93 protein-coding genes and 4 pseudogenes (2 of these 97 only partly in view) are annotated in these 115,343 nt (G+C 72.6%); 44 read left to right on the top strand and 53 right to left on the bottom strand.

Features of this window, described 5'->3' with window-relative positions:
* A protein-coding gene (locus tag IE294_RS01635) for a ketopantoate reductase family protein (protein WP_189881471.1) crosses the window boundary here: on the bottom strand, positions 1 to 253 show its start. It extends 758 nt beyond the left edge of the window; the window shows 253 of its 1,011 coding nt (coding positions 1-253); it begins with the start codon at positions 251 to 253; its stop codon lies beyond the left edge, outside the window.
* 425 nt (positions 254 to 678) lie between these two features.
* Here IE294_RS01635 and IE294_RS01630 point away from each other — a divergent pair, with 425 nt between their 5' ends.
* Entirely contained in the window at positions 679 to 2,922 is a 2,244-nt protein-coding gene (locus tag IE294_RS01630; protein WP_189881470.1) for an MMPL family transporter, read from the top strand.
* Between the two features lie 105 nt (positions 2,923 to 3,027).
* Positions 3,028 to 3,987, top strand: a complete 960-nt coding sequence (locus tag IE294_RS01625; protein WP_189881469.1) for a hypothetical protein — start codon at positions 3,028 to 3,030, stop codon at positions 3,985 to 3,987.
* Positions 3,988 to 3,994: 7 nt separating this feature from the next.
* Here IE294_RS01625 and mgt read toward each other — a convergent pair.
* The 4 genes and pseudogenes from mgt to IE294_RS01605 form a co-directional block, all read right to left on the bottom strand.
* Positions 3,995 to 5,243: pseudogene (mgt, locus tag IE294_RS01620) on the bottom strand (macrolide-inactivating glycosyltransferase).
* 59 nt (positions 5,244 to 5,302) lie between these two features.
* The gene (locus tag IE294_RS01615) at positions 5,303 to 6,583 is read right to left on the bottom strand and encodes an ABC transporter substrate-binding protein (protein ID WP_229916978.1); all 1,281 of its coding nucleotides are present in this window, start codon (positions 6,581 to 6,583) and stop codon (positions 5,303 to 5,305) included.
* A 17-nt stretch (positions 6,584 to 6,600) separates the two neighbouring features.
* The gene (locus tag IE294_RS01610) at positions 6,601 to 7,434 is read right to left on the bottom strand and encodes a carbohydrate ABC transporter permease (RefSeq protein WP_189881461.1); all 834 of its coding nucleotides are present in this window, start codon (positions 7,432 to 7,434) and stop codon (positions 6,601 to 6,603) included.
* Positions 7,431 to 8,363, bottom strand: a complete 933-nt coding sequence (locus IE294_RS01605; RefSeq protein WP_373315771.1) for a carbohydrate ABC transporter permease — start codon at positions 8,361 to 8,363, stop codon at positions 7,431 to 7,433. Before IE294_RS01605 ends, IE294_RS01610 begins: the two co-directional genes overlap by 4 nt.
* Positions 8,364 to 8,539: 176 nt before the next feature.
* Between IE294_RS01605 and IE294_RS01600 the strand changes: the two genes are divergently transcribed.
* Positions 8,540 to 9,403, top strand: a complete 864-nt coding sequence (locus tag IE294_RS01600; RefSeq protein ID WP_189881459.1) for a phosphotransferase enzyme family protein — start codon at positions 8,540 to 8,542, stop codon at positions 9,401 to 9,403.
* Between the two features lie 77 nt (positions 9,404 to 9,480).
* Here the strand turns inward: IE294_RS01600 and IE294_RS01595 are convergent, their stop codons facing one another.
* The 4 genes from IE294_RS01595 to IE294_RS01580 form a co-directional block, all read right to left on the bottom strand.
* Complete coding sequence (locus tag IE294_RS01595) at positions 9,481 to 10,206, bottom strand: 3'-5' exonuclease (protein ID WP_189881457.1); 726 nt, start codon at positions 10,204 to 10,206, stop codon at positions 9,481 to 9,483.
* A gap of 136 nt (positions 10,207 to 10,342) precedes the next feature.
* The gene (locus IE294_RS01590; RefSeq protein WP_189881455.1) at positions 10,343 to 11,581 is read right to left on the bottom strand and encodes a DUF5919 domain-containing protein; all 1,239 of its coding nucleotides are present in this window, start codon (positions 11,579 to 11,581) and stop codon (positions 10,343 to 10,345) included.
* A 116-nt stretch (positions 11,582 to 11,697) separates the two neighbouring features.
* Positions 11,698 to 13,044 carry a copper amine oxidase gene (locus tag IE294_RS01585; RefSeq protein WP_189881454.1) on the bottom strand — a complete coding sequence of 449 codons (1,347 nt, stop codon included), beginning with the start codon at positions 13,042 to 13,044 and terminating at the stop codon, positions 11,698 to 11,700.
* Between the two features lie 54 nt (positions 13,045 to 13,098).
* Entirely contained in the window at positions 13,099 to 13,911 is an 813-nt protein-coding gene (locus IE294_RS01580; protein WP_189881452.1) for a Tat pathway signal sequence domain protein, read from the bottom strand.
* 207 nt (positions 13,912 to 14,118) lie between these two features.
* On the opposite strand from IE294_RS01580, the gene glgX reads away from it, so the two are divergent.
* Together glgX and treY are read left to right on the top strand one after the other, a co-directional pair.
* Positions 14,119 to 16,230, top strand: a complete 2,112-nt coding sequence (gene glgX, locus IE294_RS01575; RefSeq protein WP_189881450.1) for a glycogen debranching protein GlgX — start codon at positions 14,119 to 14,121, stop codon at positions 16,228 to 16,230.
* Between the two features lie 617 nt (positions 16,231 to 16,847).
* Entirely contained in the window at positions 16,848 to 19,217 is a 2,370-nt protein-coding gene (gene treY, locus IE294_RS01570; RefSeq protein ID WP_189881448.1) for a malto-oligosyltrehalose synthase, read from the top strand.
* 380 nt (positions 19,218 to 19,597) lie between these two features.
* On the opposite strand, the gene IE294_RS01565 is transcribed toward treY, so the two are convergent.
* A complete protein-coding gene (locus tag IE294_RS01565; protein ID WP_189881446.1) occupies positions 19,598 to 20,524 on the bottom strand; it encodes a LysR family transcriptional regulator in 927 nt (308 codons plus the stop codon).
* 100 nt (positions 20,525 to 20,624) lie between these two features.
* On the opposite strand from IE294_RS01565, the gene lpdA reads away from it, so the two are divergent.
* Positions 20,625 to 22,070 carry a dihydrolipoyl dehydrogenase gene (gene lpdA, locus IE294_RS01560; protein WP_189881444.1) on the top strand — a complete coding sequence of 482 codons (1,446 nt, stop codon included), beginning with the start codon at positions 20,625 to 20,627 and terminating at the stop codon, positions 22,068 to 22,070.
* Between the two features lie 138 nt (positions 22,071 to 22,208).
* Positions 22,209 to 23,459: a M14 family zinc carboxypeptidase gene (locus tag IE294_RS01555; protein ID WP_189881442.1), complete on the top strand. Its 1,251-nt coding sequence runs from the start codon at positions 22,209 to 22,211 to the stop codon at positions 23,457 to 23,459.
* A gap of 161 nt (positions 23,460 to 23,620) precedes the next feature.
* Here the strand turns inward: IE294_RS01555 and IE294_RS01550 are convergent, their stop codons facing one another.
* Both IE294_RS01550 and IE294_RS01545 read right to left on the bottom strand, forming a co-directional pair.
* On the bottom strand, positions 23,621 to 24,034 hold the full coding sequence (locus IE294_RS01550) for an SSI family serine proteinase inhibitor (RefSeq protein WP_189881440.1): 414 nt from the start codon (positions 24,032 to 24,034) through the stop codon (positions 23,621 to 23,623).
* A gap of 115 nt (positions 24,035 to 24,149) precedes the next feature.
* Positions 24,150 to 24,701 carry an FHA domain-containing protein gene (locus tag IE294_RS01545; RefSeq protein WP_189881438.1) on the bottom strand — a complete coding sequence of 184 codons (552 nt, stop codon included), beginning with the start codon at positions 24,699 to 24,701 and terminating at the stop codon, positions 24,150 to 24,152.
* Between the two features lie 177 nt (positions 24,702 to 24,878).
* Between IE294_RS01545 and treZ the strand changes: the two genes are divergently transcribed.
* Entirely contained in the window at positions 24,879 to 26,624 is a 1,746-nt protein-coding gene (gene treZ, locus IE294_RS01540) for a malto-oligosyltrehalose trehalohydrolase (RefSeq protein ID WP_189881436.1), read from the top strand.
* A 42-nt stretch (positions 26,625 to 26,666) separates the two neighbouring features.
* On the opposite strand, the gene IE294_RS01535 is transcribed toward treZ, so the two are convergent.
* The 5 genes from IE294_RS01535 to cyc2 all read right to left on the bottom strand — a co-directional run bounded on the left by IE294_RS01535 (position 26,667) and on the right by cyc2 (position 33,861).
* Complete coding sequence (locus IE294_RS01535; protein ID WP_189881433.1) at positions 26,667 to 27,602, bottom strand: phosphotransferase; 936 nt, start codon at positions 27,600 to 27,602, stop codon at positions 26,667 to 26,669.
* 53 nt (positions 27,603 to 27,655) lie between these two features.
* Positions 27,656 to 28,783, bottom strand: a complete 1,128-nt coding sequence (locus tag IE294_RS01530) for an aminopeptidase P family protein (protein WP_189881431.1) — start codon at positions 28,781 to 28,783, stop codon at positions 27,656 to 27,658.
* Positions 28,784 to 29,003: 220 nt separating this feature from the next.
* Complete coding sequence (locus tag IE294_RS01525) at positions 29,004 to 29,576, bottom strand: PDZ domain-containing protein (RefSeq protein WP_189881429.1); 573 nt, start codon at positions 29,574 to 29,576, stop codon at positions 29,004 to 29,006.
* Between the two features lie 142 nt (positions 29,577 to 29,718).
* A complete protein-coding gene (gene phsA, locus IE294_RS01520; protein WP_189881427.1) occupies positions 29,719 to 31,593 on the bottom strand; it encodes an O-aminophenol oxidase PhsA in 1,875 nt (624 codons plus the stop codon).
* 114 nt (positions 31,594 to 31,707) lie between these two features.
* Positions 31,708 to 33,861, bottom strand: coding sequence for a germacradienol/geosmin synthase Cyc2 (gene cyc2 / locus IE294_RS01515; protein WP_189881419.1), 2,154 nt, complete (start codon positions 33,859 to 33,861; stop codon positions 31,708 to 31,710).
* A gap of 152 nt (positions 33,862 to 34,013) precedes the next feature.
* On the opposite strand from cyc2, the gene IE294_RS01510 reads away from it, so the two are divergent.
* Complete coding sequence (locus tag IE294_RS01510) at positions 34,014 to 34,814, top strand: alpha/beta fold hydrolase (protein WP_189881417.1); 801 nt, start codon at positions 34,014 to 34,016, stop codon at positions 34,812 to 34,814.
* Positions 34,811 to 36,076, top strand: coding sequence for a cytochrome P450 (locus tag IE294_RS01505; RefSeq protein WP_189881415.1), 1,266 nt, complete (start codon positions 34,811 to 34,813; stop codon positions 36,074 to 36,076). The genes IE294_RS01510 and IE294_RS01505 overlap by 4 nt, the downstream gene beginning before the upstream one ends.
* Here the strand turns inward: IE294_RS01505 and IE294_RS01500 are convergent.
* On the bottom strand, positions 36,053 to 37,264 hold the full coding sequence (locus IE294_RS01500; RefSeq protein ID WP_189881413.1) for a damage-control phosphatase ARMT1 family protein: 1,212 nt from the start codon (positions 37,262 to 37,264) through the stop codon (positions 36,053 to 36,055). The genes IE294_RS01505 and IE294_RS01500 overlap by 24 nt on opposite strands.
* Before the next feature lie 22 nt (positions 37,265 to 37,286).
* Positions 37,287 to 37,934, bottom strand: coding sequence for a ScbR family autoregulator-binding transcription factor (locus IE294_RS01495; RefSeq protein ID WP_189881411.1), 648 nt, complete (start codon positions 37,932 to 37,934; stop codon positions 37,287 to 37,289).
* Between the two features lie 432 nt (positions 37,935 to 38,366).
* Here IE294_RS01495 and IE294_RS01490 point away from each other — a divergent pair, with 432 nt between their 5' ends.
* Positions 38,367 to 39,344: a lytic polysaccharide monooxygenase auxiliary activity family 9 protein gene (locus tag IE294_RS01490; RefSeq protein ID WP_189881409.1), complete on the top strand. Its 978-nt coding sequence runs from the start codon at positions 38,367 to 38,369 to the stop codon at positions 39,342 to 39,344.
* Between the two features lie 18 nt (positions 39,345 to 39,362).
* Here IE294_RS01490 and IE294_RS01485 read toward each other — a convergent pair whose 3' ends face one another.
* Positions 39,363 to 40,013, bottom strand: coding sequence for a Tat pathway signal sequence domain protein (locus tag IE294_RS01485; protein WP_189881407.1), 651 nt, complete (start codon positions 40,011 to 40,013; stop codon positions 39,363 to 39,365).
* A gap of 665 nt (positions 40,014 to 40,678) precedes the next feature.
* Here IE294_RS01485 and IE294_RS01480 point away from each other — a divergent pair.
* The 3 genes from IE294_RS01480 (at position 40,679) to IE294_RS01470 (ending at position 43,513) form a co-directional block, all read left to right on the top strand.
* Positions 40,679 to 41,389 (top strand): DUF6230 family protein, encoded by a 711-nt coding sequence (locus IE294_RS01480; RefSeq protein WP_189881405.1) that lies wholly within the window; start codon positions 40,679 to 40,681, stop codon positions 41,387 to 41,389.
* 5 nt (positions 41,390 to 41,394) lie between these two features.
* Complete coding sequence (locus IE294_RS01475) at positions 41,395 to 41,844, top strand: DUF6114 domain-containing protein (RefSeq protein ID WP_229916977.1); 450 nt, start codon at positions 41,395 to 41,397, stop codon at positions 41,842 to 41,844.
* A gap of 676 nt (positions 41,845 to 42,520) precedes the next feature.
* A complete protein-coding gene (locus IE294_RS01470; protein WP_189881401.1) occupies positions 42,521 to 43,513 on the top strand; it encodes a sporulation protein in 993 nt (330 codons plus the stop codon).
* 35 nt (positions 43,514 to 43,548) lie between these two features.
* Here IE294_RS01470 and tatA read toward each other — a convergent pair.
* Together tatA and IE294_RS01460 are read right to left on the bottom strand one after the other, a co-directional pair.
* Positions 43,549 to 43,719, bottom strand: a pseudogene (gene tatA / locus IE294_RS01465) (Sec-independent protein translocase subunit TatA); the annotation flags it as partial.
* Between the two features lie 1,005 nt (positions 43,720 to 44,724).
* The gene (locus IE294_RS01460) at positions 44,725 to 45,093 is read right to left on the bottom strand and encodes an ArsR/SmtB family transcription factor (RefSeq protein WP_189881399.1); all 369 of its coding nucleotides are present in this window, start codon (positions 45,091 to 45,093) and stop codon (positions 44,725 to 44,727) included.
* Positions 45,094 to 45,284: 191 nt separating this feature from the next.
* Here IE294_RS01460 and IE294_RS01455 point away from each other — a divergent pair, with 191 nt between their 5' ends.
* Positions 45,285 to 45,740: a tellurite resistance TerB family protein gene (locus IE294_RS01455; protein WP_014675687.1), complete on the top strand. Its 456-nt coding sequence runs from the start codon at positions 45,285 to 45,287 to the stop codon at positions 45,738 to 45,740.
* 138 nt (positions 45,741 to 45,878) lie between these two features.
* On the opposite strand, the gene IE294_RS01450 is transcribed toward IE294_RS01455, so the two are convergent.
* Both IE294_RS01450 and IE294_RS01445 read right to left on the bottom strand, forming a co-directional pair.
* A complete protein-coding gene (locus IE294_RS01450) occupies positions 45,879 to 47,726 on the bottom strand; it encodes an aromatic amino acid ammonia-lyase (RefSeq protein ID WP_189881397.1) in 1,848 nt (615 codons plus the stop codon).
* A gap of 249 nt (positions 47,727 to 47,975) precedes the next feature.
* Positions 47,976 to 48,938 (bottom strand): ABC transporter substrate-binding protein, encoded by a 963-nt coding sequence (locus tag IE294_RS01445; RefSeq protein WP_189881395.1) that lies wholly within the window; start codon positions 48,936 to 48,938, stop codon positions 47,976 to 47,978.
* A 289-nt stretch (positions 48,939 to 49,227) separates the two neighbouring features.
* Between IE294_RS01445 and IE294_RS01440 the strand changes: the two genes are divergently transcribed.
* The 4 genes from IE294_RS01440 to IE294_RS01425 are packed head-to-tail and all read left to right on the top strand — an operon-like array spanning position 49,228 to position 53,467.
* Complete coding sequence (locus IE294_RS01440) at positions 49,228 to 51,960, top strand: sensor histidine kinase (RefSeq protein WP_189881393.1); 2,733 nt, start codon at positions 49,228 to 49,230, stop codon at positions 51,958 to 51,960.
* On the top strand, positions 51,957 to 52,433 hold the full coding sequence (locus IE294_RS01435) for a roadblock/LC7 domain-containing protein (RefSeq protein WP_189881391.1): 477 nt from the start codon (positions 51,957 to 51,959) through the stop codon (positions 52,431 to 52,433). Before IE294_RS01440 ends, IE294_RS01435 begins: the two co-directional genes overlap by 4 nt.
* A gap of 28 nt (positions 52,434 to 52,461) precedes the next feature.
* Positions 52,462 to 52,878 (top strand): DUF742 domain-containing protein, encoded by a 417-nt coding sequence (locus tag IE294_RS01430; RefSeq protein WP_189814178.1) that lies wholly within the window; start codon positions 52,462 to 52,464, stop codon positions 52,876 to 52,878.
* The gene (locus IE294_RS01425; protein ID WP_189881389.1) at positions 52,865 to 53,467 is read left to right on the top strand and encodes a GTP-binding protein; all 603 of its coding nucleotides are present in this window, start codon (positions 52,865 to 52,867) and stop codon (positions 53,465 to 53,467) included. Before IE294_RS01430 ends, IE294_RS01425 begins: the two co-directional genes overlap by 14 nt.
* A gap of 3 nt (positions 53,468 to 53,470) precedes the next feature.
* On the opposite strand, the gene IE294_RS01420 is transcribed toward IE294_RS01425, so the two are convergent.
* The 8 genes from IE294_RS01420 to IE294_RS01385 all read right to left on the bottom strand — a co-directional run bounded on the left by IE294_RS01420 (position 53,471) and on the right by IE294_RS01385 (position 60,937).
* Positions 53,471 to 54,139 (bottom strand): ABC transporter permease, encoded by a 669-nt coding sequence (locus IE294_RS01420; protein WP_189881387.1) that lies wholly within the window; start codon positions 54,137 to 54,139, stop codon positions 53,471 to 53,473.
* Positions 54,136 to 54,789, bottom strand: a complete 654-nt coding sequence (locus IE294_RS01415; protein WP_189813920.1) for an ABC transporter permease — start codon at positions 54,787 to 54,789, stop codon at positions 54,136 to 54,138. The genes IE294_RS01420 and IE294_RS01415 overlap by 4 nt, the downstream gene beginning before the upstream one ends.
* Positions 54,786 to 55,919 carry an ABC transporter ATP-binding protein gene (locus tag IE294_RS01410; protein ID WP_189881385.1) on the bottom strand — a complete coding sequence of 378 codons (1,134 nt, stop codon included), beginning with the start codon at positions 55,917 to 55,919 and terminating at the stop codon, positions 54,786 to 54,788. Before IE294_RS01410 ends, IE294_RS01415 begins: the two co-directional genes overlap by 4 nt.
* Before the next feature lie 180 nt (positions 55,920 to 56,099).
* Entirely contained in the window at positions 56,100 to 57,401 is a 1,302-nt protein-coding gene (locus tag IE294_RS01405) for a PP2C family protein-serine/threonine phosphatase (RefSeq protein WP_189881383.1), read from the bottom strand.
* A 71-nt stretch (positions 57,402 to 57,472) separates the two neighbouring features.
* Positions 57,473 to 57,880, bottom strand: coding sequence for a peptide-methionine (R)-S-oxide reductase MsrB (msrB, locus tag IE294_RS01400; RefSeq protein ID WP_189813923.1), 408 nt, complete (start codon positions 57,878 to 57,880; stop codon positions 57,473 to 57,475).
* 15 nt (positions 57,881 to 57,895) lie between these two features.
* On the bottom strand, positions 57,896 to 59,287 hold the full coding sequence (murC, locus tag IE294_RS01395; protein WP_189881381.1) for a UDP-N-acetylmuramate--L-alanine ligase: 1,392 nt from the start codon (positions 59,285 to 59,287) through the stop codon (positions 57,896 to 57,898).
* Between the two features lie 136 nt (positions 59,288 to 59,423).
* Complete coding sequence (locus IE294_RS01390; protein WP_189813925.1) at positions 59,424 to 59,897, bottom strand: indole-3-glycerol phosphate synthase; 474 nt, start codon at positions 59,895 to 59,897, stop codon at positions 59,424 to 59,426.
* Between the two features lie 164 nt (positions 59,898 to 60,061).
* On the bottom strand, positions 60,062 to 60,937 hold the full coding sequence (locus IE294_RS01385; RefSeq protein WP_373315770.1) for a pyrimidine reductase family protein: 876 nt from the start codon (positions 60,935 to 60,937) through the stop codon (positions 60,062 to 60,064).
* Between the two features lie 37 nt (positions 60,938 to 60,974).
* Here IE294_RS01385 and zapE point away from each other — a divergent pair, with 37 nt between their 5' ends.
* The 9 genes from zapE to IE294_RS01340 all read left to right on the top strand — a co-directional run bounded on the left by zapE (position 60,975) and on the right by IE294_RS01340 (position 69,691).
* A complete protein-coding gene (zapE, locus tag IE294_RS01380) occupies positions 60,975 to 62,078 on the top strand; it encodes a cell division protein ZapE (protein WP_189881376.1) in 1,104 nt (367 codons plus the stop codon).
* A 209-nt stretch (positions 62,079 to 62,287) separates the two neighbouring features.
* The gene (locus tag IE294_RS01375; RefSeq protein ID WP_189881374.1) at positions 62,288 to 62,686 is read left to right on the top strand and encodes a hypothetical protein; all 399 of its coding nucleotides are present in this window, start codon (positions 62,288 to 62,290) and stop codon (positions 62,684 to 62,686) included.
* Between the two features lie 80 nt (positions 62,687 to 62,766).
* The gene (locus tag IE294_RS01370; protein WP_014675669.1) at positions 62,767 to 63,345 is read left to right on the top strand and encodes a carbonic anhydrase; all 579 of its coding nucleotides are present in this window, start codon (positions 62,767 to 62,769) and stop codon (positions 63,343 to 63,345) included.
* Between the two features lie 8 nt (positions 63,346 to 63,353).
* On the top strand, positions 63,354 to 64,832 hold the full coding sequence (locus IE294_RS01365; protein WP_189881372.1) for a SulP family inorganic anion transporter: 1,479 nt from the start codon (positions 63,354 to 63,356) through the stop codon (positions 64,830 to 64,832).
* 105 nt (positions 64,833 to 64,937) lie between these two features.
* Positions 64,938 to 65,819, top strand: a complete 882-nt coding sequence (locus IE294_RS01360; protein ID WP_189881370.1) for a slipin family protein — start codon at positions 64,938 to 64,940, stop codon at positions 65,817 to 65,819.
* 41 nt (positions 65,820 to 65,860) lie between these two features.
* Positions 65,861 to 66,718: a PPK2 family polyphosphate kinase gene (locus IE294_RS01355; protein WP_189881368.1), complete on the top strand. Its 858-nt coding sequence runs from the start codon at positions 65,861 to 65,863 to the stop codon at positions 66,716 to 66,718.
* A 295-nt stretch (positions 66,719 to 67,013) separates the two neighbouring features.
* A complete protein-coding gene (locus IE294_RS01350; RefSeq protein ID WP_189881366.1) occupies positions 67,014 to 68,582 on the top strand; it encodes an FAD-dependent oxidoreductase in 1,569 nt (522 codons plus the stop codon).
* A 63-nt stretch (positions 68,583 to 68,645) separates the two neighbouring features.
* Entirely contained in the window at positions 68,646 to 69,491 is an 846-nt protein-coding gene (locus tag IE294_RS01345; RefSeq protein ID WP_189881364.1) for a polysaccharide deacetylase family protein, read from the top strand.
* A 17-nt stretch (positions 69,492 to 69,508) separates the two neighbouring features.
* Positions 69,509 to 69,691: a hypothetical protein gene (locus IE294_RS01340; protein WP_189881362.1), complete on the top strand. Its 183-nt coding sequence runs from the start codon at positions 69,509 to 69,511 to the stop codon at positions 69,689 to 69,691.
* Here IE294_RS01340 and IE294_RS01335 read toward each other — a convergent pair.
* The 3 genes from IE294_RS01335 to IE294_RS01325 all read right to left on the bottom strand — a co-directional run bounded on the left by IE294_RS01335 (position 69,683) and on the right by IE294_RS01325 (position 71,742).
* A complete protein-coding gene (locus tag IE294_RS01335; RefSeq protein WP_189881360.1) occupies positions 69,683 to 70,354 on the bottom strand; it encodes an ABC transporter in 672 nt (223 codons plus the stop codon). The two genes, IE294_RS01340 and IE294_RS01335, sit on opposite strands and share 9 nt — an antisense overlap.
* Positions 70,351 to 71,232, bottom strand: coding sequence for an ABC transporter ATP-binding protein (locus tag IE294_RS01330; RefSeq protein WP_189881358.1), 882 nt, complete (start codon positions 71,230 to 71,232; stop codon positions 70,351 to 70,353). Before IE294_RS01330 ends, IE294_RS01335 begins: the two co-directional genes overlap by 4 nt.
* A gap of 69 nt (positions 71,233 to 71,301) precedes the next feature.
* Positions 71,302 to 71,742: a DUF6086 family protein gene (locus tag IE294_RS01325; RefSeq protein WP_189881356.1), complete on the bottom strand. Its 441-nt coding sequence runs from the start codon at positions 71,740 to 71,742 to the stop codon at positions 71,302 to 71,304.
* Between the two features lie 193 nt (positions 71,743 to 71,935).
* Here IE294_RS01325 and IE294_RS01320 point away from each other — a divergent pair, with 193 nt between their 5' ends.
* The 5 genes from IE294_RS01320 (at position 71,936) to IE294_RS01300 (ending at position 77,867) form a co-directional block, all read left to right on the top strand.
* On the top strand, positions 71,936 to 72,664 hold the full coding sequence (locus IE294_RS01320) for a peptidyl-tRNA hydrolase (RefSeq protein WP_189881354.1): 729 nt from the start codon (positions 71,936 to 71,938) through the stop codon (positions 72,662 to 72,664).
* A gap of 145 nt (positions 72,665 to 72,809) precedes the next feature.
* Complete coding sequence (locus IE294_RS01315; protein ID WP_189881352.1) at positions 72,810 to 74,141, top strand: MbnB/TglH/ChrH family RiPP precursor modification enzyme; 1,332 nt, start codon at positions 72,810 to 72,812, stop codon at positions 74,139 to 74,141.
* 182 nt (positions 74,142 to 74,323) lie between these two features.
* Positions 74,324 to 75,100 (top strand): DUF4142 domain-containing protein, encoded by a 777-nt coding sequence (locus IE294_RS01310; RefSeq protein WP_189881349.1) that lies wholly within the window; start codon positions 74,324 to 74,326, stop codon positions 75,098 to 75,100.
* 98 nt (positions 75,101 to 75,198) lie between these two features.
* Positions 75,199 to 75,978, top strand: a complete 780-nt coding sequence (locus tag IE294_RS01305) for a TIGR04222 domain-containing membrane protein (protein ID WP_189881347.1) — start codon at positions 75,199 to 75,201, stop codon at positions 75,976 to 75,978.
* Between the two features lie 230 nt (positions 75,979 to 76,208).
* Entirely contained in the window at positions 76,209 to 77,867 is a 1,659-nt protein-coding gene (locus IE294_RS01300) for an alpha/beta hydrolase (RefSeq protein WP_189881345.1), read from the top strand.
* 117 nt (positions 77,868 to 77,984) lie between these two features.
* On the opposite strand, the gene hemQ is transcribed toward IE294_RS01300, so the two are convergent.
* Complete coding sequence (hemQ, locus tag IE294_RS01295) at positions 77,985 to 78,716, bottom strand: hydrogen peroxide-dependent heme synthase (RefSeq protein WP_189881343.1); 732 nt, start codon at positions 78,714 to 78,716, stop codon at positions 77,985 to 77,987.
* Between the two features lie 5 nt (positions 78,717 to 78,721).
* Complete coding sequence (hemG, locus tag IE294_RS01290) at positions 78,722 to 80,191, bottom strand: protoporphyrinogen oxidase (protein WP_189881341.1); 1,470 nt, start codon at positions 80,189 to 80,191, stop codon at positions 78,722 to 78,724.
* Here hemG and IE294_RS49555 point away from each other — a divergent pair.
* A pseudogene (locus tag IE294_RS49555) lies at positions 80,124 to 81,126 on the top strand (DUF4349 domain-containing protein). The gene hemG and the pseudogene IE294_RS49555 sit on opposite strands and share 68 nt — an antisense overlap.
* Entirely contained in the window at positions 81,123 to 82,523 is a 1,401-nt protein-coding gene (locus IE294_RS01275) for an FAD-dependent oxidoreductase (RefSeq protein ID WP_189881336.1), read from the top strand. The pseudogene IE294_RS49555 and the gene IE294_RS01275 overlap by 4 nt, the downstream one beginning before the upstream one ends.
* 60 nt (positions 82,524 to 82,583) lie before the next feature.
* On the opposite strand, the gene IE294_RS01270 is transcribed toward IE294_RS01275, so the two are convergent.
* Positions 82,584 to 82,826, bottom strand: a complete 243-nt coding sequence (locus IE294_RS01270; RefSeq protein ID WP_189814179.1) for a hypothetical protein — start codon at positions 82,824 to 82,826, stop codon at positions 82,584 to 82,586.
* 119 nt (positions 82,827 to 82,945) lie between these two features.
* On the opposite strand from IE294_RS01270, the gene IE294_RS01265 reads away from it, so the two are divergent.
* Positions 82,946 to 83,770, top strand: coding sequence for a rhomboid family intramembrane serine protease (locus tag IE294_RS01265; protein ID WP_189881335.1), 825 nt, complete (start codon positions 82,946 to 82,948; stop codon positions 83,768 to 83,770).
* Between the two features lie 30 nt (positions 83,771 to 83,800).
* Here IE294_RS01265 and hemE read toward each other — a convergent pair whose 3' ends face one another.
* Positions 83,801 to 84,859 (bottom strand): uroporphyrinogen decarboxylase, encoded by a 1,059-nt coding sequence (gene hemE, locus IE294_RS01260; protein ID WP_189881334.1) that lies wholly within the window; start codon positions 84,857 to 84,859, stop codon positions 83,801 to 83,803.
* Between the two features lie 126 nt (positions 84,860 to 84,985).
* On the opposite strand from hemE, the gene IE294_RS01255 reads away from it, so the two are divergent.
* The 3 genes from IE294_RS01255 to IE294_RS01245 all read left to right on the top strand — a co-directional run bounded on the left by IE294_RS01255 (position 84,986) and on the right by IE294_RS01245 (position 88,018).
* Positions 84,986 to 85,663 carry a DUF3000 domain-containing protein gene (locus IE294_RS01255; protein WP_078611836.1) on the top strand — a complete coding sequence of 226 codons (678 nt, stop codon included), beginning with the start codon at positions 84,986 to 84,988 and terminating at the stop codon, positions 85,661 to 85,663.
* A gap of 260 nt (positions 85,664 to 85,923) precedes the next feature.
* The gene (locus IE294_RS01250; RefSeq protein WP_014675646.1) at positions 85,924 to 86,583 is read left to right on the top strand and encodes a response regulator transcription factor; all 660 of its coding nucleotides are present in this window, start codon (positions 85,924 to 85,926) and stop codon (positions 86,581 to 86,583) included.
* A gap of 148 nt (positions 86,584 to 86,731) precedes the next feature.
* Positions 86,732 to 88,018, top strand: coding sequence for a ribonuclease D (locus IE294_RS01245; protein ID WP_189881333.1), 1,287 nt, complete (start codon positions 86,732 to 86,734; stop codon positions 88,016 to 88,018).
* A gap of 7 nt (positions 88,019 to 88,025) precedes the next feature.
* Here IE294_RS01245 and IE294_RS01240 read toward each other — a convergent pair.
* A pseudogene (locus IE294_RS01240) lies at positions 88,026 to 88,273 on the bottom strand (carbohydrate ABC transporter permease); the annotation flags it as partial.
* A gap of 213 nt (positions 88,274 to 88,486) precedes the next feature.
* On the opposite strand from IE294_RS01240, the gene IE294_RS01235 reads away from it, so the two are divergent.
* Positions 88,487 to 89,704 carry a thiolase family protein gene (locus tag IE294_RS01235; protein WP_189881332.1) on the top strand — a complete coding sequence of 406 codons (1,218 nt, stop codon included), beginning with the start codon at positions 88,487 to 88,489 and terminating at the stop codon, positions 89,702 to 89,704.
* Entirely contained in the window at positions 89,701 to 91,830 is a 2,130-nt protein-coding gene (locus IE294_RS01230; RefSeq protein ID WP_189881331.1) for a 3-hydroxyacyl-CoA dehydrogenase NAD-binding domain-containing protein, read from the top strand. Before IE294_RS01235 ends, IE294_RS01230 begins: the two co-directional genes overlap by 4 nt.
* Positions 91,831 to 91,908: 78 nt before the next feature.
* On the opposite strand, the gene IE294_RS01225 is transcribed toward IE294_RS01230, so the two are convergent.
* Both IE294_RS01225 and IE294_RS01220 read right to left on the bottom strand, forming a co-directional pair.
* The gene (locus IE294_RS01225; protein ID WP_189881330.1) at positions 91,909 to 92,298 is read right to left on the bottom strand and encodes a hypothetical protein; all 390 of its coding nucleotides are present in this window, start codon (positions 92,296 to 92,298) and stop codon (positions 91,909 to 91,911) included.
* A 15-nt stretch (positions 92,299 to 92,313) separates the two neighbouring features.
* On the bottom strand, positions 92,314 to 93,330 hold the full coding sequence (locus IE294_RS01220) for a PLL family lectin (RefSeq protein ID WP_189881329.1): 1,017 nt from the start codon (positions 93,328 to 93,330) through the stop codon (positions 92,314 to 92,316).
* Positions 93,331 to 93,403: 73 nt separating this feature from the next.
* Here IE294_RS01220 and IE294_RS01215 point away from each other — a divergent pair, with 73 nt between their 5' ends.
* Positions 93,404 to 93,799, top strand: a complete 396-nt coding sequence (locus tag IE294_RS01215; protein ID WP_189881328.1) for a PIN domain-containing protein — start codon at positions 93,404 to 93,406, stop codon at positions 93,797 to 93,799.
* Positions 93,800 to 93,898: 99 nt separating this feature from the next.
* On the opposite strand, the gene IE294_RS01210 is transcribed toward IE294_RS01215, so the two are convergent.
* The 10 genes from IE294_RS01210 to ngcE all read right to left on the bottom strand — a co-directional run bounded on the left by IE294_RS01210 (position 93,899) and on the right by ngcE (position 107,456).
* Positions 93,899 to 95,353 (bottom strand): ArnT family glycosyltransferase, encoded by a 1,455-nt coding sequence (locus tag IE294_RS01210; protein WP_189881327.1) that lies wholly within the window; start codon positions 95,351 to 95,353, stop codon positions 93,899 to 93,901.
* A 72-nt stretch (positions 95,354 to 95,425) separates the two neighbouring features.
* Complete coding sequence (locus IE294_RS01205) at positions 95,426 to 96,946, bottom strand: amino acid permease (protein WP_189881326.1); 1,521 nt, start codon at positions 96,944 to 96,946, stop codon at positions 95,426 to 95,428.
* Between the two features lie 149 nt (positions 96,947 to 97,095).
* Positions 97,096 to 99,024, bottom strand: coding sequence for a 1-deoxy-D-xylulose-5-phosphate synthase (gene dxs / locus IE294_RS01200; RefSeq protein ID WP_189881795.1), 1,929 nt, complete (start codon positions 99,022 to 99,024; stop codon positions 97,096 to 97,098).
* A 192-nt stretch (positions 99,025 to 99,216) separates the two neighbouring features.
* Positions 99,217 to 100,497, bottom strand: coding sequence for a sugar ABC transporter permease (locus IE294_RS01195; RefSeq protein ID WP_189881325.1), 1,281 nt, complete (start codon positions 100,495 to 100,497; stop codon positions 99,217 to 99,219).
* Entirely contained in the window at positions 100,494 to 101,285 is a 792-nt protein-coding gene (locus tag IE294_RS01190; protein WP_189813958.1) for an ATP-binding cassette domain-containing protein, read from the bottom strand. Before IE294_RS01190 ends, IE294_RS01195 begins: the two co-directional genes overlap by 4 nt.
* A gap of 197 nt (positions 101,286 to 101,482) precedes the next feature.
* Positions 101,483 to 102,553 carry a sugar ABC transporter substrate-binding protein gene (locus tag IE294_RS01185; RefSeq protein ID WP_229916975.1) on the bottom strand — a complete coding sequence of 357 codons (1,071 nt, stop codon included), beginning with the start codon at positions 102,551 to 102,553 and terminating at the stop codon, positions 101,483 to 101,485.
* 170 nt (positions 102,554 to 102,723) lie between these two features.
* On the bottom strand, positions 102,724 to 103,923 hold the full coding sequence (locus IE294_RS01180) for an ROK family transcriptional regulator (protein WP_189881323.1): 1,200 nt from the start codon (positions 103,921 to 103,923) through the stop codon (positions 102,724 to 102,726).
* A 203-nt stretch (positions 103,924 to 104,126) separates the two neighbouring features.
* The gene (locus IE294_RS01175; protein WP_189881322.1) at positions 104,127 to 105,050 is read right to left on the bottom strand and encodes a carbohydrate ABC transporter permease; all 924 of its coding nucleotides are present in this window, start codon (positions 105,048 to 105,050) and stop codon (positions 104,127 to 104,129) included.
* Between the two features lie 4 nt (positions 105,051 to 105,054).
* Positions 105,055 to 105,981: a carbohydrate ABC transporter permease gene (locus IE294_RS01170; protein WP_189881321.1), complete on the bottom strand. Its 927-nt coding sequence runs from the start codon at positions 105,979 to 105,981 to the stop codon at positions 105,055 to 105,057.
* A 29-nt stretch (positions 105,982 to 106,010) separates the two neighbouring features.
* Positions 106,011 to 107,456 (bottom strand): N-acetylglucosamine/diacetylchitobiose ABC transporter substrate-binding protein, encoded by a 1,446-nt coding sequence (gene ngcE, locus IE294_RS01165; protein ID WP_189881320.1) that lies wholly within the window; start codon positions 107,454 to 107,456, stop codon positions 106,011 to 106,013.
* A gap of 343 nt (positions 107,457 to 107,799) precedes the next feature.
* On the opposite strand from ngcE, the gene IE294_RS01160 reads away from it, so the two are divergent.
* Together IE294_RS01160 and IE294_RS01155 are read left to right on the top strand one after the other, a co-directional pair.
* Positions 107,800 to 111,603, top strand: a complete 3,804-nt coding sequence (locus tag IE294_RS01160) for a GH92 family glycosyl hydrolase (protein WP_229916974.1) — start codon at positions 107,800 to 107,802, stop codon at positions 111,601 to 111,603.
* A 216-nt stretch (positions 111,604 to 111,819) separates the two neighbouring features.
* Positions 111,820 to 115,047: a tetratricopeptide repeat protein gene (locus IE294_RS01155; RefSeq protein ID WP_189881319.1), complete on the top strand. Its 3,228-nt coding sequence runs from the start codon at positions 111,820 to 111,822 to the stop codon at positions 115,045 to 115,047.
* Positions 115,048 to 115,135: 88 nt separating this feature from the next.
* On the opposite strand, the gene IE294_RS01150 is transcribed toward IE294_RS01155, so the two are convergent.
* Positions 115,136 to 115,343: the 3' portion of a GH92 family glycosyl hydrolase gene (locus IE294_RS01150; protein WP_189881318.1), read on the bottom strand. Its footprint extends 3,062 nt past the window's final position; 208 of the gene's 3,270 nt are visible here — the last part of the coding sequence; its start codon lies off the right edge, out of view; its stop codon occupies positions 115,136 to 115,138.

Below are 115,343 nucleotides of genomic sequence, written 5' to 3'. Positions count from 1 at the left end.
CCACGGTGTCCTGGGTCTTCACGGCCAGGACGAGGACGTCGTCGGCGCGCAGTTCGCCGAGCGGTTCCGGCCCGTCGACGGCGGGCAGCCGGTACGTCGACTCGCCCTGCGGAACCCGCAGTCGCAGTCCGTGCTCGCGGAGGGCGGCCAGGTGCGGGCCCCGGGCGACGAGGACGACCTCCCGGCCGGCCTGGGCCAGCCGCCCGCCGACGGTACCGCCGACCGCGCCGGCCCCGATGATGATGTAGCGCATGGGCAGAGCCTCGCACACACGTCCGGACCGGCGGCGCTGGTGCGGTGCGGCCGTCGTGCCCCGTGGGGGCGGGCACGACGGCCGCGCTCGGCGCACGCCGGGTCCGGCGTCGGCCGGCTTGGCCAAACTCTGGCCGATCGGCGGGGCCGGGTTCAACTCCCGCGCACAGCTGTGACTTGTTCAACAAGCTTTCGTCATGACAAAGGGGGCCCTGGCGGCGGATCGGACACCGCGCCCCTGAGAGCGGCCCCCGAGAACCGGCGATAGATGTAAGGGCCCACCGTCCTCCCCAGCGGTGATCCGTACCCCGCGCGGTTCACCGGGCAGTACGACGAGATGGCTTTATCCCGCCCCTACCGTCGAACAGGAGCAAGCAGAAGGTGGCGGCAGGGGGCCGTCACCGCACACGAGGGGGCGGACCCGTCATGGGGAACACAGAGGTGCGGGTGCGGGGGCTGGCCGCCCGCGCCGGCGGCTGGAGCGCCCGGCACCGCTGGGCGGCCGTCGGCATATGGGTGGTGTTCGTCGTCCTGGCGATGGGCCTCGGCTCGGCGGCGGGCCGGGCCGACGTGAGCGAGAGCGATCAGCTCAAGGGCGAGACGCACACCGCCGCGACGATCATCGATGACGCCGGGATCAAGGAGCCGGCCGGGGAGACGGTCCTCATCCAGTCGGAGGACGGCGCCGTCAAGGCCACCAGCCCGCAGTTCCGCGCGGCCGTCGCCGACGTGGTCGAGGCCGTCGAGGACACCGGCAAGGTGACGGGCGTGACCTCCCCGTACGACACGCACACCGTCTCCCGGGACGGCCGCAGCGCGCTGGTGCAGTTCGACGTGCGCGGTGACGCGGAGACGGCCGCCGACCGGATCGAGCCGGTGCTCAAGGCCGTCGCCGGGGTGCAGAAGGACCACGACGCGCTGCGGATCGAGGAGATCGGCGGCGCCAGCATGCAGAAGCAGTACAAGGACGCCTTCGGTGACGACTTCCAGCAGGCCGAGTACTCGGCGGTGCCGGTGGCCCTCGGCATCCTGCTGATCGCGTTCGGCGCCCTGGTGGCCGCGCTGCTGCCGGTGGCCCTCGCGATCACCGCGATCATGGCGACGATGGGTCTGATGGGCCTGGTCAGCCACCTCCAGCCGATGAGCGACACCGCCAACTCCGTGATGCTGCTGGTCGGTATGGCCGTCGGTGTCGACTACTGCCTGTTCTACCTGCGCCGGGAGAGCGAGGAGCGGGTGGCCGGCCGGGACGCCGGCACCGCCCTGCGGATCGCCGCCGCGACCAGCGGCCGGGCGATCATCGTCTCCGGTGTCACGGTGTGCGTGGCGATGGCGGGCATGCTGTTCACCGGGCTGGCCGAGTTCGAGGCGATGGGCCTGGCCTCGCTGATGGTCGTGGCGGTCGCCATGGTCGGCTCGGTGACCGTGCTGCCCGCGCTGCTGTCGCTGCTCGGCGAGCGGGTCGAGAAGGGGCGGCTCCCGTTCCTGGGCCGCCGCAGGCGCACGGGGAACGGGGACAGCCGGTTCTGGACGGCCGTGCTGCGGGGCGTGCTGGCCAAGCCGCTGGTCTCGGTCGTCGTCGCGGCCGGCGCGCTGCTGGCGGTCGCCGCGCCCGCGCTCGGCATGAAGACCCAGCAGCTCACCCTGGACCAGGAGTTCGGCGACTCGCTGCCGATCGTGCAGACGTACAACCGCATCAACGACGCCTTCCCCGGCGGCAGCGAACCGGCCGAGGTCGTCGTCGAGGCCAAGGACGTCAACGCTCCCGAAGTCCGGCGGGCACTGGCCGACTTCAAACGGCAGGCGGTCACCTCGGGCGCCTCGCGCGGCCCGGTCGACGTCAAGCTGTACGACGACGGGAACGTGGCCCTGGTGTCCGTGCCGCTGGTCGGCGGCTCCGACATGGACCGGGCGACACGGAGCCTGGAGAAGCTGCGCGACGAGGTCCGGCCCGCCACGTTCGGCAAGGTCGACGGCGTGCGGGCACCGGTGACCGGACAGGTCGCGGGCAACAAGGACTTCAACGACCAGCTGATGGGCTCCGTCGTCCCGGTCTTCGTGTTCGTGGTCGTCTTCGCCTTCCTGCTGATGCTGCTGTCGTTCCGGTCGCTGACCGTCGCGGTCACGTCGATCGTGCTCAACCTGCTGTCGGTGGCCGCCGCCTACGGCATCCTCGTCGCCGTCTTCCAGCACGGCTGGGGCGCCTCGCTGGTGGGCGCGGAGGGCGTCGGCGCGATCGTCACCTGGCTGCCGCTGTTCCTCTTCGTGATCCTGTTCGGGCTGTCGATGGACTACCACGTGTTCGTGGTCTCCCGGATCCGCGAGGCCCGGATGCGCGGCCGTACGACGAAGGACGCGATCCGGCACGGCGTGGTCACCACGGCCGGGGTCGTCACCAGCGCCGCGGTCATCATGGTCGCCGTGTTCGCGATCTTCGGCACGCTCTCCATGCAGTCCATGAAGCAGATGGGCGTGGGCCTGGCCGCGGCGGTCCTGATCGACGCCACGGTCATCCGCGGGGTGCTGCTTCCGGCGGTGATGGCGCTGCTCGGCGAGCGCAACTGGTACCTGCCGAAGTGGCTGCACCGCCTGCCGGACCTCACCCACGACGAGACCCCGGAGCCAGTGGCGACGCCGGTGCCCGAGCGGGGCGAGCGGCTGACTGTCTGATTCCGCCCGTTGCCCCAGGGCCCGTCGGTTCCCGCCGGGAACCGACGGGCCCTGTCCGTGCTCTCGTTGTCCGGACCGGTACGCCGCATCACGGGGAGGCACCACATGGACAGGCGGATTCTGCTCAGGGGCGCGCTGGCCGTGCCCGCGGCCGGGCTGCTGACCGCGGCACCCGCACGCGCGGCGGGCGCGGTGGCACCGCCGGCGTTCGACGTGCTCATCGGGGACGTGAACTCCGGGAGGATCCTCCTCTTCGACCGCAACAAGCCGTTCACCGACGCGCACATCAAGTGGCAGCTGGACCCGGCGGGTTCAGGCCATCCCATGGAGCATCGCTTCCGCGACACGAGCGGTGACGGCCAGGTCCTGCTCGCCGTGACCGGCACCCCGGACAGCGGGACGGCGAGCATCTACCGGCGCCGGGACAAGAAGCTGCTGTGGTCCGCGAACGTCCCCAACTACCCCCACGCCATCGAGCGGGCCCCCGGCACCGGCGTGGTGGTGGTCGCCGGCCGCAGCAAGGGTCGGGGCGGCGGCGACGCCAAGGGCGGCAGTCTGCACGTTTTCCGGCCCACCGGAAGCCACAGCGGCTCGCTGGTCCGCGCGGGTGCGCCGATCCCCTTCCACCAGGCGCACGGCCTGCTGTGGGACCCGCGACTGGAGCGGATGTGGGCGGCGGGCGGCTCCGGCTTGAGGGCGTACCGGATCGTGACGACGGCGAGTTCGGCGCGGCTGGTGGAGGACGCCGCCCGCCGGCTCACCGGCTTCCACCACCCGCACGACCTCCAGCCGGACCACCAGCACCCCGGCCGGCTCCTGGTCACCGACACAGGCGGCGTCTACGCGGTCGACACCTCGACGATGCGGCGGACGACCCTGCACACACGCAGGCTGGTGAAGTCGTACGTGCGCCACGCCTCCGGCGAGCAGATGTGGACGGGCGCGGTGGCGGGCGGCAACGCCTTCGGCACGAAGTACGTCCACTTCAACGTGAGCGGGGTCGACCGGGCCCGGCCGGGAGCGATCATCTACAAGGCCCGGCTCGACACCACGGCGTACCTCTGACGGCCGCCTACCTCCGGCGGCGGCCCGGCAGTTCGGCCTCGATGAGGTCGGCCGCCTGCCGGGTGCCGCCCTCCTGGGCCATCTCCGCCTGCACCTCCTTGAGCCGGCGCGCGACCTCCGGGTCGTCCACCAGGGCGAGCGCGGCCTCGCGGAGGCGGTCGGCGGTGGCCTCCTCGGCGGGCAGGTGCCGGGCGACCCCGAGCGCCTGGAGCATGTCGGCGTTGCCGAACTGGTCGACGGCCTGCGGTACGGCGATCATCGGCGTCCCGGTCGCCAGCCCCTCCTGGCTGCCTCCGGCGCCCGCGTGCGTGACGAACAGGTCGGCCTGCCGCAGGATCGCCAACTGCGGCACCCAGTCGCGCACCTCGACCCCGGCCGGTACCTCGCCCAGCTCGGCGCGGGTCACATGCCGGCCGACCTGGAGGACGACATGCCATCCGGGCAGGTCGCCGAAGGCGCGCACGCACTCCCGGTAGAAGGCGGGCTGCTTGGTGAAGGCCGAGCCGAGCGACACCAGGACGACCTTCTCCGCACCGGCGGGCCGCTGCCAGTCGCCCTGGTCGGCACGGTCGCCCTGGCAGGCGCCGACGAAGGTGTAGACGCGCTCGTCCACCCGGTCGGCGTGCGGCTGGAGCGCCTTCGGGATGAGCACGAGGGAGCGCGCGGGGTGGCCGGCGAAGGAGTCCGGGTCCTGGCCGATCCCGTTCTCGGCCAGCCATGCCGCGAACCGGGCGTAGTACGCCCGCCCGCGCTCGGTCTTCCTCGGCTCGGCCCACATCGGCTCGGCGACCTCCTCCTCGTAGCCCTCCCAGGCGACGAGGTTCGGGGAGAGCGAGACCGCCGGAACGCCCCAGCGGTGGGCGAGGACACGGGCCGGGTAGGAGGTGATGTCGTACAGGACGAGGTCGGGGGTGTCGTCGGCGTAGGCCTCGATGAGCTGCGGGAGCGCCTGGATCGCGTCGTCCAGGAACGGTTCCACGTTGTCCAGCAGGGTGGTCCCCCAGGCTTCCGGGTCGGCGTCCGGGCCCGGCAGGGTGGAGGTGTACGGCACGGGCCGGGCCCCGGTGGCGGCCACCTTCTCGGCGAAGGCCGGCGGGATGGCGTAGGTGACCCGGTGCCCCCGGGCGACGAGTTCACGGATCACCTCCAGGCTGGGGTTCACATGGCCGTGGGCGGCGATGGAGAACATGGCGATGTGGGCGGGTGCGGTCATGGCCGGAAGGTTAGGCGAGACGAGACGTCTCGTTCAATCGCATTTCCTGCCCGGCGCGACGGCATGTGCCGGGCCGAGCCTCGTGCAGGCCGGCGGCCACAGTCAGCGCTGGTAGCGGGCCAGCACCGGATTGCCGTCTCTCTCCAGGCGGCGGCGCAGTTCGGCGAGGCCGATGGCGCCGCTGTAGTACTCCTGGTAGGCCGGGGTCGCCACCTTGTCCTTCCACTCCGGATAGCCCCGCACGGACTGGGCGGGCGCCGGGCGCAGCCGGGCCGCGAGGGCGGTGCCGGTGGCCCAGCCGTTCTCGGCGGTGTGCAGCGCCGGGTCCTTCAGTGCCTCGGTGCCGGTGGGCAGCATCCAGTCGCCGAGGGCGAGGCGGACCATGTTCTCCGGCCGCAGCAGGAAGTCGATGAACGCGACCGCCTCCTTCTTGTGCGGGCAGTCGGCGGAGACGGACAGCGTCTGCGGGCTGACGCCCTGGGTGAGCCCGTCGGCGCCCGCCGGCGCGGGCAGCACCTCCCAGCGGAAGCCCTCGGGAGCCTGCTGCGCGATCTGCTGGCGGTAGGAGAAGCCCAGCGGGACCATCGCGTACCGGCCGCCGAAGAAGCCCGGCAGGGTGTCCGAGCCGCCGCTGCCCAGCGTGGAGGCGGGCGCGCTGTGGTCGACGGCGACCTGGTCGTGCACGGTGCGCGGTACGACCTCGTCCCCGGCCGTGAACCGTACGGTGACCTTCCCGTCCGCGCCCCGGTGGAACAGCCGCCCGCCCGCCGACAGGGACAGGTTGAGCGTGGCGGAGACGGGCTCCTTCAGCGGCCAGGCCACGCCGTACCGCCCGGGCCCGCTGAGCCGCTTGGCCGCCTGCCGGAACTCCGCCCAGCTCCACGGGTGTTCCGGTGTCGGTACGCGCACCTCGGCCGCGCGCAGCCGGTCCGCGTTCGCGATCAGGACACGGGGTTCCTGGAGGAACGGCACGCCGTAGACGCCGTCGCCGAAGGCAGTCGTCTCCCAGCTGCTCTCCGGGATGTCGGACTTGAGCCGGGCGGGCAGCAGGCGGGTCAGGTCGGCGAGGTAGCCGCCGTAGGCGAAGTCGGCGAGGTCGTCGGAGGCGTCGTGGACGATGTCGGGGGCCTCACCGCCCTCGAAGGAGGTGAGCAGCTGGTCGTGCACGCTGTCCCAACTGCCCTGGACGTACTCGACCTTGATGTCCGGGTGGGACGCGTTCCACTCCTTCACCAGCTCCTTGTTGGCGGTGACGGACTCCTGCTGCCAGGCCAGGGACTGGAAGCGCAGGGTGATCGGGCCGCCGTCCGTGCGACCGCCCGAGGAGCAGCCCGCGAGGAGCAGCAGGAGCACGACGAGCACCGTGGCGCTTCTGGTCCGCATCAGCTCTTCACCGCCCATCAGCTCTTCACCGCCCCGGCGAGCAGGCCGCCCGTGATCCGCCGCTGGACGAGCGCGAAGACGGCCACGGAGGGAAGGGTGGCGAGGAACGCGGCGGCGGCCAGGGGGCCGAGGTCGGCCACGCCCTCCGCGCCGATGAAGTGGGTGAGGATCACCGGCAGGGTCTGCCTCTGCGGGCTCTTGAGCAGCACCAGCGCGAAGAAGAACTCGTTCCACGCGGTGACGAACGCGAACAGGGCCGTCGCCGCGATACCGGGTGCGAGCAGCGGCGCCGTCACCGACACGAGCGTTCTCAGCCGCCCGGCGCCGTCCACGGCCGCCGCCTCCTCCAGTTCGGCGGGCACCGCCCGGACGTGCCCGGTGAGCATCCACAGCGCGAACGGCAGCGCCCACACCACGTACACCAGCACCAGCCCGGTCAGGGAGTCGATCAGCCGCAGGTTCTTCAGCACCAGGAACAGCGGGATGATCACCAGCACGAAGGGGAACGCCTGACCGACCACCACCCACGCCGTGGCGGCCCGGGTCAGCCGGGAGCGGTGCCGGGCCATGACGTAGGCCATCGGGGTCGCGATCAGCACCGCGACGACGGCCGTGCAGAGCGCCACCACCAGGGAGTTCAGCGCGGCGTGCGCCAGCGGCTGCTCCGCGAACGCCTGCCGGACATTGGCCAGGGTGGGGTGGCGCGGGATCCAGGTGGGGTGCAGGCTGCCCAGCTCACGGGGGGACTTGAGCGCGGTGGACAGCAGCCACAGCAAGGGGAAGGCCAGGAAGAGCAGGTAGCCGAGGAGGGCGGCGTACTGTCCGGCGCGGGCCGCGCGGCGGGTCCTCATGCCTCCTCACCGCCCCGCAGCCGGCCGGCCAGGAACACCGCGAGCAGGACCGCGACCACTGCGACGAGCACGCACCCCATCGCCGCCGCGTAGCCGAACTGGCCGTAACGGAACGCCTCTTCGTAGGCGAAGAGCATCGGCAGCCGGGTCTTTCCGCCGGGTCCGCCGCTCGTGAGCACGTAGACCAGCGCGAAGGCGTTGAGGTTCCAGATGAGGTTGAGCGCGGTGATGGCGAGTGCCACCGGTCTGAGCGCGGGCCAGGTGACGGTGCGGAAGCGGCGCCAGGCGCCCGCGCCGTCGACCGCCGCGGCCTCGTGGAGTTCGCGCGGGACGTTCTGGAGTCCGGCGAGCAGGGCGACCGTGGTCTGCGGCAGGCCCGCCCAGACGCCGACGACGATGACCGCGGGCAGCGCGGTGGCCAGGCCGCTCAGCCAGGCCCGGCCGGTGCCGAGGCCGAGGTCGCGCAGGGTTTCGTTGAGGACGCCGGCGTCCGGGTTGTAGACGAGGCGCCACATGATGCCGACGACGACCTCGGGCATCGCCCAGGGCACGATCGCGAGGGCGCGGGCCAGGCCGCGCAGGCGTAGGTCCTGGTTCAGGAGCAGGGCCAGGCCGAGCGCCAGCAGGAACTGCGGCACGGTCACGCCGGCCGCCCAGACCAGCCCGATCCGGAACGACTCCCAGAAGAGGGTGTCGTGCAGCAGGTCGCGGAAGTTGAGGGCGCCGATCCACCGGGTGGCGGCCGTCCGGCCGGACTGCGCGTCGGTGAAGGCCAGCAGGATGCCGTAGAGCAGCGGGCCGACGCTGAGCAGGAGGATCGGGATGAGGACGGGCAGGACCAGGAACCAGGCGCCGTGATCGGCGGGGCGGCGACCGGCCGGCCGCCGTGCTTCGGCCGGTGGTGTCCGCACTTCGGCCACTGATGTCACGGAATCAGCCCCTTTGCCTGGCCCGGTTGGCGTGTTCATGTTCGTGAAGGCCCGGTACCCCGTCAAGGGACCGCGCACGGCGGCCGGGGCCGTGCCCGGTGGCCGACCTGGGCGAATGCGAGACTGGCCGAGGACCGGACAGACACGGCACGGGAAGACGGCACGGAGGCAGGACGATGGACGAGGCACGCGCGCGGGACGTACTGGCCGCGGCGGGAGTGCTGCCGGACCCGGTCCGGGACGCACGGCTCCTGGCCCTCGGTGAGAACGCGGTGTTCGCGGCCGGCGACCTGGTGGTGAAGGTGGGCCGGGACGCGGAGCTGCTGGGGCGGGCCGAGCGCGAGCTGGCCGTCGCCGGCTGGCTGGCCGCGGCGCACGTGCCGGCGGTTCGGGCGGCCGAGCCGAAGCCGCTGCTGGTGGACGGCCATCCGGTGACCGTGTGGCACCGGCTGCCGGATCCCGTACGGCCGGCCGAGCCGCGGGATCTGGCCGTCCTGCTGCGCGGGGTGCACGCACTGCCCTCTCCTCCCTTCGGATTGCCGCCCCGCGATCTGCTGGGCGGTGTGGAACGCTGGCTGCGGCTCGCGGGCGACGCGATCGACCCTGAGGACGCGGCATTTCTCCGTGCGCGCCGCGACGGCTTCGCCGCGGAGGCGGCGGCGCTGACGCCGCGTCTGACGCCGGGGCCGATCCATGGGGACGCGCTGCCCCGCAATGTGCACGTCGGACCGGACGGGCCGGTCCTGGTCGACCTGGAGACCTTCTCCGCCGATCTGCGCGAGCACGACCTGGTCGTCATGGCCCTCTCCCGCGACCGGTACGGGCTGCCGGCGGAGGCGTACGACTCCTTCACCGAGGCGTACGGGTGGGATGTGCGGGAGTGGGAGGGCTGCGCGGTCCTGCGGGGCGCCCGGGAGACGGCGAGCTGCGCGTGGGTGGCCCAGCACGCGCCGTCCAACCCGAAGGCGCTGGCCGAGTTCCGGCGCCGGGTGGCGTCGCTGCGGGACGGGGACGCGACGGTCCGGTGGTATCCCTTCTGAGGATGCCCGTAGGACGCGGCCGGGCGAGACGGCTGACCGCGCGCCACCCGCCACGACGCGCCCGCGGGCCGGAACGGCTAGGCGGGCTGGCCCTCGGTCAGCTCCCGCAGCGGCCATGCGCCGTCGACCACCGCGTCCGCCTCCCCCTTGCGCCGCAGGAACGCCTGGAAGTCCGCCGCCCACTGCGCGTACCACTCGATCTGGCGGCGGTGCAGTTCCGCCGGGCCCAGCGACGCTATCTTCGGGTGGCGGTCGGCTATCGCGGACGCGAGCCGCGCCGCGGCGAGGGCGTCGGCGGTGGCGTTGTGGGCCGCGTCGAGGACTACGCCGTACTCGGCGCAGACCGCCTCCAGGTTCCGTTTGCCGCGGCGGTAGCGGTCGACCCAGCGGTCGATGGTGTACGGGTCGACGACCGGGGCGGGGTGGGTGCCGCCCAGCCGGTCGGTCAGGGACGGCAGATCGTACCGCCGCAGTTCCGCCGAGAGCAGCGTGAGGTCGAACGCCGCGTTGTAGGCGACGACCGGAACGCCCGTCTTCCAGTACGACACGAGGACGTCGGCGATGGCGTCGGCCACCTGGTCGGCCGGGCGGCCCTCGGCCGTCGCGCGTTCGTTGCTGATGCCGTGCACGGCGACCGCGTCGGCCGGGATCTCCACGCCCGGATCGGCCAGCCATTCCCGGCGCCCCACGGGCTCACCGGCCCTGACCTCGATCACGGCGCCCGTGACGATGCGCGCCTCGCGCGGATCGGTCCCGGTCGTCTCCAGGTCGAAGCCGATCAGCAGCTCCCGGTGCCAGCCCATGGGCGGCCCCCCTTCTTGGTGGTGCTTTCCCCCAGTGGCCTCCACCATCGCACGCGGCACTGACAATCAGACGACAGCGTTCCGCTTCCCGGCCCCAAACCGGCCCGCGACCGCCCCCGCACCCGGCCCCGACCGTTCAGGACACCGGGCGCGAATCCGCCCAAGCCAGCTCGAATTCCTCGCGATAGGTCGGGAAGAGTCCGACTTCGCCCACGTCGTCCGACTTGACCAGCCGGCTGCCGTTGCGCAGCACCAGCACCGGCGACTCCATCCCCCGCGCCCCGCGCAGATAGGACTGCACCACGGCGATGCCGTCGACGCCGTCGCCGTCCACCAGGTAGGCGGTGAAGCGGGGCGTCTCGTCGTACACCTGGATCTCGAACGCGCCCGGGTCGCGCAGCCGGGACCGCACCCGGCGCATGTGCAGGATGTTCATCTCGACCGAGCGGCTCAGTTCGCCCCGTTTCATCCCGAGTTCGCGTTCGCGGCGCTTGACCGAGCTGGAGGCCGGGTTGAGGAAGAGCAGCCGTACCCGGCAGCCGCTCTCGGCGAGCCGGACCAGGCGCCGCCCGGAGAAGTTCTGCACCAGCAGGTTGAGGCCGATGCCGATGGCGTCGAGCCGGCGGGCGCCGCCGAAGATGTCCTCGGCCGGGAACTGGCGCAGCAGCCGCACCCGGTCGGCGTGGACGGCGACGACGTCGGCGTACCGGTCGCCGACCAGGTCCTCGACCGCGTCGACGGGCAGCCGGCGCGCCGAGGGGACGTCACCGCCGGCGCCGAGCATCTCCAGCAGCCGGGCGGAGGCCCGCTCGGCCTGGCTGAGGACCGCCTCGGACAGGGCCCGGTTGCGGGAGACGACGTTGCGGGTGACCTCCAGCTCGTCCAGGGCGAGTTCGAGGTCCCGGCGCTCGTCGAAGTACGGCTCGAAGCACGGCCAGTGCTGCACCACCAGCTCGCGCAGCTGGGGCAGGGTGAGGAAACTGAGCACGTTGTCGTCGGCCGGGTCGAGCAGGTAGCCCTTGCGACGGCTGACTTCGCGGACGGCGACCGCGCGCTGCACCCACTCCTGCCCGGCCGGGCCGGCCGCCGCCACCACCCACTCGTCGCCGTGGACGGGTTCGTAGATGGGCCGCAGCACGGCCGCCACGACCGCGCGCAGCCGCTGTTCGACGAGGTTCAGCCAGATGTAGGCCCGGCCGGCCCGCTGGGCGCGGGTGCGCACCTCGCGCCAGGCGTCGGCGTCCCAGTCCAGCTCCGGACCGATGGAACCCGCGTCCATCGGCCGGGCCAGGGACACCGCGCCGGGCGGGACGTCTGTGGAGTTCCCCTCGTGACCCTCGTCACCAGGAGGCAGCTCCAGCCCTCCCGAGCCCACCCGTGCACCGCCTTCCGCTCCCCCGGGCCTTTCCCGTCTCAACGATCAAGGAAGGGTACTCCGCGAGCGGTCGGCGGTGCAGCCGGATGAGCAGGTCGGTTTCCCGACCGCCGTGCTCAACTACGCCATTCCCAGTGTCCGTTCTGCCATGCCAGCTCCTTGGGCGTGAGCGGATTCATAGCCGTGACGTCCCGCGGGGCGATGGAGAAGCCCTGCCAGTGCACCGGCATGGGCTGCTGGTCCTCGTCCCGGGCGATGTGGTGGAAACCGACGTTCACCCAGACCACGGGGTGTGTGAGGGTCTGGCCGCCCACCCACTTGTCGACGGACTTCGGGTGGCCGCTCGCGCACGTCGGGTTGTTGCTGGCGAACAGCTCGCACTTGTCGTACTCGGTGACGTACATGTCGTGCCTGGTGAAGCTGCGGCCCGGGTACTTGGTGGTCGGCCCGGGGACCAGCTCGTACGAACGCGCGTGGCCGTCCTTGTTCTTGCCGGTGGCGCTGACCACCCGCCACCAGCGGTAGGTCCGGTAGTCGCCGGCGAGTTCCTTGCCGACCTTGGTGCGGGTGGTCCTGGCGGTCGGGCCCTCCCGCCCGGCGGGGGCGCTGACGGTGGAGTCGTACTGCTCGACCTTCGTCTTCGACGAGCCGTCGAGGCCGAAGTCGAGCCGCCAGAAGACGTTGTGGCTGTGGCTGGTGGAGTAGTCCCGGGCGCCCTTGCCGATGGGCCAGCCGCGTCCGTCCTGGGCGTTGTAGTCGTCGAAGGAGAGGCTGCCGGTCGCACCGACGTTCATGTTGATCGTGCCGTCATCCTGGAAGCGCCACTCGGTGATGTACTCGTACCAGCCGACCTGGTTGACCGTGTAGACCAGCAGGTCCTTGCCCTGCTGCTGGTAGGTCTTGCCCGACTGGAAGAGGTCGTGCATCCGGTAGGCGTGGCCGCGCGAACGGGTGGTCGTGCACAGGCCCTTGACGTTCGGGTGGCCCGGGTCGCCGTCCGGGACCTTGACGGTCTTGATGGTGCCGCCGGGGCACTCGCCGGGCGACAGCTCCATCAGCTCCTGGGCGAAGTCCTGGCCCGTCAGGTCGTAGTACTCGTGCTTCCCGTCGTCGTACGGGACGTGGATCTGGCCGAGTCGGGCGCTGTTGAGGACCTTGATCGGCTTGGCCTCGCCCTTGGGCTGGTAGGAGATGTTCTCCAGGACGAGGCCGGCCTTGCTGTCGTAGCGCCAGCACATCCGCCAGGTCGTGCCGGTGGTGAGCTTCTGTTCGATCGTGTAGGCGGTACTGCATCCGGGGGCCGCCGCGGCGGGCGCGGTCTGCGGCCGGGCCGCGGCCGGACCGGCGAGCGTCGTCGCGCCGGCGGCCAGCGCGGCCAGGGACACTCCGACGGCCGCGGCCTTGCGGGCGGCGCGGCCTCGGCCTCGCGGCCGGACCACACCGGACAGGTGCTTCTCGGGCATGAAGAGGTGACTCCCTTACCGGAGGTACGGGTGTGAAGGTCGGGCGGCGGCCGGTCAGCCGCGGTCGAGGGCGGCGGCCTTGCGGGCGCTCAGGTCGATCACGAGGTCCCTGGTGTCGATCCACGGTCCGTTGCGGACCTTGGAGAACAGCCGCACGCACCGGTGGACGCCGCACTTGTCGAGCACCGCGGGCTGGGCGCCCGGCGAGGCCTCGTAGATCCCGCCGCTCAGCTCCAGTTGGTCCGGCGAGGTGAGTCCCTTGCCGGTGGCGTCCTTGTAGTCCGCCTTGAGGCCCGCGCCCAGCGGGTCGGCGATCAGGATCCGGGCCGCCTCGGCGTTCTCGGCGCGGCTCGGCGGCGGCTGGACGCCGCGCTGGGTGCCGGTCTGCTCGACCTTCCCGGTCTTCAGGTTGACGGTCCTGGTGACGAGTGTGTCGTTCGCGTAGTCGTAGAAGGTCACGTCGGCGCGCCGTGGCGCGTCCGGGTCGTCCGCCTCGGCGGCCTCCGGCTCGGCGAGGTCGACGCTCAGCCGCTGCGGTCCGCGGTCGCCGTCGACGTCCCGGGCCGTGGCCGAAAGCCGTCCCGCGGCGGCGATCTTCTCGACCCGCCCCAGTTCGTCGTCGGTGAGCGGGTCACGGCCCGTGCCCTGCTTCCCCTCGGCCGGTGCCCGCTCCACGACACCGGGCGGTGCGGCGTCCGGGTCCTGTCCGGCCTGCCGCGCGGCCCGTGTGCCGCCGACGGCCCCTCCGGAGTCGTCCGCTCCCGCCGTGCCCGGCAAGGTGACCGCGACCATCGCGGCGGTCCCCGCCGCCGCGAGGGCCGCACCGGTCAGTACTTTGCCCAGATGGCGGTGGACTGTCTCACGCACATTCTCCCCCTACTCCCCCTACTCCCCCTGGTCCCCGGGAGTACGTATCTGCCCCGCTGGTTCGGCGCACGGCGGGTACCAGAACCGCCGTGCGCACTGGTCACTGGATAAGAGGGCGGACGGGCCACGGGAGGTTGCCTCACTTTCGGACGATACTCGGGGCCAAGGCGGCCCCCGGCGGACGGCACACCTGGGAGAGTCGTATCCATGCAGGTCTGGCCTGGAGAGGCGTATCCGCTCGGCGCCACCTATGACGGCGCCGGAACCAACTTCGCGGTCTTCACGGAGGCCGCGGACCGAGTAGAGCTGTGTCTGCTACACGACGACGGCTCGGAGACGGCGGTGGAACTGCGCGAGAGCGACGCGTTCGTGCGGCACGCGTACGTGCCGGGCGTGATGCCGGGACAGCGGTACGGGTTCCGGGTGCACGGCCCGTACGACCCCGGACGCGGGCTGCGCTGCAACTCCGCGAAACTGCTGCTCGACCCGTACGCGAAGGCGGTCAGCGGGTCGGTCCGGTGGGGCGAGGAGGTGTACGGCTACCACTTCGGCGCGCCCGAGAGGCGCAACGACCTGGACTCGGCGCCGCACACCATGACCTCGGTGGTGATCAACCCCTACTTCGACTGGGGTGACGACCGCCCGCCGCGCACCGAGTACCACCACACGGTGATCTACGAGGCCCACGTCAAGGGCCTGACCATGCGTCACGCCGGGCTGCCGGAGGAGCTGCGCGGCACCTACGCGGCCCTCGCCCACCCGGCGATCATCGAACACCTGACCAAGCTGGGGGTGACCGCGCTCGAACTGATGCCCGTGCACCAGTTCGTGAACGACCACCGGCTGGTCGACATGGGCTTGAACAACTACTGGGGCTACAACACCATCGGCTTCTTCGCCCCGCACAACGCGTACGCCTCCTGGGGCGACCGCGGCCAGCAGGTGCTGGAGTTCAAGTCGGCGGTCCGGGCGCTGCACGAGGCCGGGATCGAGGTCATCCTGGACGTGGTCTACAACCACACCGCCGAGGGCAACCACCTGGGTCCGACGCTGTCCTTCAAGGGCATCGACAACCCGTCGTACTACCGGCTGGCGGAGGACCCGCGCTACTACACGGACACCACGGGCACCGGGAACTCGCTGCTCATGCGGTCCCCGCACGTGCTTCAGCTGATCATGGACTCGCTGCGGTACTGGGTCACCGACATGCACGTCGACGGCTTCCGCTTCGACCTCGCGGCGACCCTCGCCCGGCAGTTCCACGAGGTGGACCGGCTGTCGTCGTTCTTCGATCTGGTGCAGCAGGACCCGGTGGTCTCCCAGGTGAAGCTGATCGCCGAGCCGTGGGACGTGGGCGAGGGCGGCTACCAGGTGGGCAACTTCCCGCCGCTGTGGACCGAGTGGAACGGCAAGTACCGGGACACGGTCCGGGACCTGTGGCGGGGCGAGCCGCGCACGCTCGCCGAGTTCGCCTCCCGGCTGACCGGCTCCTCCGACCTCTACCAGGACGACGGCCGCCGCCCGCTGGCCTCCATCAACTTCGTCACCTGCCACGACGGTTTCACGCTGCACGACCTCGTCTCGTACAACGAGAAGCACAACACCGCCAACGGGGAGGAGAACCGCGACGGCGAGGGCCACAACCGGTCGTGGAACTGCGGCGCGGAGGGCGAGACCGACGACCCGGAGGTGCTGCGGCTGCGCGCGCGGCAGATGCGGAACTTCATCGCCACGCTCATGCTGTCCCAGGGCGTGCCGATGATCAGCCACGGTGACGAGTTCGCGCGCACCCAGGGCGGCAACAACAACGCCTACTGCCAGGACAACGAGCTGTCCTGGGTGGACTGGCCGGAGTCCCTGGAGAGCGACCTGCTGGAGTTCACGCGCGCGATGGTGTGGCTGCGCCGCGACCATCCCGTCCTGCGCCGGCGCCGCTTCTTCCACGGCCGTCCGGTGGAGGGCACCCACGACGAGCTGTCCGACATCGCCTGGTTCACCCCCGAGGGCGGCGAGATGACGCAACGGGACTGGAACTCGGCGCAGGCGTCCGCGCTGACCGTGTTCCTGAACGGCAACGCCATCTCCGAGCCCGGCCCACGCGGCGAGCGCATCACCGACGACTCCTTCCTGCTGATGTTCAACGCCTCCCCCGAGCCGCTGGACTTCCTGGTGCCGGCCGACCACGGCCGCCAGTGGCAGGTGGTCGTCGACACGGCCCGCCCGGAAGGGGTTCCGCCGGGAGCGGGCGGGAAGGTGGCGGCGGGCGACCGCATCACCTTGCCGGACCGCAGCCTGACGGTGCTGCAACGGCCGACGTAGGGAGCCGGGCCGTACGGTTCGCGCGCGTGCGGGAGTCGTTTCCGCAGGCGCGCGGGGCGTCTCGTACGCGCGCGTGGGGGAGGTCTCGTTACTCGCGCACGCGCGCGTGGAGGCTGTCACGTACGCGCGCGCGTGTTGACGTACCCGCGCGAGCGAGGGCCGTCTCGTACGCGCGCGTGTCGGGTGCGTGGGACGCACGCGCGCGTGGACGGGCGCGAGGGGTGTTTCGCGTGGGCGGCCGGTGACGGCGCCCGGGTGAGGACCTGTCCCCCGGCCGTGGCGGCCCCAGGTGGGCCGGACGGGTGCCGGCAGCCCCGTGGGCGCGTCGCGGGGAGCGCGGCCCCCTGGCCGACTGCGAGCGCGCCACCGGTCGGCAATCGTGCGGGCGACGAGCGGCGACTCCGGCGAAGCGGACGGTCGCCGTCGGCAGCCCGGCCCAGGTGGGGCGCGCACGGCGGCGGCAGCGGTCCCGTCGGACCGGCCATCCGGCGGTGGGCGTCCCACGGCCGCGCCACCCCCGCTTCGCGTCGCCCCCAGCGCCCGGAACCGGACACGCGCGCGTGATCCGGGCAGAGGTCGATGACACGAAAGACGGCGAGCGGGGTACGTAGCTTCCCATGACTTCTGCGCGACCCGGACCGGGGGTGCCCACGGCCACCTACCGGATGCAGCTCCAGCCCGCGTTCCCGTTCGCCGCCGCCGAAGCGGCCGTACCGTACCTGGCGTCGCTCGGCGTCTCGCACCTGCACCTGTCCCCCGTCCTGGAGGCCGTCCCGGGCTCCGCGCACGGGTACGACGTCGTGGACCACACGCGTGTGCGCGCGGAGCTGGGTGGCGAGGAGGGGTTGCGCGCGCTGGCGCGCACGGCGCACGAGCACGGTCTCGGCCTGGTGGTGGACATCGTGCCGAACCACATGGCGCTGGCCCCCCGGCACAACCCCGCCCTGTGGGAGGTGCTGCGCGAGGGACCCGACTCGCCCTACGCGCGCTGGTTCGACATCGACTGGGAGGCGCAGGGCGGCCGGGTGCTGCTGCCGGTGCTCGGCGGCCCGGTCGGCTCCGAGTCGGCGCACCTCGTGGTCGACGGTGATGTGCTGCGCTACCACAATCACGCCTTCCCGCTCCGCCCCGGCACCGAGCACCTGCCGCTGCCCCGGCTGCTGGACGCCCAGTGGTACCGCCCGGTGTGGTGGCGGCTGGCCCGCACGGAGCTGAACTACCGGCGGTTCTTCAGCATCTCGGAGCTGATCGGGGTGCGGGTGGAGGACCCGGAGGTCTTCGACGCCACCCACGGCACGATCCTGCGGCTGCTGGCGGAGGGCGTGTTCGACGGGCTGCGGATCGACCATCCCGACGGGCTCGCCGACCCCGACGGCTACCTCGCGCGGCTGCACGAGGCGACCGGCGGGCGCTGGACGGTCGTGGAGAAGATCCTGGCCGACGGCGAGCACCTGCCGGCCTCCTGGCCCGTCGCGGGCACCACGGGCTACGACGCCCTGCGGCACGTCGACGGCCTGTTCACGGACCGCACCGGGGCGTACGAACTGCTGGGCCGCTACCGGGCCTTCGCGGCCCCGCAGACGGACCGCGGCGGCAACTGGGAGGCCACGGTCCGGCGGGCCGCGTACAAGGTGCTCACGCACGAGCTGGCCACCGAGACGGACCGGCTCACCCGGGTGGCGGCCCGGCTGTGCGCCGCCTCGCCCGACCTCTCGCTGCGCGACCGCGCGCCCTGGGCCCTGCGGACGGCCGTGGAGGAGCTGCTGGTCCGGATGCGGGTCTACCGGCCGTACGCCTCCGGTGACGCGTCCGCCGTGATCACCGAGGGGGCCGCCGAGGAGGCCCGGCTGGCCTTCGTGGTGCCCGAGGAGGCCGAGGCCGTCGGCGTCGTGCGCCGGCTGCTGGTCGAGCCGCCCGGTGACCCGTCGGCGCCGGACCACGCCGACCGGGTGGAGTTCCGCACCCGGTTCGCGCAGACCGCCTCGGCACTGCGCGCCAAGTCGGTGGAGGACACGGCGTTCTACCGCTATGTGCCGCTGCTGTCGGCGACCGAGGTGGGCGGCGACCCGGGCAGCCCGGGGGTGTCGCCGGAGGAGTTCCACGCGTACTGCGCGCGCGTGCAGCGCGATTGGCCGCTCACCGGCACGGCCGTCTCCACGCACGACACCAAGCGCAGCGCTGACGTGCGCGCCGCGCTGGCCGTGCTCACGGAGTGCCCGGACCGCTGGGCGGAACTGCTCGCCGAGGTGACCCTGCCTGAGGAGGGCGTGCCGGACGGACAGCTGGCCTGGGCGGCCTGGCAGACGGTGTTCGGGCTGGGGCCGGCCGAGGAGGAGCGGGTCCAGCAGGCGCTGCTGAAGCATGTGCGCGAGGCGGGCATGTACACCAGCTGGACGGAACAGGAACCGCCGTACGAGGAGGCGGTGGCGTCCTTCGTCGCCGCCGGGCCGTGCGGGCCGCCCGGCGAGCGCGTGGCGGCGTTCCGGAAGGTGGTGGAGCCGCACGTGCGGGCGAATGTCCTCGGCACCGCGCTGGTCCATCTGACGATGCCGGGGGTACCGGACGTGTACCAGGGCACGGAGGGCGAGTACCGGGCGCTGGTGGACCCGGACAACCGGCGGCCGGTGGCGTTCCCGCCGGAGGCGCCCGGCGAGAAGGAGGCGCTGACGGCGGCGGCACTGCGGCTGCGCGCCCGGCGCCCGGAGGCCTTCGGCGCGGACGCGTCGTACGAGCCGCTGACGGCCGAGGGCCCGGTGGCCGACCACTGCCTGGCGTTCGCCCGCTCCGGATCGGTGGTCACGGTGGTGACCCGGCTGTCCCTGCGGCTCGGGGAGGCGGGCGGCTGGCAGGACACCCGTCTCCCGCTCCCGCCGGGCCGCTGGGCGGACGTCCTCGCTCCGGGCCGGGAGTTCACCGGCCAGGCACCCGTGGCGGAGCTCCTGGACCGACTGCCGGTGGCACTGCTGGAACGGGTGGCGGAGGACTGAGGGCACCGGGGCCGGGGCCAACGGGGTCGAGGGGGCGTACGGCCGCTCGGCGGCCGTTGGCCCCCCGGATGGCCCCGCGGCAGGCGGTTGCTCCCCGGATGGCCGCGCGGCAGGCGGTCGCACGACACGCGGCTGCCCGGCCGGCGGACGCGCGGCACCCGGGCCACAGCCACAGGCCCAACGGTGCCGCCCCGCTGGCGAGCGCACGACACGCCGTTGCCGAGCCATCGGCCACGCCGTACACGGACCACAGCCCCGGGCCCACCGTGCCGCGCGGCAGGCGGTCGCACGACACGCGGCTGCCCGGCCGGCGGACGCGCGGCACCCGGGCCGCGGTCGCCCGGTACACCGCTGTCCGCTGGGCGGCTTCCCGCACGCCGTCACGCCGCGGGCGGCGCACAGTCCTCGTGCGGGCCGTGGGGGCCCGGGGACGGCCAGGCCGCGCGCAGGAGGTCCACGAAGGCCGCGGCGGCGCCCGTGGGCGGCACGCGCGCGTAGACGGTCAGGGAACGCTTCCAGGGCGGGTCGGGGGTGAGGACCACGCAGTCCTCGCCGACGGCACCCCGCACGATGTGGGCGGGCGCGGCGCACACCCCGACGCCGGCGGCGGCCATGCGGACGGCCGTCGAGGTGTGCTCGGTCCACACGGCGGTCCGGGGCCGGAACCCGGCGCTCGCGCAGGCCCGGTCGAGGAAGCGTTCGCCGTGCACGACGGGTTCCATGGCGCAGCGGATCCAGGCGTGGTCGGCGAGTTCCGGGAGCGTGACCGTCGTACGCCCCGCGAGCCGGTCGTCGAAGGGCACGACGAGGACGACCTCCTCCTCGCCGACGGGCACGACGGTGCCGGGCCGCCCGGACGGCTCGGGACCGACGGCGAGGTCGGCGGTGCCCCGCTGCACCGCCTCCTCCAGGGCGTCGGCGGTGGCGTACTCGTGCAGGCGCAGCAGGACCCGGGGGTGAGCCGCGCGCCAGCGGGCGAAGACGTCGGGCAGGGTGCCGACCGCGATGGAGTGCAGGGCCGCGACATGCAGTTCGCCGCCCTCGGCGCCGACGGTGGCGCGGGCCGCGCGGCGGGCCTGGGCCGCGCTGCGGACGGCGAGTTCGGCGTGCGGCAGGAAGGCACGGCCCATCGGGGTGAGGCGCACGCCCCGGGGCAGGCGCTCCAGCAGGGCGCCGCCGACCGACTTCTCCAGTGCCTTGATCTGGTGCGAGAGCGCGGGCTGGGTGACGTGCAGGGTGTCCGCCGCGCGCGTGAACGACGCCTCCTGGACGACCGTCACGAAGTACTCCATCTGGCGCAGGCTCACGTCCCCGGACCCCTCCCCGTCCTCCCATGAAGATCGTGCATGGAGTCCACAAGAACATTGCCTTGGACTCATGACAAGGGAGGGACGGAGGGTGAATGCCATGACCATCGACACAGGCATCAATACATCCGACGTGATCGTCATCGGCGGCGGCACCGGTGGCTACAGCACCGCCCTGCGCGCGGCCGGCCTGGGACTGGACGTCACCCTCGTCGAACGCGACAAGGTCGGCGGAACGTGCCTGCACCGGGGTTGCATCCCCAGCAAGGCGATGCTGCACGCCGCCGAACTGGTCGACGGGATCGCCGAGGCCCGCGAGCGCTGGGGCGTGAAGGCGACCGTGGACTCCGTCGACTGGGGTGCGCTGGTGGCCACGCGCGACGACATCGTGGCGCGCAACCACAAGGGGGTCGAGGCGCATCTCGCGCACGCGGGCGTGCGGGTGGTGCGGGGCAGCGCACGGTTGACCGGGGCACGCACGGTACGGGTGGAGAGCGCGGGTACCGAGAGTGCGCCGGGCGTGCAGGACCTCACCGCGCGCCGTGCGCTGGTCCTCGCGACCGGCTCCCGGCCGCGCACGCTCCCGGGGCTCGATCCGGACGGACTGCGCGTGGTGACGAGCGACGACGCCCTGTTCGCGCCGGGGCTCCCCGCGTCGGTCCTGGTGCTGGGCGGGGGCGCGATCGGGGCGGAGTACGCCTCCTTCCACCGGTCCATGGGCGCCGAGGTCACCTTGGTGGAGGCCGCCGACCGGATCGTGCCGCTGGAGGACGCCGACGTCAGCCGGCATCTGACGCGCGGCCTGAAGAAGCGCGGGATCGATGTGCAGGCGGGCGCGCGGCTGCTGGACGCGGAGCTGCTGGAGAACGGCGTACGCGCGCGCGTGCGCACCGCGCGGGGAGAGACCCGGACGGTGACGGCGGCGCGGCTGCTGGTGGCCGTCGGCCGGGCTCCGGTCACCGAGGGCCTGGGCCTGGACGCGGCCGGGCTGACGACGGACGAGCGGGGGTTCGTCGTACCGGAGGACTGGGGCCGGCTGGAGACGGCCGTGCCGGGCGTCCACGTCGTCGGCGACCTGCTGCCGCCGCCCTCGCTCGGCCTCGCCCACGCCTCGTTCGCGGAAGGCCTGCTGGTGGCCGAGACCGTGGCCGGGCTGGAGTCGCCGCCGGTCGACTACGCGGCCGTGCCCCGGGTGACGTACTCCTCGCCGCAGACCGCCTCGGTGGGGCTGAGCGAGGCCGAGGCACGCGCGCGTGGGCAGGAGGTCGACGTCGACACGATGCCGCTGACCGCCGTCGCCAAGGGGATGGTGCACGGCCAGGGCGGCATGGTGAAGGTCGTGGCGGAGGCCGGCGGCGGGCAGGTGCTCGGCGTCCACCTCGTCGGCCCGAACGTGTCGGAGATGATCGCCGAGAGCCAGCTGATCGTGGGCTGGGACGCCGAACCCTCGGACGTGGCCCGGCATGTGCACGCGCACCCCACCCTGTCGGAGGCGGTGGGCGAGGTGTTCCTGACGCTCGCGGGACGCGGCCTGCACCAGCAGTGAGCCCACGGCACGCGTGGGCCCGGACGGGGGCGGGCCCCCGCGTCCGGGCGCCCCCGGGAGCCTCCCCCGCCGGATGCTTGACAGTTCACCCTTCGCGTGGGGGACTGGGAGGTGCGAAGCCGGGCGGACAAGTCGGGGGTGAGTCCTCTGCCGGAGCTGCGCTATCCCAGCGTTCCCGAACTGGTCGCCGCCGCTCAGGCGCTGGCGGCTCGGGAACCCGGGCTGTGCGCGCTGCGTGAGGTGGGCGTCTCGCGCGCGGGAAGACCCCTGCACCTGCTGTCGGTGGGACACGCCCGCCGTGCGGTGCTCGTGGTGGCGGGCGCGCACGCCAACGAGCCGACGGGCGGCTCCACCCTGCGGGTGCTCGCCGAAAGGGTGCTGGCGGAACGCGAGTTGCGGGCGGACACCTCCTGGCACTTCCTGCTGTGCGCGGACCCCGACGGCGCGAGTCTGCACGTCACCCCGGCGCCGCGCAGCCTGCTCGACTACCACCTCGGCTTCTACCGGCCGACGGGCGCGGAGCAGCCGGAGTGGTCGCCGTCGGTGCTGCCGCCGGACCGGCTGCCGCCCGAGACACGGACGCTGACCGGGGTCATAGACGAACTGCGCCCGTACCTCCAGGTGACCTTGCACGGCACCGATCTGGGCGGCAGCTGGGTGCAGTTGACCAAGGACGTGCCGGGCCTCGCCGAGCCGTTCGCCAAGTCCGCGGCGGAACTGAACATCCCGGTGGAGACGGGGGCCTCGGACGCGGCGGGCTGGCCCGCCTCCGGTCCCGGTGTGCATGTGATGCCCGGCCCGGAGACGGGCGTGGCCTACCCGAGCCTGCCGGACGACGCCCGGCACAGCACCTGGTACCACGCGCACCGGTACGGCGGTCTGACGGCCGTGGTGGAGGTGCCGATGTGGGCGAGCGACCTGGTGGACGACCCGGCGCCGCACCCGGCACCGGCGGCGGCCATGCGGCGCCTGGCCACGCGGCTGCTGCGGGACTCCCGGGAGGTCGAGCGGATCCTCGCCGAGGCACTGCCCCGGCTGGAGGGCGTGGACGGGCCGCTGCTGCGGGCCGCGCAGTGGGCCCTGGAGCTGATCCCGGGCCTCGCTCAGGACTGGACCCACACGTCTCCGGCGGGCACGACGATGGCGTACGTCGGCAGTGTCGACGCGTTCGGACGGCGGCTGCCGCTGCGGGCCGCGGCGATGCTGCTGCGGGTGCTGCGGGAGGCGGACGACCGGGCGGCGCCGCGTCTGGAACAGCTAGTCGCCACCTGGTGCGACGCCTTCGCGGAACGGTTCCGGGCCCGCTGGGTGCCGTTGGAGCACCAGGTGGAGCACCAGTCCCGGACGGTCCTGGTGGCGGCACAGCAGGCCCGCGACCAGGCGGCGTGAGCAGGCGCGCGGAGCAGGCGCGCGAAACCCGGCGCACTGATCGGAGGGGCGTGAGCCGGGTGCCGCCCACGCCACCCCAAGCGCCGTCTCACGCCACCCCAGGCGCCGTCTCACGCCACCCCGGCGCGTCGGCCCGCCCCACCCGCTCATCGCCCCGCCCGTCAGCCGTCCAGGGCGAACACGGACCCCGTCCGCGCCCGCATCACACAGGCGCTGGTGTACGTCTCCTGGAAGTCGACCGACCGCCCGTCCCACCGCCCGCGCGCGTGGACCGTCACCGGGGCGAAGATCATCGGACAGAAGACCTGCTTGGCCGGGATGCGGTCGATGGCACCGCCGGCGGCGGTCAGTTCCGCGCAGGCCTCGGACGCGCGCGCGTGTCCCTGGGGCGGCTCGCACAGCAGCAGCGTGCCGCGGGTGTCGCTGGACCGGGCGTCGCCCTTGGTGACCGTGAGGTAGAGCCAGTTGCCCGAAAACCCGTCACGGGAGGCCGCCTGGGCCGGACCCGCGGTGAGGAGGCCGGCCGCGGTCAGCAGGGCGCCGGCCGCCGCTGCCGCTCTGGTGATGTACGTCATGCCCCGTTGCATCGGCACGGCGGCCCGTCTTCCGCAGTGCGGCTCACCCGATCGGTACCGCACGCGCGCGTGGCTGCGCGCCCGTTCGAACAGGACCGGCCGGGAAGGGCTCGGCTCAGCTCGCCGCGAGCCGGAACGCCATCCTGCCGAAGGCGACCTGGTCGCCCTCGCGGACGACGACCGCCGCGATCACCCGGCGGCCGTTGACGGTGGTGCCGTTGGTCGAGCCCAGGTCCCTCAGGACCCACAGGCCGCCCTGGTGGCGGAGTTCGGCGTGCACGCGCGAGACGGTCTCGTGGTTCAGCCGCAGCCCGTTCGCGGGATCGCGGCCGATGCGCAGCGGATGGGTGTGCGCCGGGTGCGGCAGCTGAAGCTTGGGCAGGCGCTCGGCCTGCCAGGCCCGCCGCAGTCGTACCGTGAACCCGGAGACGGCCTCCACAGTGCCGAGGACCGCGCGGGAGAAGCGGTTCTCCCTGGGCAGGTCGGCGACGAGGGCGGCGAGTTCGTCGGAGCGGCGCGCGACGAGCGCCAGTTCCATCCGGCGCACGAACGTGTCGTGCGAGAGCCGGCCCATGGCGACGCCGTCGCGCAGCACCCGCAGCGCCTGGTCGCGCTCCGCGTCGGACAGGCGCGCGGGATAGGTGGAGAACTCGAAGGACGACGTCACGCTGGTGATTGTCGGGCAGTGAACCCCGGGTGTCCAGGAATCAGGGAATCGGTGCCGATCCATGGGTACTTCCGCGACACCTCCCGGCAAAGGGCCGATTCGAGAGCGGATTGATCGTCCGGGGCGGCACGATGGAGACGCGGGACATCACGGTGAGCAGACGAAGGGGAACCGTCCGTGCAGTTCGAGGTGTGGGCACCGCAGGCAGACCGAGTGACGCTCCATTGCGAGGGCGGCACGCGCGCGTTGGCGCGCGATCCCGCGCGCGGGGGGTGGTGGACGGGCGAGGCGGAGGCCGGGGACGGCGCCCGGTACGGGTTCGCGCTGGACGACGGACCCGTGCTGCCCGACCCGCGCTCGCGCCGCCAGCCGGACGGCCCGGACGGGTTGAGCGCGGTCGTGGACCACGAGCGGTACGCGTGGCGGGCGTCGTGGGCGGGGCGCGGGCTGCCGGGCGCGGTGCTGTACGAGCTGCACGTGGGCACGTACACCCGGGAGGGCACCCTGGACGCCGCCGCCGCACGCCTGGACCACCTGGTGGAACTGGGCGTCACCCACGTGGAGTTGATGCCGCTGTGTCCTTTCCCGGGGCGGCACGGCTGGGGCTACGAGGGCGTGTCGCTGTGGGCGGTGCACGAGCCGTACGGCGGTCCCGAGGCACTGAAGCGCTTCGTGGACCGGGCGCACGAACTCGGTCTGGGCGTCGTCCTGGACGTCGTGCACAACCACTTGGGGCCCACCGGGAACCATCTGCCGCGGTTCGGGCCGTACTTCACGGACACGCACACCACGCCGTGGGGTTCGGCGGTGAACCTGGACGCGCCCGGCTCGGACGAGGTACGCGCCTTCCTCGTGGGCAGCGCGCTGGCGTGGCTGCGGGACTACCGGATCGACGGCCTGCGGCTGGACGCGGTGCACACGCTGTACGACACGCGCGCGTACCACTTCCTGGAGGAGCTGTCGGCGGCGGTCGACGGCCTCGCCGAGGAGGTGGGCAGACCACTGTTCCTGATCGCCGAGTCGGACATGAACAACCCGCGCTTCATCACCCCGCGCGCAGAGAACGGCCTCGGACTGCACGCGCAGTGGAACGACGACTTCCACCACGCCCTGCACACCACGCTGACCGGTGAGTCCCAGGGCTACTACGCCGACTTCGCGCGTGATCCCTTCGCCGCGCTCGCCAAGACGCTCACCGGCGGCTGGTTCCACGACGGCACGTACTCCAGTTTCCGGGGCCGATGTCACGGCCGGCCGCTGGACCGCGCGCGCGTGGCCGGGCACCGGCTGCTCGGCTACAGCCAGACCCACGACCAGGTCGGCAACCGCGCCCAGGGCGACCGGCTCTCCGCGCACCTCTCCCCCGGTCTGCTGGCCTGTGCGGCCGCGCTGACCCTGACCGCCCCGTTCACGCCGATGCTGTTCATGGGCGAGGAGTGGGCGGCGGGCACGCCCTGGCAGTTCTTCACCGACCACACCGACCCCGAGCTGGCCGAGGCGGTACGGCAGGGCAGGCGCCGGGAGTTCGCCGCGCACGGGTGGGCCGAGGAGGACGTGCCCGACCCGCAGGACCCGGCGACCCGCGAGCGGTCCTGCCTGGACTGGTCGGAGCCGGAACGCGAGCCCCACGCGCGCGTGCTGGCCTGGTACCGGCAGCTGATCGCGCTGCGCCACGCCCAGCCCGACCTCACCGACCCGGACCTCGCCGACACGAAGGTCGCGTACGACGAGGGCGCCCGCTGGCTGGCCTTCCGGCGCGGTGACGTACGGGTGGCGGTGAACCTGGGCAAGGAGCCGGCGGCGATCCCGCTGGGCACCGGCCGGGTGGAGGTCCTCGCGGCCTGGGACCCGGTGGGGACGCCGGGCTCGGACGGGCTGCTCCAGGTACCCGGCGAGTCGTGCGTGGTGCTGACACAGCCCTGAGCAGGGGCGCCGGCACAGCCCTGAGGGGCCCTGGCGGTCCCGTCAGGGCTCCGGCTCGTCCTCCTGGAGGTCGGTCACCCGCTCCAGCAGGATCGGCTCCCAGGCGCGCCGCAGCTGGGTCCGCAGCAGGGGCAGGGAACCGGTCGTACGGCCTTCCAGGCGGTCGGTGAGGCGGATGACGGTGTCGCAGCGGGCCAGCCACAGGCCGCGCAGACAGGGGCGGGCGCCGTAGCCGGCGAGGGTGGCGGCGCGCACGGCCGGCGGGGAGCCGACGGCGACGGCGAGCCCGGCGATGTCCTCGGCGGGGTCACCGACGGACGCCGCGGTCCAGTCCAGGATGCCGCGCACCCGTCCGTCGGCGCTGACCAGCACGTGCGCGCCGGTCAGCCCGTGGTGGGTGAGGACGGCGGAACCGGGCTGCGCGGCGAGCTGGGCCGCGCCGGGCGGGGTCAGCTGGTGCAGCCGTGCCGCGTCGAACTCGTCGGCGGCGGCGAGCCGTTCGGCCGCGTGCACGGCCATCCGGCGCAGCGCCTCCAGCGAGCGCGGGGCGGTGCGCGGCACGCCGAGCGCCTCGGCCTGCCGGGCCGGCACCGTGCGCAGCCCGCTGAGCAGCCCGGCGAGGTCGGCCTCGCCGACGGCGGAGACGTCGTGCTCGTCGGCCGTGCCGCCGGGCACCCGGGTGTCCAGGGTGTAGGCGAGGCCGGGCGCCCAGTCGCCGTGCGCGACGCTGGTCGGGACGGCGACGGGCACCTGCGGGCGGACCAGCTCGCGCAGGCGCAGTTCACGGCGGCGGCGGACGGAGGCCTCGCGGTCGGGCGCGAGGCGCAGCACATGGCGGCTGCCGACCCACCAGGTGTGCTCGCGGTCCTCCGTCACGGGCCGCACATCGGGTCCCCCCGTGCCGTCGCCGCCCTCCTTGAGCAGCGAGCGGACCAGTCTGCGGACGGTGTCCGCGGTGGGTGTCGGTGCCTGGGTCATGGGTCGCGCGTCGCCGTTCCGGGTGTCGTCGGGAGTGGGTCTCCTCGGGTCTCTCACTCCACTATGACCATCTCACGGGTGGTGTCGTTGAGGCGTCGGCCGCCGTCACCGGTGACCGTGACGATGTCCTCGATGCGCACCCCGAAGCGGCCGGGCAGGTAGATGCCGGGCTCCACGGAGAAGCACATGCCGGGCACGAGCGGCTGTTCCTCGCCCTCGATCATGTACGGCGGCTCGTGCGTGGTGACGCCGATGCCGTGGCCGGTGCGGTGGATGAAGTACTCGCCGTACCCGGCGTCCGTGATCACCGCGCGGGCGGCGCGGTCGACCTCCTGGCAGGCCACTCCCGGGCGTACGGCCTGGAAACCGGCCTCCTGGGCGGCGCGCACCACGTCGTGGACCCAGCGCTCCTCCTCGGTCGGCTCGCCGACGTGGACCGTGCGGGTGGTGTCGGAGCCGTAGCCGTCCTTCAGGCCGCCGAAGTCGAGGACGACCATGTCGCCGGACCGGATGACGCGGTCACCGACCTCGTGGTGGGGGTTGGCGCCGTTCGGTCCGGAGCCGACGATCGTGAAGTCGACCTGGGAGTGGCCGAAGCGGCGCAGCAGGCCGGCGAGGTCCTGGCCGACGTCGCACTCGCGGCGGCCGGCGAAGGGGACCTTCCGGATCTCCTCGAACGCCAGGTCGGCAGCCGCGCCCGCGGCTGCCAGGAGTTCCAGTTCGGCCGCGTCCTTCACCGCGCGCAGCATGGGCAGGGCGTCGGTGAGGGCGGCGTAGGAGGTGCCGGGCAGGGCCCGCTGGAGGCCCAGCAGGTGCATCGCCCAGGTGTTGTCGCTGATGCCGAACCGGCCGCGGTCGTCGAGGAGGCCGGCGGTGACCGCGTAGGGGTCCTTGCCGTCGGTCCAGTCGCGCAGCGTCAGCGCGGCGGCGCCGGCCGCCTGCTCGGCGTCCGGGGCCTCCAGGGTGGGCACGACGAGCACGGGGTCCCGGCCGGGCGCGAGGACCAGCAGGGTCAGCCGCTCCGTGACCGCTGTGGGCGTGTAGCCGGTGAGCCACACCATGTCCGGTCCCGGCGCCACGAGCAGCCCCGCGAGGCCGGCGTCGGCGGCGGAGCGCACGGCACGCTCCATGCGGGCCCTGTAGTCGGCGGCGGTGAAGGGCGCGGGCGTACTACCGGTCATCCGGGCCTCCGGGGCGGGTGGGGAAACGGGGGGGATGGCGTCTCGGGCAGCATCCTGCCCGCCCGCACGGACCCACGCGAGCCGGTCCCGCGGACCGACGTCCCGCGGTCCGTCCAGGGGGCACTCGGCATGGGTCCATGATGACGTGCGGGACGGACGGTGACCAAGGGGTTTCCTGGCGTGACCGCCGGGGCGGCGGCGGTGGCGGGCCCGGACCGGGTCAGATCACCACTGCGGGCGTCACCGACAACTGCTGGTAGCCGCCGTTCGTGTGGCGCACGGTGAGGAGCACCGCCGTGCCGGGGCGGGCCCGTCCGACGGCTCGGGCGAGGTCGGCGGCGGTGTCCACTCGGATCCCGCCCCACTGGAGGACGACGTCCCCGCGGACCAGGCCCGCCGCGTAGCCGGGGCCGGGCACGCGCACGCCCACCACGAGGGCGCCCGCCTTCTCCGCGTCGGCGGCCTCCACGCCCAGGACCGGGCCGGGCGGGGCGGGGACGGGCGCCGGCGGGGGCGTGGCCCTGGCCGAGGACGCCGGCGCGGGCGGCGGGGCCTGGCGTCGCGGCTCGGCGAGTCTGCTCATGCCGATCACCGTGGCGCCGACCGTGCCGATGCCGACGCCGGAGAGCACCAGCGCGGTGCCGGCGCACAGGCCGCACAGCAGGGTCCGCAGCCGCCGTCCGCGCCGGGGCACGGCGTGCGGGCGGTGGGCGGTGTCGGGGGTGTCGGGGGTGTCGTCCTGCCGCCGGTCCTGACCGGGCATCGGCTTGGGACGCAACGCAGTCTGTTCCATGGTTCGCTCGCCTCCGGGTGGTGCTCTACCCGGGGCGGTGGACCGCGACGAGACACGAAAGGGTGAGAATGCCCGGAGGGTGACGGAGGGTAGTCATAGCCGTCACGCCGTCGCGTTCAGCGCACCCTTCCGGCCCGCCCTCTCAGCCCGTGTGGCCCTCGCCGTGGCCGCCGTGCGCCCCGCCGTGGTCGAACTTCAGGGCCTCGGGCGGCATGACGACGAAGGGCCGCATCATGCCCATGTCCTCGTGCTCCAGCAGATGGCAGTGGTACATGAACCGGCCGTACGCGCCGTCGAAGCGGCCCATGACTCGCAGCATCTGGTCGCCCGGCACCCGGAAGACGTCCTTGTGGCCCCGCTCGTTGGGCGCGAGCGGTATCTCCCGGCCGGCGTCGTACCGGATCGGGGTGCGGGTGCCGCCCACCGCCGGGTCGAAGCCGGAGACGTCGTACGCGTCCCGGCCGAGCAGCTGGAAGTCGGCCAGGTGGATGTGCATGGGGTGCACGATGGGCGCGAGGTTGAGGAAGCTCCACTGCTCGTGACTGCCCTCGCCGATCGTGAAGCCGAGCCCGTCGTTGAACGTCCGCGCGGTGCGCCGGTACGTCTTCGTGGTGCCGTCGGGTCCGGTGACCTGGACGATGCCCTCGGCCGGGAACGTCAGGCCGCTCGGGTCCTCGACCTCGGTCATCTCCCAGATCTCCGGGTGGCCGCCGGCCCCCTTGGTGGCGGGCGGGGTGAGCAGGACGAGCCGGTGGCCGTGCGGGGTGTCGTGGGTGAGTCGGCGGAAGGAGCCGGAGAGCACCTCGGGCAGTTCGAAGGTGTCCTCCGCGCAGCCCTCCCGGACCCGGAACTCCAGCACGGCCGGACAGGGCACGTCTCCGGCCGGGTCGGGCACGCCCGCCGGCCGGCCGGGGCCCTTGTTCACCAGTCGCAGGGTCCGGCCCGCGAGTCCGCGGAAGTCCACCAGCAGGTCGAACCGCTCGGCGGGCGCGGCGGTCAGGGTCGGCAGCTCCGCGTCGAAGTCGACCGGCACCGGGCACGGCAGCAGTCCGCCGTCGCTGCCGATCTGGTGGACGATCCCCGCCACCGGCTGGTCGTCCTCGTCGATGAGGACGAGTTCGAAGATGCGCGCGTTGGAGGCGTTGACCAGCCGGAACCGGTGCCACGCCGGGTCCACGTCGGCGTACGGCCAGATGCGGCCGTTGACCGTGGTGTACGGGCCGGTGAAGGGTATGGAGACCGGCTTGCCCGTCTCCGGGTTGCGCTGCTGGACGATCACCGTCTTGTGCAGCAGCCGGCCGTTGAGGCGGCCGTCCTCGTCGGTGTCGAGGTTGCGGTCGGCGACGATGAGCGGGATCTCCCGCTCGCCGGACGGCAGGTGGAGGGCGTCCTCCTCGTCGTCCCGGACGAGGTAGGTGCCGTACAGGCCCGCCATCACGTTCCACCGGGTGATGCTCATGGCGTGGTCGTGGTACCACCACTGCACCGCCTGGTGGTCGTTCGGGTACTCCGACATCTGGGCGTCGCCGTGGCCGACGGCGTTGTCCGCCCAGCCGTCGTTGCCGCCGCCGGTCTGTGCGCCGTGCAGATGGGTCACCGACCAGGCGGGCAGGGCGGCGACGTCCTTGTTCGGCTCGACGCCCTCGCGGCCGGGCTCGGTGGTGGCCTGCGGGCGGCCGTCCGTGCGCAGCGGCACCTCCACCGAGGTGACCGGGTACTCGCTGTCCTTGGGGATGCGGTTGGTCCAGGCGATGCGGACGCGCTGTCCCCGGCGCACCTCGATGGTCGGGCCCGGCACGTGTCCGTCGTAGCCCCACATCAGGGTCGGCGGCAGTTGCGGGTGCAGGCGCACCCAGGTCGGGCGCAGGGCGATCTCGGTCTCGCGCAGGACGTCGTCCGCGGCGGGCCGCAGGACCGGCGGGACGGTCAACGGCGCCACGTACGGCGTCAGTTCGCGGGCCGCCGGTGCCTGCTCGCCCGTGGTCCGTCCGGTGAGCCTCTCGATGGTCTCGGTCAAGGTAGAACACCCCCGTGTGTTCTGGCTCTGTTGTTCCCCTTACTCCACAAGACTCCCGAGGACTCACCGAAGTTCCCTGAATGCCCGATTCCGTACGCGGAGATTCGGCGACCGTCAGCCGAGCGACAGGGCGGGCGCGCGGTCGGGCAGGAAGCCGTGGGCACGGCGGCCGAGCCATGCGGCCTTGTACCGGTCGACCTCCCGGTGCCAGTTGAGGATGCCGGCCAGCCAGTTCCGCAGGTCCTGCACATAGGCGTCCATGAGCGTGCGGGCCTCGGCCGACAGCTCGAAGTCGTCGTACAGCACCGGCAGTTCGTGGTCGATCACATGCTCGAACTGCTGCATGCGCTGGGTCATCAGGTCGTGGACGACGCCGAGCGCGGCCGGATAGTCCACACCGAAGAAGTTCTGCACGACCAGGACCGAGTTGTGGATCTCGCCCTCGTACTCGATCTCCTTCTGGTAGGAGAAGACGTCGTTGAGGAGACAGGCGTAGTCGATGGCGGCGTTCTCCAGGGAGCGCACCGGACCGCTGGCGTAGACCTCGGCGGGGATCGACGGGCCGTTGCCCATCCGGCACAGGCTCAGGGTGAGGTCCGATCCAAAGGTGGAGCGCCGCATCTCCAGGTAGTCGACCGGGTCGGGGACGCGGTTCTGCATCTGGTTGGAGAGCTCCCAGACCCAGCTCTCGGTCATCTTGTCCACGGCCGTCTTGAGGGTGCGCCGCTGGTCGGCGGTCATCTCGGCCGTGGTGCGCGTCCACAGGTCGATCAGCCCGCGTTCCATGGCGTCGGCGGGAACGACCGTCGGCGCGCCCTCCACCGCCATGCACCGCGACAGCCGGGCCGTGGTCAGCCGGGCGGCGGCGAGGTCCCGGCGGTGGCCGTAGACCAGGGGGTAGTAGTCGTCGCCGTAGGTGCCCCAGGCGAGCCACTGCGCGCTGAGGTCGAGGGCCTCCGGGGTGGCGTCCGGGTCCAGGCCGGCGGAGCACAGCGCGAGGTCGTAGGCGGCGAGCTTGTCCTCGTCCCAGACGCCCTCCTGGAGGACGCCCATCCGGTGGCACCAGTCGACGAGGTTGCCGCGGGCCCGGTCCAGGTGGGGGCTGAGCTGGAGCTCGAAGGGCATGTAGAGGTCGGGGATGCGGGACGGGCCGACCTTCTGGTACGGCACGTGGGAGTAGGCGCGCAGCCGGTCCTGCGCGGCGGAGGCGAGCAGCGCGCCGACGTCGGCGGCGGACGTCCCGGGGCCGCTGGGGAGCTGCCAGGGCGAGCTGGGGCGCGCGCCCTTGTTCATGTAGCGGCTGGAGCGCATGTGCCACTCGTGGCCGCCGGACTGCCAGTCCTGGAGCCCCTTGGTGTAGGCGGCGACCGCGGCGACCTCGGCGGGCGTGAGGCCCTTCTCCAGGGCGACGGCGGGGACTTCGGTGAACGCGGTGTGCTCGAACTGGTGCAGCCGGGAGGTGAGGACGTCGTTGACGGTGTCGGCGGCCTCCTGGGTGGTGCACCCGAAGAACCTCTCCAGGACCAGCACGCCGTTGCTGTTCTCGCCCTCGTCCTCGACCTCGCGCTGGTAGGAGAACAGGTCGTTGCGCAGGTGGACGGCGTCGGAGAAGGTCTCCATGAGGACGCGCAGCGGCCGGGTGCCGGCGACGGCGGCGGGCACCTCCGCGGTCGCGTACTCCACGATCCCCGCCGACCAGGGGGCGCCGCCGACCTTGCGGCGCATCTCGATGTACTCGACGGGGTTGGCGACGCGCCCCTCGTTGATGTTGGACAGCTCCCACATCGACTCGTTGAGCAGGTGCTCGGTGGCGACGGAGAAGCGGCGGCGCCAGTCCACGGACATCGACGGCACCGTCCGCGCCCACAGGTCCTTCAGCCCGGCCTCCACCGGGTTCTCCGGCTCCGGCACGGTGGTGGCGAGGTCGAGCGGCATGAACAGCGGCAGGCGGTCCAGGTGCGCCTTCCCGGCGGCCCGGTCCGGGGTGCGCTTGTACATGTCCAGGAAGTGGTCGTCGAAGAAGAACACCCACACGTACCAGTCGGTGATCAAGGAGAGAGCGGGTCCGTCGCAGTCGGGATGGGTGTAGGCGCACAGCAGGCCGTAGTCGTGCGCCTCCAGGTCGGCCTGCTCCCAGATCCCGGAGCCCTCCAGCATGCCCATGTCGCGTGCCCACCGGGTCGAGTGGGCCCGGGCCTCGTCCAGGTGCGGGTTGAGCCGCGCGGGATACGGCATGTAGAAGCGCGGGAGTTCGAACGGCTGCGTCATGGCCGGGCCCTACCCGCGGCCCCGGACGCCCATCCAGCCGGCGCCACATGATCACACCATCGCGTGAACCGCTCGCGAAACCGGGAACTCCGGTGGGCGGTTGTGGCGTTGGGTGCCTTGCCGTGTCCGCGCGCGGGGGCCACGGTAGGCGCATGACCTCCTTCGTGCTGCCCCATGAGGTGCACGGCGACGGCGCCCACAGGGTGTTCGCCGTGCACGGATGGTTCGCCGACCGGTCCGCCTACGCGGCCGTCCTGCCGGACCTGGACCGCGCGTCCTTCAGCTACGCGCTGGTGGACCTGCGGGGATACGGCGAGGCCCGGGACGCCACGGGCTCGTACACGACGGCCGAGGCGGCCGTGGACCTGGTGGAGCTGGCGGACCGGCTCGGCTGGGACCGGTTCTCGGTGGTCGGGCACTCGATGGGGGGCGCGGTGGCCCAGCGGCTGCTCGCCGTCGCCCCGCAGCGCCTGCGCCGGATCGCCGGCGTCTCCCCCGTGCCCGCCTCCGGAATGCCGCTGGCCGGCGAGCAGGCGGCGCTGTTCACGGACGCGGCGCACCGGGCGGAGAACCGGCGCGCGATCATCGACGTCACCACCGGGGGCCGCCGGCCCGCCGCCTGGCTGGACCGGATGGTCGCCCGCTCGCTGGAGCGCAGCGACCCGAAGGCGTTCCGGGCCTGGCTGGAGTCGTGGGCGGGCGAGGACTTCACCGCCGACGTCGTGGGCAGCGAGGTACCGGCGCTGGCCGTGGCCGGCGCGCTGGATCCGGCGCTGTCCCCGGAGGTCATGCGGCAGACCTGGCTGACCTGGTACCCCCGCGCGGAGCTGACCGTGCTGCCGGGCGCCGGTCACTACGCGATGGACGAGGCCCCGCTGGACCTGGTCCGTGCCGTCGAGGACTTCCTGCGGGCCGACGACGCGGGTGACCCCCGGGCGGGCGGGGCGGCGTGAGCGTGCGGGAGGCGCCACCGGTCCCGGACGTCTTCGATCCGCGCCGGTACGCCGCCGGGGTGCCCCACGACGACTACCGCGTGCTGCGCGACCACCATCCGGTGGCCTGGCAGGAGGAACCGGAGGTGCTGGGCTGGCCGGCCGGGCCCGGGTTCTGGGCGGTGACCCGGCACGCGGATGCCGTGCGCGTGCTGAAGGACGCGGGGACGTACTCGTCGTACGTCGGCGCGACCCAGATCCGTGACCCGGACCCCGAGGACCTGCCGTTCATCCGGCGGATGATGCTCAACCAGGACCCGCCGGGGCACGGGCGGCTGCGGCGGCTGGTGAGCCGCGCCTTCACGCCGGGGCGCGTGGACCGGTTCGCGGCGGTCGCCCGGGAGCGGGCGCGCACGCTGCTCGCGGGCGCCCTGGAGTCGGCGCGGGCGGGGGACGGCACGGTGGACCTGGTGTCCGCCGTCACCGACGAGTACGCCCTGCTGAATCTGGCGGACCTGCTGGGCGTCCCGGAGAGCGACCGGCGGCTGCTGCTGCGCTGGACGCAGCGGGTCATCGGCTACCAGGATCCGGACGAGGCCGGTCCGCCGGTGCTGGACGGGGCGGGCAGACCGGTGAATCCGCGGTCACCGGCGATGCTGGCGGACATGTTCGCCTATGCCGGACAGTTGGCCGCGTACAAGAGGCGGTATCCCGCGGACGACATCATGTCGACACTCGCCCACGACGCCGAACTCGCCGAAGCCGAGCTGGAGATGTTCTTCTTCCTGCTCACCGTGGCGGGCAACGACACCGTGCGCGGCGCGGCCCCGGGCGGGCTGCTGGCGCTGGCGGAGCACCCGGAGGCGTACGAGTCGCTGCGCGCCGGGAAGGCGGCCGTGCCGTCCGCCGTCGACGAGCTGCTGCGCTGGCATCCGCCTGTGCTGACCTTCCGCCGGACGGCCGTGCGGGACACCGAGCTGGCGGGCCGCGCGATCCGGGCGGGCGACAAGGTCGTGGTGTTCCACGCCTCGGCCAACCGCGACGAGCGCGTCTTCGCCACTCCCGACCGGCTCGATCTCACCCGCTCCCCCAATCCGCACGTCTCCTTCGGGGACGGCCCGCACGTGTGCCTCGGCGCCCACTTCGCCCGGCTGCAACTGCGGCTGCTCCACGAGGAGGTACTGCGCGTCCTGCCCGGACCGCCGCGTCTCGCCGGGCCGCCCGGGCGGCTGGTGTCGAACTTCATCAACGGCATCAAGTCACTGCCGCTGCACATCACCTGACCCGTTGCCCTTCGGGTCGGCCTGGATCAGCGCGTGCGTGCCGCTGGTCCGCCAGCTCTGCCCCTCGGCCGCCACCAGTTCTGCCTCGGTCGTCGCGGACAGGCCGGTGATCACATCGGACTTGAGGGTGCGCAGGGCGGCGACCGGACCGGGGAAGTACGCGGTCGTCTCCCGGAAGGGCGTGGTGGGCGGCCAGAGCCGGTCGCCCACCAGGCGGCGGTAGTTGAGGTCGCCCTTGAGGATGGTCAGCGTGGCCGCGGCGAACTCGGCGCGCAGGTCGTCCGGCATCGCCGCGTACGGCAGCGGGGCGCAGGAGAAGGGGTGGGCGCGGACGGTGAGCCGGCCGTCGGCCATGGCCGACCAGAGCAGGCGCCCGTACTCGGCGGCCGTCCCGTGGGCCGCGCGCAGCCGGTGCAGCGCGTCGACCACGTCGGCGGTGGTGGCGTCGGAGACGTAGTACGGGTACGGCTTGACGTGCAGCACCGCTCGGGCGGTCCGGCCCTCGGCGAGGAGATGGGCGATCAGCAGGAGGTCGGGGACGAGTTCGCGGCCCGCGTTGTCCGCGACGAGCACGAGCGTGCCGGTCCCGGCGGGCGGCAGCAGCGACCAGAGGGTCTCGCTGTCGTCGGCGACCAGCGCGGGGGCGGGTTCGCCGGCCGGGGCGCCCGCGGCGGAGAGCCGGAAGCCGAGGTCGGCGCGGTTGCCCCACAGCGAGCCGTGCAGCAGGGCGCGCGCCCGCTCGTCCTCCGGCAGGTCCCGCAGGCCGTCCAGGGCGGCCAGTTCCTCGTCGGTCTCCGGGGCGTCGAGTTCGGCGCGTTTGAACGGGCGGAAGGGGTCGATGCCCTGCCAGGCGCCCGGCCCGAACCAGCCGGTGGCGTTCAGCAGCCGGCGGTAGAAGTAGCTCTCGGCCCACAGCCAGGGCACGTCGTACCAGGACCGGCCGGTGTACTCGGCGAGGCCCCAGTCGCGCCACCGGTCCCGGTCCGGGGCGTCGGCGGGCAGCGGTTCGACGGACCCCTCGGTACAGCTCTTCAGCAGCTCGTCCAGCGCTGTGTGCTGCCCGGGGCCGTACGGGAAGGCGTCCCGTACCTGCCGGATGATGGCGGGGTGCCGTTCGGCCAGCACGCTGTGCGGGAACGAACCTGGTTCGTTGCCGAGGATCACGGATGCGAAGGGGATGTCGGGCATGTCCGTCACCGTATCGCGGGCGTCAGGCGGTGCGGATCTCCCGCTCCAGCTGCGTGGCGAGGGTGACATAGCGGGGGCGGCGGTGCACCGGGACGAGTCCGCGGACCATGAGGTGCCACATCTCGGCGACTCTGCGCGGCAGCCGTCCGACCGGTTCGAGCGAGCGGCCGGCGACCCGGGTACCGATGAAGAAGCAGACGAGGGAGTGGGCGACGGCGCCGACGTCGAGATCGCCGTGTACGTCGGCTTCCCGGGCGGCTCCGGTGAACTTGCGGGTGGCGAAGTCGAGCCACTCGGTGAACGGGTGCCGCAGCGGCGGCCGTACGGCGATGTCCGCGGCGGCCAGACGGAGTCCGGCGCGCGGTACCGGGTCCTCCACGGCGAGCCGGGCGATCCCGAACGTGGTGCGCATCAGGGCCTCCAGCGAGGAGCCGCCACGGCTCTCGACGTCGGCCACGAGCTGCCGCGCGGCCTTGTCCTGGAGTTCCAGGATGGCGTGGGCGAGATCCTCCTTGGCGGCGAAGTGGAAGTACAGGGCGCCCTTGGTGACCTTCGCGTGTGCGACGATGTCGCTCAGGCTGGTGGACTCGTATCCGTGCCGGTCGATCAGATCGGCGGCGGCCGTGATGATCGTCGCCCGGGTCTGTTCGGCACGTAACTGCCTTGGCATCCTGGACTCCCTCCTCGCACCCAAAAAGAACAGGACATGCGGTTTGTTTCTGACTCGTTGCATACGATAACTCACCGAGAGGCAACGGGAGTCCGGCGGACCACGCGCGCGGTACGACACGTGTCATCGCCCCGCTCGACGCCGGCCGGGTGCTCCGCACCTCTTCAACGGGCGAGACCTCATGGTTTCCCCTTCGTCGCCGGCCGGTGTCCGGGAGCCCCGGGGCGGCGGGCGCCGTCCCATGATCGCCACGATACGAGGCGGACGGCCGACTCCTCAATGGGGTGTGGAAGCAGGCGCAAAACAGCCGAACCGGTCGGTGCTTTCACGCCCCCCGCGCGCGGGTGCGCCGGACCGGCTGAACACGGCGGCCGGCGGGGCCGTACTGGACGCGCAAGCCCCGTTCCCCGCGCCCGTCGAGGAGACGCCCGGATGACCTGGATGACTCGGATGACCCGCACGGCCGCCCGCCTGGGCGTCAGGACGGCCGCCGCGACGGCACCGCTCCTGCTCCTGCCGTGGGCGGCGGGGCCCGCCCAGGCGCACGGAGCCCCCACGGACCCGGTCAGCCGGGTCTACGCCTGCTCACCCGAGGGAGGCGCCGCCCGGACGCCGGCCTGCCGCGCGGCGATCGCGGCGAACGGCGGTCCGTTCACCGCCTGGGACAACCTGCGTGTGGCGGGGGTGGCGGGCCGCGACCGGCAGGTGGTCCCGGACGGCAGACTGTGCAGCGGGAACCTGCCGGCGTACCGGGGCCTGGACCTGGCCCGGCGGGACTGGCCGGCGACGCGGCTGACACCGGGCGGCCACCTGACACTGACCTACGCGTCGACCATCGCGCACACGGGCACGTTCAAGCTGTACCTGACCAAGCCGGGTTACGATCCCTCACGGCCGCTGACGTGGTCCGACCTGCCCGCGCGACCCTTCGCCGAGGTCACGGACCCGCCCCTGCGGAACGGGGCGTACCGCCTGAACGCGACGCTCCCGACGGACCGGACGGGCCGTCAGGTGCTCTACACCATCTGGCAGAACAGCAGCACGCCGGACACGTACTACGCGTGCTCCGACGTGGTCTTCCCGGAGCGCGCGACATCCGCCGGGGCGGCGAGGTCCGCTCGGCCCGCACCGACGGCGAGTTCACCGGATGCGCAGGCCGCATCGGGGCCGTCGGCCGCACCGGCCCCGGCAGAGCCGGGTTCCCCGGCGGCGGGTTCGACCGACCGATCGACGAGCGACGGCGGTGACCGGGCCGAGGCTGCCGTGCGCGACGGAACGCCGGTCGCGCAGAGCACGCACGGCGGGTCGGGCCCCTCGGCTCCGCTGCTGGCGGGCGGCGCCGCCGCGGTGCTGCTGCTCACCGGGGGCGCCGCCCTCACTCTGCGGCTGCGGCGTCTACGACGACGCTGAAGCGCGCGATCCGGTCGGTCAGTTGACGTAGACCCGGGCTCCCGCGTCGGTGACGGGGGCGTACTTCGCCGTGAAGTAGCCGTTGGCGAAGCACAGCGACGAGCCGGAGGTCCTGGTGAACTGCTGGTTGGTGAAGGTGATGCTGCTGTCGGCGTTGTCGGCCTTACCGGTCAGTCCGGGCGCCTGGTACACACAGCTCACGGTGCCCAGCAGGGTGCGCAGCTGGACGGTGGCCTGGATGACGGAGCCGCTCGGGGGCGAGACGGTGAGGGTGCCGGCCGAGGTGATCGTCGCCGAGTAGGGCAGGTTGTTGATGGTGATGCCGTTGACGCCGAGGACACCGGTGACGTTGCTGGTGCAGGTGGTGTTGTCGAAGGTGTGCCCGGTGACGGACTCGGTGGCCGTGCCGGGTGCGGTCGGGTTGCCGGTGACCTTGGCGGTGAACTGCGAGCCGGTGCACTTGATCCCGCTGGTGCCGGTCGCGCTGGAATAGAAGGTGGCGGAGGTGCCGGAGGCCAGCGGCGCGGTGAGGGTGTCACCGACGGCGACCGCGGTGCCGCCGGTGCTGCCGGTGGTGAGGACCGTGCCGGCCGCCGAGGCCGGGGTGGCCCACGTGAGGGCGAGCGCCGTGGCGGTGCCGGCAAGAGCGAGGAGGGAACGCGTACGCATGGGGGTGCCTCTCTTCCGAAGTGGGGGACAGATGAGGTGAGGTGGGGGGTGCGATCGGTGTGCGATCGGTGCGGATGCCGCCGGCGCGGGGCCGTCACGCCTTCTCCGTACGCGGCGGACCCGCGACGGCGGCACACCGGACACCGGCCGAAGGCCTCGGGGGAAGACCTCCGGCCGGGCCGGGTACAGGGGCGGCCTGACACGGGAAGAACGAGGGAAGTGACCGTGCCGGAGCCGCGCTGAGAGGTGGAGCGGTTGCCGTGACAGGGCCGGGAACGCGGCCGGTGCCGCATGAGGGACGCGGCGGATGCCACGTCCGACGCGAACGGGTGCCGCTTGCTGGATCCGGCGCCACGGATCCGTGGAAACAGGGGAAGTTGTAGACCTGATCACCCGTCAGGGTCAAGTGGTCGAGGGGTAGTTGGCCCTGCCCAGTTGCGGTCCGTGCACATCCGACACCCTTTTTTCACATCTCCCTTGACCCTTGAATGTAACCGGCGGTAACTTCCTCGAAGGCTACTGCCGCGTAACGAGAAATCCCTTGCGCCCGCCGAGAGTTGCGAGGAGGCGTGCGCGGCATCCGCTGTCCGCGCCAGGACACCGCGCCACTGAAGCCCAACCCGCATTGATCCGCGCCCCATTGATCCGCGCCCACGGGAGCAGACATGGCCTCGTCCCCGGACGTCCCGTCCGCCGGCAACACCCCCGACATCCCGGGGAGCGACACCCCGGGAAGCGACACCCCGCCCGAAGCCCAGAACACCGCCGGGACCACCGTCGGCGCAAGGCGCGGCCGGGTCCGCGCCCGCCGCGCCGCCGTGATGGCGGTGCCTGCCACCCTGGTCGCCGCCGGCCTCGCGGTCCTCACCGCGCAGGGAGCGCTGGGTGTGCAGTTCTCCATCTCCGGCATGCCGTTCACGGTCACCGCCACGGAACTCAACGGCACCGGATTCGAGCAGTTCGGCGGGCTCGACAACATGGCGGAGGGCAGCCCCAACGCCGGGGACACCGGCGGTCAGGTGCTCGTCATCACCTCCGCGATCAAGCACGCCACGCTCACCAAGCTGTGCCAGAGCGTCGACCTGGGCGGCACCAACCTGCTGATCACCGCGGGCGGCGGGTCCGAGAAGGTCAGCGCGACCGACCTGACCACCGACTCCACCGAGCTGTCGGGTGACGCGGCGTTCAACAACATCGAGATCGGCAACGACGCCAGCACGCTGACCAAGGCGGGCGTGAAGGGTCCGATCGGCGTCTTCAGCCAGCAGGCCGACACCGTGCGGATCGCCCATCTGCGGCAGACCAACTACGCGACGACCGCTGGCGTGTTCAAGCTGCCGGGTCTCAAACTGCGCTTCAGCGACTCGGGTTGCTGATCGCCGTGCCGGACCGTCCACGCCCGGGACCGAGGCTCGCCTTCCGCGGATGGCGGGCCCGCCGGCCGTTCTGGGGCGGGCTGCTGCTCGCCCTCGGCGGCGGCGAGATCCTGCTCACCGAGAAGGCCTCGTTGAAGGTCGTGCTGCACATCGGCATGCAGGGCCTGGCCGGCTATCTGCTGCCGACCCTCATGGTGCTGCTGGGCCTGCTGATCCTCTTCAACCCCTCCCAGCGGCTCTTCTACTCCATCACCGGCATCCTGCTCTCCCTGGGCAGCTGGCTCACCTCCAACCTGGGCGGTTTCTTCATCGGCCTGCTCCTCGGCGCCATCGGCAGCTGCCTCACCTTCGGCTGGCTCCCGGACCAGGAACCACGCGTCAGCCGCCGCAAACGACGCGAGCGGGAGCACGCCGAGGCTCACGCATTGACGTCGGAGGAGGCGGGCGCGGCCTGAGCCGGGGCCTGGGCGATGAGGCGGGCGCGGTGCGGGCTCGGTATGTGCCGGGGCGTCCTTGGCGTGGGGGTGTCCCTTGACGCGGGGATGACCTTGGCGCGGGGCCTTCCTTGACGCCGGGGCCGTTCTTGGCGCCGGGGCCGTTCTTGGCGTGGGGCCATTCTTGGCGTGGGGCCATTCTTGACGCCGGGGTGACCGTGCCGGGTGTCGGTGGCGGAGCAGGTCGGCGCGGCCGGGCCTCGGTGGTGGAGTAACCTTGGCGCGTCGGGCCTCGATGGCGCTCTGGCCTTGGCGCTCCGGGCCTCGATGGCGCCGTGGCCTTGGCGTTCCGGGCCTCGATGACGTAGTGGCCGTGCCGCGCCGGGACCTCGATGGCGGGGGCGAACCCAGCCAGGGCACAGCGCCCGTGGTGCGCCCGGCCCCTCGGCAGGGGCTAACCGGGCCGCGGTCGTGCGCCCTGCATCGGGCGGCCGAGACCGCCGTTGCCCCGGCGGCGAGGGGCCGGACCCCTGCTTGGTCCGGTGGAGCGGAGGAGGCCGGACCGGGCCGGATCACAAGCCCGGGGTCCCCCGAACAGGTGACTTGGGAACTTCTTTGCGCTGGCCGGGAGTTCATCGGGCAGTCGGGCGGCCGTGGAGTGCCGTCCGGGTGACGTGATGAACGAAGGAGTTACGGCATGGTGTTCAAGAGGCTGCTGGGCGCGATCGGGGTCGGCGGCCCCTCCGTGGACACGGTGCTCGACGGCGGCGCGGCGCTGCCCGGCGGCACCCTGGCGGGCCGGGTGCTGCTGCGGGGCGGTGCGACGGCCGTGGAGGTCGAACACATCGGCCTGGAGCTGATCGCCCGTGTGGAGGCGGAGCACGCGGACGGAGAGAGCGAGGGCACGGTCGCCTTCGAGCGGTTCACCGTCGGCGGCGGTTTCCGGCTCGGTGAACAGGAGGAACGCGAGCTGGCGTTCAGTGTCCCGCTCCCCTGGGAGACCCCGGTGACCGAACTGCACGGGCAGCCGCTCGGCATCGTGCTGGGCGTGCGCACCGAGGTCGCGGTGGCCGGCGCCCGGGACAAGGGCGACATGGACCCGCTCGCCGTCCGCCCCCTGCCCGTACAGGAGGCCGTGCTGGAGGCCCTCGGCGCACTGGGCTTCGGCTTCCGCTCGGCCGACCTGGAGTACGGCCGCATCGGCGGTACGGGCCAGCAGTTGCCGTTCTACCAGGAGATCGAGCTGACCCCGGCCCCCCAGTACGCGCACGCCGTGAACGAGATCGAGCTGACCTTCCTCGCCTCCCCCATGGGCGTCGAGGTGGTCCTGGAGGCGGACAAGCGCGGCGGACTGTGGTCGTCGGGGCATGACGCCCTGACCCGCTTCACCGTGCGCCACGAGGACGCGCCGGCCCTCGACTGGCAGAGAGAGGTGGACGGCTGGATCCGCCAGGTGACCGAGCACCGCGACGCCTACGACAGCCATGCGGCGTACGGCCACGGCGGCGCGCACCAGCCCGGTCTCCACTCCCCTGACACCCACCGCTCCGGCCCGGGCCTGGGCACGGCCGTTGCCGCCGGCGCGGCGGGCCTCGCCGTAGGGGTCGTAGGCGGCATGGTGGCCGCGGAAGTCGTGGACGAGATCGGGGACTTCTTCGAGGGAGAGGAGGACGAAGGCGACGAAGGCTAGGAGAGGAGCAGGAGGAGGGGGACCGCTCAGCCGGCGGAGCCCTGCGTACCGTCCTCCTCCTTCATCGCCTTGGCCTCGCTCTTGAGGATGCGCATGGACTTGCCCAGCGCCCGGGCGGTGTCGGGGAGCTTCCGGGACCCGAACAGCAGGAGGAACACGACCGCGACGATCAGCAGATGCCAGGGCTCAAGTCCGTTGCGGAGCATGACCGCCCCCTTCTTCGTCTCGCTTGTCTCACTATGCGGCACAGCTTGCCGTATTGCGCAACTGTACAACCCGGCCTGGGGCGGAAGAGCGCGCACCCGCCCTGGGGCTGGGGGTCCTCCCGGGCCGGGCTGGGCCGGGCGACGGCACACGCCGGCCGGGGCGGTCCTGCCGGGGCCGGGCCGGGCTACCGCCCACGCCGGCCGTGGCGGGTCTTCGCCGTCCTGAGGGCCAGGGCCAACATGGCCAGGGCCCGGGTGAGCAGGTCTCGGTGAACCAGGCTGAGTGGAACAGGGCCTGGTCTTCCGGGGCATCGGGGCCGTGCGGTCCGCTCGTGAGGGCGGCCCGGCGCATGGTCGGCCCGTGAGTGCGCGGCAGCCGTGCGGCGGCGGGGCGAGGCCGCCGGGGCCGAGCCGGACGACGTCGCCGGGTAAGCCGGTCGGGCACCGGCACCTCGCGGGCGTGCGGTACGGCGGTGTCGTCGGTGCGGCGCAGCACGCTGGCCGTACCGGTGACCGGCTCGTGCGGGGCCGCCAGGACGCGGTCGGCCCGGTGCTCGCCGTCCGCGCGCAGCACACAGCCGACGACGACCGGCACGAGAGTCACGACGGCGGTGCCCCAGGAAGCGACGCACGAGAGTCACAGCGGCAGTCCCCCAGGAAGCGACGCACGAGAGCCACGGCGGCGGTCCCCCAGGAAGCGACGCACGAGAGTCACAGCGGCGGTGCCCCAGGAAGCGACGCACGGAAGTCGCCGACGGCGGCACCCGCCGAGGTCGACGCCGCCGTGGCCGCCGCCCGTCCGAGACCGACCGAGGGTGATCAGCACGGCGGTGAACGGGGGCGCGCGGGCCGTGCAGCCGGGGGCGCGGCCAAGCAAGGGATACGCAGGCGGGCCGGGTGTTCTCGCCGGGGCGGTGGGCCGGGCGGCGGCCTCGGCGTCGGTGAGTCCGCGCGGGCCGGTGTCCAGACGCCGGAACCTCCGGAAGGACGGTGCCGGTCCCGGGATCAGAGGCCGTGGAGCCAGCGGGCCGGGACGGTGGCGGGTGCCTTCCGCTCGGCGAGCCGGCCGACGAGGAGGCGTACGACGTCGACCACGGGGGCCTGTTCGGCGGTGTCGACGAAGTAGACCTGGCGGCGGCCCTCGCGGCGGGAGCGGACGAGGCCGGCGAGTTTGAGCTTGGTCAGGTGCTGGCTGACGGCGGGCAGGGCGCCGCCGACCCGCGCGGCGAGGCCGGTCACGTCGCTCTCGCCCTGGGTCAGCGCCCACACGATGTGCAGTCGGGCGGGCGTGGCGAGCAGTCCGAAGGCGGCGGCGGCCCCGGCGAGCACCTCGGCAGAGGGCTCCTGGTGGCCGGTGCCGGACGCTGTCGCCACTGTCGCCTTCCTCCGCTGGGTTCGTCGTGGGTAGGTCGTGGGTTCACCGCTGTGTTCCGGCTGCGTCCGCCGCGCTCGCGGACTCAGTGTAGATCTCCGGAACTTCCCGGCCGCCCCATTAGTTTCTACGTTGCTGTAGAAGTTAACGTCGGACTGCCGGAAGCAGCCGACGAACGATACGAGGAGTACGCATGGCCCTGTGGGACCGCATCAAGGAGTCGGCGTCGCAGATGCAGACGCAGTTGGTGGCGAAGAAGAACGACCTGAAGAGCGGCGCGTTCCGCGATGCGAGCATGGCGATGTGCGCGCTGGTGGCCGCGGCCGACGGGACGGTGGATCCGTCGGAGCGGCAGCGGGTGGCTCAGCTCATCGCCACCAACGAGGTGTTGCAGAACTTCCCGGCGGACGACCTCCGTCGGCGCTTCGAGGAGAACTTGAACAAGCTGACGACGGACTTCGCCTTCGGCAAGGTGAGCGTGTTGCAGGAGATCGCCAAGGCGAAGAAGAAGCCTGCCGAGGCGCGGGCCGTCATCCAGATCGGCATCGTCATCGGTGGCGCGGACGGCGACTTCGACAAGGACGAGCAGGCCGTGGTGCGTGAGGCGTGCTACGCGCTGGACCTGCCGCCGCACGAGTTCGACCTCTGAGCCTCCTGTAGAGCGCGTGGAGGAGGGCACGCGCGAAGACCCCGGCCGTGCCCTCGTCCACGCCCGCACCGAACGGAGCTCAGCGCTCCCCGCTCACCACTCCCCCGGCTCACCGCTCCCGCGCTCACCGTCCTTCGCTCACAACTCCGCGAGGCGGGGCAGCAGTGCCGTCGCCGTCTCGATGTCCCCGGTCAGCGGGCGGTCCTCCAGGCCGGTGGGGAGCACGGCGGCGGCGAGGGTGAGGGCGGGGAGGGCCGGCGGTGCCGGGTGGAGACGCAAGGCCCGGACGGCGGACACCAGTTCGCAGGCGAGGACGGTGGCGTAGGCGGCGCGGGCCCGTTCCGTCTGGCGGGCCGCCTGCCCGGCGAAGCCGGCGGCCTCCTCCAGGCCGTGGGAGAGGACGGCGTGCCCGGCCGAGGCCGGCGCGGCGGCGCTGGAGCGCAGCTCCGCGAGCGCCGAGTTGGCGGTGTACTCCAGGATCATCGTGCCGGAGCTGCCGGCCGGGCCGGTGGCGAGAAACGCGGGCAGGCCGGTGAGGTCGGGGCGGCTCAGCGCGGACAGGCGTGCGGCGGAGAGCTGCGCGGTCTTCAGCACGGCGAGGTTCAGGCCGTCCAGCGCCAGCGCGAGCGGGGCGGCGAAGAAGCCGCCGTGGTGGTAGAGGCGGCCGTCCGGGGTCAGGACGGGGTTCTCCGAGGGGCAGTTGATCTCGGTCTCGACGATCCGGCGCAGTGCGGTCGAGGCATCGAGGGCAGCGCCGTGCACCTGCGGGAACGCGCGGAATCCGTACGGGTCCTGGATCCGCCGGCCGGCTGCGGAGAGCTCGCTTCCCACGTCCGTCGCCGGGTCGTCGGGCAGGCCGAGCAGACGCCGTACCTCGGCGGCGGCACGGGCCGGGCCGGGGTAGGGCCGCAGGGCGTGTACCGGCGCGGCGTACGCCTCCGGCGAGCCCGACACGGCGGCGAGGGACAGTGCCGCGACCACGTGCGTGGCCCGCAGCAGCAGCTCGGTCTCGTGCCCGGCGAGGGCGGCCTGTGCGAGGGCGAGGGCGTTGCTGCTGAGCAGCGCGAGGGCGTCACCGGCCCGCAGGGTGACCGGAGCGGGCAGCGCACCGGCGGCCCGGTCTCCCTCGCCGACGCCCCGGGGGCGGGCCTCGCCGACGTGCACACCGTCGGCCGTCCCGGTCAGGTCCGCCGCCGCCTGGGCCGCTTGCTCCGCACCTACGCCGACACCACCGAAGGGTCCGGCACCGGAAGGCGGCCGTTCCCCGCTGAGCACACCCCCGCCCGGCGTCTCCTCCGGCACACCGCCCGGTCCGACCGTCGCCCGCTCAGCGGTGCCCACGCCCCCACTCGCCGAACCAGCACCCGGCGCCTCCCCGGCCCCGAGTCCCGGCCCGGTCCCCGCCCGCTCGCCCACCGGCACGGTTCCCTCCGCGCGGGGTGGGGTCGCCGGGTCGTCCGGTGTCAGCCAAGGGCGTTCGCCGAGAAGGGTCAGGCCGGTCTGGGCCAGGGCCGTGAGGTCGCCGGTGCCCACGCCGCCGTACTCGTTGACCGCCGGGTGCACGCCGAGGCGGAGGGCGTCGGCGAGGGCGGTGACGAAGGACGGGTGGATGCCGGAGCCGCCGGCGAGGAGCTGGTTGGCGCGGATCGCGAGCATCGCGCGAACCGTACGGGCCGGCAGCGGCGGACCGGCCCCGCCCGCGTGGCTGCGCAGCAGACGCAGGCCGTGGGCGGTCTCCTCGGCCGGGTCGACGGCGACCGAGCGGTGCGCGCCGACGCCGGTGCCCCGGCCGTACCAGCGGCCCGTGGCGGCGAGCCGGTCGGCCGTCTCCCGGGCACGGCCGACCCGGTCCAGAGCGCCGGGGTCGACGGCGGGCACGGCCGTACCGTCCGCGAGCCGGATCAGGGCGGGGAGGGTGAGGCCGCCGCCGCCGAGCGGGACGCGGGTGTCCCCTGGCTGCGGGGGCACCCGCGTGGGCACGTCCACGGTCGTTCCTGACAGTTCCTGGTCGTTCCGGTTGTTCTGGTCGTTCCGGTCACTCTGGGCCGTTGCGGCCGTTGCGGCCACCTGACCGTTCCGGCTGTCCCGGCGTTCCGGTCACCTGACCGTTCCGGCTGTCCCGGCGTTCCGGTCGCCTGACCGTTCCGCCCGTGCCGGTCACCCCGGCCGTCCCGGCGATCCCGGCGATCCCGGTCACCCGGCCTCCCCGCCCCGGCCCTTCCGAGCGGTCCGGCCTCAGCCCAGCCCCGCCGACTTCAGCCACGCCTTCGCGACGTCCAGCGGGTCCTTGTTCTGGGCCTGCACCTGGGTGTCCAGGTCCAGCAGGGTCGCGGTGTCGAGCTTGGCGGAGACGGCGTCGAGCGCGTCGACGCCCTCCTTGGACAGCGCGCCCTTGTAGGCGAGCGGCTGGATGTTCTCGAAGCCGAACAGGTTCTTCGGATCCTGGAGGACGACGAACTTCTCCTTGGAGATGTTCGGGTCCGTGGTGAAGACGTCCGCCGCCTGCACGGCGTCCTTCTTCAGCGCCGCCAGCGTGAGCGGGCCGCCCGCGTCCAGCGCCTTGAAGGACTTGAACTCCAGGCCGTAGACGGACTTCAGGCCCTCCAGGCCCTGCCGCCGGGTCTGGAACTCCGGCGAGGCGCCGATGACCAGGTCCTTGGCGATGTCCTTCAGGTCGGCGATGGAGGACTTCTCGGTGAGCTGGTACTTCTTCGCGGTGGCCGCGTTGACCGTGATCGAGTCCTTGTCCTGCGCCGGCGCCGGGTCGAGCAGCGTGAGCTTGGAGTCCAGCTTGGCGCTGATGGCGTCCGTGGTCTCCGCGAGGGTCTTCGGGGCGGCCTTCGGGTCGAGGTAGGCCAGGAGCGCGCCGTTGTACTCGGGCAGGACCGATATGGAACCGTTCTTGATCAGCCCGTAGGTGGTCTCACGGCTGCCGATGTTCGGCTTGTACGTGACCTTGATCCCCTTGGCCTTGAGTGCCTCGCCGTAGATGTCGGCGAGCAGGGTGCTCTCGGGGAAGTTGTTGGATCCGACGACGACGGTGTCGCCGCTGGCCTTGCTGTTGTCCGACAGGGGGTTGTCGGCCTTGCCGTCGTTGGAGGAACAGCCCGCCAGCAGAGCCGTCGCCGCCGCGAGGGCGACCGCCGCCGCGCCTCGGTTCCTCCGGATGGACCTGCTGATGTGGGTTGTGGAAGTCACGGACTGATCCAATCCAGCCAGTTCTCGGTCAGTCAAGGGAATCAGATCACCGATTGGCCTCGATCCGCGGTCACCCGTGCACACAGAGCAGTCTCTTTGTAACGGATTCTTGATGAAAGGTGAGCTGATCCCCACCTCAAGAGACCTGTACTCTCACCTGCGTTGGTATCGACCACAGCGGTGCGCGGGGCCCGCTTCGGTGTCGTGACGCAGGCGTTCCGGGGGCGACACGGCCCTCAGGTCCGGGAGTGACGGCTCCCCCGGACAAGACACCCACGAAGGAGGCCCGGTGTCCACGAACCAGGTGGACGCGCCCGCCCGGCACGCCCCCACGCGGGGCGGAGCACGGGGATTCGCCGACCGCTGGCCCTTCCGGCGCAAGCTCAATCTGCTCGTCGGTATCCCCCTCGCGGTCATCGCGGTTCTGCTGGCGTACCTCTTCACCGACCTGGTGCGGCAGTCGTCCAGCGCCGCCTCGGCGGCCCGGATGGTGCGCGACAGCGCACAAGTGGCGCGCCTGGTGGACCGGGTGGAGGCCGAGCACCAGCAGGCCATCCTGCTCTCGACGCGCTACGAGTCCGGGGACGCGAAGCCGACGACGTCCGCCTACCGCGCGGCGCAGCACGCGGTCGACTCCCAGGTGGCCACGGTGCGTGAGGCCTTCGGGGACCGGCTGCCGGAGAGCGAGGCGCAGGCCCTGCGCGGGGTCGAGGGCCTCACCAGCCTGCGCACCTCGGTGGAGCAGTCGTACCTGCCCGCCGACAACATCGACCCGGCCTACGCGGGCGCCGCCCAGAGCCTGATCGACGGCCTCGGCCTCGACCGCGACGCCGACCTCGCCGAGACCTTCACCGGCAGCCTGCTGGACTCCCTGCTGCGCGCGGACGCGGCCCACGGCGCCTTCGAGACCAACGTGTTCGCCGCCACCACGGGGGACACCAACGCGCAGATCGAGTTCACCAGCGCGGTCGGTGCGTACGAGGTGTACACCCACCAGGCCGCGCGCTTCACCCGGTTCGCCACCGAGGCGCAGGCCGAGCGGTTCTCCGGTATCGAACACACGCGGGCACAGCGCGAGATCGCCGAGGCGTACGCCGAACTCCAGGTCGGTGTCGGCCGGCTGGAGACGAACGACAAGGAGCGGCTGCGGCGGGCGGTGCAGGACGCGCTGACCGACTACCCCGCCTACCCCGAGCAGGCCGCCGCCCGGCTGAAGATCACCACCGCGCTGATCGGCCAGATCGCCGACCGGGCCGACGGCGCCGCCGACGGCGCCCGGTGGCGGGCCGGCCTGCTGCTGAGCGGCGCGCTGATCGCCTTCGCCCTGTGGATCGCCTTCGCGGTGCTGGTGCGCCGCTCGGTGGTCCGGCCCGTGCAGGCGCTCACCGGAGCCGCGCGGGAGGTTGCCGAGGTCGCCGGGCGGGAACTGGCCCGGGTGGCCGACGACGACGCCGAGGACGACGGACCGCCCCGCCTGCGGGACATGCCGGTCACGGCCCGCGACGAGATCGGTGACCTGGCGGAGGCGTTCAACCGGGTGCAGACCACCGCCGCCGCGCTGCTGGAACGCCAGGTGCTCAGCCGGCGCAACACCGCGGAGATGTTCGGCAACGTGGGCCGCCGGGTCAGCAACCTGACCACCCGGCAACTCGCGCTCATCGACGCGGTGGAGCGAGGGGAGACCGACCCCGCGCTGCTGGAACGGCTGTACTCCATCGACCACATCGCCGTGCGGCTGCGCCGCAACGCCGACAGTCTGATGCTGCTGGCCGGCATCCGTGAGACGGTGCTGGACGCGGGCCCGACGGCGCTGTCCACCGTCGTACGGGCCGCGCTCGGGCAGATCGAGGGCTACCAGCGGGTACGGCTGTACGCCGCGTCGGACGCCCTGGTCGAGCCGGACATCATCGGTGACCTCACGCTGATGGTGGCCGAACTGCTGGAGAACGCGGTGTCGTTCTCGCCCGAGGGCAGCCCCGTCGAGGTCACCGTCCGCTCCGGGGCCGAGGGCACGCACGTCGTGATCACCGACCACGGCCTCGGCATGAGCGCCGAGCGGCTCGCCGAGGAGAACGCCCGGCTGATCCGCCGGGAACGGCTGGACCTGGTGCCGACCAAGGTGCTGGGCCTCTTCGTGGTGGGCGCGCTGGCCCGCCGCTGGGAGATCGGGGTCGAACTGACCCGCACACCGGGCGGTGGTGTGACGGCCGAGGTGACGCTGCCGGCCTCGCTGCTGCTCACGCCTGGCGCGGGGGCGCAGGCTCCGGTCGCCGCGGCGCCCGCGCCGGTGGCCGGGGCGTCCGGCCCGGTACCCGCGCGGGGCGCACTGCCGCCGGACACCGCCCACGAGAAGGCGCCGGCCGACGGCACCGCAGCGGACGAGCCCGTCCGCGCGGAACACGGCGGCCCGCTCCCCCGCCGCGCACCGCAGGGCACCGCCCCGCAGGCCCCTTCGGGGGAACAGACGCGCGGCGACGCCGAACTCACCGCGCGCCCGCTGCGCCGCCGGGTGCGCGGGGCCACGCTGCGCACCACCGCGGGCGCCGCGCCGACGGTGCCGAAGACCGTACGGCCGCTGGACGCCGAGGCCGTCCGCGACGCGCTGGAGGAGTTCGAGGACGCCGTGGAACGCGCCCGGCGGGACAGCGACACGGGCGGCTTCGCCCGCCCGGCGAGCACCGGTACGGCTCCTCACGAGAGCGGCACGGCCACGGCGACGCGCCGGGACGGCGTGACGACGGCACCGCACCGGCCCCGCCCGGACGGCGCCGCCGGACCCACGCGCCCGTCCCACCCGGACGTCACCCTGAAGGCCACGCACCCGTCCCACCCGGACGCCATCCCGGAAGCCACGCGCCCACCGCACCCGGAGGACGCCCCGCCCCACGCCGGCGACACCCCGGCCACCGACCCCCCACCGCACCCCGCCCCCGAACGCCCCACGCCCGCGGCCACCGCCCCCACACCCCCGACCACCCCGCCGCACGACCCGAACCACCTTCCGGAAGGAGCCGAGCAGTGAGCACGTCGACAGGTGACAGCCCGACGGGCGGCGCCACGCCGACCGACCTGCGGGCAGCCGCGGCCGACTTCACCTGGCTGCTGAACCGCTTCGCGACCGAGACCGCCGGCGTCGTCGACGCCATCGCCGTGTCCTCCGACGGCCTGCTGATCGCGGTGTCACAGCTGCGCGAGCACGCCGACTCGGAGCGGCTCGCGGCGATCGTGTCCGGCATCACCAGCCTGGCCGCGGGCGCCTCCGGCAACTACGGCCTCGGCGGACTGAACAAGGTCATCATCGATCTGGAGGGCGGTCACGTCATCGTCTCCGCGATCGGCAGCGGCGCCGTGCTCGGTGTCGTCACCGACAAGGAGGCGAAACTCGGCAACATCGCCTACGAGATGACGCTGTTCGCCAACCGCGCCGGTGCCGCGCTGAGCCCGCAGCTCGTGCTGGAGCTGAAGAACAGCGTGGGCGCGGCGGCGGCCCGCTGAGAAGGAGAAGGTTTCCATGGCGGACGGTATGGCGGACGGCATCCCGCCCCCGGGCCCGGACCCGGTCGGCCCCGTCCCCGCCGTACGGCCGTACCTGGTCACCGCCGGCCGGGTCGCGGACGCCGCCTCCGGCCGGGCGCTGCCCGTGGAGACCCAGGTGGTGTCCACCGCCGGCGGTCTCGACGCGCTCGGCCGGCTCTCCTTCGAGCAGCACGACATCGTGGCCGCCTGCCGGCTGCCGCAGTCCCTCGCGGAACTCGCGGCCCGGCTGCGGCTGCATCTCAACGTGGTCCGCGTCCTGGCCGAAGACCTGCGCGAGGCAGGCCAGTTGGCGGTGTACGTGCCGGACGCCGAGGCCACCCACGACGCGTCCGTCCTGCGCAGGGTTATCGATGGCCTGCGGGCCATCCCCGACTCCCGAGGGGTACCGAGTGACACCGACTGAACCGCTCCTGGCCCGGGGCCCGGCCGCGCGTGTGGCGGTACGGCCGCCGCTGCCGGTGAAGATGGTGATCGCGGGCGGTTTCGGCGTGGGCAAGACCACGGCCGTCGGCGCGATCTCGGAGATCGAGCCGCTGACCACCGAGGCGTCGATCACCGAGGTCGCGGCCGGCGTGGACGACCTGACGCACACTCCGGGCAAGACCACGACGACCGTCGCGATGGACTTCGGCTGCATCACCATCGACCCGACGTTGAAGCTGTACCTGTTCGGCACGCCCGGGCAGGAACGGTTCGGGTTCATGTGGGACGACATCGTGGAGGGCGCGGTCGGCGGGCTCGTCATCGTCGACACCCGCCGGCTGGACGACTGCTACGCGGCCGTGGACTACTTCGAGCACAAGGGCATCCCGTTCGCCGTCGCGGTGAACGCCTTCGACGGCCGGGTGGAGCACACGCTGGAGGACGTCCGCTGGGCGCTGGACGTCTCCGAGGGCGTGCCGGTCGTGGTGTTCGACGCGCGGGAGCGGGGCTCGGTGCGGGACGCGCTGCTCGTCGTACTCGAACTCGCGCTGGCCCGCACCGGGCAGTGACCGTCAGGCGCTGCGCCGTACCCCCGGCGACACCGTGATCCGGGACGCCGCCCAGAACACGGCGAGCGTCGCGAGGGCGAGGCCGGCGACGAGCGTGGCGCCGCCGACGACCTTCTCGTAGTTCTTCTGGTAGAGGCCGTCGATGATGTAGCGGCCGAGGCCGCCGAGGCTGACGTAGGCGGCGATGGTGGCGGTGGAGACGATCTGGATGGCCGCCGTGCGCAGTCCGCTGAGGATCAGCGGGAGCACGACCGGCACCTCCACCTGGAGCAGCACGCGCGCCTCGGGCATGCCCATGCCCCGGGCCGCGTCCACCGGGGAGGGATCGACGGAGCGGACCGCCTCGTAGGTGGTGACCAGGATCGGCGGTACGGCGAGCACGACCAGCGGGATCATCACCGGCAGCAGGCCGAAGCCGATCCAGATGAACATCAGCACGAGCAGGCCGAAGCTGGGCAGTGCGCGGCCGGCGGTGGCGATGAACGCGAGGGCGTTGCCGCCGCGCCCGGTGTGGCCGGTGAACAGGCCGACGGGCAGCCCGATCGCGGTGGCGATCAGCAGGGCTTCCAGGGAGTACTTGATGTGCTCGGCGAACCGGGTGGGGATGCCGTCGTAGCCGTGCCAGTGGGCGCTGTCGCCGAAGAAGGCGTGCGCGAAGTTCAGGACGTTCACCGGGTGGCACCCTTCCGCGGCATCCAGGGGGTGAGCAGGAGGCGGACGAGGACCAGCGCGGCGTCGGCGAGGATGCCCAGCACCGCGATGGTCAGGACCGAGTTCACGGCCAGCGCGGGCCGGTGGTAGGTCTGGGCGTCGTAGAGCATGTTGCCGAGGGCGCCCTGGTTGCCGATGAGCATGCCGACGCTGACCAGGGAGATGCTGGAGACGGTGGCCACCCGCAGCCCGGCGATGATCGCGGGCACGGCGATGGGCAACTGGACCTGGAAGTACCGGCGTACGGCCCCGAACCCCATGGCCTGGGCGGCGGCCAGGGTCTCCGGCGGCACCGAGCGCACGCCGTCCACGATCGCCGGGACGAGCACCACCAGGCTGTAGAGCGCGAGCGGGATCATCACCGTCGTCTCGCTCTGCCCGAAGTAGTCGATGAGGACGACGAAGAAGGCGAGCGACGGGATGGCGTAGAGGACGGTGGTGATGCCGAGGACGGGCGGGTAGATCCAGCGGAACCGTACGCACAGCTGGGCGATCGGCAGCGAGACGAGCAGTCCGGCCAGCACCGGCAGCAGGGCCTCGCGCAGATGCAGCCCGATGAGACCGGCGTAGCTGTGCTGGAGGTCGCTCGGGAGGTCGAAGAAGCCGCTCATCGCCCGGCCTTCGCGTCGGCGTGCTCCGCCACCTCGCTGTGGGCGGCGCGGATCGCCTCGCCGATGACCTGCTGGGAGACGACACCGACCGCGCGTCCCTCGCCGTCCACCGCGACGGCCCAGCCGGTCGGCGAGAGCACGGCCCCGTCGAGCGCGGTGCGCAGCGAGTCGGTGCCGGGCACGAACGGCCGCCCGTGGTCGAGGAGTCGCTCCCGGTCGATGGCACCGGCGGTGAGCCGGTCCGGTTCGCCCCAGCCGAGCGGCCTGCCGTCGAGGTCGGTGACGAGGAGATAGGGGGCCGTGGCCGCCCGCGCGGCGAGCTTGCCGGCGTCGGCGTCGATCGGGACGACGGGCCCGGTCTGCAACTCCAGCCCGGTGGACGGGAAGAAGGAGAGCCGGCGGATGCCGCGGTCGGCGCCGAGGAAGTCCTCCACGAAGGAGTCGGCGGGCGCGCTGAGCAGTTCGGCGGGCGGCGCGAACTGGGCGAGCCGGCCGCCGGTGCGCAGCACGGCGACCTTGGTGCCCAGCTTGATCGCCTCGTCGATGTCGTGCGTGACGAAGACGATGGTCTTGCCCAGCTCGTCCTGGATGCGCAGGAGTTCGTCCTGGAGTCCCTTGCGGACGACGGGGTCGACGGCGGAGAACGGCTCGTCCATCAGCAGCACCGGCGGGTCGGCGGCGAGGGCGCGGGCCACGCCCACGCGCTGCTGCTGGCCGCCGGAGAGCTGGTACGGGTACCGCTTGGCCAGCGCGGAGTCGAGCCCCACCCGTTCCATCAGCTCGGCGGCCCGGGCCCGCGCCCTCTGCTTGGTCCAGCCGAGCAGGCGGGGCACGGTGGCGATGTTGTCGAGGATGGTGCGGTGCTGGAAGAGCCCGGCGTTCTGGATGACGTACCCCATCGACCGGCGCAGGGTGTTGACCGGCTGCTGCCGGATGTCCTGGCCGTCGAGGAGGATGCTGCCCTCGCTGGGCTCCACCATCCGGTTGATCATCCGCAGGGTCGTCGTCTTGCCGCAGCCGGAGGGCCCGACGAGGACGGTGATCGCGCGGTCCGGTATGTCCAACGACAGCCGGTCGACCGCGACCGTGCCGTCCGGATACCGCTTGGTGACTGAATCTATCCGTATCAAAACGCCGCGTACCCTTCGGGCGACCGATCCTGGGGTGATGCGGAGAGAGTCTAGACCGCCAGTGTTTCGGCGCTTTGGCGGCACCATGGCCGGCGTGCCCGCCACTCGTCGACCGGGAGGGCAAGTGGCTCTGTCACATGGCCAGTTGTAGTGCTACGCCGCCGCGCGCCGCCCGCGCGCTCACCCCCGCACCCCGGCACCCGCCCCCGCCGGACCTCCCTGGCGCGTGTGCGGGCGTGCCGCCAGGATCGCGACGTCGTCTTCGGCGTGGCGGGCGTCCAGGCGGCTGAGGATGGTGTCCAGGACCGCGTCGAGGGCGTCCCCGGCGGCGAAGCGCAGGGCGGCCAGCCGGGCCAGGGAGCGGTCGATGTCCTCGCCGCGGCGTTCCACGAGCCCGTCGGTGAACGCCACCAGCGTCTGGCCGGGCGCCAGCCGGTGCGTGGCCGACTCGTACCCGCCGAGCCCGGTGCCCAGCGGTGGCCCGACCGGCACGGGCAGCAGGCCGGTCGCGCCGTCCTGGTCGATCAGCGCGGGCGGCAGGTGGCCGGCGCTGGCGAGCGTGACCTGGCCCCGGCCGGGGTCGACGCGGGCGAGCAGACAGGTCGCGGGCCTGCGCTCGGCCTCCCCGGAGGCGATGTCGTCCATCTGCCGCAGCACCCGGTGCGGGGGGAGGTCGGCGGAGGCGATGTAGCGCAGGGAGGAGCGGTAGGCGCTCATGTCGACGGCGGACTCCAGGCCGTGTCCCATGACGTCACCGACGACCAGCAGGGTCCGGCCGAAGTGCAGCCGGACGGTCTCGCACCAGTCGCCGCCGACCAGGGTGCTCCGGCCCACCGGCAGATAGCGGATCGCGATGTCCAGGTTGGGGTGCGGCCGGCCGGGCTCGGCGAGCAGGGCACGCTGGAGGTCACCGGCGGTACGGCTGACCTGCTCGTGGACGCGGGCGTGCCGCAGGTGGGAGGCGGCCCGCTCGGCGAGCAGGGCGAGCAGTTCGGCCTCGGCACGCCGCAGCGTTCCTCCGGGCCGCGCCCACACCAGGACGCCGTACACCTCGTCCCCGCTGGTCAGCGGGGCACACAGACCGGCGCCCCCGGTGGTGCCCGGGTACTCCAGCCAGGGGTCCGGCGCCACACCGGCGGCCGGGACGTGCGCCTCGCGGGCCGCCGCGGCGGCCCACCGGACGTCGGGCAGCAGTTCGGCGTCCCCGGTGATCTCGGCGTAGCGGGAGGCGCTGTCCGGGGTGCGGCCCATCACGGCGGCGGCTCCCCCGGCCAGCCGCACGGCGGCCCGGGTCAGCTCGGTGCGGGTGGTGGCCGCGTCGAGGGTCGTACCGATCCCGGCCAGGGACTCCCGCAGGTCGGCCAGCCGCGCACCGGCCCGCGCGGGCGGCTCGGCCTCGCCGGGGCCGCCGCCCCGGCGGCGGGCCCGCTCGACGGGCAGGGGCCCGCGACGGGACCGGATCCACCGCGCCACACCCCACACCCTCACAGGGTCTCAAAACGGGGCGGCCGGGGCACCAGCCCCGGCCGCCCCGGCGGTCCCGCGCAGGAACCTCAGCCCTCCTGGGGCTCCAGCCGCAGGGAGATGGAGTTGATGCAGTACCGCTGGTCGGTGGGCGTCGGGTACCCCTCACCCTCGAAGACGTGCCCGAGGTGGGAGCCGCAGCGGGCACACCGCACCTCGGTGCGGACCATGCCGTACGAGCGGTCCGCGACCAGCTCCACCGCGTCGGTGTCCTTCGGGTCGTAGAAGGACGGCCAGCCGCAGTGCGACTCGAACTTGGTGTCGGAGGTGAACAGTTCGGCGCCACAGGCCCGACAGGAGTAGACGCCCTTGGTCTTGGTGTCGGTGTACTCACCGGTGAAGGCCGGCTCGGTGGCGGCCTGGCGCAGTACGGCGTACTCGGCGGAGGTCAGCTCCGCGCGCCACTGCTCGTCCGGCTTCTCGACGTCGTACGACATCAGTTCTCAGCCCCTTTACTGCGACAGGCGTTCCAGGATCAGCGGGCCCAGGTCGGTCACGTCGCCTGCGCCCATGGTGAGAACGAGATCACCGGGCTTCGCCATTCCCGCGACCACCGCGGGGATCTCCGCCTTGTCGGACACGGCCGTGACGTCGGCGCCGGCCGCACGCGCGGCCTCGATGATCAGCTCGCTGGTGACGCCGGGGATCGGGTCCTCGCGGGCCGGGTAGATGTCGAGGACCAGCGAGGCGTCGGCGAGGGCCAGCGCCTGCCCCATCTCCTTGCCCAGCTCCTGGGTACGGGAGAAGAGGTGCGGCTGGAAGACGACGAGGATGCGGGCGTCACCGGCGGCGGCGCGCATGGCCTCCAGGTCGGCCGTCATCTCGGTCGGGTGGTGGGCGTAGGAGTCGATCACCTGGACGCCGGCCGCCTCGCCCTTGAGCTGGAGGCGCCGCTTGACGCCGGTGTAGGCGGCGAGCGCGGGCGCCAGCTCGGCGGCCGGGATGCCGAGGGCGGCGCCGGCGGCGAGTGCGGCGACCGCGTTCAGGGCGTAGTGCCGGCCCGGCACGGACACCTCGAAGGTCAGCTCCTGCCCGTCCAGCACGGCGGTGACCTGGCTCTTCAGCCCCTGCGGGACCACCGCCAGGACGCGGACGTCGGCGTCGGCCGCCTCGCCGTAGGTCACGATCCGCACGCCCCGGCCCCGCACGCGCCGGGTCAGCTCGCGGGCGCCCTCGTGGTCGGCGGAGACGACCAGCGTGCCGCCCTCTGTGATCCGGTCCACGAACGTCTCGAAGGACTCGTAGATCTCGTCGATCGAGGCGTAGTTGGCGTGGTGGTCCAGCTCGACGTTGAGGACGATGGCAACCTCGGGCGCGTACTTGTGGAAGCTGCGGTCCGACTCGTCGGCCTCGGCGACGAAGATGCCGCCGTCGCCGTGCAGCGCGTTGGAGCCGGGCGCGTCCAGGTCGCCGCCGATGGCGTACGACGGCTCCAGGCCCAGCTCGGTGAGCGAGACCGCCAGCATGGAGGTGGTGGTGGTCTTGCCGTGCGTGCCCGCCACGGCGATCGGCCGCAGCCCCTCCATCAGCGCGGCCAGCGCGTCGGAGCGGTGCACCACCGGAATGCCCAGCTCGGCGGCGCGGGCCAGCTCGGGGTTGTCCTTCCGGATCGCCGACGACACGACGACGCAGCTGGCGTCGTCGGCGAGGTGCTCGGCGGCGTGCCCGATGTGCACGGTCGCGCCCAGCGCCCGCAGCGCCTCGGCGGTCGCCGACTCCTTGGCGTCGCTGCCGGCCACCTCGGCCCCGCGCTGGGCCAGGATCTTGGCGATCCCCGACATCCCGGCGCCGCCGATGCCGATGAAGTGCGGTCGGTCCATGGCGTCAGGAAGGCCGGGTGCCATGCGTTTCTCCCCAGAGACGGTACGGGCTAGAGCAGGCCTAGCCTATGCGCTCGGGCACCGGGCGCCTCGCGCGCACCCGCGCCCCGCGGACGCGCCGCGACCCGAACGGCGCTCACCGGCCGGCCCGGCGCAGCGGCTACGCCTTGCTGTGCGAGAACAGCTTCAGCACCGGCACGCCCACCTTGTGCCGGGCCCGGGAGGCCCAGTCCCGGTGGAAGAACTCCTCCACGTAGTGCGGGTCCGTCAGCACGATCACCTCGTCGGCGCCCACCTCGGCCACCAGCGACCTCAGCGCGTCCAACGGGTGGTCCTCGACCAGCCGCCCCTCCGCCCGGCTCCCCGCGGAGCGCAGCGCCTGGAGCGACACGTCGAGGGCCTGCTGCCCCACGCTCCGGGCCTCCTGCCCCTCGGGCGTCTCCCCTTCCCGCACCGCCTCGTCGAGTTCGCCGAGCGCGATGTCGTCGATGGCCCGCAGCAGCCGGTCCGCCTGCTCGCCGCGCGGCTGGAGCAGGACGTGGAAGGAGACGGGCTCGTCCCCGTGCAAGGTGGTGACGAACTCCACGTCGGCGGACGTCAGGGCCTTCTCGATCATCAGAACGCTTGTGAACACCAGGCGCCTCTCTCCTCGGAGGGCCCGGCAGGGCCCGTGCGGAAACCATCCTTCCCCGTGATCGCACGGGTACTGCCGGTCCAAGTCTGCCCGCCGGAAGCTAACCGGAACGATCGATTCCGCCGGTGTCAGGACTGACAGTGACGTCAGCACCAACGGTGGCGTCAGGACCGACAGTAACGACCGAACAGAAATCCGTCCTGCTCCATCAGGGACGCGAGTGCGAACCGGTGCGGAACGGCCACCGACGGCCCCCCGGCGATCCGCTGCGCGTTCCCCGCGGTGAGCGTCGGCGAGAGGGTCAGGCACAGCTCGTCCAGCACCTCCGCGGCGATCAGCTGGCCGAGCAGCCGGGGCCCGCCCTCGGTGAGCAGCCGGGTGTGGCCGAGGCCGGCCAGGGCCTGGACCGCGCGGGCGGGCTCGACGCCCATGCCCTCGCCGGCGGTCACCACCTGGGCGCCGGCCCGCTCGGCGGCGGCGATCCGGTCGGGGGCGGCCGCGGCACCGGTGAGGATCAGCGTCGGCACCAGGGGCGAGGTGAACAGCGGCAGCGTGAAGTCCAGCTCCAGGCTCGCGGTGACGATCGCGATCGCCGGGACCGGGGTCTGTCCGGCGGCGGCGCGGGCCCCGGCGAACTCGTCCCGCACCCGGGCGGGCCGGTACCCCTCCTGCCGTACCGTCTCCGCACCGACCACGACGACGTCCGCGAGCGCCCGCAGCGTGCCGAAGATCCGCATGTCGGTGGCGCTGGAGATGGGCTGCGAGCGGCCCTCGTGCTGGGCGGCGCCATCGAGCGAGGAGACCATGTTGGCCCGCAGCCACGGCCGCGGAGCGCCCGGCGCGGGCTCCGGGTAGGCGTACGCGGCGGCCAGCTCGGCGAGGCTCCACTCCCGGTCCACGACCGCGTCGACCCCGACGGGCGGACGGACCACGCCACCTGCCGGGCCCACCTCCCCCTCCGGACCGCGCCCGGGGGTCCGAGCACCCCCCGCGGGGGCCTGGGCTGCTGTTTCTTCGGTCACAGGGAACAGGCGTCGCATGCCGTGCAGTGTGACACGGCGCTTAGCATGGAGAACTGTGTCGTCCTCCACCGCCGCCCCCGGTTCCAGCCCGCTGCCGGAAGCCGGCCCCCTGTCCCTGTGCGCCCGTGAGCCGCACGTGCCCGCGGAGCGGCTGGTCGCCGAGATGGTGCCGCCGCCGCGCTTCGACTCGGTCCGCTTCGCCACGTACATTCCGGACCCGAACCAGCCCAGCCAGACCGAGGCCGTCCGGGTCCTGGAGGGCTTCGCGGCCGGGCTCGGCGGGGCGCACGCCTCGGGCGCCGGCCGGCGCGGCCTCTTCGGCTTCGGCCGGGCCAAGGCACCCAAGACCCCGGCCGGCCCGCGCGGGGTGTACCTGGACGGCGGCTACGGCGTCGGCAAGACCCACCTGCTGGCCTCCCTGTGGCACGCGACCCCGGCCGACCCGTCCCGCAAGGCGTTCGGCACCTTCGTGGAGCTGACCAACCTGGTCGGCGCGCTCGGCTTCCAGCAGACGGTGCGGACGCTCTCCGAGCACAGGCTGCTGTGCATCGACGAGTTCGAGCTGGACGACCCCGGCGACACGGTCCTGGTGTCGACGCTGCTCGGCAAGCTGGTCGAGGCGGGCGTGGCGCTCGCCGCCACCTCCAACACGCTGCCCGGCAAGCTGGGCGAGGGGCGGTTCGCCGCCGCCGACTTCCTGCGCGAGATCCAGGGTCTGTCGGCCCACTTCCGCACCCTGCGCATCGACGGCGAGGACTACCGGCACCGCGGCCTGCCCGAGGCCCCGGCACCCTTCTCCGACGAGGAGGTCATGAAGACGGCGTTCGCCACCGAGGGCGCCTCGCTGGACGACTTCGCGCGTCTGCTGGAGCACCTGGCGAAGGTGCACCCGAGCCGGTACGGCGCGCTCACCGACGGGGTGCGGGCGGTGTGCCTGACCGGGGTCAAGCCGGTGCCGGACCAGTCGACGGCGCTGCGCCTGGTGGTGCTCGCGGACCGGCTCTACGACCGCGAGGTCCCGGTGCTGGCCTCGGGGCTGCCGTTCGACCGGCTGTTCAGCGAGGAGATGCTGAACGGCGGCTACCGCAAGAAGTACTTCCGCGCGATATCCCGGCTCACCGCGCTGGCACGGGACGCGAAGGGACTGGTCGGCGCCTAGCCGCCCCTCCCCCGGCCGTCCAATAGTCGATCAAGCCCCGCGGGTCAAGGGCGGGTTCACGCCACGCCACCCGCACTTTTCACGCTCTCTTGCGCGCTTAACGCGCAGTTAACCCTGCAAAGGACTTTGCAGGGCTAACGTGTTTCTTGACCATCCATTGACCAACCCTTGGTCTGGACAAGAAACGTGAACGCGGCGGAGGGGGGCTCATGTTCCGAGGTACGACCGTTCGGACGCTGCTCACCCTCCTCGGCGTGACGCTGCTCGCCTTCCCGTTCTTCACTCCCGCGGGATCCTTCGCACCCGCGCACACGGTCGGTCAGGTGCTGGCCAAGGCCGAGACCGGAACCATCCCCTCCGCACTGCCGGTGCGCGAAGGGGCGGCGGACAAGGTCCGCGCCCCCGGCTGCCCAGGTGACCCCGCGGGCATCCCGCACGTCCGCGACCGGCAGCGCGGCCCGGCCTCCGGCTGCGCGCAGGAGCGCGCCCTCATATCCGGCCGGATGGCCGAAACGGACCCGTCGGAGCCCTCCGGCGGACCGCACCACCCCTCCCCGAGAGCCTCCAGAACGCACACTCCGGCAGCGCTCCAGGTCTTCCGCTGCTGACGGACGGACAGCTCTCTCCCCCCACACATGTCGTTCAAGTCCGACGCGCCAGGCAGGCGCGCCAGGAGGAACCCACACACATGCAGCCCCTCATCGACAACGCCCGTACCTTCGGACAGCGCCCTGAGGAGTTCGCCAAACTCGCCGAAGGCCAGTCCCCGCAGGTGCTGTTCATCACCTGCTCCGACTCCCGGGTCGTCCCGGCCCTGATCACGGGAGCCCGCCCCGGCGAGCTGTTCGAGCTGCGCACCGCGGGCAACATCGTCCCGCCCCACGCCTCCGAGCACCCCACCAGCGAAGCGGCCACCATCGAGTACGCCGTGGAGGTGCTCGGCGTCCGCGACATCGTGGTCTGCGGCCACTCGCACTGCGGCGCCGTCGGCGCGCTGGTGCGCGGTGACGACCTGACCGCCGTACCGGCCGTGCGTGACTGGCTGGCGTCCGCCACCCCGCGCCCGGCCGGCGCGGCCGAGGACCCGGAGGTCGCCGAGGGCGTGCAGAGCCACGTACTGACCCAGCTGCTGCGACTGCGCTCGTACCCCTGCGTGGAGCGCAAGCTGAAGGAGGATCAGCTGGCCCTGCACGCCTGGTACTACGAGGTGCACACCGGCGCCGTACGGACGCACCGCCCGCAGACCGACACCTTCGAGGCCCTGTGAGCGCGCCCATGACCGACAACCGCACCCTCATATCCCGTTTCCCCTACCTCAAGCAGGACTTCGCCGCCTCCCTGGTGGTCTTCCTGGTCGCGCTGCCGCTGTGCGTGGGCGTGGCCGTCGCCTCCGGGGTGCCGGCCGAACTCGGCCTGGTCACCGGCATCGTGGGCGGCATCGTCACCGGGCTGATGCGCGGCAGCAGCCTCCAGGTGTCGGGACCGGCGGCCGGCATGACCGTGCTCGTCTTCGAGGCGGTCAAGGAGTTCGGGCTGCCGGTGCTCGGCGCGATCGTGCTCATGGCCGGAGCGCTCCAGGTGGCCATGGGCCTGCTGCGGCTGGGCCGTTACTTCCGCGCCATCTCCGTCTCCGTCGTCGAGGGCATGCTGGCCGGAATCGGCCTGGTGATCATCGCCGGGCAGCTGTACCCGGCGCTGGCGGCGAAGGCCCCCGACTCCGGCCTGGGCAAGATCGCCGGGGTGCCCGGCGCGTTCCTGGACGCCCTCGGCGACACCGGCGCCCTCGCCTCGCTCGCGGTGGCCGCGGGCACGATCGCGGTGCTGCTGCTGTGGAAGCACACCCCGGCGAGGGTGCGGGCGGTGCCCGGCCCGCTCGCCGCGGTCGGGCTCGCCACGCTGGCCGCGTTCGCGCTGGACCTGCCGGTGGCCACCGTGGAGGTGCGGGGCCTGCTCGGCTCGATCCAGCCCCCGCCGCTGAGCGCCTTCGGCGAGCTGGCCGGCGTGGGGCTGCTGGGCACGGTCGTCGCCTTCACCCTGATCGCCTCCGCCGAGTCGCTGTTCAGCGCGGCGGCCGTGGACCGGCTGCACTCCGGTCCGCGCACCCAGTACAACAAGGAGCTCGTCGCCCAGGGCGCCGGCAACATGGTGTGCGGGGTGCTCGGCGCGCTGCCGATGACCGCGGTGATCGTGCGCAGCGCGGCCAATGTGCAGGCCGGTGCCCGCACCAAGGCCTCCCGGGTCATGCACGGCGTCTGGCTGCTGCTGTTCGCGGCGCTGCTGCCCGACGTGCTGGCCTACATCCCCGTCCCGGCCCTCGCGGGCATCCTGATCCACGCGGGCGCCAAGCTGGTCCCGCTCCGGGCCCTGACCGTGCTGTGGCGCGAGCACCGCGGGGAGGCGCTGGTCCTCGCCACCACGGCCGTCTCCATCGTGGCGGTCAGCATGTTCGAGGGCGTGCTCATCGGCCTCGCGCTGGCGGTGGTGAAGACCGCCTGGGAGGCCTCGCACGTCAAGCTGGAGATCGTGGACATGGGCGCGGGACCGATCGAGGCGCACCTGTCCGGGAACGCGACCTTCCTGCGGCTGCCGAAGATCCTCGACAGCCTGGAAGCGCTGCCCCAGGACCGCCCGGTCCGGCTCGACCTGTCCGGGCTGCACCATCTGGACCACGCCTGCCGTACGGCTCTGGAGAACTGGGCCGCGCGGCACAGCGCGGCGGGCACGGAGCCGGTGAAGCTGGTCACGGCCGCCTGACGGCCCGCCCGTGGGGCTGGGGCGCCGGGACCTCTCGGCATGCCCGGCCCCACGGGCCTATCGTGGCAACAGCAGACAAACCGGCCTCTGGATGAGGAGGTCACCATGGTCGAGGACCTTGTGGTGACCCTGGCGGCAGCGGCGGGCTCCGCCGGTGTGGTGTACCTGGCGATGGCGGCGCGGGTGGTCAAGCAGTACGAGCGCGGTGTGCTGTTCCGGCTCGGCCGGGTGGCGGGGGAGGTGAGGCCGCCGGGCCTGAACCTGATCATCCCCTTCGTGGACCGGTTGCAGAAGGTCAACATGCAGATCGTGACCATGCCGATCCCGGCCCAGGAGGGCATCACCCGCGACAACGTCACGGTCCGGGTGGACGCGGTGGTCTACTTCCGCGTGGTCGACGCGTCGAGCGCCCTGATCAAGGTCGAGGACTACAAGTTCGCGGTGTCGCAGATGGCCCAGACGTCCCTCCGGTCGATCATCGGCAAGAGCGATCTGGACGACCTGCTCTCCAACCGCGAGAAGCTCAACCAGGGCCTGGAGCTGATGATCGACAGTCCGGCGGTGGGCTGGGGCATCCAGGTCGACCGGGTCGAGATCAAGGACGTGTCCCTTCCGGACACGATGAAGCGGTCGATGGCCCGCCAGGCCGAGGCGGACCGCGAGCGCCGGGCCCGGATCATCAACGCCGACGCGGAACTCCAGGCCTCCAAGAAGCTCGCCGAGGCCGCCCAGCAGATGTCGGGGACACCGGCCGCGCTCCAGCTGCGGCTGTTGCAGACGGTGATGGCGGTGGCCGCCGAGAAGAACTCGACACTGGTCCTGCCCATCCCGGTGGAACTGCTGCACTTCCTGGAGCGGGGCGGGCAGCCCGCGCTGCCGGAGAAGCCGGAGATGCCAGAGATGCCGGGGAAGCCGGAGAAGCCGGATAAGGACGAACAGGACCAGGAGCCCGCGGCGCACACCGACGGCGGACCGCATCCCGGCTGACGGGCACCTGAGCCACCCCGGCCCGGACAGAAGGAGCGCGTGTGCGGAACAAGCCGGCCAGGAAGCTCCAGGAACTGCTGCGGCTGCCACCGGGCGAGCGGGTCGACCTGTCCCGGTACGACGCCCGGGCCACCCCCGGCGCCCCGGACGGCAAGCAGGCGGCGCAGGCGGCAGCGGACCGCATGGGCAAGCAGCTGGCCCGGCTCCAGGAGCGGCTGTGGGCGGCGGCCACCGCGGGCGACCACCGCCGGGTGCTGCTCGTCCTCCAGGGCATGGACACCAGCGGCAAGGGCGGCACGGTCAAGCATGTGATCGGCCAGCTCAACCCGTCGGGGTGCCGGATCACGGCGTTCAAGGCACCCACCGAGGAGGAACGGGAGCACGACTTCCTGTGGCGGGTGCGGCGGGCGCTGCCGGGGCCGGGCGAGATCGGCATCTTCGACCGCTCGCACTACGAGGACGTGCTCATCGCCCGGGTCCGGCATCTCGCCCGGCCGGCCGAGATCGGCAGCCGCTACGGCCTGATCAACGACTTCGAACGCTCCCTCGCCGAGGACGGCGTGGCCCTCGTCAAGTGCTTCCTGCACCTCTCCTACGACGAGCAGCGGCGCCGTCTGCTGCGCCGGCTGGACCGCCCCGACAAGCACTGGAAGTTCGCCCCCGGCGACATCGACGAACGCGCCCTGTGGCCCGCCTACCAGGAGGCGTACGAACTGGCCCTGGAGCGCTGCGCGGCGCCGTACGCGCCCTGGTACCTGGTCCCGGCGGACCGCAGGTGGTACCGCGACTGGGCCATCAGCCGCCTCCTGCTGGAGCGGCTGCGGGACCTGGATCCCCGGTACCCGGAGGCGGACTTCGACGTGGCGGACTGCCGGGAGCGACTGCTGAAGCAGACGTGAGCGGGAGGTGCGGGGCGGCGCGGGCGGACGTGGGCCGGGGTCGGACTCCGGCGCGGGCGCACGTCGGCCGGGGGGCGGACTCCGGCGCGGGCGCACGTCGGCCGGGGGTCGGACTCCGGCGCTGGCGCACGTCGGCCGGGGTCGGACTCCGGCGCGGGCGCACGTCGGCCGGGGGTCGGACTCCGGCGCTGGCGCACGTCGGCCGGGGTCGGACTCCGGCGCGGGCGGACGTCGGCCGGGGCGGGGTTCCGGTTCGGGCAGACGTGAGCCGGGGCCGCAGGGGTACCCGGCGGGCATGCACGAGCAGCGGAAGGTCACCGATTCGTACTGGCTGCGGACCGCCCCGGGGCCGTCCCGTCCCGCCCTGGACGGGGATCTCGACGTGGACGTGGCCGTCGTCGGCGCGGGCATCGCCGGGCTGAGCACCGCCTATGAGCTGGTCCGGGCCGGGCGGCGGGTGGCGGTGCTGGAGGCGGGGCGGGTCGCGGCCGGCGTCACCGGCTACACCACCGCCAAGCTGACCGCGCAGCACACCCTGGTCTACGACCGGCTCCGGCGCACCCGGGGAGCGGAGGGGGCGCGGCTGTACGCCCGTTCGCAGTCGGAGGCGATCGAGCACGCGGCGGCGCTGGCGGCCGAGCTGGGCATCGACTGCGAGTGGGAGACCCGGGACGCCTACACCTACGTCCGGGACCGGTCGCGGGTGGCCGAGGTGCGCGCGGAGGCGGAGGCCGCCCGGGAGGCGGGGCTGCCGGCCGTGTTCACCACGGAGACCGGACTGCCCTTCCCGGTGGCGGGCGCGGTCCGGGTGACCGGGCAGGCGCAGTTCCACCCGGTCAAGTACCTGCGGGCGGTCACCGCCGATCTGCTCGCGCGCGGCGGCGAGGTGTACGAGCGGACGCGGGTCACCGGTCTGTCGGAGGGCGAGCCGTGCCGGCTGACGACGGAGGCGGGCGCCACGGTGACGGCCCGGGACGTCGTGGTCGCCACCCACTATCCGCTGTTCGACCGCGCCCTGCTGTTCACCCGGCTCTCCCCGCGCCGGGAACTGGTCGTCGCCGGGCCGCTGGGCGACGGGCCGGACCCGCACGGCATGTACATCACGCCGGACGAGAACACCCGCTCGGTGCGCACGGCGCCGTACGGCCCGGACGGGCAGCGGCTGCTGGTCGTCACCGGTGAGCACTTCACGCCCGGCACCGGCGACCCGCAGGCGGGCTTCGAGCGGCTCGCCGGCTGGGCCGAGGTGAACTTCCCCGGGGTGAAGCTGGACCAGGCCTGGGCCACGCAGGACAACGAGTCCACCGACACCGTCCCGCTGGTCGGCCCCCTGCACCCCGGCGCACGGCACGCTTACGTCGTCACCGGCTTCGGCGGCTGGGGCCTGAGCAGCGGCATCATGGCCGGGCTGCTGCTGAGCGCGCTGATCACCGGCCATGACCGCGCCTGGCGGGAGCTGTACGACCCGCGCCGGCTGAAGTCGGTGGTGCGCGAGGCGCCGTCGCTGCTGAAGACCCAGGCCGAGGTGGCCCGGCACTTCGTCGGCGACCGGCTGAAGCCTCCGGTCTCGGTGGACGACCTGGCGCCGGGCGACGGCGCGCTGGTCCGGTCCGGCGGGGAACGGCTGGCGGTCCACCGCGACGCGGAGGGCGCCCTGCACGCCGTGTCGGCCCGCTGCACCCACCTCGGCTGCCTGGTCTCGTTCAACCGCGCCGAACGCGCCTGGGAGTGCCCCTGCCACGGCTCGCGGTTCGCCGTCGACGGCACGGTGCTCCAGGGGCCGGCGGTCACACCGCTGGAGCGGCGGGAGCTGGACCGGTCCGCGGCCGACCCCGGCGGGGAACAGTCGCCGCCGCGCGGGTGACCGTACCGCCGTGCCGCGGAACATATCACCATACAAACTCACCTTCAGTCCTACGTTCGTACGGTGATCCCACGAGCACGTCATCTCATCGCCGTCTGCCTCCTGGGCGCGGCGCTCACCGCCTGCGGCACCGCGGGCGGGGAGCGGCCCGCCCCGGCCGCCTCCCGCGTCTCCGCGTCCCCTTCTGCCACCCGTCCGCCCGTGCTCGCACCCGGCCCCGGCGGGCTGACCCCGGTCTTCGAGCACGGCCCGCGCAACCGGGGCAAGACCGTCGCGCTCACCTTCGACGCCGACATGACCGCCGACGAGGGACCCCGCGCGGCCTCCGGCGAGCACTTCGACAACCCGGGCCTGATCGACGCCCTGCGCACGCTGAAGGTGCCGGCGACCGTCTTCATGACCGGCCGGTGGGCCGACGAGTACCCGGCCGAGGCCGGCGCCCTGGGCCACGACCCGCAGTTCGAGGTGGCCAACCACTCCTGGAGCCACTACGCGTTCACCGCCGACTGCTACGGCCTGCCGACCGTCGAGGCCGACGGGATGCGGGCGGACGTGCAGCGCGCGTACGAATCCCTCCGCGCGGCCGGCGTGCCCCACGCGATGCCGTACTTCCGCTTCCCCGGCGGCTGCTACGACCAGCGGGCGCTGCGCGCGCTGAGCGGGCTCGGGGTGACCGCGGTGCAGTGGGACGTGATCAGCGGAGACGCCTTCGCCACGGACGCCGACGCGGTGGTCAAGCAGGTGCTCGACGGGGTGAAGCCGGGCTCGGTGGTCGTCATGCACTGCACCCGCAGCGCCGCCCCGACGACCGAGCGGGTCGTCCGCACGGTCGTACCGGAGCTGCGCGAGCGCGGCTACCGGTTCGTGAAGGTCTCCGAGCTGATCGGCCAGGCGGGCAACGGCCGCTGACGTCCTACGCTGAAGGCATGAGCGACGAGGACTACTGCACGATCCCCGAGACGGTGAAGCCGGCGAAGGCCGACGGACCGCCGTACGCGGAGTGCGTGCTGTGCCGGGAGCCGACGGAGTACCCGGAGTCGTACAAGGGCATCACGCTGTGCCCCGTCTGCGAGTGGCAGGAGGCACAGCGCACCGCCTGCTCAGGGTGAGCGACGCGCGACCAGCCGGCCGGTCGCGGCGAAGGCGGCGGCCGTGAGCAGGGCGGCTCCCGCCAGCGGCAGCAGCGGCACCGGTGCCCGGCCGGTCTGCGAGCCGATGACCAGACCGCTGACCGCCGCCCGCGCCGGGGAACCGGCAGGCACCACCGCCAGCAGCGCGCCCAGCAGCATCGCCGGGACCGCACGCCCCCTGGACCGCAGCACCGGCCGGCTGGTGAGCGCGCCGACGGCCGCACCGAGCAGGGCGCAGGCGAGGGTGGCCGGCAGTCCCGCGGCGGCGGCCCGCAGCCGGGGCACGTGGACCCGGTGGCCGTTGCTCGCCGGGTCGCTGATCAGCGTCACGACCGCGGTGGCCGCCACCCCGAGCAGCACGGCCACGAGCAGCGCGGTGAGCAGACAGGCGAGGTGTGCCCGGGCGGGGCCGCGGGCGGCGGCGACGCAGGCCCGGGCCGCGGGCGGCTCCGCGGTGACACAGATCCGTACCAGCCAGGCGGCCACCGGCAGCAGACCGGCGGCCGTGTAGCCGAGCGAGCCCAGCACCGGCTGGCCGCTCTGCACGCCGACGCCCAGGAACGCGACGTACAGGATCACCGGGGGCAGCCAGCGCTGGGAGCGCAGCAGCAGGTCGGCCTGGTAGCGCAGGAGCGCGGTCATGGGCGGCTTCCGGGGTCGGCGGACAGCGGGTCGGGGGACGGCGGTTCGACGCGGACCACGTGCCAGGGCGGGCGGGCCGTGAGCAGGGTGCGCAGCAGGGTGTCGGAGTGGGACGCGGGGACGGCGAGCCGGTGGCTGCCGGGGGCGGTCTCCTCGGCGGACACGGCGATCCGCACCGCGTCCGGCGGCAGCCGCCCGCCCGGCGCCCCCCGCACGGTGACGACCGTGACCGGTCCGGTCGGCGCACCCGGCGCGTCGGTACGGCGTTCCAGACCCCCGTCGACCACCGCGTAGGTCGCGTCCGGGGCCCCGGCGAGCCGGCGCGGGTCGTGGTCCACGAAGACCACGGCACCCCCGGCCGCCGTCCGCTCGGCCACCGCCCGCGTCAGCTCGGTCCGCGCCGCCGCGTCGAGCCCGGTCCAGGCCTCGTCCAGCACCAGCAGCTCCGGGTCGTCGAGCAGGGGCTGTGCGACGGCGACCTTCTGGCTGCTGCCCTTGGAGAGCCGGGCCATCGGCGTACCGGCGTACGCGCCCGCCCCGAACCGCTCCAGCCAGGTGTCCGCGGCACGTGCGGCGGCCTCCCGGCCGAGGCCGTGGACGGTGCCGAGGTGGGTGAGGTAGCCGGCGGCCGTGAAGGGCAGGGCGGACGGGAACCGCTCCGGCACGTACGCCGTGCGCGGGCGACCGCTGATCCGGCCCTCGCTGGGCGCGTCGAGCCGGGCGAGCAGCCGGAGCAGGGTGGACTTCCCGGTGCCGTTCGCCCCTTCGACCCGGGTGAGGGTGCCGGGGGCGACGACGAGGTCGACGCCTCGCAGCACCCAGGGGCCGCGGAAGCCGTAGCGACGGCCCACGGCGGTCAGGCGCAGGTCACGGTGCATGGGGGTCATTCTGTTGCAGGGGATACGGTGCGGGGTCGTCCGGTACGGCGCTCACCGCTCCGGCGGGGCTCAGCGGGCCATGCCCCGGCTCAGCCCGGCGGCCCTGGCCCGCACCGCCGCGGCCCAGGGTCCTCCGTCCCCCGGCGGCGCGGACACCCCGGTCGCCGAGACCTGCACGTCGGACAGCGGACCGTCCGGGGAGGCTGCGAGCCGGCCCCAGTCGATGTCGGTCCCGGCGCGCTGGGCGAGGGCGACGACGGTGCCGACGAAGCCTTCGGAGAGGGCCAGGATGACGGTGTGGCCGGTCCGCCGGTGCCGGGCGAGCAGGGCGTGCACGAAGACCGCGAAGGCGTCCGGATCGATCTGGCACTCGTCGTTCCGCATCGGCCCGATGCCGGACGGCAGCCCCAGCTCGGCCTCGAAGACCTCCACCTGCCGCAGAAAGAGCCGGGCGGCCCCGTTGGACGGGTTCCACAGCGTCTCGTCGCCGATGTCGAAGTACTGACTCATGGCACTCCCCCTCCGGTCCCTTCATTCGATCAAGAGGGGTGAGCGTAGCCAGCCGGTTCACCGGCGTCGCCGGAGAATTCCCCGCGCGGGCCCGCTCGCCCCGCCCGCGTGGGCCTCTCGCCCCGCCCGCGTGGGCCTCTCGCCCCACCCGCGCGTTGATCGGTCCGACCGGGGCTTCGTAGGCTGGGTTCCCGTGAGCCACGTTCCCGCCCCCGCCGCCCCCGCCGCCGACAGCCCCGTCCAGCCCGCACGCGATCCGCGTGACGAGGCGCCCCAGTTCGTCCTGCCGCTGGTGGTACGGATCGAGCGGGGCGCCCCGCCGGCCCGTACCGACGCGCTGGAGACCGCCGCCCGGGCCGTCCTGACCCTGCTCGGCGACGAGCGGGCGCACGGCGACGGCGAGTGGGCCGAGGCGGTACGCGACTGGGAGGACGCCCGGATCCGGAAGGTGGTCCGCCGGGCCCGGGGCGCCGAGTGGCGGCGCGCCGAGGCGCTGCCCGGGATCACGGTGCACGGCGCCTCCGCGGAGGTCCGGGTCTTCCCGCCGATCCCGCTGGACGGCTGGCCGAAGGACCTGGCGAAGCTCCAGGTGTCGGGCACCGAGCTGGACGACCCCGAACCGCCGGCTCCCGCCGACCCGGCCGGCCGGCCCGTGCTCTGGCTGAACCCGGACCTGGAGATGTCGGCCGGCAAGGCGATGGCCCAGGCCGGCCACGGTGCCCAACTGGCCTGGTGGGCCCTGCCGGACACCGCCCGCACCGCCTGGCGCGACGCCGGCTTCCCCCTCTCCGTCCGCACGGCCGCCGCAGCCGACTGGCCCCGCCTGACCACCAGCGGCCTGCCCGTGGTCCGCGACGCCGGTTTCACGGAGATCGCCCCGGGCTCCTGCACGGTGGTGGCGGAGCACCCGGCCCTGCGCTGACCGGGGAGGCCGGCGCGGTCGGAGACGGGCCGGTCGTCACCTCAAATGTTGCTCTGAACGCGACAGACGGGGGTTCGAGGGCGGTCGCCGGGGCCATATCCCCGTCACTCGACGCAGCAGCACGGGCCGAGGAGGGGGAAGCACCATGCGGCGACTGGGGACCGGGATCGGGTGGCGGCCGGAGATCGCGGATGCCGTGGAGCGCATGCCCGGCATCGACTGGGTGGAGGTCGTGGCGGAGAACGTCTGCCCCGGGCACCTGCCCGAGTCGCTGCTGCGGTTGCGCGAGCGCGGTGTGACGGTGGTCCCGCACGGCGTCTCCCTGGGTCTCGGCGGCGCCGACCGGCCCGACGAGGGGCGGCTGACGGCGCTCGCCGAGCGGGCGGAGGCGCTCGGCTCACCGCTGGTCACCGAGCACATCGCCTTCGTCCGGGCGGGCGGCGCGCTCACCGCCTCCCCGCGCCTGGAGGCCGGCCATCTGCTGCCCGTGCCGCGCACCCGGGACGCGCTGGACGTGCTGTGCGAGAACGTCCGCATCGCGCAGGACGCGCTGCCGGTGCCGCTGGCCCTGGAGAACATCGCCGCGCTGTTCTCCTGGCCGGGCGAGGAGCTGACCGAGGGCCAGTTCCTGTCCGAGCTGGTCGAGCGGACCGGCGTACGGCTGCTGATCGACGTGGCCAACCTGCACACCAACCACGTCAACCGGGGCGAGGACCCCGCCGAGGCGCTGGCCGCGCTGCCCCTTGAGGCGATCGCCTACGTCCATGTCGCGGGCGGCTTCGAGCGCGACGGCGTCTGGCACGACAGCCATGCGCATCCCGTGCCGCGTCCGGTCCTCGACATCCTGACCGGCCTCGCCGCCCGGGTCGCGCCGCCGGGGGTGCTCCTGGAGCGGGACGAGAACTTCCCGGAGCCGGCGGAGCTGGAGCGGGAGTTGGACGCGATCCGGGAAGCGGTGACGGTCGGGCGCGCGGCGGAGGGCACGGCGGGGGGTACGGCGCGGACGCCGGCCCTCGCTGGTGCCGCCCGGGCCGGGGGTGTCGGTGTCCTGGCGCGGCCGGTGGCGGGTGTGCGCGAGCGGGTCGGGGTCGCGCAGACCGCCGTGCTGTCGTCCCTGGTGGCGGGGACGCCGGTGCCGGAGAGGTTCGACCGGGTGCGGATGGGGGTGCAGGCGCGGGCGCTCGCGGCGAAGCGGGCGGGGGTCGTGGCGAAGGTGGCGCCCGAGCTGCCGGTGATCCTGGGGCCGGGGTACCGGGAGACGTTCCTGGAGTACGCCCGGCAGCGGCCGATGCGCGGGGGGTACCGGCTGGACGCGCTGGACTTCGCCGGCCACCTGCTGAAGCTGGGCCGGCCGGCCGACGCGGGGGCACGGCGCGAACTGCGGGACTGGTGGCTGCACCGCTCGGGCCCGGCACCGCGAAAGCGGGGGCTTGTGGAGCGGGTGCTGCGACGCGGAGTCCGACAGTTGCCTGCGTAGCCAAGCGGGTTCGGCGCCTCGACGGCCGACGGCTCGCCGACGGCACCGCAACCGCCCCGGCGGCACCGCGAACCGTCCCCCGCACCTCGCACCCCGCACCCGAATGCCCTTTCGGACCCCCCAGTAATATGCCAACCCCGCACCCACCCCCAGGCACCCCGGCGTGCGGCGCAGGAGGCATCATGCGACCGCGACCGCGACCCCCGGTCAACGGCCGAGGCATCTTCAGCGGCACCGGGCTCATCGTCACCGCCCTGGCGGCGACGGTCGTCGCGCTGCTCGTCCCGCTGTGGTCGTACGCCGACCGGCCGGACGACCCGGCGAGCGCGAGCGTGCTCAGCGAGCGGACGGTGACGACGCCGTACGGCCCGCTGTCCGCGCAGGACCGGGACTTCGTCACCAAGGTCCGGCTGGCCGGGCTGTGGGAGCTGCCCGCCGGGGAGCTGGCGCAGCGGAAGGGGACCACGCCCGCCGTCCGCACGGCCGGCCGGCACCTCGTCGACGGCCACACCTCCCTCGACGCGCACGTCCGCACGGTTGCCACCCAGCTCGGCATCGCCCTGCCCAACGAGCCGAACGAGCAGCAGAGGCAGTGGCTCGCCACCCTGGACACGGCCGAGGGCCAGGACTTCGACCGCCAGTTCGCCGGCCTCCTCCGGCTCGCCCACGGCCGGGTGTTCTCCCTGGTCGCGCAGATCCGGGCCGGCACCCAGAACTCCCTGGTCCGCGATCTCGCCGACGACGCCAACGCGACCGTTCTGGACCACATCAAGGTCCTGGAGGCGACCGGGTACGTCGACTTCGCCGCGCTGGCCAGGGATCTGGCGGCCTCCGCCTCCCCGGTGCCGACCCCGACGGAGGTCGACCCGAGCGCGGCCGTACCGGTCGAGCCGTCACCGGCCGGTCCGTCAGCGGGCCGGGCGTCACAGGGCCAGGCATCGCAGGACCAGGGCCCCTGACCAGCCCGGAAAGCGGAACGTCACAGACCGGCAACACTGCGTCCGGATCGTGAAATGGGCATGGCGCCCGCCCGGTCCTCTGGCATAGAAACACGTTCATGTTCTGGGTCCTTCTCCTGCTCCTGGCCTGGGGTTTCGCCGGTACTGCCTGCACCCGGCTGTGCCTGACGGCCGTCCGCGCGGCAGCCGCGGACGAGCGTGACGCGCCGACGGACGGGGAGCGTGATCTGACGCTGTACGAGGCGGCCTTCCTCTCCGGCGGCCCCGCGCGGGTCGCCGATGTGACCCTGGTCTCCATGGCCCGCCAGCGCCGGCTGCTGCTCGCGCACACCGGCTGGGCCACGGTCGTGGACCCGCGCGGGCGGGACGAGATGGAGCAGTCCGTCATAGGAGCCATAGGGCCGCAGGGGCAGTCGCGGATCGCGCCGGTACGGGCCCGGGCCGCCGGGACCGAGGCCGTGCGCCGGCTGGCCGACGGGCTGGTCCGCGCGGGTCTCGCGGTGCCCGAGGGCACGGGGACGACCGTGGGCGCCGCCGTCCGCCAGGTGCGGGCCTCCGTGCTCGCCGTGGCCGCGCTGGGCGTGACCGCGCTGCTGCTGCCCGTCCAGACCGGGACGCCCCGCCTGCTGGTGGGCCTGTGGTTCGCCCTGCCCCTCACCTTGGCGCTGAGCTGTCTGGCCATCGCCCGGTTCGAGGTGCATCCGTACTCGCGCTGGGCCTCCCCCGCCGGGCAGCGGCTGCTGAGCGCGCTGGCCGGCAAGCCGGCCGGTGACGAGCGGTCGTTCCTCACCTCCGTCGCCGTCCGCGGCATCCGCGCGATAGGCGAACCGGGGTTGCGCGCGGCCTTCACCCACCGCGACCAGCCCTGGCGGGAGTGAGAACCCCCGGGCGGAATCCGGCGGAGCGAGGGCGGCGTCGGGGGCGGCTGCCGGGAGCCGCCCCCGGGAGCCGCTTCCGGGGGGCGGCTTCCGGGGGCGCATAGGGGGCATTGGGGCCGACACCGGCCCGGCGGTGCTTGCCTTCCCCCACGGTCGACCGAAATATCCCTTCTGTCGTCGCCGGGCCGTGGCAGCCGTGCCATCGCCGCCGCGCACCGAAGGGATACGCGATGAAAGCTGCCGCCCTCTACTCGGCCGCCGGTTCCTTGCTCCTGACCACCCTGGCCGCGGCCCCGGCGGGCGGCACGACCGGCACCCCCGACACGGTGGGCGCCCCCGGCGCGGCCGAGCTGCGCGGCACCGCGGTGGCCGTGGCCCGCGCCCGGGCGGCCGGGATCGACTTCGGTCCCTGCGCTGCCGCCGACGTCCCGGAGGCACCGGCCGGCGTGCGGTGCGGCACGGTGAGCGTCCCGCTGGACTACGCGCACCCGAACGGCAAGCGGATCCGGCTGACCGTCAGCCGCGCCCAGGCCACCCACAAGGACCCGCGCAACAGCAAGCGGAGGGTCCCCCGGCAGGGCGCCCTGGTCTTCAACCCGGGCGGCCCCGGCGCCTCCGGCATGTACTTCCCGCTCATCGGGACGATCCCGGCGTGGCAGCGGATCGCCGCCGCCTACGACCTCGTCGGCTACGCCCCGCGCGGAGTGGGCCGGTCGGCGCCGCTGTCCTGCGAGGACCCGAAGAGCTTCTTCAAGGCGCCCACCGCGTCACCGACGCATCCGTCGGAGGAGTACAAGCGGCAGCGCGTCGCGCAGGCGAAGGCGTACGCGCGCGGCTGCGCCCAGCGGTCCGGGAGCGGGCTGCGGTTCTACAACTCGCTCAACAACGCCCGTGACCTGGACGTCCTGCGGGCCGCGCTGGGCGAGGACCGGCTGACCTTCATGGGCGCGTCGTACGGCACCTACTTCGGCGCGCTCTACGCGACGATGTTCCCCTCCCACGTGCGGCGCATGGTGCTGGACTCGGCGGTGAACCCGGACCCGCAGAAGATCTGGTACCGCAGCAACCTGGACCAGTCGGTGGCGTTCGAGGAGCGCTGGGCGGACTTCCGCGACTGGATCGCCCGGCACGACGACGTCTACCGGCTCGGTGCCACGCCCGCGCGGGTGCAGCGCAGCTACGACACCGCGCGCGAACGGCTGGCCGGGAAGGCGGCGGGCGGGACGGTCGGTCCCGGCCAGTTGCAGAACGTCCTCCTGGCGGCCGGGTACTACGACGACTTCTGGCCGAGCCGCGCGGCGGCGCTCTCGGCGTATCTGCACGGCGACCCGAAGCCGCTGGTCCGGCTGGCCACGCCGAGCCCGGAGAGCGCCGCGGAGGCGGAGAACGGCAGCGCGGTGTACACGGCCGTGGAGTGCAACGACGCGCCCTGGCCGACGGACTGGGCGGTGTGGGACCGGGACAACACGCGCCTCGCCCGGGTCGCGCCCTTCGAGACCTGGGACAACGCGTGGATGAACCTGCCGTGCGCCTACTGGCCGGCGCCCCGGCAACGGCCGCTGGACGTGCGGACCGGGCTCGGTGAGCTGCCGCCGGTGCTGGTCCTGGCGGCCGAGCGGGACGCCGCCGCGCCGTACCAGGGCGCGGTGGAGATGAACCGGCGGCTGGCCGGCTCGGTGCTGGTGACCGAGCGGGACGCGGGCACCCACGGCGTCGGGGGCGGGCCCAACAGGTGCGTCAACGGGTACCTGGAGGCGTACCTGCTGGAGGGCCGCGTCCCGGCGCGGCACGCGTCGTGCGCGCCGCGCCCCGAACCGGTCGCCTCCGGCGGTTCGGCCGAGAAGGGGGTTCGGCGGGACGCCCTCAAGGGCAAAGGCGAGCGGCGTTAGGCACGGCTACGGGGATGCGTGGTCAGCTGGTCGGCCGACCGCGGGTTCGCCGTGCTTGATCACGCGCACGCGGCGGAGCCGCACACCGACACGGCCCCGCGCCCCTTTCGGGGCGCCTTACGCCAGGCCCGCCACCAGGTCCGCGATGTCCTTGCGGCGGCCCGTGAAGAACGGGACCTCCTCGCGGACGTGCATGCGGGCCTCGGAGGCGCGCAGGTGGCGCATGAGGTCGACGATGCGGTACAGCTCGTCGGCCTCGAAGGCCAGGATCCACTCGTAGTCGCCGAGGGAGAACGAGGCGACCGTGTTGGCGCGCACGTCCGGGTAGCCGCGGGCCATCTTGCCGTGGTCGGCGAGCATACGGCGGCGGTCCTCGTCGGGCAGCAGGTACCAGTCGTAGGAGCGGACGAAGGGGTAGACGCTCACGTAGTTGCGGGGCGTCTCGTCGGCGAGGAACGCCGGGATGTGCGAGCGGTTGAACTCGGCGGGGCGGTGCAGCGCCATGTTCGACCACACGGGCTCCAGCGCGCGGCCCAGCCTGGTGCGGCGGAAGAGGTTGTACGCCTCCTGGAGCTGGTCGCTGGTCTCGGCGTGCCACCAGATCATGACGTCGGCGTCGGCGCGCAGGCCGGAGACGTCGTAGGTGCCGCGGATCGTCACGTCCTTGGCGGCGAGCTGGTCGAACAGCTCCTGGACCTCGTCGGCGTAACCCGCGCGGTCCTCCGGGAGCACGTCCTTCAGCTTGAAGACGGACCAGAGGGTGTAGCGGATGACCTCGTTGAGGTCCTTGGCCAGCTTGCCCTTGTTCGGGATCCTGCCGGACTCGGTGGTGGGGGCGTCGTCACTCATGGTCCCTATTCTCCCGCTCCGCCGTGCAGGCTCTGCACCGGGTTGGCCGTGAGCTCCCGGACCCCGGTGAGGTCGCCGCCGAGCTGGTCCACCGCCGCGTACGCGCTCGCGATGCAGGCCGGGATGCCGACGCCGTCGTACTGCGCGCCGCACACCGCGAGCCCCGGGAGCTTGGCGATCTGCTCGCGGACGCGGGCCACGCGCGCGTGGTGCCCGACCGGGTACTGCGGCAGGCCGTCGGTCCAGCGGGTGACCCGGGTCCGCAGGGGCACGGCGGCCAGGCCGGTGGCCTCCCGCAGGTCGTGCCGGGAGACCTCCACCAGGTCGGCGTCGTCCCGGCCGAGGACCTCCGTCTCGCCGTGGCGGCCCACGGACGTGCGCAGGACGACCACGTCCGGATCCTCCTCGGCGATCCAGCCCCACTTCCGGGAGGCGAAGGTGGATGCCTTGATGGTGCGGCCGTCGACGGGCGGCACCAGGAAGCCGCTGCCCTCGGGCAGGTTCAGGTCGGCGCGCCGGTAGGCGAGGGTGATCAGGGCCATCGAGGCGTACTCGACGGCGGCCAGCTCGGCGGCGGCCCCCCGGGACTCGGCGCGCAGCAGGGCGGCGGCGGCCGGGGCGGGTACGGCGACGATCACGGCGTCGGCGCGCAGCACGCGCTCCCCGGCGGTGATCTGCCAGCCGCCGGCCGCCTCCCGGCGCAGTTCACGCGCGGGCGTGCCGGTCAGGATCTCGCCGCCCCGCGCGCGCACCGAGTCGGCGACCGCCAGCGGCAGCCGCCCGACCCCGCCGGCGATGCCCATGAAGACCGGTCCGGTCTGCTGCTGGGCGGCGGCCTTCGCCTGGATCTCCCGGACGCCCTCCGTGAGGGAGGCGTGGGTGCGGGCGGCCTGGAAGAGCTGGGGAACGGCGGAGCGCATCGAGATGCGGTAGGCGTCGCCCGCGTACACCCCGCCGAGCAGGGGTTCGACGAGCCGGTCGACGACCTCGCGGCCGAGCCGGGCCGCCACGTACTCCCCCACGGCCACGTCGTCGCCGACCTCGGTGCGGGGCAGGTCGGCGTCGCGCTCGATGCGGGCCAGGCCCTCGTCCGACAGGACGCCGGCCAGGGCGGCGGCGGTGCCGGGCACGCCCATCACATGGCCCTTGGGCATGCGCCGCAGGGCGCCCCGGGTCCAGATCGAGGCGGTCGCGGTGGCGGGCGGCTGGAGCAGCTCGCCGAGGCCGGCCTCGCGCGCGAGGGCCACCGCTTCGGGGCGGCGGGCGAGCATGGACTCGGCGCCCAGGTCGACGCGCACGCCGGCGATCTCGCCGGGCAGCAGCTTGCCGCCGACCCGGTCGCCGGCCTCCAGCACGGTCACCCGCGCTCCGCGCCCCAGCAGCCGGTGCGCTGCGGCCAGCCCGGCGATGCCGGCCCCGATGACGACGACGTGCCCCGGGCTCCCGCCCGGCGCGCTGCTACCCGTTGCGCTCATGCCCCCACTCTCTCAGACCCCACCGACACTCCCGCCGGGAGGCGGTGTCCCAGGCGAGCGGCGGCACCGACGACATGGGCGGCTCCTCCAAGGCCGCCACGGACAGCGAGGCCGCGGCGGGCAGCAAGGACGAGACGGTCGGCGAGGCAGAGGCGGCCGGCGGCCCCGGGGCACGGCCGACGGCGGCGAGGCGGCCGGCGCCAGGGCCGCGCGCGGGACGCCGAAGCTCACCCCGGACGCGATCATCCGCACCGCGTCCCTCACCGTCAGTGTCCCGGCTCGTCGTCTCGTCGCCGACGGGCACGAGCGGACCCGGGTCGTGCTGCGCGTGCCCACCGGGAAGTACGACGAGGTCCTGACCGGCCTCCGGGGAACGGGCCGGGTGGCCGACCGCACGGCCAAGGCGGTCGACGTCACCGACAGGTCGTGGACGTGGACAGCCGGGTGAGGCCGCAGCGGGCCGGCGTGGCCGGGATCCGCGCGCGGATGGACCAGGCGGCCGAGCTGAGCGACGTCGTCGCCCTGGAGGGGGAGCCCAGCAGCCGCCCGGCCGATCTGGAGGCGCTGCGGCCCGGCAGGCGTCCCTGAAGGACCGGACGGGCCTGGCCGCCATCACCCGGTCGCTGTCCGAGACCCCGGTGCGGCAGGCGGACGACTCGCCGGGCTCCACGGACGCGCCGGCGGGCGGCCGGCACGCGTGCGTCGGCGTGCTGCGGTGGATCGCGCCGGCGCTCGGCGCGGCCCTGCCGTTCGTGGCGCTCGCCACGCTGCTGGTGCCGCTGTGGCCACGGGTCGTACGGCCCCGGCTGCCGCGCCGCGCGGAGCCCGCGCCCGCGACGACCGCGCTCGGCCCGCTGCCGTCGGCCCGCCCCGCACCGGGCTCCGCCGGGGCGGCCGGGACGGAAGGAACCGCGCCCCGTAGCGTGTTCCCATGAGCATGAGCGGTGGGCGGGGCAGCGGCGGCAGGGAACGGCTGGTCGTGATCGGCGGCGACGCCGCGGGCATGTCCGCGGCGTCGCAGGCGCGGCGGCTGAGGGGCCCGGAGGAACTGGAGATCGTGGCCTTCGAGCGCGGCCACTCCACCTCCTTCTCGGCGTGCGGCATCCCGTACTGGGTGGGCGGCGAGGTCCCCGAGCGGGACCGGCTCATCGCCCGGACGCCCGAGGAGCACCGGGCACGCGGGATCGATCTGCGGCTGCGCACCGAGGTCACGGAGATCGACGTGCCGGGACAGCGGGTACGCGCGCGTGACGTCGATTCCGGCGCGGAATCCTGGACGCCGTACGACCGGCTCGTCATCGCCACCGGCGCCCGCCCGGTCCGTCCGGACCTGCCCGGTGTGGACGCCCCCGGCGTGCACGGCGTGCAGACCCTGGACGACGGCCAGGCCCTGCTGGACACGCTGGCCCGCACGCGTGGCCGCAGGGCGGTGGTCGTCGGGGCCGGCTACATCGGCGTCGAGATGGCCGAGGCGCTGATCAACCGGGGCTTCGAGGTGACGGTCGTCAACCGCGGCAAGGAGCCCATGTCGACGCTCGACCCGGACATGGGCCGGATGGTGCACCGGGCCATGCAGGGCCTCGGCATCACCATGGTGAACAACGCGGAGGTCACCAAGCTCCTCACCGGGGAGGACGGCCGGGTGCGCGCGGTGGCCACCGAGCACGCCGAGTACCCGGCCGACCTGGTGGTCCTGGGTATCGGCGTCCGCCCGGAGACCGCCCTCGCCCGGGCGGCCGGCCTCCCGCTCGGCGCGCACGGCGGGCTGCTCACCGACCTCGCGATGCGGGTGCGCGGGCACGAGAACATCTGGGCGGGCGGCGACTGCGTGGAGGTGCTGAACCTGGTCTCCGGGCAGGAGCAGTACGTCCCGCTCGGCACCCACGCCAACAAGCACGGCCAGGTCATCGGCACCAACGCCGGCGGCGGCTACGCCACCTTCCCCGGTGTCGTCGGTACGGCGGTCAGCAAGGTCTGCGACCTGGAGATCGCCCGCACCGGACTGCGGGAGAAGGACGCCCGCCGGGTGGGCCTGCGCTTCGAGACGGTCACCATCGAGTCGACCAGCCGCGCCGGCTACTACCCCGGTGCCGCCCCCATGACGGTCAAGATGCTCGCCGAGTTGCGCACGGGCCGGTTGCTGGGCGTGCAGATCGTCGGCAGGGAGGGGGCGGCGAAGCGGGTCGACATCGCGGCGGTGGCGCTGACCGCGCAGATGACGGTGGAACAGATGACGGCCCTGGACCTGGGCTACGCCCCGCCGTTCTCACCGGTGTGGGACCCGATCCTGGTGGCGGCGAGGAAGGCCGTCTCGAAGGTACGGGCAGGCTGACCGGCCGAAGGGGCGCGGGGAAGCGCGACCGGCCACGACGGCACCGCACCCGCGACGCGCCTACGCCGTGCCGGTGATCCGCGGCAGGGCCGAGACCGCCGCCGGCTGCTCCCCGGAGGGCTTCGCGTGGGACGCCGGCGGCCGGGTGGACCGCAGCCGGTAGCTCACCGCCTCGTCCAGCGTCACGGGCCGCTGCATCTGCGAGGCGAGCCGTCCCGCCTCCTGGCCGAGCCGCGCGACGTCCTCCCAGGGGAGCCGTACGACCAGGGAGATCTCCGCCTCACCGTCGGGCAGAGCGTGCATCGCCGAAACCTGCGGAGCGTTCGTCATCGCCTGTTCCTCACGTCGGTTGAGGAGGGATACGCACACGCGCCCGGCGGCGTTCACCGATTCGTACGCCCGATCGCGGGCACTACTTCTGTGTGGTCATCCCCGTCCATGACGTGAATCCGGTGCGCCGCACCCCCTGGGTGACGTACGCCCTCATCGCCGCCAACGTGCTCGTGTTCATCACCACGCCCGGCATAGCCGGTTCCGTGGCCGGCAGCAGCGAGCTGGCGCAGCTGTGCCATCTTCAGGCCTTCATGGACCACTACGCGGCGGTCCCCCGGGAACTGATCCACCATCAGATGCCCCGGGTCGTGCCGACCGGGGAGGTCGGCTTGGGCCCCGGCGGACCGGGCTGCGTCGTCGGGCCGCCCGGCTACGACAAGTCCCCGCCGCTGTCGGTGTTCACGGCGATGTTCCTGCACGGCGGCTGGCTGCACCTGCTGGGCAACATGCTCTTCCTGCTGATCTTCGGCAACAACGTCGAGGACCGGATGGGCCACATCCGCTTCTTCCTCTTCTACGTCGTCTGCGGCTACGCGGCCGGCTACGGCTTCGCGCTGCTCAACGCCACCTCCTCGGACCCCCTGATCGGCGCGTCCGGCGCGATCGCCGGCGTCCTCGGCGCCTATCTGGTCCTCTACCCGAGGGCCAGGGTGTGGGTCCTGGTGCCGTTCCTGGTCTTCCTGCCGCTCAGGCTGCCCGCCTGGCTGGTGCTGGGCTTCTGGTTCGGGCTCCAGGCGGTGTACTCGTCGGGGCACGGGGTGTCCGGCGCCGGCACGGTGGCGTACGCGGCGCACGTGGTCGGCTTCGTGGCGGGCATGCTGCTGGCCTGGCCGCTCAAGCCCGGCACGCCGCCCCCGCCGGAGCCGCCCGGCCTGCTGTTCGGCAGGCGCGCGCGGCCCCACTACTCGTGGTGAGCCGGTACTCGTGGTGAGCCGGCCGGCGGCTCAGCGCGCGGTGGCGGTGTGGACGTACTCCACGAGCCGGGTCAGCGCGTCCGGGTCGGTGTTCGGCATGACGCCGTGGCCGAGGTTGAAGACGTGCCCCTCCAGGCCGGCGGCGGCGTCGAGCACCTCGCGGGCCTTGGCGGTGAGGGTGTCCTTGTCCGTGAACAGGACGGTCGGGTCCAGGTTGCCCTGGAGCGCCTTGCCGGGGCCGACGCGGCGGGCGGCCTCGTCCAGCGGGACGCGCCAGTCGACGCCGACGACGTCCGCGCCGGCCTCGCCCATGAGCCCCAGCAGCTCACCGGTGCCGACGCCGAAGTGGACGCGCGGGACGCCGTACCCGGCGACCGCGTCGAAGACCTTCACGGAGGCCGGCATGACCGACTTCCGGTAGTCGGCGGGGGCCAGGGCTCCGGCCCAGGAGTCGAAGAGCTGGACGGCGCTGGCGCCGGCCTCGATCTGCACCTTCAGGAAGGCGGCCGTGATGTCGGCGAGCCGGTCCAGCAGGTCGGCCCACAGCTCGGGGTCGCCGTACATCATGGCCTTGGCGTTCTCGTACGTGCGCGAGGGACCGCCCTCGACCAGGTAGCTCGCGAGGGTGAACGGCGCGCCCGCGAATCCGATCAGCGGGGTGGCGCCCAGCTCGCGGGTGAGCATGCCGATGGCCTCGGTGACGTAGGAGACGTCCTCGGGGGTGAGGTCGCGCAGCCGGGCGAGGTCGGCGCGGGTGCGGATCGGCTGTTCGACGACCGGGCCGACACCGGGCTTGATGTCGAGGTCGACGCCGATGGCCTTGAGCGGGACGACGATGTCGCTGTAGAAGACCGCCGCGTCCACGCCGAGCCGCCGTACCGGCTGGAGGGTGATCTCGGTGACCAGCTCGGGACGCGTGCAGGACTCCAGCATGGGGATGCCCTCGCGCACCTTGCGGTACTCCGGCAGGGAGCGGCCGGCCTGGCGCATGAACCACACCGGGGTGTGCGGCACGGGTTCGCGCCTGCACGCCTTGAGGAAGGCACTGTCGTACGTCGCTGTCGGCTGCGGGGTGTCATTGGCGGTCACGAGGCAAGTTTCGCATGCCGTCGGACAGGGACCCGGCCGGTGTCCCGCCGGCCGGGCGCAGCCGCGTGGGCCGCAGGGGGGTGTCTTGCCCTGCACGACGCCCCGCTTCCCCTTACTCTTCCCCGCATGGCTGCGGCTCACGGACGAATGTCGGACAGCGCTGACGGAACGGGCGACGTGAAGGACACCGAGGAGACGGACGGGCACCCCGGTGCCTCGGGTCCGCCGGCTTTCCGCACCGCGGTCGAGGCCCTGCGCGGCAGCCGGCTGCGGCCCCAGGTCGAGGTGGAGCCGACGCCCGCCCCGCAGCGGCTCGCCCCCTACGCGTACGCGGTGGAGGCGGTGGTGGTGGACGGCGAGCAGGAGCTGGCCGACGGGCGGCTGGTGCTGCTGCACGACCCGGCCGGACACGACGCCTGGCGGGGCACGTTCCGGCTGGTGACGCTGGTGCGCGCGGAGCTGGAGCCGGAGATGGCGGCCGATCCGCTGCTGCCGGAGGTGTGCTGGTCGTGGCTGACCGGGGCGCTGGCGGCGCGCGGGCTGGGCTACGGCGAGCCGAGCGGCACGATCACCCGGGCCAGTTCGCACTACTTCGGCGGGCTGGCGGAGCGGCCGGCCGCCTCGCAGATCGAGATCCGGGCGTCCTGGACGCCCCGGGAGGGCCTGGGCGGGGTACCGGACACGGCCTCCCACCTGGCCTCCTGGTGCGATCTGCTGGCGCAGGTCGCGGGCCTGCCGCCGGCCGGGCCGGGGGACGCGTCGGTGGTGACCCTGCCGCAGCGCAGGGGCCCGCAGTCCCGGTGACCGGTCGGCGCCAGACCCTTCATTGACCGTCTCTTTGTCGATACGGCCATTTTCCGTACTCGAATCGCACCCGCTCGAACCGACTTGATCTTCGGATGATCGATCGCGTGTCCGAATTGCACAGATTGTTACTCACTAGATCGTGATCATTCTCTAAAGGCGGACGAGTTTGCTGCCGAAGACGACTGTGACCTTGAAAGCACGGTTCGTCCCGGCTTCCTCCCCACAAGCCGGCCCCGTCCCCCCACCCAGGAGGCCTGGTGTCCGTTCTCCTCGAGCAACCCGCAAGCCTGGTCGCCTACCGCCCGAACAAGCCGACCGCCATGGTGGTCGTGGCCGACCCGCGCGTCCGCTCCACCGTCACCCGCCACCTGTGGGCGCTCGGCGTGCGCGATGTCATCGAAGCCTCGTCCATCGCGGAGGCTCGTCCCCGCATCGGCAACCCGCGCGACATCTGCGTCGCCGACGTCCACCTTCCCGACGGCTCCGGCCTCACCCTGCTGTCCGAGACCCGCGCCGCGGGCTGGCCCAACGGACTCGCCCTCTCCGCCGCCGACGACATCGGCGCCGTCCGCAACGCACTGGCCGGCGGCGTCAAGGGCTACGTCGTCACCGGCACCCGCACCAACATCGGGCTCCCCGCCCGGCCCGGCGCCGCTCCCCTCGGCGCCGCCGCCCGTATGCACCGCCGCCCCCCGGGTGCCCCGAGCCACCCGGGCGGCTACCGGGAGCTGTCCGGACGCGAGGTCGAGGTGCTGCGGCTGGTCGCGGAGGGCCAGTCGAACAAGGCGATCGGCGTCTCCATGGGCCTGTCCGCCCTGACCGTGAAGAGCCACCTGGCCCGCATCGCCCGCAAGCTGGGAACGGGCGACCGGGCCGGCATGGTGGCCGTGGCCCTGCGTACCGGGATCATCCACTGAGCCCACCGGACGCCCCCCCATCGGCGGATCCGGCCTTCACTCATGTGAACCAGCCCTTGCCCCGAGCTGACTGGTTTACGCCCCTCTCGCGTCCGTCGACGGAACGTTCCGTCGACGGACGCGGTCCACACACGGATACCCTTGACAGGTGACCGACGCCCAAGACACCGCAGCAGACAGTTCCCTGCGCACCACCGGGGGCACCCCTCCGGACGACGCAGGTTCTTCTGTGATGGGGGCGCCGACTCCTTTGCTCGAACCGCGCGAGGGCATTCCGCCCGTGATCGCCGACGCGGCTGCCCTCGACCGGGTGATCGCCGCCTTCGCCGCCGGCACCGGCCCGGTCGCCGTGGACGCCGAGCGCGCCTCCGGCTACCGCTACGGGCAGCGCGCCTACCTGGTGCAGCTGCGCCGCGAGGGCGCCGGGACCGCGCTGATCGACCCCGTCGCCTGCCCCGACCTGTCCGGCCTCGGCGAGGCCCTGTCCGGCGTGGAGTGGGTGCTGCACGCGGCCACCCAGGACCTGCCGTGCCTGCGCGAGATAGGCATGGTCCCGAGTCGGCTGTTCGACACCGAGCTGGCCGGCCGGCTCGCGGGCTTCCCCCGGGTCGGTCTCGGCGCCATGGTGGAGGGCGTCCTCGGCTTCGTCCTGGAGAAGGGCCACTCCGCCGTCGACTGGTCGACCCGCCCGCTGCCCGAGCCCTGGCTGCGGTACGCGGCGCTCGACGTCGAACTGCTCGTCGACCTGCGCGACGCCCTGGAGAAGGAGCTGGACCGGCAGGGCAAGCTGGAGTGGGCCCTTCAGGAGTTCGACGCGATCGCGTCGGCGCCGCCGGCCGAGCCGCGCAAGGACCCCTGGCGCCGCACGTCCGGGATGCACAAGGTGCGCCGGCGCCGGCAGCTCGCGGTCGTGCGCGAGCTCTGGCAGACGCGGGACCGGATCGCGCAGCGGCGGGACGTGTCGCCGGGGAAGGTGCTGAGCGACACGGCCATCGTGGAGGCGGCGCTGGCCCTGCCGGGCAATGTGCACGTCCTCGCCGGGCTGAACGGGTTCGGGCACCGGATGGGGCGGCGGCAGCTTGAGCAGTGGCAGGCCGCGGTGGACCGGGCCAAGGCCCTTCCCGACAGTGCGCTGCCGCAGCCGGGGCAGCCGGTGACGGGGCCTCCGCCGCCGCGTGCCTGGGCCGACAAGGATCCGGCCGCCGCGGCCCGGCTGTCCGCCGCCCGGGCGGGGGTGACCGCGCTGGCCGAGCGGCTCACCATGCCTCAGGAGAACGTGATCTCCCCGGACACGGTGCGGCGGATCTGCTGGGAGCCGCCGGCGTCCGTCGACGAGGAGTCCGTGGGCGCCGCGCTGGCCGGGTACGGCGCGCGGCCCTGGCAGATCGAGCTGGTCACACCGGTGCTGGTCGACGCGCTGTCGGTGCGGGGCTGAGGAGTCGTCACCGGGTCGCTCCTCGCACGAAGCCGTTGCAGACGAACCGCTGGGGTGCAAGGAAGACGATCAGGGTCGGCAGGATCACCAGGACCGTGCCCGCCGAGATGATCTCCCAGTGGGCGCCGTAGGGGCCGCGGAAGCGGAACAGGAACGTCGAGATCACGCCAAGATCCTGGGAGGCATGGAGAGGAAGGGGATGTGGAAGTCGTTGTAGACGGCTATCCCCTTCACGATCACCACCGTGGCGATCGCCGAGCACGGGGCAGGGTCCGGGCTCGCACCCCGTACCCATGCCGGTACTGACGCCCCGAGGGTCCACAGCGCCGCCCCGGTGGGCCCCGGAGGATGTGACCTTCGCCGCTCCCGCCTCCCGGACTGTGCAGCTACGTTACTCATAAGTAGCATGGTCCTGAGCGCGCGCTCAGCGCAACGCAGCAGTGCCATCCGCACAGGAGGAGAGCCATCGTGCCTCGTACCGTCAGGGACGTCGTCTTCGTCGACGGCGTCCGTACCCCGTTCGGCAAGGCGGGCCCGAAGGGCATCTACCACGAGACCCGCGCCGACGACCTTGTCGTGAAGGCGATCCGGGAGCTGCTGCGCCGCAACCCCGGTCTGGACCCGAAGAAGATCGACGAGGTCGCCATCGCGGCGACCACCCAGATCGGTGACCAGGGCCTGACCCTGGGCCGTACCGCCGGCATCCTCGCGGGCCTGCCGCAGTCCGTGCCCGGTTACTCCATCGACCGCATGTGCGCCGGCGCGCTGACCGCCGTGACGACCACCGCCGGTTCGATCGCCTTCGGCGCCTACGACGCCGTCATCGCCGGTGGCGTCGAGCACATGGGCCGCCACCCGATGGGCGAGGGCGTCGACCCGAACCCGCGGTTCGTGAGCGAGAAGCTGGTGGACGAGTCGGCCCTGTTCATGGGCATGACCGCGGAGAACCTGCACGACCGCTACCCGCACATCACCAAGCTGCGCGCCGACGAGTACGCGGTGCGCTCCCAGGAGAAGGCCGCCAAGGCGTACGCCAACGGCAAGATCCAGCAGGACCTGGTGCCGATCTCGGTGCGCCGGACCAGCCCGGAGGGCGGGGAGACCGGCTGGGGCCTGGTCACCGCCGACGAGCCGATGCGCCCGGGGACCACCCTGGAGAACCTGGCGACCCTCAAGACGCCGTTCCGTGTGCACGGCCGGGTCACCGCCGGCAACGCGGCCGGTCTGAACGACGGCGCCACCGCGTCGATCATCGCGAGCGAGGACTTCGCCCGCGAGAACGGCCTGCCGGTCAAGATGCGCCTGGTGTCGTACGCCTTCGCCGGCGTCGAGCCGGAGGTCATGGGCTACGGCCCGATCCCGGCCACGGAGAAGGCCCTCGCCAAGGCGGGCCTGTCCATCTCCGACATCGGCCTGTTCGAGATCAACGAGGCCTTCGCCGTGCAGGTGCTGGCCTTCCTCGACCACTACGGCATCGCGGACGACGACGAGCGCGTCAACCAGTACGGCGGCGCCATCGCCTTCGGCCACCCGCTGGCCTCCTCCGGCGTCCGCCTGATGACGCAGCTGGCCCGCCAGTTCGAGGAGCAGCCGCAGGTCCGCTACGGCCTGACCACCATGTGCGTCGGCTTCGGCATGGGCGCGACGGTCATCTGGGAGAACCCGCACTTCGAGGGGGACAAGTGAGCACCACCGCCGAGCTTCTGAAGCAGGCCTCGGACCTGTTCCCCGACGAGGTCGTCACCAGCGCGCACGTACGCCACTTCGACTTCCCCGCCGGCGCCGGCCGCTTCGCGCTGATCACGCTGGACAACGGCCTGGACCACACCAAGCCGACCACCTTCGGCCCGGCCTCGCTGGCGAACCTGAACACCGCCATCGACCAGGTCGAGAAGGAGGCCGCGGACGGCGAGATCGTCGGTGTCGGCATCACCGGCAAGCCGTTCATCTTCGCGGTCGGCGCCGACCTCAAGGGCGTCGAACTGCTGAAGGAGCACGAGCACGCGCTCGCCATCGGCAAGGGCGGCCACGAGGTCTTCAAGCGCCTCTCGGGCCTGGCCGTGCCGACCTTCGCCTACTACAACGGCGCCGCCATGGGCGGCGGCGTCGAGGTCGGCCTGCACTGCGCCTACCGCACCGTCTCCAAGGCGATCCCGGCGTTCTCGCTGCCCGAGGTCTTCCTCGGCCTGGTGCCCGGCTGGGGCGGCTGCACGCTGCTGCCGAACCTGATCGGCCCCGAGAAGGCCGTCTCGGTCATCATCGAGAACTCGCTCAACCAGAACAAGCAGCTCAAGGGCCAGCAGGTCTTCGACCTCGGGATCGCGGACGCGCTCTTCGAGGGTGCCGACTTCCTGGAGCAGTCGCTGATCTGGACCGCCCAGGTGCTCAAGGGCGACGTCAAGGTCGAGCGCCCGGTGATCGACCGCGGCGAGGCCTGGGACCAGGCCGTCGCCAAGGGCCGCTTCATCGCGGACTCCAAGGTGCACGGCGCGGCCCCGGCCGCCTACCGCGCCCTCGACATCATCGCCGCCGCGAAGAACGAGGACCTCCAGCAGGGCTTCGACGCCGAGGACCAGGCCCTCGCCGACCTGATCATGGGCGGTGAACTGCGCGCCGGCATCTACGCCTTCAACCTGGTGCAGAAGCGCGGCAAGCGTCCGGCCGGCGCCCCGGACAAGAACCTGGCGCGCCCGGTCACCAAGGTGGGCGTGGTCGGCGCGGGCCTCATGGCCTCGCAGCTCGCGCTCCTCTTCCTGCGCCGCCTGGAGGTGCCGGTCGTGCTGACCGACATCGACCAGGAGCGGGTCGACAAGGGTGTGGGCTACGTCCACGCCGAGATCGACAAGCTGCTCGGCAAGGGCCGGATCAACCAGGACAAGGCCAACCGCCTCAAGGCGCTGGTGACCGGTGTCCTGGACAAGGCGGAGGGCTTCTCCGACGCGGACTTCGTCATCGAGGCCGTGTTCGAGGAGATCGGCGTCAAGCAACAGGTGTTCGCGGAGGTCGAGGCGGTCGCCCCGGCGCACGCGATCCTCGCCACCAACACCTCGTCCCTGTCGGTGACGGAGATGGCGTCGAAGCTCAAGCACCCCGAGCGGGTCGTGGGCTTCCACTTCTTCAACCCGGTGGCCGTCCTCCCGCTGCTGGAGATCGTCCGCGGCGAGAAGACCGACGACGCGTCCCTGGCGACCGCGTTCGCCGTCGCCAAGAAGCTGAAGAAGACCGCGGTGCTGGTCAAGGACGCCCCGGCGTTCGTCGTGAACCGCATCCTGACCCGCTTCATGGGCGAGATCCAGAACGTCATCGACGAGGGCACCCCGGTCGAGGTCGCCGAGAAGGCCGTCGAGCCGCTCGGTCTGCCGATGTCCCCGCTGGTGCTGCTGGAGCTGGTCGGCCCCGCCATCGGTCTGCACGTCTCCGAGACGCTGCACGGCGCGTTCCCGGACCGCTTCACGGTCTCCCCGAACCTCAAGGCGGTCGTGGAGGCGGGCAAGCGCGGCTTCTACGTCTACGACAGCGGCAAGCCGGAGCTGGACCCGGAGGTCGCCGCGCTGCTCAAGCAGGGCGATGTCGTGCTGACCGAGGAGCAGGTGCGGGCGCGGGTGCTGGACGCGGTGGCGCAGGAGATCGGGCTCATGCTCGACGAGGGCGTCGTCGCCGAGGCCCAGGACATCGACCTGTGCCTGATCACGGGCGCCGGCTGGCCCTTCCACCTGGGCGGCATCACGCCGTACCTGGACCGTGAGGGCGTCAGCGAGCGCGTCAACGGCAAGCGGTTCCTCGCTCCGGGCGTGGCGAGCGTCCCGGCGTGACGCTCCGCCGGTGACCGCCGGGTGCCCGCACTCCTGCCGGGGTGCGGGCACCCGGCGTTTGCGTGCACCGGCCGGGGCTCAGGTCCGGGGCCGGCCGTCCTCAACGTGGACGACGTGGAGGTCCCTGCCGTCCCGGTCGCGGCGGGAACGCCCGAGCATGCCCACGGCCAGGTGCGAGGGGTCCTCGGACTCCTCAAGGGCGACGAAGGTGACGACGTCCGGATGGTGGCCCGTCACCAGCCAGCCCTCGCCGTTCTTCAGTTCGAGCACACGGAAGTCGCCCGCCGGACCGCCCACGCTCACGGGGCCGTACGCGCGCAGGATCTCGGTGGCCCGGTCGGCGAGCCCTCCCCCGGGCTCCTCCAGCACCACGCACGTGCCGTGCTCGAACAGCACCCACGGTTTTCCGGATCCGGCGAGGAGACGCCGCCAGGCGTCGATGAGTGTCTCGGTGTCCACGACGGCCATCCCATCATGGCGCGCTCAGACCTCCCGCCACGCCTCCAGCGCCAGCCCCGGCTCGTCCTTGCGCCGGGTCAGCAGGAGCCGTCCGGTCGACGGGGACAACGTTGCCGCCACCACCCGGTCCTCCTCGTCCGTCGTGAGGGACACCAGCGCGTCCAGCGGGAGTTCGGGGCCCGACTCGGTCCACCAGGCGCCCGCCGACTCCAGCTCGGTCGGATACGCGGCGAAGGCGACGCGGCGGCTCTCGGTCCGCTGGACCAGCAGGGTGCAGTCGTGGCCGTCCAGGTCGCAGCGGACCGCCGACACCGGGCCGGGGCCGGCCGCGGGCAGCAGGGTGACCGGCTCGCCGCCCGGACGCCAGGCGCACAGGTCGCCGGAGGTGCCGGTGTAGAAGACGGTCGTACGCTCCGGGGAGGTGGCCAGGGCGCGCAGGGTGCCCGGGCGAACCGGCGCCTTCAGCGCCTCCTGGAGCACGGGCTGGGTGCCCGGCTCCTCCTGACGCCAGTACAGCAGGCCCTGCGGGACGGCCGCGTACAGCTCGACCCGGCCGGACTCCCCCGTGACCGCCGCGAGTCCGTCCTGGACCTCCTTGCCCTCGAGGTCCCGCCAGGGGTCCCAGCCGCCCTTCTCCTTCTGGGCGAGCATGCCGACCCCGCCGCCCTTGTTGCGGACGAAGACATGGGCGCGGCCCTGGGCGTCCACCGCGACGGCGGGCGTGCCGGTGCGGTCGCCCTTCTTGTCCGGGTGGCCGACCGGGTGCCAGTCCAGGGCCGCCAGGTGCGGGCGGAAGTGCGTGGAGTGCACCAGCCCGGACTCGCCCTGGACGGTGGGCCGCCAGGAGACCAGGTGGGCGTAGCCGTCGGCGCCCTGGCCGACCGCCAGGACGGTGTGCAGTTTCTGTTCGCCGCCGACCTTGCGCGGGGCGGACCAGGGGCCGCGGGGGCCGCGCTCCGCCCGGCACAGGACGGCGTCGCCCGACAGCTGGTAGACACTGAGCCGGCCGTCTCGGCCGCGGAGGAGCCAGTCGCCGTTCACCGGTTCACTTTAAGCCGCTCGGTACCGGCCCCGGGGCCCGGCCCCCGGCCACGGCCATGGGACCCTGGGGTGCATGACCGACCCCCTCGGCCCCGTTTCCCCCGCCCCCTCCCCCCTGCTCGTCGTGGTGGACGGCGCGAACGTCGTCGGGTCGCGGCCCGACGGCTGGTGGCGGGACCGCAAGGGGGCGGCCGAGCGGCTGCGGGACCGGCTGGCGAGCGAGGGGCTGCCCGGGCACACGGGGCCCGTGGAGATCGTGCTCGTGGTCGAGGGCGCGGCCCGGGGCGTGGCATCCGTCCCGGGCGTGCGGGTGGAGTCGGCACCGGGCAGCGGGGACGACCGGATCGTGGAGCTGACCGCCGAGCACGCCGGCCGGGCCCTTCTGGTGGTGACCGCCGACCGCGAACTGCGCCGCCGGGTGACGGCCCTGGGCGCGGAGGTGACGGGCCCCCGCACGATCCTGGGCTGAGCGGCACCACCCGTTCACGGGACCAGAAAGCCGCCCGCCGGCACCCGCCCCTGGCGCCCGCGAGGCCACCGCCGTCCCGTCGGCACGGCGGCCTCGCCGTCAGCCCTCCGGCAGCCGGGCGTACAGGACCGCGCCGTCCACCCTGGCCACCTCGGTGTAACCCGCCGTCAGCAGGCGGTGCAGGGTGGGCAGGCGGGCGGGGGCGTACGGCTCGCCGCGGGAGTCGTCGACGACCAGGGCGGGTGCGTGCGCGGTCATCTCGCGCCGGAAGACCGGCCAGGCACCGGCGACGGCGTACTTCTCGCCGACCTGGGGGCCGTCCCGGCCGCCGCTGTAGTTGGTGAGCAGGCCCGCGGTGAGGTAGCGGGTGGCGGGGGTGCGGCCGGCCAGCCAGTACGTCTCCGGGTGTATCCCCCAGACGAGGACCCGGTCGGCGGGTGCCGTGCGGTGCGCGAGGGCCGCCGCCAGCCGTTCGGCGTGCGCGAGGTCGGGGCGCGGGGCGAACAGGCCCCAGCCGACGAAGAGGGCGCAGCAGCAGGCCGAGGTGAGTACGGCGGCCGGGTGCCCGTCCCGGGGCAGGACGTGCAGCGCGGCGGTGGCCAGCAGGGCGAGCGGCGGGGTGAGTTGCAGGTAGTAGTGGCCGAAGAAGTGGCAGCCGAGGACCACGGCGACCGCGGAGGAGGCCAGCCACAGCCAGAGCCACACCTCGGCCGCCTTGGCGCGGGCGCCCCGCAGGGCCCGTACGACCGGCGGGAGCAGCCCCGCCGACGCCACCGCCAGGATCGCGGTGTTGGTCAGCGCGCGGACCAGGACGTGGAGTTCGGAGCCGGTGACGGAGGCGTAGGCGGCGGAGCCGGTCACCGTCCAGAACAGGAAGCCGGCCGGGTCCGTCGCCAGGGCCGCGCCGAGCACGGGTACGGCGCAGCCGGCCGCGAGCCGTGGCAGGCCCGCGCGGCTGCCGCCCCGCTGGTGCAGCAGCCAGGCCACCGGCAGCAGCACCGCGCCGCCGGTCTGCTTGGTGAGGAACGCGGCGGCGACGGCGACCCCGGCGGCGCCCCAGCGCCCCCGGTCGGCACACCACAGGGCGGCGACCGTCCAGGGCAGCATGAACACCTCGAAGGTGGCGGCCTGCGCGTCCTCGGGGTTGAGCCCGACGGAGACCAGCAGGTAGAGCACCCCGGCGGTGCGGCCCGCGCGCTCGCCCCAGCGGCGGCGGGCCAGGGAGGCCAGCAGGACGGCGGTGAGCAGCTGGGCGAGGACGGCGAGCACCCGCAGCGGGGTCAGGGAGCCGGAGCCGCAGAGCGCGAACGCGGCCTGGTAGAGCCAGGGCAGCAGCGGCGGCTTGCGGTCCACGACCGTGTCGTACAGCTCCCCGCCCTGGGCGAGGAGGCGCGCCTGTACGGCGAGGAAGCCCTCGTCCGGGTTCCACAGCGGCCGGCGGAAGGAGGGGATCCGGGTGACGCAGGCCAGGGTCGCCAGGAGGGGCAGCAGCCGCGCCCAGTACGCCGTCCGGGTGACCGTGGTCCGTGCGGGGGCGAGCGGGGCGGCGAGCATGGTCCGCACGCTATCCGGCCCCGCCGTCCCAGCCGAAGCGGGACATACGGGACCGGGGCGCGAGTGTGCGGGTTACCCGGTCGTCTTCGGCGGGCGCGCGGCCTCGCCGGCCGCGGTCTCCTCGCGCCGGGCGAGACGGCTGTGCGAACGGCCGTAGAAGAAGTAGACGAAGAAGCCGATGACCATCCAGATGGCGAACCGGATCCAGGTCTCGGCGGGCAGGTTGAGCATCAGCCACAGCGAGGCGCACACGGACAGGATCGGGACGACCGGGACCCACGGGGTGCGGAAGGCGCGGTGCAGGTCCGGGCGGGACTTGCGCAGGATGATGACGCTGAGGGCGACGACGATGAACGCGAACAGCGTGCCGATGTTCACCAGTTCGGCGAGTTCGCTGAGGCTGGTGAAACCCGCGACGATCGCGATGACGCCGCCGAGCAGGATGGTGGACCGGTACGGGGTGCGGAACCGCGGGTGGGTGTGCGAGAAGAAGCGGGGCAGCAGCCCGTCGCGGCTCATGGCGAAGAAGACCCGGGACTGGCCGAGCAGCAGGATCATGCAGACCGTGGTCAGGCCGACGGCGGCGCCGAAGCTGATCAGGCCCGCGTACCAGGGGTGCCCGGTGGCCTTGAACGCGTCGGCGAGGGGCGCCTTCACGGACAGCGCGCTGTACTTCTGCATGCCGGTGACGACGATCGACACGGCGACGTACAGGGCGGTGCAGATGATCAGGGAGCCGAGGATGCCGCGCGGGACGTCGCGCTGCGGGTTGCGGGTCTCCTCGGCGGCGGTGGCGACGACGTCGAAGCCGATGAACGCGAAGAAGACCACGGAGGCCGCGGTGAAGATGCCCATGACGCCGAAGTGCGAGGGCGCCCAGCCGATCATCAGCTGGATCAGGGGGGCCTTGAGGTTCCCGCTCGCCTCGGCGGACTGCGCCTTCGGGATGAAGGGGTCGTAGTTCCCGCTCTTCACGAAGAAGGCACCCGCGATGATCACGACGAGGACGACGGCCACCTTGACCGCGACGACCACGGAGGTGACCCGTGCGGACAGCTTCATGCCGATGACGAGGATGGCGGTGAGCACCAGGACGAGGGCCGCGGCGAGGATGTCGAAGCCGAAGCCGGTGGCGCCGTCCCGGCCGGAGAGGGCCTCGGGCAGGTGCCAGCCCGCGTTGTCGAGCAGCGAGGCTATGTAGCCGGACCATCCGACCGCGACCACGGCCGTGCCGAGCGCCAGTTCGAGGACGAGGTCCCAGCCGATGATCCAGGCGGGGAGTTCGCCGAGCGAGGCGTAGGAGAAGGTGTAGGCGGAGCCCGCCACGGGGACGGTGGAGGCGAACTCGGCGTAGCAGAGGGCGGCGAGCGCGCAGACGACACCGGCCACGGCGAAGGACAGCGACACGGCGGGGCCGGCGGTGTTCTTCGCCGCCGTGCCGGTGAGGACGAAGATGCCGGTGCCGATGATGACACCGACGCCGAACACGGTCAGATCGAGGGCGGTCAGCGACTTCTTGAGCGAGTGTTCGGGTTCCTCGGTGTCCAGGATGGACTGCTCGACGTTTTTCGTCCGGAACAGCGCGTTGCTCACGTACCTACCTCCCACGCTTGTGAGACCTCGATATGGCTCAACATGATCGAGAGGGCCTGGGAGCGTATTCCCCGGCACAGGCAGGTTCACGCAAACGGGCCGGTTCCGCCACCGGGAGAAGCGGCGGAACCGGCCCGTGGAGGCGGTTTCTAGTCGCGCGCGGGCTCCACGGAGTCCACGGCACCCGCCGTACGGTCGAACCGCCCGTCCAGCTTGGAGACGAGCCCGGTGACCTGGCGGGCGATGTCGGGCGCGGTCAGCCCGATCTCGGCCATGACCTCGGCGCGGGAGGCGTGGTCGAGGAAGCGCGGCGGGATGCCGAAGTCGCGCAGCGGCACGTCCACGCCCGCGTCCCTGAGGGCCTGGGCGACGGCGGAGCCGACACCGCCGACGCGGCTGTTGTCCTCGACGGTGACGACGACCCGGTGCCGTTCGGCCAGCGGGGCCATGGCCTCGTCGACGGGCTTGACCCAGCGGGGGTCGACCACGGTGGTGGAGATGCCCTGCTTGTTCAGCAGCTCCGCGATCTCCAGGCACATCGGGGCGAGCGCGCCGACGGAGACCAGCAGCACGTCCGGCCGGTCGGTGCCCGGCTCCCGGAGCACGTCCATGCCGCCGATCCGGCCCACGGCGGGTACGGCGGGGCCGACGGCTCCCTTGGAGAAGCGCACCACGGTCGGCGCGTCGTCGACGGCGACGGCCTCGCGCAGCTGGGCCCGCACCTGGTCGGCGTCGCGCGGCGCGGCGAGCCGTAGCCCCGGCACCACCTGGAGGATCGACATGTCCCACATGCCGTTGTGCGAGGCGCCGTCGGTGCCGGTGACGCCGGCCCGGTCGAGCACGAAGGTGACACCGCACTTGTGCAGGGCCACGTCCATGAGGACCTGGTCGAAGGCGCGGTTGAGGAAGGTGGCGTACACGGCGAAGACCGGGTGGAGCCCGGCGTAGGCGAGGCCGGCGGCGGAGACGGCGCCGTGCTGCTCGGCGATCCCGACGTCGTACACCCGCTCGGGGAACTGCTTGGCGAACTTGTCGAGGCCGACGGGCTGGAGCATGGCCGCCGTGATGGCGACGACGTCCTCGCGCTCCTCGCCGAGCCTGACCATCTCCTCGCCGAAGACCGAGGTCCAGTCGGCGCCGGAGGAGGCGATCGGCAGCCCGGTGTCGGGGTGGATCTTGCCGACGGCGTGGAACCGGTCGGCCTCGTCCTGGAGGGCGGGCTGGTAGCCGCGGCCCTTCTCGGTCAGGCAGTGCACGATCACCGGCCCGCCGAAGCGCTTGGCCCGGGCCAGCGCCGACTCCAGCGCCTCGATGTCGTGGCCGTCGATCGGGCCGACGTACTTCAGGCCGAGGTCCTCGAACATGCCCTGCGGGGCGATGAAGTCCTTCAGCCCCTTCTTGGCGCCGTGCAGGGTCTCGTACAGCGGTTTGCCGACGACCGGGGTGCGGTCGAGGATGTCCTTCGTCCGCGCCAGGAAGCGCTCGTAGCCGTCGGTGGTGCGCAGGGTGGCCAGGTGGTTGGCGAGGCCGCCGATGGTGGGGGCGTACGACCGCTCGTTGTCGTTGACGACGATGACCAGCGGCCGGTCCCTGGCCTCGGCGATGTTGTTGAGCGCCTCCCAGGCCATACCGCCTGTCAGGGCCCCGTCACCGATGACGGCGACGACATGGCTGTCCTGCCGGCGCAGCTGGTTGGCCTTGGCGATGCCGTCGGCCCAGCCGAGCACGGTGGAGGCGTGGCTGTTCTCGATGACGTCGTGCTCGGACTCGGCCTGCGAGGGGTAGCCCGACAGGCCGCCCTTCATCTTCAGCCGGGAGAAGTCCTGCCGGCCGGTGAGCAGCTTGTGCACGTAGGACTGGTGGCCGGTGTCCCACAGCACCTTGTCCTTCGGGGACTCGAAGACCCGGTGCAGGGCGATGGTCAGCTCCACCACACCGAGGTTGGGGCCCAGGTGCCCGCCGGTCTTGGAGACCTCCTGGACGAGGAAGGTCCGGATCTCCTCCGCCAGCTGGTCCAGCTCCTCCAGGCTGAGCCGGTCCAGATCGCGCGGTCCCCTGATGCGGGTCAGCAGCGGCACCCGTGCCTCCTTGCAGTAGAGCTGATCGAGCTGTTGCCGGGCTTCGACGAGTCTAATGTTCCGTCCGCACGCCCGATGGCCGGGCGGGGGGTCATGCCTCACGCGAACGGCTGTACCCGTGTGGTCGGCCCGGACACGCCCTTGCCCGGCACCGTGGGACGGTGCCGGGCAAGGGTGGTGCGTCGGGTGCACTCAGGCGCGGCCGGCCGACTTCTGGGTCTTGCGGGTGATCGAGTCGATGACGACCGTGGCGAGGAGCACGCCACCGGTGATCATGTACTGGATCGGGGTGGCGATGCCCTGGAGGGCGAGGCCGTACTGGATCGACGTGATCACGAGGACACCGAGCAGCGCGTTCCAGGTGCGGCCCCGGCCGCCGAAGAGGCTGGTGCCGCCGATGACGGCCGCGGCGATGACGTTCATCAGCAGGTCGCCGGAGCCGGCGCTCTGGTTGGCGGCAGCGATCTTGGAGGCCCAGAACAGACCGCCGACCGAGGCGAAGAGGCCCGCGATGGCGAAGACCGAGACGCGCACCAGGGTGACGTTGATACCGGCGCGGCGGGACGCCTCGACGCTGCCGCCGAGCGCGAAGACCTTGCGGCCGTACGCGGTGCGGCGCAGCACGAAGTCGCTGCCGACCAGGACGATCGCGAAGAGCAGCACCGCGAGCGGCAGACCCTTGTACTGGTTGAACATGACCGCGACGGCGAACGCGGCGACCGCGAGCAGCACGGTGCGCAGCACGATGTCGCTGAGCGGGCGGGACGGGATGCCCGCGAGCGCGCGGCGGCGGTTGCCGAGGAAGGCCGACAGGAAGTATCCGGCGACCGCGACGAAGGCCAGGAGGTAGGCGGCGGCCACGTCCGAGAAGTAGTACGTGGTGAGCTTGCCGACCACGCCGTCGCCGTCGAGGTTGATCGTGCCGTTCGAGCCCAGGATCTGGAGCATGAAGCCGTTCCAGAACAGCAGACCGGCCAGGGTCACCGCGAACGCGGGCGCGCCGATCCGGGCGAAGAAGAAGCCGTGCAGGGCACCGATGGCCGCGCCGGCCGCGAGGGCGGTGAGGACGGCGAGCCACTCGTTGACGCCGTGCGTGACGCTCATCACGGCGGTGATCGCCGAGGAGACACCGGAGACGGAGCCGACGGAGAGGTCGATCTCGCCGAGCAGCAGCACGAAGATGATGCCGACCGACATCATGCCGGTGGCCACCATGGCGACGAAGATGTTGTTGAGGTTCTCCGCACCGAGGAAGGCGGAGTTCAGGCTCTGGAAGATCGCGCAGATGGCGATGAGGCCGACCACGACCGGCAGGGCGCCGAGGTCGCCGGCGCGCATCTTGCGCTTGAACTCGGTGATGTAGCCCGCGAAGCCCTGCTCGCGCACGAGCAGGCGGGGGTCGACGGCGGGGGCGGCGTCGGCCGCGACGGCGGGCGCGTCGACGGGCTCGGCCTGGGTCTTGTCGATGCTCACTTCTGAGCCTCCGCGGTGGTGCGCGCCGCACGACGGGTCACGGCGTTGTCCGTGGCGCCGGTGATGGCGGAGATGATCTCTTCCTGCGAGGTGGTCTTGACCTCGAACACGCCGTTGTTGCGACCGAGCCGCAGCACGGCGACCTTGTCGGCGACGGCCTTCACGTCGGCCATGTTGTGGCTGATGAGGATGACCGCGAGGCCGCGCTCGCGCAGCCGCTCGACGAGGTCGAGGACCTGGGCGGTCTGCTCGACGCCGAGGGCGGCGGTCGGCTCGTCGAGGATGACCAGCTTGGGCTCGCCGAGCATGGAGCGGGCGATGGCCACGACCTGGCGCTGACCGCCGGAGAGCGACGCGATCGGGATGCGCACGCTGGGGATGCGGATGGAGAGCGTCTGGAGCAGCTCGCGCGAGCGGCGCTCCATCTCGACCTCGTCCAGGACACCGCGGCGCTTGATCTCACGGCCGAGGAACAGGTTGCCCACGACGTCGATGTTGTCGCACAGGGCGAGGTCCTGGTAGACCGTCGCGATGCCCAGGTTCTGGGCGTCGTGCGGGCGGTTGACCGTGACGGGGCTGCCCTCCCACTCGATGACACCGTCATCGATGGGGTGCACACCCGCGATCGTCTTGACAAGGGTGGACTTGCCGGCGCCGTTGTCGCCGACGAGGGCAACCACCTCTCCGGCGTGGACCTCAAGCTCTACGTCGGTGAGCGCCTGAACGGCACCGAATCGCTTGGAGACCCCGCGCAACGCCAGCACGGGCGTAGCGGACACGTGAACCATCTCCTTCGCCGCCCGAGCCTGACCCCGGCGGGAGGTTGAACATGAAGAGTGAGGGGCGTTCCGTCCGGCGCCCCGCCGTTGTGCTGCGGGGCTGTCGGCGGCGGGGCGCCGGACGTGCCGGCACGGGCGCGCGGACAGTGGGCGCGCGTCTGCCGTGCAGGCCGGTGGGACCGCCGCCGGGGCGGCCCCCTGGGGTGTTACAGGCCGATCTTGTCGCAGGCGGCCTTGTACTTGGCCGTGCAGATCTGGTCGACCGTGTAGTAACCCTGCTTGATGACCGTGTCCTTGATGTTGTCCTTCGTCAGCGAGACTACCGGGACGATGACGGCCGGAATGCCCTTCTCGGTGCCGCTGTCCACGGTGCTGGCGCCGAGCGAGCCGTCGACCTTGCCGGTCTTGACGATCGAGACGGCCATCTTGGCGACGGTCTCGGCCTCCTGCGGGTAGGACTTGAAGACGCTCATGTACTGCTCGTTCGACACGATGCGCTGCACGCCCGCGAGCTCGGCGTCCTGGCCGGTGACCGGGGGAAGCGTCTTGAGGCCCGCGCCCTTGAGCGCGGTGATGACGCCGCCCGCCATGCCGTCGTTGGCGGAGTACACGCCGACGATCTTGTCCTTGCCGAGGGCGGAGATGGCGCCCTCCATGTTGGCGTTGGCGTTCTCCGGCTTCCACTCCTTGGTGTCGTACTCCTTGCCGATGTTCACCTTGCCGTCGAGGACCTCGTGCGCGCCCTTCTTGAACTGCGCGGCGTTCGGGTCGGTCACGGAGCCGTTCATCATGACGATCTTGCCGGACTTGGCCTTGCCGCCCAGGGCCTTCAGCAGGGCCTCACCCTGCGTCTTGCCGACCTCGACGTTGTCGAACGAGGTGTAGGCGGAGATGGGGCCCTCGGCGAGACGGTCGTAGGCGACGACCGGGATGCCCGCGTCCTTGGCCTTCTTGACGCCCTGCGCGACCGCCTTGTAGTCGACCGCGTCCAGGATCAGCACGTCGACCTTCTTGGTGATCATCGTGTCGATCTGCTGCGACTGGAGGGTCGCGTCCTGCTTGGCGTTGAGGTAGTCGACCTTGCCCTTGCCGTTCGTCAGATCCTTGATCTGCTTCTCGATGATGGGCTTGTCGAACTTCTCGTAGCGGGCGGTCTGGTTCTCCGGCAGGAGCAGACCGACGGTGATGTCATCACCCTTGTGGGTGGTCGTCTTCCCGCTGTCACCGTTGCCGCCGGACTCCTTCGCGCTGCCGCAGGCGGCGAGCGAGACGGTCATTGCGGTGGCACAGAAAGCAAAGGCAGCACGACGCATGCGCTTGTTCACTCTTCAAAACCTCCCTGACGAGGCCGCGTCGTTGCGGCCGAGGTGGCTGGAAGTCAACTCGGCCACACGTGCGACGTCAAGAAGTAAATCCTTAACGAGATGGCAACGGTGCCATCCGTTCTCTAAGTGAAGACAGGAGCCGCCAAGGACAGCGCACCCTCCAAAAGGGTCGAATCGCCCATCTCGCTGAGGGCGAGGGCGAGCGCTCCGAGCACCTCCGCGCGGCCGCCAAGTGCCCCCGGGAGAACGGACAGTTGGCGCGCCGCGCTGGGAATGGCGTAGCGGCCGACGGACTCCCTGATCGGCCCGAGCACCAGCTCACCGGCCTCGGCGAGATCACCGCCGAGGACCACCCGGCTCGGGTTCAGCAGATTGCAGAGATTGGCCACCCCGCTTCCGATGTGGCGGCCGACGTCGGCGATCACCCGACGACAGCCCGGGTCACCGTCCCTGGCCAGCCGCACGACGCCTTCCATCGTCAGGCTGGAGCCGTGGCTGGGCTGGAGCAGCGGGAGCACATAGCGCGCCGCGGCGAACGTCTCCAGGCAGCCGCGGTTTCCGCAGCGGCAGACCGGGCCGGATTCATCGAGTGTGATATGCCCGATTTCGCCCGCTGTGCCGCCCGGGCCGCGATAGATCTTCCCGTCGATCACCAGACCGGCGCCGACACCGCTCGCGACCTTGATGTACGCCAGGTCCCGGACACCCTTGCCGCTGCCCCAGACCAGCTCGCCCAATGCGCCGAGGTTGGCGTCGTTGTCCACGTGCACCGGCACGCCGAGCCGTTCGCGCAGCTCCTCGGCGGGCTTGGTGCCGCCCCACCCGGGCAGGATCGCGGTCGAGCCGAGCGTGCCCGACTCGACGTCGATCGGACCCGGCACCCCGAGCCCCACGCCGGCCACCTTGGCGCGGTCCACGCCCGTCGCCGCGATCAGCCGGTTGACCAGCTGTTCCGCCCGGTCGAAGCCCTGGTCGGCGGAGGCGTCGACGTCCAGCGGCTCGGCCTCCTCGGCCAGCACCTGATGGGCGAGGTTCCCGACCGCGACCCGTAGGTGGGTGTGCCCGAAGTCGACCCCGATCACGATGCCGGCGTCCCCGCTCAGGCTGACGCTGCGGGCCCGCCGCCCGCCGGCCGAGGTGGGCGTGACCTCGACGGTCCCGCCGTCCTTCAGCTCCCGCACGATGTTGGAGACGGTCGCGGCGGACAGCCCGGTGGTCCGCGCGATCTCCGCCTGCGTGAGGGACCCGGCCAGCCGTACGGCCCGGACCACCCGCTCCAGGTTGGCTCGGTGCAGTGACGACTGCGACCCTGGAGTCTCCACGACGACCTCCTGAGCGCGGGGCCGCTTCGGCGAGGCCCCGTGTATGTCCAACTAGTGAACTCTAAGCTGAGCCGTTCGGGGCGACTCCCGTCAAGAGGTTGAACCGTTTCCGGGTACATGGACACCACGACGCACACCCTCCCGGGCGACGGGACGGTGTGCGTCTCGGGACGGCCGCGGGACTGCCCCGCCGGGCGCAGCCCCTATTTGAGCGCCCCCGCGGTCAGTCCCTGCACCACCTGGCGCTGGAAGACGATGTACGCCGCGAGCACCGGCAGCATCGCCATGACCAGGCCCGCGAAGAGTCCTGACCAGTCACCCTTGTAGCCCTGGCTGGCCGCCAGCTGGACCAGTCCCTGGGTGAGGACCTTCTTGTCGGGGTCGGTGTTGAGCACCGTGGGCAGCATGTACTGGTTCCACTGGCCCAGGAAGTTGAAGATGCCGACGCTGATCAGACCCGGCTTCGCCATGGGCAGCATGATCTGGAAGAACGTCCGCGCGTGCGAGGCGCCGTCGACGAAGGCAGCCTCCGCCACCGAGGTGGGCAGGGTGCGGAAGAACGCCGTGAGGAAGAAGACCGTGAACGGCAGCGAGTAGGCGATGTAGACCAGGATCAGGCCGTGGATCGTGTTCAGCAGCCCCATGTTGTTGACGACGTAGAACAGCGGGACCAGCGCGAGCATGATCGGGAAGCTCATGCCCCCGACGAACAGGTAGTAGACGAAGCGGTTGCCGGGGAAGTCGAAGCGGGCCAGCACGTACGCCGCCATGGAGCCGAGCACCAGGGTGCCGATCAGCGAGCCGCCGACCACCAGCACGGTGTTCAGGAAGTAGTCGCTCATGTTGGCGTCGGTCCACGCCCGCGCCCAGTTGTCGAAGTGCAGGCTGTCGGGCAGGGACCAGGGTGAACCGAAGATGGAGCTGTCGTCCTTGAAGGACGTCATCACCGCCCACACCAGCGGCAGGACCACCATGATCGCCCAGATGACCAGGATGCCGTGGGAGAAGACGTTGAGGACGTTGCCCTCCCTCTTGCGCACGGCGGGCCCGGTGGACGGCACGTCCACCTTGGAGACGCCGGCGCCGGACTCGGCCGGCAGCGGCGCGGGGGTCTCGGTCGTCTTCATCGCTTCAGTACTCCAGCCGCTCGCGACGGCCCAGCCTCATCACGATCGCGGCGAACGCGAGCGTGACGACGAGCAGGGCGACGCCGATGGTGGTGGCGTAGGCGGCCTGACCGTCCCGGAACGCCTTCTGGTACACGTACAGGACCATCACCGTGGTCGAGTAGTCGGGACCGCCCGGTCCGGTCGTCATGATCTGTACGACTGCGAACGACTCGGCGCCGAGCGCGAGGATGCCCATGTACACCCAGCCGGACTGCACGGTGTCCCACAGCAGCGGCAGGGTGACGCGGAAGAAGGTGGTGAAGCGGCCGGCGCCGTCCAGCAGCGCCGCCTCGTACAGCTCGGCCGGGATCGAGGCCATGCCCGCGGAGAACAGCACCACGAAGAAGCCGACCGTGGACCACACGAGCACCGCCATCACGCACCACAGGGCGAGGCTCGGGTCGCCCAGCCACAGCGGCTGCACGCCGTCGAGGCCGATGCCGCGCAGGAGCGAGTTGATCGCGCCGCTGTCCGGGTTGTAGGCGAAGGCGAACAGCAGCGCGACGATCGCGATCGACAGCACCTGCGGGAAGAAATAGACGATCTTGTAGAAGGACGAGCCCCGGACCCCGGAGATCACGGGGCCGCCCCTTCTGCGCCGTCCGCCCACATTGATCATGAAGGCGAGGAACAGCGCGAGACTGATCGTCACCACCGGCAGCACCAGGGCGAACAGCAGACTGTGCTCCAGCGACTTCCAGAAGATGTCGTCGTCGAACATCCTCTTGTAGTTGTCGAAGCCGACCATTTCGAATTCGGGGCTGAGGCCCGTCCAGTCCGTGAACGAGTAGTAGATGGACTGGATGAACGGCCACACCACGAAGAGCGCGTACAGTCCGAGGGGCAGTGCCAGAAACCCCACGATGAACCGGTACTTGCCGTGTTGCATCGCCACTCCGGTGCTGTCAGGGTGCTGGATTACTGGTGCTTGTAGTGCTTGATCGAGGTGTCCTTCGCCGCCTCGTCGGCAAAGCCCTGGATCTTCTTGATGGCCTCGGCCGGGGTGAGCCGTCCGGCCATCATCTCGCCGAGACCGGACACGCCGATCTTCTCCTTCTGCAACTGCACGTACCAGTCCTGAAGACGCGGATTCACCACGTTGGACCCTGCCTTGTCCAGCGCCGCCACGCCCGACTTCAGACCCGGGGTGAGGCTGATGCCGCTGGTGCCTCCGTTGTACGCGGTCAGTGACTTCACCTTGGTGGTGAAGTTCTTCGAGGACGCCTCGGAGAGCAGGATGCGCAGTTGCTCCATGCCGCCCTCGGTGTTCTTCGCCTTGGCCGGCACGATGAAGGGCTCACCACCGGAGGCCCAGATGGTGCCGAACGGCAGCTTGTCGGAGGAGTCGATGCCGGTGGGCGCGGACACGGCGAGGTCGAAGTCGGCCGGGATGACGTTGGCCGACTCGTTCTCCACCCAGGAGCCGTTCGGGATGAACAGTGCCTCGCCCTTGGCCCAGGCGGTCTGGGACTGGATGTGGTCCAGGCCCGGGGTGCCCTTGAGGACGTAGCCCTTCTTGTACAGCTCGTAGTAGGCCTCGAAGCATGCCTTGACCGCGGGGTGCTTCCAGGCGTTCGGCTCCAGGTTGTCGATGGCGTCGAGGACCTCGCGACCGCCCACTTTGGCGATCATCGGGTAGAGCGAGAAGGGGATGTAGTACGGGTACTTGCCCGCGTACGTCCAGCCCGCCATGCCCTTCTTCTTGGCCTTCGCGCAGACCGCCAGCATCTCGTCCCAGGTCTGCGGGTACTGCGCGTCCAGCGAGTCGAGGGCCTTCTGCGAGTACCAGACGCCGTAGACCGTGTAGGCGTAGTACAGGACCCAGACCGGCTTGCCGTCGAACTGGCCCATCTCCACGATGCCGGGGCGCAGCGTGTCGCGGACCTTCTTGGCCGGGTCGTCGTACGACGGCGCGTCCAGCAGCGGGGTGAGGTCGGCCAGCTGGTTCTTGCCGACGAGCACCCCCATGTCCATCTGCTCGGCCCCGGAGTTGTCGATGAGGTCCGGCGGGTTGCCCTGGTTGAAGCGGGGCTGCAAGGTGGACTGGATCTTCTGGGTGGTCGCGAACTTCACCTTGGCCTTGGGGAAGTCCTTCCCGTAGACCTTTACGGCGTCCTGGGCGTATTCCTTGCCGAAGCCGCCGTCGAAGAGGACGAACTCCATGCCCGCGGTGTCGTTGACGCCGAGGGGGTTCTTCGAGGTCTTCTTGCCCGCCTTCGCCTTGTCCTGTCCGTCACCGCCCCCGCTGGCACAGGCGGACAACAGGCCCATTCCCGGGGCCGCGACCAGGCCGAGCGCCGCGGACCGCTTGATCAGGTCACGACGGCCCACACCTTCGACGCCGTGGTGCACGTTGGATCCCATGCTCAAGTCCTCGCCTTCTCCAGGACTCAGGCGGTGAACCGGATCCTCCCCGGCACCGCTGTCGGGTAGTGCTGGCTCGTGCTGGAAACGCCGACAGGTATAGTCCACTTCCCGCCAACTGGGCAAGATCGAATGCAGGGTTCGCGTGGGGTCTTTTCCGAGTTGAGACCTCGCGGAAATATGAAGGGCCCGCGGAACGGCCCGCCGGAAAAATTCGCGACATAACTCCCTGAATGCCACAGCCAACACCCTTGACATCACGGGCCACTTGACCACCTACTGGTTCCTGCGCCCCGTAGCTGACAACGTTGTCCGGAGGGGGCGCAGGAGGGGAAATCGGTAGATGCAGCGGAGAACGCGGCACAGATGGGGCCCGGCGGTCGTCCTCACGGCCGCCTTTGTCATGGCCGTCGGCGCGCAGGGCGCGGCGGTCGCCCTGCCCGGCAAGGCTCCGGCGGCCGACCGGGAGTTCGCATCCTCGTTCGAGGCGGGCGACCCGGCGCCGGACTGGCTGAACACCGTCGACACCGGACGGGACGGCACCAAGCGCGCCTCGGGCGTCGACGGCGGCTACAGCACGGGCATTCCGGGCAATGTCACCGACCATGTCACCGAAGTCCGGGCCAGCGGCGAGAACACCGGCGCCGGCGAGGTCAAGGAGAACCTCGTCGACGGCGAGCCCGGCACCAAGTGGCTGACCTTCGAGCCCACCGGCTGGGTGGAGTTCGACCTGGACAAGCCCGTGAAGATAACGACGTACGCGCTCACCTCGGCCAATGACTTCGGCGAGCGCGACCCCGAGGACTGGACCCTGAAGGGCTCCACCGACGGCAAGGACTGGAAGACGGTCGACACCCGCTCGGGCGAGAACTTCGCCGAGCGGTTCCAGACGAAGTCGTACGACCTCGCCGAGCCGGCCGAGTACCAGCACTTCCGGCTGGAGGTGACGAAGAACGCGGGCGCCCCGGACATCCTCCAGCTCGCCGATGTGCAGTTCTCCACCGGCAGCGGCGGCGGTCCGGTGCCGCAGGACATGCTGACCCTGGTCGACAAGGGCCCGAGCGGCTCGCCGACCGCCAAGGCGCGCGCCGGGTTCACCGGAAAGCGCGCCCTGCGCTACGCCGGCCGGCACACGGCGGCCGGCCGGGCCTATTCGTACAACAAGGTCTTCGACGTGAACGTCAGGGTCGGCGGCGACACCGAGCTGTCGTACCGCGTCTTCCCGTCGATGGCCGACGGCGACCGCGACTACGACGCCACCAACGTCTCCGTCGACCTGGCCTTCACCGACGGCACCTATCTGAGCGGCCTGGGCGCGCTGGACCAGCACGGCTTCCCGCTCACCCCGCGCGGGCAGGGCGCGTCGAAGGCCCTGTACGTCAACCAGTGGAACAACGTGGCCGCGCGGATCGGCTCGGTCGCGGCCGGCAAGACCGTCGACCGCATCCTGGTGGCGTACGACTCCCCCGACGGCCCGGCGAAGTTCCGCGGCTGGCTGGACGACGTGGCCCTGAAGCCGGTGGCGCCCGAGAAGCCGAAGGCGCACCTGTCGGACTACGCGCTGACCACCCGCGGCACCAACTCCAGCGGCAGCTTCTCGCGCGGCAACAACTTCCCGGCGACGGCCCTGCCGCACGGCTTCAACTTCTGGACCCCGGTGACCAACGCGTCCTCGCTGAGCTGGCTCTACGAGTACGCACGGGCGAACAACGCGGACAACCTGCCGACGATCCAGGCGTTCAGCGCGAGCCATGAGCCGAGCCCCTGGATGGGCGACCGGCAGACCTTCCAGCTGATGCCGTCGGCCGCGTCCGGCACCCCGGACACCGGCCGCGAGGCGCGGGAACTGCCCTTCCGGCACGAGAACGAGACCGCGCGGCCGTACTACTACGGCGTCCGGTTCGAGAACGGCCTCAAGGCCGAGATGGCCCCGACCGACCACGCCGCCGCCCTGCGCTTCACCTACCCCGGTGACGACGCGAGCGTGCTGTTCGACAACGTCACCGAGCAGGCCGGACTCACGCTCGACAAGGAGCACGGGACCGTCACCGGCTACTCGGACGTGAAGTCGGGCCTGTCGACGGGCGCGACCCGGCTGTTCGTGTACGGCGAGTTCGACAAGCCGGTCACCGACGGCGCCTCCAGCGGGGTGAAGGGCTTCCTGCGCTTCGACGCGGGCGCCGACCACACGGTGACCCTGCGCCTGGCGACCTCGCTCATCAGCGTCGACCAGGCCAAGGACAACCTGCGCCAGGAGATCCCGGACGGCACCTCCTTCGACACGGTCAAGGGGCGTGCCCAGCAGGTCTGGGACAAGCTGCTCGGCAAGGTCGAGGTGGAGGGCGCGACCCCGGACCAGCTCACCACGCTGTACTCCGGCCTGTACCGGCTGTACCTGTACCCCAACTCGGGCTTCGAGCAGGTCGACGGCAAGGACCGGTACGCCTCGCCGTTCTCCGCGATGCCGGGCCCGGACACCCCGACGCACACCGGCGCAAAGATCGTGGACGGCAAGGTGTACGTCAACAACGGCTTCTGGGACACCTACCGGACCACCTGGCCCGCGTACTCGTTCCTCACCCCGTCCCAGGCGGGCGAGATGGTCGACGGGTTCGTGCAGCAGTACAAGGACGGCGGCTGGACCTCCCGCTGGTCCTCCCCCGGCTACGCCGACCTGATGACCGGCACCTCCTCGGACGTGGCGTTCGCCGACGCCTACGTCAAGGGCGTGAAGTTCGACGCGAAGGCGGCGTACGACGCGGCCGTGAAGAACGCGACCGTCGTCCCGCCGATGTCGGGCGTGGGCCGCAAGGGCATGTCCACCTCGCCCTTCCTCGGCTACACCTCGACCGACACGCACGAGGGCCTGTCGTGGGCGATGGAGGGCTACGTCAACGACTACGGCATCGCGAAGATGGGCGAGGCGCTCTACAAGAAGACCGGCGAGAAGCGCTACCGGGAGGAGTCGGAGTACTTCCTCAACCGGGCCCGCGACTACGTGAACCTGTTCGACGCCAAGGCGGGCTTCTTCCAGGGGCGCGACGCCAAGGGCGACTGGCGCGTGAACTCCGCGAAGTACGACCCGCGCGTGTGGGGGTACGACTACACGGAGACCAACGGCTGGGGCTACGCCTTCACCGCCCCGCAGGACAGCCGGGGCCTGGCCAACCTGTACGGCGGCCGGCAGGGCCTGGCGGACAAGCTGGACGAGTACTTCGCCACCCCGGAGACGGCCTCCCCCGACCACGTCGGCTCCTACGGCGGTGTCATCCACGAGATGACCGAGGCGCGGGACGTCCGGATGGGCATGTACGGCCACTCCAACCAGGTCGCGCACCACGTCATCTACATGTACGACGCGGCCGGCGAACCGTGGAAGGCGCAGGCGTACGTCCGTGAGGCGCTGTCCCGGCTCTACACCGGCAGCGAGATCGGGCAGGGCTACCACGGCGACGAGGACAACGGCGAGCAGTCGGCCTGGTACCTCTTCTCCGCGCTCGGCTTCTACCCGCTGGTGATGGGCAGCGGCGAGTACTCCATCGGCTCCCCGCTGTTCAAGAAGGTCACCGTGCACCTGGAGAACGGCCGGGACCTGGTGGTGCGGGCGCCGGGGAACAGCGCGAAGAACGTCTACGTCCAGGGCGTCATGTTCAACGGCCGCCCCTGGAAGTCGACGTCGCTCCCGCACTCGCTGCTGTCCAAGGGCGGGGTGCTGGACTTCTTCATGGGCTCCAAGCCGTCGGCGTGGGGCACCGGGAAGGACGCGGCGCCGGTCTCCGTCACCCAGGACGACAAGGTGCCGACGCCCCGCGCGGACGTGCTGAAGGGTGACGGCCCGCTCTTCGACGACACCTCGGCGACGAGCGCGACGCTCACCTCGGCGGACCTCCCGGCCGAGGGTGGTGTACGGCCGGTCCAGTACACGCTGACCTCGGGAGCCGACCGCACGAAGGCACCGACCGGCTGGACCCTGGAGGGCTCCACCGACGGCACGACCTGGCGGACCCTGGACCACCGCTCCGGGGAAACGTTCACGTGGGACCGCCAGACCCGCGCCTTCACCATCGCCGCACCGGGCACCTACACCAGGTACCGCCTGGTCCTGGACGGCGAGTCGACCCTGGCGGAGGTGGAACTGCTGGGCTGAACAGCGGCCCGCCCGCGCTGACACGAGGCCCCGGGGGCCCGCCGGACACGAGGCGTCCCCCGGGGCCGTACGACGTCGTCGCCGGGCTCGGTGGCCGGCGTACCCGGGCCGTGCCCACACACCAGGGTGATCCGGTCGGCTCCGCCCACCTCTGTCGGTGCGCCGAGGCAGAATCGACTCCTGTCACGCACCGCGTACGACGAGGGGGGTCGACCGATGCACGCTCCCGTGGACATCGGTGAGCTGGTGCGCTTCGCGCTGCACACGATGGGCGAGCGCAACGCGCACCACGAGTTCGAGCGGCTCTGCCTGGAGGTCGCCCGCCGGCGTCTGGTCAGCAACCTGCTGCTGGCCACCGGCCCGGTGAGCAGCGGGGGCGACCAGGGACGGGACGGCGAGAGCTTCTGGACGGCCCTGGTCCACCCGCCGCACCCCCCGGCCTCGGAGTTCGCCGCTCTCGCGTCGCCGCAGCGGGTCGTCCTGGCCTGCACCACCCAGAGGACCAACGTCCCGGCCAAGGTCAGGAAGGATCTGGCAGCGATCAACGGACAGGGCGGCGCCGTGGACCGTGTCCTGTACTTCACCGTCGCCCCCGTGCCGGTGGCCACACGGCACGCGCTGCAACGTGAGGCACGGGAGGTCCACGACGTCGAGCTGGACGTCTTCGACGCGGTCGCCCTCACCGACTTCCTCACCGCGCCGGACCTGATCCACCTGGCCCAGCGGCACCTGGGGCTGCCCTCGCTCCCGGGCATGGGCGGTGAGCCCGCGGGAGACCTGTCGGTCGCGGTGCCCGAGGACGCGATCGAACACCACATCCGTGGCCGGGACGCGCTGCTGGCCGGGCTGGCGGAGCAGATGACGCGTGGCGGCGACCGGGTGGTGCTGTGCGGGGTCGGCGGCTGTGGCAAGAGCACGGTGGCGCTGGCGCTCGCCCGCCGGGGCCGTACCGCCGGGTTGCAGGTGTGGTGGGTCGACGCCGCGACCCGCAGCACCTTCGAGGAGGGGTTGCGCGAGGTCGCCGTGCAGGCGGGTGTGTCCCGCGTGGAGGCCCGCGAGGTGTGGTCACGGCGGGAGGCGGCCCGGGACGTACTGTGGCGCGCGCTGGACGACCCGGCTACGGGGCGATGGCTGCTGGTCGTCGACAACGCCGACGACCCGTCGGCGGTGCGCGACTGGATCAGGGCACCCCGGCCGGGGAGCACCGTGTTGGTCACCAGCCGGGAGCAACGGCCCGCCGCCTGGTGGAGGCAGGCGGCCGTGCACACCGTCGACCCGATCGGCGAGGCCCACGGCGCCGCGATGCTCCGGGAACTCGCCCCGCGGGCCGGGACGGAGGAAGAGGCCCGGAGCCTGTCCCGGCGGCTCGGCGGACTGCCGCTCGCCCTGCTGCTGGTGGGCAGGTACCTCGCCATGACCAGCGACGACCCGGTGCTTCCGGAGTCGCACACGCCGCGCTCGTTCGCCGCGTACCGGGCGGCGCTCGACCGGGAGTTCCCGGAAACCGTCTCGGCCCTGTCACACGACCCGTCCGGTCCGCTCACGCGGACCTGGGAGATGTCCCTGGATCTGCTGGAGGCGAAGGGGGCCGGCGTCGCACGGCCGCTGTTCCGGCTCATCTCCTTCTTCGCGCCCGACCCCCTGCCGGTCGTGCTGCTCATCGGCAGCGTGCTGACGCGGGCGAGCGTGTTCGCCGGGCTGTCGGCGACCGGCCTGGAGGAGGCCGTGCGCGGTCTCCTCGGCTGCGGGCTGCTGAACCGCCGCCGGATCGAGGCGGACGGTACGACGGTGGACACCCTGGTCGTCCACCCGCTCGTCCGTGAGATCACGCGCATGCAGCCGGACGCCGTCGCGGGCGCACCCGAGTACACGACCCTGGCCGCAGTGCTGCTGGCGAAGGTGGCCGGCGGGCTGCCGAGCGACGACACGTCGACGTGGCCGCTGTGGCGTCTGCTCGCACCGCACTGCACGTGGGTCGCGTCCGACACCTCCCACGCGGCCGGGCAGGAGTGGATGGTCCGCGGTGACCTCGCCGCGCTGACCGCCGCGTACGCTCACACGGCCGGTGTGTGGGCGCTGGCGGAGGAGCAGCTCCGCCACGCGTTGGACGCCCTCGGGCACTGCCTTCCCGCGGACGCGCCGCGCATCGTGGCGACACGGCACAACCTGGCCTACCTCCGGCACGATCAAGGACGTTATGACGAGGCCGAGGCGGAGCTCGCCCACGTCCTGGAATCGGCGCTGAAGACCCTCGGCCCGGATCACCGGACCACCCTGGCGGCACGCCATGAACTGGCCAGGCTCCGTCTGGAGCGCGGGGACGCCGCCTACGCCCATGCCGAGCTGTCCGTCGTCGTCTCCCGCACGGCGGAGGTGCTGGGGCCCGACCACCCGGTCACCTTGGCGGCTCGGCACGAACTCGGCCGCACCCTGCGCGCCCGGGGCGACCTGGCCGGGGCCCGGTCCCTGTTCGAGCAGGTGGTCGGCGTCAAGACGGACTCCCTGGGCGAGGCGGCACTGCCGACGCTCGTGACCCGTCATGAACTTGCCGACCTGCTCCTCGAACTCGGCGAGGTGGAACAGGCCCATGCCGCCTTCACGGAGATCCTGGCGGTGGAAGACCGGACCCAGGGACCCGACCACCCCAGCACCCTGGTCACCAGGAACAACCTCAGCCGCGCCCTCGTCGAACTCGGACGGCTCGACGAGGCCGAGGCGGAGCTGTCCGCGACGCTCGCCGCGTGGGACCGCATCGGTGAAGGGGCTCACCCCATGGCACTCGTCACGCGCGGAGCCCTCGGTGGTCTGCTCGCCACGACCGGCCGGGCGGCCGAGGGGGAGAAGCTGCTGCGGACAGCGGCCCTCGCGCTGGAGCAGATCTTCGGCGCCGGCCATCGCGAGACCGTCGACGCCCGGCTCAACCATGCGGAGTCCCTGCACCGGTTGAACCGGCACGCGGACGCGGAAGCCCTGCTCCGTGCCGTCGTGGAAGCCTTGGTGGATACGGCCGACGGCGAGGGGCCCCGCCTCCTCGCGGCCCGCCGGAAACTGGCCGACATCTACTTCGAGCTGGGCCGGGACGCCGAGGCGGAGGACGAACTGCGCCGGATCGTCGCCGCGAAGAGCCGGGACCTGGGGGCCGACCACGCGGAGACCCTCCAGGACCGCCAGGCTCTGGCGGCCGTCCTGCTGCGCCAGGGACACACGGCTCTCGCGGCCAGACAACTCGTGGCGCTCGTCGATCCGTTGGACGCCGCCCTGGGCCGGAGCCACCGGGACTCCCTGATCGCGCGGTCGAATCTGGCCTTCGCCCAGTCGCAGCTCGACGCCGACGCGGCGGCCAGACGGCAGCTTCGACGCGTCGTGGCGGTGTACGAGGAGGACGGACTCGTGCCGGACGATTTGCTCGCCACGGTGCAGGAACTGCTCCACCAGCTGGGCTGAGGCCGGCCGCCGGCCAGGGCCGTGACGAAGGTGCACCGGCGCGGTGCGGAGCGCGGAGTCCGTGTCGGCGCGCCCCGCACCGCCGGTGTCAGCGCACCGCGAGGGTGAACACGTGCAGGTCCGTGTCGCGCGGGAGCGTGACGCTCTTGATCTGCTTGCCCGCCGGGGCCTGGTACGGCTTGGTGGCGAAGACGTACGTCGCCACCGGGTCCTTGTCCGCGCCGGCGACATTGCGGTACGCGGTCTTGGCGATGACCTCGTTGCCGTACTGGACGGAGCCGCCACCGCCGCCCACG

Origin of the sequence: Streptomyces canarius, from assembly GCF_014650735.1 — a bacterium.
In the GTDB taxonomy this organism is placed as follows: domain Bacteria; phylum Actinomycetota; class Actinomycetes; order Streptomycetales; family Streptomycetaceae; genus Streptomyces; species Streptomyces olivaceoviridis.
Note: the sequence above shows the minus strand (reverse complement) of the source record. Positions and strands in the feature narration are given on the sequence as shown.

Coding starts and splice junctions, on each gene's coding strand:
- IE294_RS01630 (WP_189881470.1), top strand. CDS start 679: ATGGGGAACACAGAGGTGCGGGTGCGGGGGCTGGCCGCCCGCGCCGGC.
- IE294_RS01625 (WP_189881469.1), top strand. CDS start 3,028: ATGGACAGGCGGATTCTGCTCAGGGGCGCGCTGGCCGTGCCCGCGGCC.
- IE294_RS01615 (WP_229916978.1), bottom strand. CDS start 6,583: ATGCGGACCAGAAGCGCCACGGTGCTCGTCGTGCTCCTGCTGCTCCTC.
- IE294_RS01610 (WP_189881461.1), bottom strand. CDS start 7,434: ATGAGGACCCGCCGCGCGGCCCGCGCCGGACAGTACGCCGCCCTCCTC.
- IE294_RS01600 (WP_189881459.1), top strand. CDS start 8,540: ATGGACGAGGCACGCGCGCGGGACGTACTGGCCGCGGCGGGAGTGCTG.
- IE294_RS01595 (WP_189881457.1), bottom strand. CDS start 10,206: ATGGGCTGGCACCGGGAGCTGCTGATCGGCTTCGACCTGGAGACGACC.
- IE294_RS01585 (WP_189881454.1), bottom strand. CDS start 13,044: ATGCCCGAGAAGCACCTGTCCGGTGTGGTCCGGCCGCGAGGCCGAGGC.
- glgX (WP_189881450.1), top strand. CDS start 14,119: ATGCAGGTCTGGCCTGGAGAGGCGTATCCGCTCGGCGCCACCTATGAC.
- treY (WP_189881448.1), top strand. CDS start 16,848: ATGACTTCTGCGCGACCCGGACCGGGGGTGCCCACGGCCACCTACCGG.
- lpdA (WP_189881444.1), top strand. CDS start 20,625: ATGACCATCGACACAGGCATCAATACATCCGACGTGATCGTCATCGGC.
- IE294_RS01550 (WP_189881440.1), bottom strand. CDS start 24,034: ATGACGTACATCACCAGAGCGGCAGCGGCGGCCGGCGCCCTGCTGACC.
- IE294_RS01535 (WP_189881433.1), bottom strand. CDS start 27,602: ATGACCCAGGCACCGACACCCACCGCGGACACCGTCCGCAGACTGGTC.
- IE294_RS01530 (WP_189881431.1), bottom strand. CDS start 28,783: ATGACCGGTAGTACGCCCGCGCCCTTCACCGCCGCCGACTACAGGGCC.
- IE294_RS01525 (WP_189881429.1), bottom strand. CDS start 29,576: ATGGAACAGACTGCGTTGCGTCCCAAGCCGATGCCCGGTCAGGACCGG.
- cyc2 (WP_189881419.1), bottom strand. CDS start 33,861: ATGACGCAGCCGTTCGAACTCCCGCGCTTCTACATGCCGTATCCCGCG.
- IE294_RS01510 (WP_189881417.1), top strand. CDS start 34,014: ATGACCTCCTTCGTGCTGCCCCATGAGGTGCACGGCGACGGCGCCCAC.
- IE294_RS01500 (WP_189881413.1), bottom strand. CDS start 37,264: ATGCCCGACATCCCCTTCGCATCCGTGATCCTCGGCAACGAACCAGGT.
- IE294_RS01495 (WP_189881411.1), bottom strand. CDS start 37,934: ATGCCAAGGCAGTTACGTGCCGAACAGACCCGGGCGACGATCATCACG.
- IE294_RS01490 (WP_189881409.1), top strand. CDS start 38,367: ATGACCTGGATGACTCGGATGACCCGCACGGCCGCCCGCCTGGGCGTC.
- IE294_RS01485 (WP_189881407.1), bottom strand. CDS start 40,013: ATGCGTACGCGTTCCCTCCTCGCTCTTGCCGGCACCGCCACGGCGCTC.
- IE294_RS01480 (WP_189881405.1), top strand. CDS start 40,679: ATGGCCTCGTCCCCGGACGTCCCGTCCGCCGGCAACACCCCCGACATC.
- IE294_RS01470 (WP_189881401.1), top strand. CDS start 42,521: ATGGTGTTCAAGAGGCTGCTGGGCGCGATCGGGGTCGGCGGCCCCTCC.
- IE294_RS01455 (WP_014675687.1), top strand. CDS start 45,285: ATGGCCCTGTGGGACCGCATCAAGGAGTCGGCGTCGCAGATGCAGACG.
- IE294_RS01430 (WP_189814178.1), top strand. CDS start 52,462: ATGGCGGACGGCATCCCGCCCCCGGGCCCGGACCCGGTCGGCCCCGTC.
- IE294_RS01415 (WP_189813920.1), bottom strand. CDS start 54,789: ATGAGCGGCTTCTTCGACCTCCCGAGCGACCTCCAGCACAGCTACGCC.
- msrB (WP_189813923.1), bottom strand. CDS start 57,880: ATGTCGTACGACGTCGAGAAGCCGGACGAGCAGTGGCGCGCGGAGCTG.
- murC (WP_189881381.1), bottom strand. CDS start 59,287: ATGGCACCCGGCCTTCCTGACGCCATGGACCGACCGCACTTCATCGGC.
- IE294_RS01385 (WP_373315770.1), bottom strand. CDS start 60,937: ATGCGACGCCTGTTCCCTGTGACCGAAGAAACAGCAGCCCAGGCCCCC.
- IE294_RS01375 (WP_189881374.1), top strand. CDS start 62,288: ATGTTCCGAGGTACGACCGTTCGGACGCTGCTCACCCTCCTCGGCGTG.
- IE294_RS01370 (WP_014675669.1), top strand. CDS start 62,767: ATGCAGCCCCTCATCGACAACGCCCGTACCTTCGGACAGCGCCCTGAG.
- IE294_RS01365 (WP_189881372.1), top strand. CDS start 63,354: ATGACCGACAACCGCACCCTCATATCCCGTTTCCCCTACCTCAAGCAG.
- IE294_RS01360 (WP_189881370.1), top strand. CDS start 64,938: ATGGTCGAGGACCTTGTGGTGACCCTGGCGGCAGCGGCGGGCTCCGCC.
- IE294_RS01350 (WP_189881366.1), top strand. CDS start 67,014: ATGCACGAGCAGCGGAAGGTCACCGATTCGTACTGGCTGCGGACCGCC.
- IE294_RS01340 (WP_189881362.1), top strand. CDS start 69,509: ATGAGCGACGAGGACTACTGCACGATCCCCGAGACGGTGAAGCCGGCG.
- IE294_RS01335 (WP_189881360.1), bottom strand. CDS start 70,354: ATGACCGCGCTCCTGCGCTACCAGGCCGACCTGCTGCTGCGCTCCCAG.
- IE294_RS01330 (WP_189881358.1), bottom strand. CDS start 71,232: ATGCACCGTGACCTGCGCCTGACCGCCGTGGGCCGTCGCTACGGCTTC.
- IE294_RS01325 (WP_189881356.1), bottom strand. CDS start 71,742: ATGAGTCAGTACTTCGACATCGGCGACGAGACGCTGTGGAACCCGTCC.
- IE294_RS01315 (WP_189881352.1), top strand. CDS start 72,810: ATGCGGCGACTGGGGACCGGGATCGGGTGGCGGCCGGAGATCGCGGAT.
- IE294_RS01310 (WP_189881349.1), top strand. CDS start 74,324: ATGCGACCGCGACCGCGACCCCCGGTCAACGGCCGAGGCATCTTCAGC.
- IE294_RS01305 (WP_189881347.1), top strand. CDS start 75,199: ATGTTCTGGGTCCTTCTCCTGCTCCTGGCCTGGGGTTTCGCCGGTACT.
- IE294_RS01300 (WP_189881345.1), top strand. CDS start 76,209: ATGAAAGCTGCCGCCCTCTACTCGGCCGCCGGTTCCTTGCTCCTGACC.
- hemQ (WP_189881343.1), bottom strand. CDS start 78,716: ATGAGTGACGACGCCCCCACCACCGAGTCCGGCAGGATCCCGAACAAG.
- hemG (WP_189881341.1), bottom strand. CDS start 80,191: ATGAGCGCAACGGGTAGCAGCGCGCCGGGCGGGAGCCCGGGGCACGTC.
- IE294_RS01275 (WP_189881336.1), top strand. CDS start 81,123: ATGAGCATGAGCGGTGGGCGGGGCAGCGGCGGCAGGGAACGGCTGGTC.
- IE294_RS01270 (WP_189814179.1), bottom strand. CDS start 82,826: ATGCACGCTCTGCCCGACGGTGAGGCGGAGATCTCCCTGGTCGTACGG.
- IE294_RS01255 (WP_078611836.1), top strand. CDS start 84,986: ATGGCTGCGGCTCACGGACGAATGTCGGACAGCGCTGACGGAACGGGC.
- IE294_RS01225 (WP_189881330.1), bottom strand. CDS start 92,298: ATGGCCGTCGTGGACACCGAGACACTCATCGACGCCTGGCGGCGTCTC.
- IE294_RS01215 (WP_189881328.1), top strand. CDS start 93,404: ATGACCGACCCCCTCGGCCCCGTTTCCCCCGCCCCCTCCCCCCTGCTC.
- IE294_RS01210 (WP_189881327.1), bottom strand. CDS start 95,353: ATGCTCGCCGCCCCGCTCGCCCCCGCACGGACCACGGTCACCCGGACG.
- IE294_RS01190 (WP_189813958.1), bottom strand. CDS start 101,285: ATGGTTCACGTGTCCGCTACGCCCGTGCTGGCGTTGCGCGGGGTCTCC.
- IE294_RS01185 (WP_229916975.1), bottom strand. CDS start 102,553: ATGACCGTCTCGCTCGCCGCCTGCGGCAGCGCGAAGGAGTCCGGCGGC.
- IE294_RS01175 (WP_189881322.1), bottom strand. CDS start 105,050: ATGAAGACGACCGAGACCCCCGCGCCGCTGCCGGCCGAGTCCGGCGCC.
- IE294_RS01170 (WP_189881321.1), bottom strand. CDS start 105,981: ATGCAACACGGCAAGTACCGGTTCATCGTGGGGTTTCTGGCACTGCCC.
- ngcE (WP_189881320.1), bottom strand. CDS start 107,456: ATGGGATCCAACGTGCACCACGGCGTCGAAGGTGTGGGCCGTCGTGAC.
- IE294_RS01160 (WP_229916974.1), top strand. CDS start 107,800: ATGCAGCGGAGAACGCGGCACAGATGGGGCCCGGCGGTCGTCCTCACG.
- IE294_RS01155 (WP_189881319.1), top strand. CDS start 111,820: ATGCACGCTCCCGTGGACATCGGTGAGCTGGTGCGCTTCGCGCTGCAC.